112 protein-coding genes (2 of these 112 only partly in view) are annotated in these 114,509 nt (G+C 59.2%); 28 read left to right on the forward strand and 84 right to left on the reverse strand.

What is annotated here, in order from left to right:
- From L7A15_RS02335 to L7A15_RS02350, 4 genes are all read left to right on the forward strand, one after another.
- A protein-coding gene (locus L7A15_RS02335) for a sensor histidine kinase (RefSeq protein WP_237200297.1) crosses the window boundary here: on the forward strand, nt 1–491 show its 3' portion. The gene continues 631 nt to the left of window position 1, outside the view; only the last 491 of its 1,122 coding nucleotides appear in the window; its start codon lies beyond the left edge, outside the window; it ends in the stop codon at nt 489–491.
- Complete coding sequence (locus L7A15_RS02340; RefSeq protein ID WP_237208051.1) at nt 488–1,099, forward strand: response regulator transcription factor; 612 nt, start codon at nt 488–490, stop codon at nt 1,097–1,099. The genes L7A15_RS02335 and L7A15_RS02340 overlap by 4 nt, the downstream gene beginning before the upstream one ends.
- A gap of 88 nt (nt 1,100–1,187) precedes the next feature.
- The gene (locus L7A15_RS02345) at nt 1,188–1,490 is read left to right on the forward strand and encodes a hypothetical protein (protein ID WP_237212268.1); all 303 of its coding nucleotides are present in this window, start codon (nt 1,188–1,190) and stop codon (nt 1,488–1,490) included.
- Complete coding sequence (locus L7A15_RS02350; protein ID WP_237208052.1) at nt 1,414–2,220, forward strand: hypothetical protein; 807 nt, start codon at nt 1,414–1,416, stop codon at nt 2,218–2,220. The genes L7A15_RS02345 and L7A15_RS02350 overlap by 77 nt, the downstream gene beginning before the upstream one ends.
- 81 nt (nt 2,221–2,301) lie before the next feature.
- Here the strand turns inward: L7A15_RS02350 and L7A15_RS02355 are convergent, their stop codons facing one another.
- Nucleotides 2,302–2,625, reverse strand: a complete 324-nt coding sequence (locus L7A15_RS02355; protein ID WP_237188064.1) for a DMT family transporter — start codon at nt 2,623–2,625, stop codon at nt 2,302–2,304.
- Between the two features lie 159 nt (nt 2,626–2,784).
- On the opposite strand from L7A15_RS02355, the gene L7A15_RS02360 reads away from it, so the two are divergent.
- Nucleotides 2,785–3,996, forward strand: a complete 1,212-nt coding sequence (locus L7A15_RS02360; RefSeq protein ID WP_237208053.1) for a DNA recombination protein RmuC — start codon at nt 2,785–2,787, stop codon at nt 3,994–3,996.
- Nucleotides 3,997–4,075: 79 nt separating this feature from the next.
- Here L7A15_RS02360 and L7A15_RS02365 read toward each other — a convergent pair whose 3' ends face one another.
- The gene (locus L7A15_RS02365) at nt 4,076–5,167 is read right to left on the reverse strand and encodes a 4-hydroxy-3-methylbut-2-enyl diphosphate reductase (protein ID WP_237200294.1); all 1,092 of its coding nucleotides are present in this window, start codon (nt 5,165–5,167) and stop codon (nt 4,076–4,078) included.
- A 20-nt stretch (nt 5,168–5,187) separates the two neighbouring features.
- On the reverse strand, nt 5,188–6,417 hold the full coding sequence (locus L7A15_RS02370) for a hypothetical protein (RefSeq protein ID WP_237208054.1): 1,230 nt from the start codon (nt 6,415–6,417) through the stop codon (nt 5,188–5,190).
- Between the two features lie 231 nt (nt 6,418–6,648).
- Between L7A15_RS02370 and xseA the strand changes: the two genes are divergently transcribed.
- A complete protein-coding gene (gene xseA / locus L7A15_RS02375; protein ID WP_237208055.1) occupies nt 6,649–7,962 on the forward strand; it encodes an exodeoxyribonuclease VII large subunit in 1,314 nt (437 codons plus the stop codon).
- Between the two features lie 28 nt (nt 7,963–7,990).
- A complete protein-coding gene (locus L7A15_RS02380; protein WP_237188056.1) occupies nt 7,991–8,230 on the forward strand; it encodes an exodeoxyribonuclease VII small subunit in 240 nt (79 codons plus the stop codon).
- Between the two features lie 99 nt (nt 8,231–8,329).
- On the opposite strand, the gene L7A15_RS02385 is transcribed toward L7A15_RS02380, so the two are convergent.
- From L7A15_RS02385 to L7A15_RS02395, 3 genes are read right to left on the reverse strand one after another with little or no spacing between them, the layout of a single operon-like run.
- Complete coding sequence (locus L7A15_RS02385) at nt 8,330–9,547, reverse strand: pyridoxal phosphate-dependent aminotransferase (protein WP_237188055.1); 1,218 nt, start codon at nt 9,545–9,547, stop codon at nt 8,330–8,332.
- Between the two features lie 10 nt (nt 9,548–9,557).
- Nucleotides 9,558–10,649 carry a glycine betaine ABC transporter substrate-binding protein gene (locus L7A15_RS02390; RefSeq protein ID WP_237208056.1) on the reverse strand — a complete coding sequence of 364 codons (1,092 nt, stop codon included), beginning with the start codon at nt 10,647–10,649 and terminating at the stop codon, nt 9,558–9,560.
- A gap of 2 nt (nt 10,650–10,651) precedes the next feature.
- The gene (locus L7A15_RS02395; protein WP_237212269.1) at nt 10,652–11,116 is read right to left on the reverse strand and encodes an NUDIX hydrolase; all 465 of its coding nucleotides are present in this window, start codon (nt 11,114–11,116) and stop codon (nt 10,652–10,654) included.
- Between the two features lie 93 nt (nt 11,117–11,209).
- Between L7A15_RS02395 and L7A15_RS02400 the strand changes: the two genes are divergently transcribed.
- On the forward strand, nt 11,210–12,193 hold the full coding sequence (locus L7A15_RS02400) for a mechanosensitive ion channel family protein (RefSeq protein ID WP_237208058.1): 984 nt from the start codon (nt 11,210–11,212) through the stop codon (nt 12,191–12,193).
- On the opposite strand, the gene L7A15_RS02405 is transcribed toward L7A15_RS02400, so the two are convergent.
- The 5 genes from L7A15_RS02405 to galU form a co-directional block, all read right to left on the reverse strand.
- The gene (locus L7A15_RS02405; RefSeq protein WP_237208059.1) at nt 12,190–13,080 is read right to left on the reverse strand and encodes a LysR substrate-binding domain-containing protein; all 891 of its coding nucleotides are present in this window, start codon (nt 13,078–13,080) and stop codon (nt 12,190–12,192) included. The genes L7A15_RS02400 and L7A15_RS02405 overlap by 4 nt on opposite strands.
- Nucleotides 13,077–13,496 carry a DedA family protein gene (locus L7A15_RS02410; protein ID WP_237212270.1) on the reverse strand — a complete coding sequence of 140 codons (420 nt, stop codon included), beginning with the start codon at nt 13,494–13,496 and terminating at the stop codon, nt 13,077–13,079. The genes L7A15_RS02405 and L7A15_RS02410 overlap by 4 nt, the downstream gene beginning before the upstream one ends.
- A gap of 448 nt (nt 13,497–13,944) precedes the next feature.
- On the reverse strand, nt 13,945–15,561 hold the full coding sequence (locus tag L7A15_RS02415; RefSeq protein ID WP_237208061.1) for a CYTH and CHAD domain-containing protein: 1,617 nt from the start codon (nt 15,559–15,561) through the stop codon (nt 13,945–13,947).
- 127 nt (nt 15,562–15,688) lie between these two features.
- Nucleotides 15,689–16,624, reverse strand: a complete 936-nt coding sequence (locus L7A15_RS02420; RefSeq protein WP_237208062.1) for a hypothetical protein — start codon at nt 16,622–16,624, stop codon at nt 15,689–15,691.
- Nucleotides 16,625–16,797: 173 nt separating this feature from the next.
- Nucleotides 16,798–17,703: a UTP--glucose-1-phosphate uridylyltransferase GalU gene (gene galU, locus L7A15_RS02425; RefSeq protein ID WP_237188041.1), complete on the reverse strand. Its 906-nt coding sequence runs from the start codon at nt 17,701–17,703 to the stop codon at nt 16,798–16,800.
- A gap of 102 nt (nt 17,704–17,805) precedes the next feature.
- Here galU and L7A15_RS02430 point away from each other — a divergent pair, with 102 nt between their 5' ends.
- Nucleotides 17,806–18,423: a 5-formyltetrahydrofolate cyclo-ligase gene (locus L7A15_RS02430; RefSeq protein WP_237208063.1), complete on the forward strand. Its 618-nt coding sequence runs from the start codon at nt 17,806–17,808 to the stop codon at nt 18,421–18,423.
- A gap of 72 nt (nt 18,424–18,495) precedes the next feature.
- Complete coding sequence (locus L7A15_RS02435) at nt 18,496–18,678, forward strand: FmdB family zinc ribbon protein (RefSeq protein ID WP_237188039.1); 183 nt, start codon at nt 18,496–18,498, stop codon at nt 18,676–18,678.
- 61 nt (nt 18,679–18,739) lie between these two features.
- On the opposite strand, the gene L7A15_RS02440 is transcribed toward L7A15_RS02435, so the two are convergent.
- The 5 genes from L7A15_RS02440 to L7A15_RS02460 form a co-directional block, all read right to left on the reverse strand.
- Nucleotides 18,740–18,985, reverse strand: a complete 246-nt coding sequence (locus L7A15_RS02440) for a hypothetical protein (RefSeq protein WP_237188038.1) — start codon at nt 18,983–18,985, stop codon at nt 18,740–18,742.
- On the reverse strand, nt 18,982–22,890 hold the full coding sequence (locus L7A15_RS02445) for a DEAD/DEAH box helicase (protein ID WP_237208064.1): 3,909 nt from the start codon (nt 22,888–22,890) through the stop codon (nt 18,982–18,984). The genes L7A15_RS02440 and L7A15_RS02445 overlap by 4 nt, the downstream gene beginning before the upstream one ends.
- A 120-nt stretch (nt 22,891–23,010) precedes the next feature.
- On the reverse strand, nt 23,011–23,466 hold the full coding sequence (locus tag L7A15_RS02450; RefSeq protein WP_237188034.1) for a cell shape determination protein CcmA: 456 nt from the start codon (nt 23,464–23,466) through the stop codon (nt 23,011–23,013).
- Entirely contained in the window at nt 23,463–24,230 is a 768-nt protein-coding gene (locus L7A15_RS02455) for a MurR/RpiR family transcriptional regulator (protein WP_237208065.1), read from the reverse strand. Before L7A15_RS02455 ends, L7A15_RS02450 begins: the two co-directional genes overlap by 4 nt.
- Nucleotides 24,231–24,338: 108 nt before the next feature.
- Nucleotides 24,339–25,967: an alpha-glucoside-specific PTS transporter subunit IIBC gene (locus tag L7A15_RS02460; RefSeq protein ID WP_237208066.1), complete on the reverse strand. Its 1,629-nt coding sequence runs from the start codon at nt 25,965–25,967 to the stop codon at nt 24,339–24,341.
- Between the two features lie 285 nt (nt 25,968–26,252).
- Between L7A15_RS02460 and L7A15_RS02465 the strand changes: the two genes are divergently transcribed.
- The 4 genes from L7A15_RS02465 (at nt 26,253) to L7A15_RS02480 (ending at nt 31,377) form a co-directional block, all read left to right on the forward strand.
- The gene (locus L7A15_RS02465) at nt 26,253–27,083 is read left to right on the forward strand and encodes an endonuclease/exonuclease/phosphatase family protein (protein ID WP_237208067.1); all 831 of its coding nucleotides are present in this window, start codon (nt 26,253–26,255) and stop codon (nt 27,081–27,083) included.
- A gap of 44 nt (nt 27,084–27,127) precedes the next feature.
- Entirely contained in the window at nt 27,128–28,882 is a 1,755-nt protein-coding gene (locus L7A15_RS02470) for an alpha-glucosidase (protein ID WP_237208068.1), read from the forward strand.
- Between the two features lie 209 nt (nt 28,883–29,091).
- Nucleotides 29,092–30,831 (forward strand): glycoside hydrolase family 13 protein, encoded by a 1,740-nt coding sequence (locus L7A15_RS02475; protein WP_237208069.1) that lies wholly within the window; start codon nt 29,092–29,094, stop codon nt 30,829–30,831.
- Nucleotides 30,832–30,957: 126 nt separating this feature from the next.
- On the forward strand, nt 30,958–31,377 hold the full coding sequence (locus L7A15_RS02480; protein ID WP_237208070.1) for a VOC family protein: 420 nt from the start codon (nt 30,958–30,960) through the stop codon (nt 31,375–31,377).
- Nucleotides 31,378–31,525: 148 nt separating this feature from the next.
- Here the strand turns inward: L7A15_RS02480 and L7A15_RS02485 are convergent, their stop codons facing one another.
- From L7A15_RS02485 to groES, 9 genes are all read right to left on the reverse strand, one after another.
- Nucleotides 31,526–32,038, reverse strand: coding sequence for a hypothetical protein (locus L7A15_RS02485; protein WP_237208071.1), 513 nt, complete (start codon nt 32,036–32,038; stop codon nt 31,526–31,528).
- A gap of 288 nt (nt 32,039–32,326) precedes the next feature.
- Nucleotides 32,327–33,919 carry a glutamine-hydrolyzing GMP synthase gene (gene guaA / locus L7A15_RS02490; protein WP_237188023.1) on the reverse strand — a complete coding sequence of 531 codons (1,593 nt, stop codon included), beginning with the start codon at nt 33,917–33,919 and terminating at the stop codon, nt 32,327–32,329.
- A 69-nt stretch (nt 33,920–33,988) separates the two neighbouring features.
- Entirely contained in the window at nt 33,989–34,540 is a 552-nt protein-coding gene (locus tag L7A15_RS02495; RefSeq protein WP_237200271.1) for a DUF3817 domain-containing protein, read from the reverse strand.
- A 55-nt stretch (nt 34,541–34,595) separates the two neighbouring features.
- Entirely contained in the window at nt 34,596–35,549 is a 954-nt protein-coding gene (locus L7A15_RS02500; protein ID WP_237200270.1) for an SURF1 family protein, read from the reverse strand.
- Nucleotides 35,550–35,643: 94 nt separating this feature from the next.
- Entirely contained in the window at nt 35,644–36,771 is a 1,128-nt protein-coding gene (locus L7A15_RS02505; protein ID WP_237188020.1) for a GuaB3 family IMP dehydrogenase-related protein, read from the reverse strand.
- Between the two features lie 100 nt (nt 36,772–36,871).
- A complete protein-coding gene (guaB, locus tag L7A15_RS02510; RefSeq protein ID WP_237208072.1) occupies nt 36,872–38,389 on the reverse strand; it encodes an IMP dehydrogenase in 1,518 nt (505 codons plus the stop codon).
- A gap of 167 nt (nt 38,390–38,556) precedes the next feature.
- Nucleotides 38,557–40,752, reverse strand: coding sequence for an acyltransferase family protein (locus L7A15_RS02515; RefSeq protein WP_237208073.1), 2,196 nt, complete (start codon nt 40,750–40,752; stop codon nt 38,557–38,559).
- 178 nt (nt 40,753–40,930) lie between these two features.
- Nucleotides 40,931–42,523: a chaperonin GroEL gene (groL, locus tag L7A15_RS02520; RefSeq protein ID WP_237188016.1), complete on the reverse strand. Its 1,593-nt coding sequence runs from the start codon at nt 42,521–42,523 to the stop codon at nt 40,931–40,933.
- Between the two features lie 51 nt (nt 42,524–42,574).
- Complete coding sequence (groES, locus tag L7A15_RS02525; protein ID WP_135013045.1) at nt 42,575–42,862, reverse strand: co-chaperone GroES; 288 nt, start codon at nt 42,860–42,862, stop codon at nt 42,575–42,577.
- Nucleotides 42,863–43,126: 264 nt separating this feature from the next.
- On the opposite strand from groES, the gene L7A15_RS02530 reads away from it, so the two are divergent.
- From L7A15_RS02530 to L7A15_RS02540, 3 genes are all read left to right on the forward strand, one after another.
- Nucleotides 43,127–44,359: an MFS transporter gene (locus L7A15_RS02530; protein WP_237208074.1), complete on the forward strand. Its 1,233-nt coding sequence runs from the start codon at nt 43,127–43,129 to the stop codon at nt 44,357–44,359.
- Between the two features lie 335 nt (nt 44,360–44,694).
- A complete protein-coding gene (locus L7A15_RS02535) occupies nt 44,695–45,975 on the forward strand; it encodes a class I SAM-dependent methyltransferase (protein WP_237208075.1) in 1,281 nt (426 codons plus the stop codon).
- A gap of 110 nt (nt 45,976–46,085) precedes the next feature.
- Nucleotides 46,086–47,228 carry a glutamate--cysteine ligase gene (locus tag L7A15_RS02540; RefSeq protein WP_237208076.1) on the forward strand — a complete coding sequence of 381 codons (1,143 nt, stop codon included), beginning with the start codon at nt 46,086–46,088 and terminating at the stop codon, nt 47,226–47,228.
- Between the two features lie 33 nt (nt 47,229–47,261).
- On the opposite strand, the gene tsaD is transcribed toward L7A15_RS02540, so the two are convergent.
- From tsaD to alr, 5 genes are all read right to left on the reverse strand, one after another.
- Nucleotides 47,262–48,368 (reverse strand): tRNA (adenosine(37)-N6)-threonylcarbamoyltransferase complex transferase subunit TsaD, encoded by a 1,107-nt coding sequence (gene tsaD / locus L7A15_RS02545; RefSeq protein ID WP_237208077.1) that lies wholly within the window; start codon nt 48,366–48,368, stop codon nt 47,262–47,264.
- On the reverse strand, nt 48,358–48,885 hold the full coding sequence (rimI, locus tag L7A15_RS02550) for a ribosomal protein S18-alanine N-acetyltransferase (protein WP_237208078.1): 528 nt from the start codon (nt 48,883–48,885) through the stop codon (nt 48,358–48,360). The genes tsaD and rimI overlap by 11 nt, the downstream gene beginning before the upstream one ends.
- Nucleotides 48,885–49,562 carry a tRNA (adenosine(37)-N6)-threonylcarbamoyltransferase complex dimerization subunit type 1 TsaB gene (gene tsaB, locus L7A15_RS02555; protein ID WP_237208079.1) on the reverse strand — a complete coding sequence of 226 codons (678 nt, stop codon included), beginning with the start codon at nt 49,560–49,562 and terminating at the stop codon, nt 48,885–48,887. The genes rimI and tsaB overlap by 1 nt, the downstream gene beginning before the upstream one ends.
- A 186-nt stretch (nt 49,563–49,748) precedes the next feature.
- Nucleotides 49,749–50,348 (reverse strand): tRNA (adenosine(37)-N6)-threonylcarbamoyltransferase complex ATPase subunit type 1 TsaE, encoded by a 600-nt coding sequence (tsaE, locus tag L7A15_RS02560; RefSeq protein ID WP_237208080.1) that lies wholly within the window; start codon nt 50,346–50,348, stop codon nt 49,749–49,751.
- Nucleotides 50,349–50,350: 2 nt separating this feature from the next.
- Nucleotides 50,351–51,610 carry an alanine racemase gene (gene alr / locus L7A15_RS02565; RefSeq protein ID WP_237208081.1) on the reverse strand — a complete coding sequence of 420 codons (1,260 nt, stop codon included), beginning with the start codon at nt 51,608–51,610 and terminating at the stop codon, nt 50,351–50,353.
- A 133-nt stretch (nt 51,611–51,743) separates the two neighbouring features.
- On the opposite strand from alr, the gene L7A15_RS02570 reads away from it, so the two are divergent.
- The 3 genes from L7A15_RS02570 (at nt 51,744) to L7A15_RS02580 (ending at nt 55,392) form a co-directional block, all read left to right on the forward strand.
- A complete protein-coding gene (locus L7A15_RS02570; protein ID WP_237208082.1) occupies nt 51,744–52,955 on the forward strand; it encodes a glycosyltransferase in 1,212 nt (403 codons plus the stop codon).
- A 13-nt stretch (nt 52,956–52,968) separates the two neighbouring features.
- A complete protein-coding gene (locus L7A15_RS02575; protein ID WP_237200260.1) occupies nt 52,969–53,751 on the forward strand; it encodes a phosphatase in 783 nt (260 codons plus the stop codon).
- A gap of 162 nt (nt 53,752–53,913) precedes the next feature.
- Nucleotides 53,914–55,392 (forward strand): sugar transferase, encoded by a 1,479-nt coding sequence (locus L7A15_RS02580; RefSeq protein ID WP_237200259.1) that lies wholly within the window; start codon nt 53,914–53,916, stop codon nt 55,390–55,392.
- A gap of 51 nt (nt 55,393–55,443) precedes the next feature.
- On the opposite strand, the gene L7A15_RS02585 is transcribed toward L7A15_RS02580, so the two are convergent.
- The 3 genes from L7A15_RS02585 to glmS all read right to left on the reverse strand — a co-directional run bounded on the left by L7A15_RS02585 (nt 55,444) and on the right by glmS (nt 58,847).
- Nucleotides 55,444–56,376, reverse strand: coding sequence for an ADP-dependent NAD(P)H-hydrate dehydratase (locus L7A15_RS02585; RefSeq protein WP_237200258.1), 933 nt, complete (start codon nt 56,374–56,376; stop codon nt 55,444–55,446).
- A gap of 1 nt (nt 56,377) precedes the next feature.
- Nucleotides 56,378–56,815 (reverse strand): holo-ACP synthase, encoded by a 438-nt coding sequence (locus L7A15_RS02590; RefSeq protein WP_237200257.1) that lies wholly within the window; start codon nt 56,813–56,815, stop codon nt 56,378–56,380.
- A gap of 148 nt (nt 56,816–56,963) precedes the next feature.
- Nucleotides 56,964–58,847: a glutamine--fructose-6-phosphate transaminase (isomerizing) gene (gene glmS, locus L7A15_RS02595; RefSeq protein ID WP_237188216.1), complete on the reverse strand. Its 1,884-nt coding sequence runs from the start codon at nt 58,845–58,847 to the stop codon at nt 56,964–56,966.
- A 143-nt stretch (nt 58,848–58,990) separates the two neighbouring features.
- Between glmS and coaA the strand changes: the two genes are divergently transcribed.
- The gene (gene coaA, locus L7A15_RS02600) at nt 58,991–59,947 is read left to right on the forward strand and encodes a type I pantothenate kinase (RefSeq protein WP_237200256.1); all 957 of its coding nucleotides are present in this window, start codon (nt 58,991–58,993) and stop codon (nt 59,945–59,947) included.
- A gap of 78 nt (nt 59,948–60,025) precedes the next feature.
- Here the strand turns inward: coaA and L7A15_RS02605 are convergent, their stop codons facing one another.
- Nucleotides 60,026–60,190, reverse strand: coding sequence for a hypothetical protein (locus tag L7A15_RS02605; RefSeq protein WP_237208083.1), 165 nt, complete (start codon nt 60,188–60,190; stop codon nt 60,026–60,028).
- A 46-nt stretch (nt 60,191–60,236) separates the two neighbouring features.
- Between L7A15_RS02605 and L7A15_RS02610 the strand changes: the two genes are divergently transcribed.
- Nucleotides 60,237–60,770, forward strand: coding sequence for a M15 family metallopeptidase (locus L7A15_RS02610; protein ID WP_237200254.1), 534 nt, complete (start codon nt 60,237–60,239; stop codon nt 60,768–60,770).
- A gap of 166 nt (nt 60,771–60,936) precedes the next feature.
- On the forward strand, nt 60,937–61,314 hold the full coding sequence (gene mscL, locus L7A15_RS02615; RefSeq protein ID WP_237200253.1) for a large conductance mechanosensitive channel protein MscL: 378 nt from the start codon (nt 60,937–60,939) through the stop codon (nt 61,312–61,314).
- A 411-nt stretch (nt 61,315–61,725) separates the two neighbouring features.
- On the opposite strand, the gene L7A15_RS02620 is transcribed toward mscL, so the two are convergent.
- The 37 genes from L7A15_RS02620 to L7A15_RS02800 form a co-directional block, all read right to left on the reverse strand.
- On the reverse strand, nt 61,726–62,883 hold the full coding sequence (locus tag L7A15_RS02620; protein WP_237208084.1) for a mannitol-1-phosphate 5-dehydrogenase: 1,158 nt from the start codon (nt 62,881–62,883) through the stop codon (nt 61,726–61,728).
- A gap of 2 nt (nt 62,884–62,885) precedes the next feature.
- A complete protein-coding gene (locus L7A15_RS02625) occupies nt 62,886–64,850 on the reverse strand; it encodes a PTS mannitol transporter subunit IICBA (protein ID WP_237188208.1) in 1,965 nt (654 codons plus the stop codon).
- A gap of 247 nt (nt 64,851–65,097) precedes the next feature.
- Nucleotides 65,098–66,453, reverse strand: coding sequence for a phosphoglucosamine mutase (gene glmM / locus L7A15_RS02630; RefSeq protein ID WP_237188206.1), 1,356 nt, complete (start codon nt 66,451–66,453; stop codon nt 65,098–65,100).
- A 25-nt stretch (nt 66,454–66,478) separates the two neighbouring features.
- Nucleotides 66,479–67,567, reverse strand: coding sequence for a polyphosphate kinase 2 (gene ppk2, locus L7A15_RS02635; protein WP_237188205.1), 1,089 nt, complete (start codon nt 67,565–67,567; stop codon nt 66,479–66,481).
- Between the two features lie 220 nt (nt 67,568–67,787).
- Nucleotides 67,788–68,276, reverse strand: a complete 489-nt coding sequence (rpsI, locus tag L7A15_RS02640; RefSeq protein ID WP_135013062.1) for a 30S ribosomal protein S9 — start codon at nt 68,274–68,276, stop codon at nt 67,788–67,790.
- A 35-nt stretch (nt 68,277–68,311) separates the two neighbouring features.
- Nucleotides 68,312–68,755, reverse strand: coding sequence for a 50S ribosomal protein L13 (rplM, locus tag L7A15_RS02645; RefSeq protein ID WP_135013063.1), 444 nt, complete (start codon nt 68,753–68,755; stop codon nt 68,312–68,314).
- 292 nt (nt 68,756–69,047) lie between these two features.
- A complete protein-coding gene (truA, locus tag L7A15_RS02650) occupies nt 69,048–69,989 on the reverse strand; it encodes a tRNA pseudouridine(38-40) synthase TruA (RefSeq protein WP_237208085.1) in 942 nt (313 codons plus the stop codon).
- Nucleotides 69,990–70,129: 140 nt separating this feature from the next.
- A complete protein-coding gene (gene rplQ / locus L7A15_RS02655) occupies nt 70,130–70,819 on the reverse strand; it encodes a 50S ribosomal protein L17 (protein WP_237208087.1) in 690 nt (229 codons plus the stop codon).
- Nucleotides 70,820–70,917: 98 nt separating this feature from the next.
- Entirely contained in the window at nt 70,918–71,913 is a 996-nt protein-coding gene (locus tag L7A15_RS02660; protein ID WP_237188202.1) for a DNA-directed RNA polymerase subunit alpha, read from the reverse strand.
- Between the two features lie 146 nt (nt 71,914–72,059).
- Complete coding sequence (rpsK, locus tag L7A15_RS02665; RefSeq protein ID WP_083090739.1) at nt 72,060–72,464, reverse strand: 30S ribosomal protein S11; 405 nt, start codon at nt 72,462–72,464, stop codon at nt 72,060–72,062.
- 71 nt (nt 72,465–72,535) lie between these two features.
- Entirely contained in the window at nt 72,536–72,904 is a 369-nt protein-coding gene (rpsM, locus tag L7A15_RS02670; protein WP_083090738.1) for a 30S ribosomal protein S13, read from the reverse strand.
- Nucleotides 72,905–73,066: 162 nt separating this feature from the next.
- A complete protein-coding gene (gene rpmJ, locus L7A15_RS02675) occupies nt 73,067–73,180 on the reverse strand; it encodes a 50S ribosomal protein L36 (RefSeq protein ID WP_004005257.1) in 114 nt (37 codons plus the stop codon).
- Nucleotides 73,181–73,321: 141 nt separating this feature from the next.
- On the reverse strand, nt 73,322–73,543 hold the full coding sequence (gene infA, locus L7A15_RS02680; RefSeq protein WP_083090737.1) for a translation initiation factor IF-1: 222 nt from the start codon (nt 73,541–73,543) through the stop codon (nt 73,322–73,324).
- Nucleotides 73,544–73,977: 434 nt separating this feature from the next.
- Complete coding sequence (gene rlmN, locus L7A15_RS02685) at nt 73,978–75,159, reverse strand: 23S rRNA (adenine(2503)-C(2))-methyltransferase RlmN (protein ID WP_237208089.1); 1,182 nt, start codon at nt 75,157–75,159, stop codon at nt 73,978–73,980.
- 54 nt (nt 75,160–75,213) lie between these two features.
- The gene (gene map / locus L7A15_RS02690; protein WP_237208090.1) at nt 75,214–76,047 is read right to left on the reverse strand and encodes a type I methionyl aminopeptidase; all 834 of its coding nucleotides are present in this window, start codon (nt 76,045–76,047) and stop codon (nt 75,214–75,216) included.
- A gap of 101 nt (nt 76,048–76,148) precedes the next feature.
- Nucleotides 76,149–76,712, reverse strand: coding sequence for an adenylate kinase (locus L7A15_RS02695; RefSeq protein ID WP_237188199.1), 564 nt, complete (start codon nt 76,710–76,712; stop codon nt 76,149–76,151).
- Nucleotides 76,709–78,019 (reverse strand): preprotein translocase subunit SecY, encoded by a 1,311-nt coding sequence (secY, locus tag L7A15_RS02700; RefSeq protein WP_237188197.1) that lies wholly within the window; start codon nt 78,017–78,019, stop codon nt 76,709–76,711. Before secY ends, L7A15_RS02695 begins: the two co-directional genes overlap by 4 nt.
- A gap of 282 nt (nt 78,020–78,301) precedes the next feature.
- Nucleotides 78,302–78,754: a 50S ribosomal protein L15 gene (rplO, locus tag L7A15_RS02705; RefSeq protein WP_237188196.1), complete on the reverse strand. Its 453-nt coding sequence runs from the start codon at nt 78,752–78,754 to the stop codon at nt 78,302–78,304.
- 2 nt (nt 78,755–78,756) lie between these two features.
- Entirely contained in the window at nt 78,757–78,966 is a 210-nt protein-coding gene (rpmD, locus tag L7A15_RS02710; RefSeq protein ID WP_237208091.1) for a 50S ribosomal protein L30, read from the reverse strand.
- Nucleotides 78,966–79,649, reverse strand: coding sequence for a 30S ribosomal protein S5 (gene rpsE / locus L7A15_RS02715; RefSeq protein ID WP_237208092.1), 684 nt, complete (start codon nt 79,647–79,649; stop codon nt 78,966–78,968). The genes rpmD and rpsE overlap by 1 nt, the downstream gene beginning before the upstream one ends.
- Nucleotides 79,649–80,008, reverse strand: a complete 360-nt coding sequence (gene rplR / locus L7A15_RS02720; RefSeq protein WP_237208093.1) for a 50S ribosomal protein L18 — start codon at nt 80,006–80,008, stop codon at nt 79,649–79,651. Before rplR ends, rpsE begins: the two co-directional genes overlap by 1 nt.
- A gap of 2 nt (nt 80,009–80,010) precedes the next feature.
- Nucleotides 80,011–80,547 (reverse strand): 50S ribosomal protein L6, encoded by a 537-nt coding sequence (gene rplF, locus L7A15_RS02725; protein ID WP_237208094.1) that lies wholly within the window; start codon nt 80,545–80,547, stop codon nt 80,011–80,013.
- A gap of 25 nt (nt 80,548–80,572) precedes the next feature.
- Nucleotides 80,573–80,971 carry a 30S ribosomal protein S8 gene (gene rpsH / locus L7A15_RS02730; RefSeq protein ID WP_135013745.1) on the reverse strand — a complete coding sequence of 133 codons (399 nt, stop codon included), beginning with the start codon at nt 80,969–80,971 and terminating at the stop codon, nt 80,573–80,575.
- A 67-nt stretch (nt 80,972–81,038) separates the two neighbouring features.
- Nucleotides 81,039–81,599 (reverse strand): 50S ribosomal protein L5, encoded by a 561-nt coding sequence (gene rplE / locus L7A15_RS02735; RefSeq protein ID WP_237208095.1) that lies wholly within the window; start codon nt 81,597–81,599, stop codon nt 81,039–81,041.
- Nucleotides 81,599–81,934, reverse strand: a complete 336-nt coding sequence (gene rplX / locus L7A15_RS02740; protein ID WP_237188190.1) for a 50S ribosomal protein L24 — start codon at nt 81,932–81,934, stop codon at nt 81,599–81,601. The genes rplE and rplX overlap by 1 nt, the downstream gene beginning before the upstream one ends.
- Nucleotides 81,935–81,937: 3 nt before the next feature.
- Nucleotides 81,938–82,309: a 50S ribosomal protein L14 gene (gene rplN, locus L7A15_RS02745; RefSeq protein WP_135013742.1), complete on the reverse strand. Its 372-nt coding sequence runs from the start codon at nt 82,307–82,309 to the stop codon at nt 81,938–81,940.
- Nucleotides 82,310–82,756: 447 nt separating this feature from the next.
- On the reverse strand, nt 82,757–85,081 hold the full coding sequence (locus L7A15_RS02750) for a YncE family protein (RefSeq protein ID WP_237208096.1): 2,325 nt from the start codon (nt 85,079–85,081) through the stop codon (nt 82,757–82,759).
- Between the two features lie 159 nt (nt 85,082–85,240).
- Nucleotides 85,241–89,236, reverse strand: coding sequence for an amino acid adenylation domain-containing protein (locus tag L7A15_RS02755; RefSeq protein ID WP_237208097.1), 3,996 nt, complete (start codon nt 89,234–89,236; stop codon nt 85,241–85,243).
- A gap of 1 nt (nt 89,237) precedes the next feature.
- Nucleotides 89,238–89,450: an acyl carrier protein gene (locus tag L7A15_RS02760; protein ID WP_237185991.1), complete on the reverse strand. Its 213-nt coding sequence runs from the start codon at nt 89,448–89,450 to the stop codon at nt 89,238–89,240.
- A gap of 10 nt (nt 89,451–89,460) precedes the next feature.
- On the reverse strand, nt 89,461–91,170 hold the full coding sequence (locus L7A15_RS02765) for a (2,3-dihydroxybenzoyl)adenylate synthase (protein WP_237208099.1): 1,710 nt from the start codon (nt 91,168–91,170) through the stop codon (nt 89,461–89,463).
- Nucleotides 91,171–91,176: 6 nt separating this feature from the next.
- Complete coding sequence (locus L7A15_RS02770; RefSeq protein ID WP_237212271.1) at nt 91,177–92,442, reverse strand: enterochelin esterase domain-containing protein; 1,266 nt, start codon at nt 92,440–92,442, stop codon at nt 91,177–91,179.
- A gap of 24 nt (nt 92,443–92,466) precedes the next feature.
- On the reverse strand, nt 92,467–93,267 hold the full coding sequence (locus L7A15_RS02775; protein WP_237185988.1) for an ABC transporter ATP-binding protein: 801 nt from the start codon (nt 93,265–93,267) through the stop codon (nt 92,467–92,469).
- Nucleotides 93,260–94,249 carry a FecCD family ABC transporter permease gene (locus L7A15_RS02780; protein ID WP_237188179.1) on the reverse strand — a complete coding sequence of 330 codons (990 nt, stop codon included), beginning with the start codon at nt 94,247–94,249 and terminating at the stop codon, nt 93,260–93,262. The genes L7A15_RS02775 and L7A15_RS02780 overlap by 8 nt, the downstream gene beginning before the upstream one ends.
- Nucleotides 94,246–95,277 (reverse strand): FecCD family ABC transporter permease, encoded by a 1,032-nt coding sequence (locus L7A15_RS02785; protein ID WP_237208103.1) that lies wholly within the window; start codon nt 95,275–95,277, stop codon nt 94,246–94,248. Before L7A15_RS02785 ends, L7A15_RS02780 begins: the two co-directional genes overlap by 4 nt.
- 19 nt (nt 95,278–95,296) lie before the next feature.
- On the reverse strand, nt 95,297–96,214 hold the full coding sequence (locus L7A15_RS02790) for a plasmid partitioning protein (RefSeq protein WP_237208104.1): 918 nt from the start codon (nt 96,212–96,214) through the stop codon (nt 95,297–95,299).
- Between the two features lie 87 nt (nt 96,215–96,301).
- Nucleotides 96,302–98,560, reverse strand: coding sequence for a hypothetical protein (locus tag L7A15_RS02795; protein ID WP_237208105.1), 2,259 nt, complete (start codon nt 98,558–98,560; stop codon nt 96,302–96,304).
- 20 nt (nt 98,561–98,580) lie between these two features.
- Entirely contained in the window at nt 98,581–99,408 is an 828-nt protein-coding gene (locus L7A15_RS02800; RefSeq protein ID WP_237188174.1) for an ABC transporter substrate-binding protein, read from the reverse strand.
- Nucleotides 99,409–99,757: 349 nt separating this feature from the next.
- Between L7A15_RS02800 and L7A15_RS02805 the strand changes: the two genes are divergently transcribed.
- The 4 genes from L7A15_RS02805 (at nt 99,758) to L7A15_RS10745 (ending at nt 103,027) form a co-directional block, all read left to right on the forward strand.
- On the forward strand, nt 99,758–100,384 hold the full coding sequence (locus L7A15_RS02805) for an isochorismatase family protein (protein WP_237188173.1): 627 nt from the start codon (nt 99,758–99,760) through the stop codon (nt 100,382–100,384).
- On the forward strand, nt 100,381–101,175 hold the full coding sequence (locus L7A15_RS02810) for an SDR family NAD(P)-dependent oxidoreductase (protein WP_237208106.1): 795 nt from the start codon (nt 100,381–100,383) through the stop codon (nt 101,173–101,175). Before L7A15_RS02805 ends, L7A15_RS02810 begins: the two co-directional genes overlap by 4 nt.
- The gene (locus tag L7A15_RS02815) at nt 101,172–102,353 is read left to right on the forward strand and encodes an isochorismate synthase (RefSeq protein ID WP_237208107.1); all 1,182 of its coding nucleotides are present in this window, start codon (nt 101,172–101,174) and stop codon (nt 102,351–102,353) included. Before L7A15_RS02810 ends, L7A15_RS02815 begins: the two co-directional genes overlap by 4 nt.
- Nucleotides 102,354–102,415: 62 nt before the next feature.
- The gene (locus tag L7A15_RS10745; protein WP_369127735.1) at nt 102,416–103,027 is read left to right on the forward strand and encodes a 4'-phosphopantetheinyl transferase family protein; all 612 of its coding nucleotides are present in this window, start codon (nt 102,416–102,418) and stop codon (nt 103,025–103,027) included.
- A 93-nt stretch (nt 103,028–103,120) separates the two neighbouring features.
- On the opposite strand, the gene rpsQ is transcribed toward L7A15_RS10745, so the two are convergent.
- The 11 genes from rpsQ to rpsJ all read right to left on the reverse strand — a co-directional run bounded on the left by rpsQ (nt 103,121) and on the right by rpsJ (nt 108,369).
- Entirely contained in the window at nt 103,121–103,393 is a 273-nt protein-coding gene (gene rpsQ, locus L7A15_RS02820) for a 30S ribosomal protein S17 (RefSeq protein WP_237188171.1), read from the reverse strand.
- A 5-nt stretch (nt 103,394–103,398) separates the two neighbouring features.
- Nucleotides 103,399–103,632 carry a 50S ribosomal protein L29 gene (gene rpmC / locus L7A15_RS02825; protein ID WP_083090723.1) on the reverse strand — a complete coding sequence of 78 codons (234 nt, stop codon included), beginning with the start codon at nt 103,630–103,632 and terminating at the stop codon, nt 103,399–103,401.
- 2 nt (nt 103,633–103,634) lie between these two features.
- A complete protein-coding gene (gene rplP / locus L7A15_RS02830) occupies nt 103,635–104,051 on the reverse strand; it encodes a 50S ribosomal protein L16 (protein ID WP_237188170.1) in 417 nt (138 codons plus the stop codon).
- The gene (gene rpsC, locus L7A15_RS02835) at nt 104,052–104,849 is read right to left on the reverse strand and encodes a 30S ribosomal protein S3 (RefSeq protein ID WP_237188169.1); all 798 of its coding nucleotides are present in this window, start codon (nt 104,847–104,849) and stop codon (nt 104,052–104,054) included.
- Entirely contained in the window at nt 104,850–105,215 is a 366-nt protein-coding gene (gene rplV, locus L7A15_RS02840) for a 50S ribosomal protein L22 (protein ID WP_237188168.1), read from the reverse strand. It lies immediately after the preceding gene.
- A gap of 63 nt (nt 105,216–105,278) precedes the next feature.
- A complete protein-coding gene (rpsS, locus tag L7A15_RS02845) occupies nt 105,279–105,560 on the reverse strand; it encodes a 30S ribosomal protein S19 (RefSeq protein ID WP_083090719.1) in 282 nt (93 codons plus the stop codon).
- A 12-nt stretch (nt 105,561–105,572) separates the two neighbouring features.
- On the reverse strand, nt 105,573–106,409 hold the full coding sequence (gene rplB / locus L7A15_RS02850; protein WP_237188167.1) for a 50S ribosomal protein L2: 837 nt from the start codon (nt 106,407–106,409) through the stop codon (nt 105,573–105,575).
- A gap of 39 nt (nt 106,410–106,448) precedes the next feature.
- Complete coding sequence (gene rplW / locus L7A15_RS02855; protein ID WP_237188165.1) at nt 106,449–106,760, reverse strand: 50S ribosomal protein L23; 312 nt, start codon at nt 106,758–106,760, stop codon at nt 106,449–106,451.
- Nucleotides 106,760–107,383 carry a 50S ribosomal protein L4 gene (gene rplD, locus L7A15_RS02860; protein ID WP_237188163.1) on the reverse strand — a complete coding sequence of 208 codons (624 nt, stop codon included), beginning with the start codon at nt 107,381–107,383 and terminating at the stop codon, nt 106,760–106,762. Before rplD ends, rplW begins: the two co-directional genes overlap by 1 nt.
- Before the next feature lie 6 nt (nt 107,384–107,389).
- Nucleotides 107,390–108,046, reverse strand: a complete 657-nt coding sequence (gene rplC / locus L7A15_RS02865; RefSeq protein WP_237188161.1) for a 50S ribosomal protein L3 — start codon at nt 108,044–108,046, stop codon at nt 107,390–107,392.
- 14 nt (nt 108,047–108,060) lie between these two features.
- Entirely contained in the window at nt 108,061–108,369 is a 309-nt protein-coding gene (gene rpsJ, locus L7A15_RS02870) for a 30S ribosomal protein S10 (RefSeq protein WP_068169589.1), read from the reverse strand.
- Nucleotides 108,370–109,151: 782 nt separating this feature from the next.
- On the opposite strand from rpsJ, the gene L7A15_RS02875 reads away from it, so the two are divergent.
- Complete coding sequence (locus L7A15_RS02875) at nt 109,152–112,109, forward strand: hypothetical protein (RefSeq protein ID WP_237208108.1); 2,958 nt, start codon at nt 109,152–109,154, stop codon at nt 112,107–112,109.
- Nucleotides 112,110–112,365: 256 nt separating this feature from the next.
- Here L7A15_RS02875 and tuf read toward each other — a convergent pair whose 3' ends face one another.
- Nucleotides 112,366–113,556 (reverse strand): elongation factor Tu, encoded by a 1,191-nt coding sequence (gene tuf / locus L7A15_RS02880; RefSeq protein WP_237188159.1) that lies wholly within the window; start codon nt 113,554–113,556, stop codon nt 112,366–112,368.
- Between the two features lie 195 nt (nt 113,557–113,751).
- Nucleotides 113,752–114,509: the end of an elongation factor G gene (gene fusA, locus L7A15_RS02885; protein WP_237188158.1), read on the reverse strand. 1,357 nt of this gene lie beyond the right edge of the window; only the last 758 of its 2,115 coding nucleotides appear in the window; the start codon falls outside the window, past its right edge; it ends in the stop codon at nt 113,752–113,754.

Consider the following 114,509-nt stretch of genomic DNA (forward strand, 5'->3'; position numbering starts at 1 on the left):
TCGAAGCTGATCCTTCCCGGGCCCAGCAGGAAATGCGGCACGTTTCTGCTCTCTCCCGCACGGCCTTAGCTGAGGTGCGGGCCACCGTCACCCGTTTGAAAACCCCTACATTCACAGGAGAGTTACTCGCCTCTTCTCAGGCCCTTGCCGCAGCGGGGATTAATGCTCATCTTCCCAGCGCCCAAGTAGCCCAGGTACTCGGCCCCAACTCTGCCCTGTTTAGTTGGGTCCTGCGGGAAGGGGTCACGAACGTCATTCGGCATTCCGGTGCAGAAAACTGCTGGATCAGGGTTGAAGCTGACCGACTCGAAATTATTGACGACGGACCCCACACAAGTGGACAGTCTCTGACGTGGGGAAATGGCTTATCTGGCCTGAACCAAAGAGTCAAAGAATCCGGCGGTGATCTCCTGCTCGACACCCAGGGCAAAACTCGCCTGCTTGTTACTATGAACGGTAACGTCTCCCCCTTAGAGGAGTCTGAAGCATGAACCCCATCAAGATTTTTTTAGCTGATGACCAGCAGCTTGTGCTAGAAGCCCTTGGCGCTTTACTCTCCTTACAACCAGACATTGAGGTTGTAGGTTCTTGCGGGAGCGGGGACCAGGTGCTTGAGCTGGTTCGCCAGACCCAACCAGATGTCGTCCTGCTCGATATTGATATGCCTGGTATGGATGGCATTAGTGTGGCCCAGCAACTCAAGGAGAATCGTCTACCCTGCCGTAGCCTCATCGTCACTACTTTTGGTAGGCCCGGTTACCTCGCGAGGTCCCTTGAAGCCGGTGTCAGCGGTTTCGTTGTGAAAGATACACCGGCAAACCAGCTTGCTGAGGCTATTCGTAAGGTCCATGCAGGGCTGCGGGTAGTTGATCCGCAGCTAGTAGCTGAGAGCTTCGCGATGGGCCCCTGCCCCCTTACCGATCGTGAGAAACAGGTCTTACACTCAGCGAGAGATGGGGCCTCCATCATGACCATTGCGGCCCACCTTCACCTTTCGCAAGGAACGGTACGGAACCATCTATCCAGCGCCATTACTAAGCTAGAGGCAGAGAACCGCTACGACGCCGCCCACCGGGCCGAAGAAAACGGCTGGCTGTAAACGGTCATAGGCAGGAGAAACCCTACCTTTCCGCCCCCACCCCAAACCACTTCAGTTACCTACACCACAGTCGTGTAAGCTGGTCAGCATGACATCAGAGCAGTTTTCGCCCCAAGACATCACCATCCGCCCCATCAACCTCGACTCCGATGACGACATGGAGCAACTCAACGCCCTCGATTCTGCCTGCGAGGAAAAGCTCTACGGCTTCCCGTTAACTACATCAGTCGAAGAACGGCGGGCTATTCTTGCCCCCTCCAGCTACTACGAAAACCACCGCTGGGTTGCCGAGGTTCAGGGGCAAATTCTCGGTATTGTGCTGGTATCACTCCCCCCTGAAAGAGAACCTCGACGGCCTCACTTTTGCACTCGCTGTCCACCCCGACTTTGAGGGGCGGGGCCTGGAAGAGGCGCTTACCCGCCATGCCCTGGCCGAGGCTATCAGACCCAGTGGACGCGTCCACATCACCTACTACGGCTTTCTCATGCAGGATGACGACAAGGACGACCCCGCCCTGCCTATCAATAGGGTTGCGGCTCTTCTGGGCCTAGAACCTAAGAATTCTGCTATCACGAGAATCGCTCCCCTGCCAATTCCTACTGACCTCGTACAGGCGGCTGAGCGCAAGACAATAGCCGACCCCGCCTACACCTTTGAGGTCTGGGACAACCACATTCCTGAACAGTATTTAGACTCGGCAGCCGCCGCCTACCACCAGCTGGAAGCAGACGAACCCACAGGTGAGGCCCAGCAGGTCGCCGCGGACTTCACCCCGGAGCGCCTACGCGAGATGGAGGCCCAAGCTCACGCAGCCGGTGACAGTCTCATGTATGCCGCCGCCCTGCACCAGGGTACGGTTGCGGCCCTCACAGCACTGAGCTACCCCACCCACCCGGGCAATGTCTCAGCCTGGCAGGAATCTACAGTGGTCATGCCAGAGCACCGCGGCCTTGGTCTCTCCCGCACCCTCAAGGTGCTCAGCCATACCCGCCTGCCGGCGTCCGCGCCCCACATTCGGCAGATTATTACCATGAACTCGGCCGTCAACCCGGCCATGATCAAGGTTAATGAGGAGCTGGGCTACCGGCCCGTCTGGGAAGAAATCTGCTACCAGAACTAGAAAGGACGCCGGTGGGCGGCTAGGTGTTGCAGGGCACCTGGCCGCCCACCGGCGTCCTCCACGGGTGTGAGGGTCTGGGGGCTAGTGGCTAGCCCCGCCTAGGTTGAGCACCAGCACACCGGCAACAATCAGGGAAATACCCACCACCTTGACTAGGGTGATGGGCTCCCCCAGAAAGACCGCCCCAATCGCGACAATGGCAGCGGTACCCAGCCCCGACCAAAGAGCATAGGCCACACCCACCGGAATGTCCCGCACCGCCAGAGCCAGCATGAAAAAGGCAAAACCATAACCTGCCAGGCAACCGAGGGTAAACCAGAGCCGGGTAAACCCTTCGGTGTACTTCAAAAGGCTCGTGGCAAGTAGCTCAGCCCCGATGGCGAGCGCAAGAAAAAGGTAGGGCATGCAACCAGTGTAGGACACCCCCTTTGTTCCTAGATGAACAGGTGAGAAACGCAGAATGTGAGATCTGCACCAATCAGGTTGAGCTCGGTTCTGGTGGAGTGGGGCCTCCCCGGTCGGTTAAACAGGACGGCCAGCTATCGGCTGGGTAGAGTAAGGGGTATGGCTACTTCAACAGCACTTCTTGCGGTCCTTCTTGCCCTGGTCTTGGGGGCGGTTGCTGGCTACCTTTGGGGACGGGCGAGCAGCGGGTCCGTCGACTCCCTTAAGGAAAAGAATGCCAGGCTCACCGCTGATCTTGCCGCTGCCCAGCGGGCTGAAGCCCTGCTGACCGATCGCGTCCAGGAGCTGACGGTGAAAGCTGAAGAGGACGAGGACGTCCTCCTAGCTCTTGCCCCGTTGAAGACGCAGTTAGCCACAATGGAAAAGTCTGTACGCACGATGGAGACTCAGCGGGCCCAGCAGTATGGGGGTCTTGCTGAGGCTCTTGCCGAAACCAACCGCACGGGTGCCCAGCTGAGGGAAGCAACAGGTGCTTTGGCTGGGGCCCTTCGTTCTTCGTCGGCTCGTGGTACCTGGGGTGAAGCCCAGCTCCGCAGGATTGTGGAGGCCGCTGGTATGGCCCGGCATATTGACTACCTTGAACAGGCCACAGCCACTAGCACTGACGCCAAGGGGCAGGACCGTCTTATCCGTCCTGATATGGTGATCAACCTTCCCGGTGAGAAAACTATTATCTGCGACGCCAAGGCACCCCTTGCTGCCTATCTCCGGGCCCAGGAAGCTGAGGATTCTGACGACCAGAAAACCTATCTCGCCCAGCATGCCCGGGCCCTCAGAGCCCACGTCGATGCTCTTGCTTCCAAAAACTATTGGGCGGGTTTCCACAGTTCGCCTGAGCTTGTCCTCTGCTTTGTCCCTTCTGAATCTGCCCTGTCTGCTGCCCTGACTGCAGACCCGGCCCTCTTGGATTACGCTGCAACCAAAAACGTTGCTCTCGTGTCCCCGGTCTCCCTGCTTGCAGCTCTCAAAGCTATTTCTTTTTCCTGGCGGCAGGACGCTCTAACCGACAACGCCCGTGAGCTTTTCACTTTAGCCACCCAGCTTTATGACCGTCTGGGTACCGCTGGCACCCATCTGCAGGGTATGGGGCGGGCCCTGAGCCGCTCGGTTGACTCCTACAATGCGCTCGTCGGTTCCCTTGAAACCCGGGTCTTCGTCACGGCCCGCAAGATGACGGCCCTGTCAGGCCACACGACCCCGCCTGAGGCTTTCTCCCCTCCCGCCGTGGATTCCACCGTCAAGCCCCTCACCGCCCCGGAGTTCACCCAGGGTGACCTGCTCACCGAAGAAGACCTTGACTGGACCCGGTAAACCATAAAACTCACCCCGGCACATCACAGTCGTGAGGTGTCGGGGTGTGGAGTTTAACCCAGGCTATAGGAGCCCCAGGTTACCGGGTGGGCTTTGCCCCGCGTCCGCCAAGACGCATAGCAGGCTCACCAGAATCGTTCTTTAGGGCTGCTCGAAGCTCCTTGGGCAGGGAGAAGAGGATGTCTTCCTTTGCGGTTTCGTACTTCTCGACGTCCACGTAGCCGTAGTCAGCGAGAAGGCGCAGGACGTCCTGGACCAGGACCTCAGGCACGGAAGCACCGGAGGTTAGGCCCACGGTCGTGACACCCTCGAACCAGGTTTCGTCGACCTCGTTGGCGTAGTCCACCAGGTAGGCCTGCTTGGCACCGTACTCTAGGGCAACTTCCTTCAGGCGGACGGAGTTGGAAGAGTTCGTAGAGCCCACCACAATGACCAAGTCGGCCTTCGGTGCGATTTCCTTGATGGCCCCCTGGCGGTTGGAGGTTGCGTAGCAGATGTCGTCTGAGGGCGGGTCCTGAAGGGTGGGGAAACGCTCGCGGAGACGGGCTACAGTCTCAAGGGTCTCGTCCACTGAAAGGGTGGTCTGGGAGATCCACACGACCTTCTCGGGGTCACGAACGGTTACCTTATCTACCTCATCAGGTGAGTTCACAATTTGGATGTGGTCAGGTGCTTCACCGGCAGTTCCCTCAACCTCTTCGTGGCCTTCGTGGCCGATCAAGAGAATGTCGTAATCCTGTTTGGCAAAGCGTACGGCTTCGCGGTGCACCTTAGATACTAGGGGGCAGGTTGCGTCGATGGTGTTCAGCTGGCGGTCTTCAGCGGAGGAAACCACAGCAGGTGAGACACCGTGGGCTGAGAAAACCGTTACTGAGCCTTCGGGTACTTCTTCAACTTCGTCCACGAAGATTGCGCCTTGGGCTTCGAGGGTTTCGACGACGTGGCGGTTGTGTACGATCTGCTTTCGGACGTAGACGGGGGCGCCATAATGTTCTAGGGCCTTTTCAACGGCGATGACGGCACGGTCAACGCCAGCGCAGTAGCCTCGGGGGGCAGCAAGGAGTACTTTCTTCTGCCCGGTTGGGGCAGCTGCCTCTACCTCTTCACGGGAGCGGCGTACCCGCGGCACGGTAGGGAGGCCAAGTTCGATGGTCTTTTCAGCTGTAGACATAGTCTCCATCTTACGGGTTTCTAGCGGGTCCGTGCAGTGGCGAGTCTCGCAGAAATCTTCAGGACGGCTGCCAGGACAGCCAGCAGGGCAGCTAGGGCAGCTGCTACGAGGAGTCCCAGGGCAATGCTGTTCTGGAAGCTGGCGTATGAGGCACTGATTGTTTCAGATAGTTTTTGGAGGAAGATGAGGGCTGCTCCCCCAACGGGCAGGTCGAGGCCTGAGGTGAGGGAGAAGCCGGTGGCTATTAGGCCTGTCAGCCAGCTGACTCCAGCGCCGATGAGGAAGACCACCGCGAGGTAGCCGAAGCGGCTACCAGGCCACAGGAGCACCCCGGCGAGGGCTGCTGCCCCGCTGATGACCAGGAGTAGCTGCCAAAGGTCTGAGACCATGATGAGGGAGTTGGCCAGGGAATTGAGGGGCCAAAAATTTTGCCCGGTGTCGAGGGTGAGGGTGCGGCCGGGCAGGCCGGTGGTGTCTATTGCTAGTCCGGTTGACGAGGCGACGCTGCTGCTGGCGGCATCGTAGATGGCGCTGAGATCAAGAACCGCTGGCCTGGTTTCACCGCTGAAATTGTAGGCGTGGGTATCTGTGATGACCTGGTTCCACAGCTCGGGGTAGGTGTCTGAGCTGATGGTTGCGCCGGTTGCTGTGTCTACGAAATTCTTGGTTTGGTCGTAGAGCCAGTTTTGGACTCCCCCGTACCAGGTGGTTGAGTTGCCGTCACCGAGGTAGGTGGAGATTGCAGGGGATGCCATGATGTCCTCGGTGAGGGAGGAAGCCAGGGCTTCTTGGAATTCTGGGTCTGTGGCCAGGTCAGCGGTGAGGGCTGTGAAGCCAGCTGTGTCTGTGATGGTGTGGGCTGACCAGTAGGCTGCGGCCCCGGTGAGGCCGGTGGCTAGGGCTAGTAGTGCGCAGAGGACGCCGAAGAAGCGACGGGCCAGGCCAAAGGCAGGTCGCTTGTGCCCTCTGGCCGGGGCTGGCCTGGGGTCTGGAAGGGGGTGCTGGGTGGTGTTGGGGTAGGTGGGTGCCGGGTAGCCCTGGAGATGGGTGGACTGGGCAGGGCTGGCTGAGGTAGCTGCCGGGGCGGGAGCCTCGGTGGTCTCTGCCTGATAACCCAGGTGGGCCCGGGTGCCCTGGTCTGGGCCAGGGTAGTGCTGTGGCTGGTTGGCGGCAGCCTGATTCCGCCGCTGGACCTCAGGATTGGTCCAGTTGCCGTCGAAGTCCTTGTAATCGGTAGTACGAGTGCCCATGATGCCCTATCTTATTCACTGTGGCTGTGGATTAGCTGTCTGAAACTGGTTAGATTGCAGGATTCCCCCTGGGCTGGTCCTTGGGTGAGGGTGGGCTTCCTTGCCGGGGGTGGGCTTGTACCCCTTCGTCCCAGGCAGGTAAGGACGCCCGACTCGCCCCTCTTCTTTTCTGTGGGGCTGAGAACTGGTTCGGGTTCTTAAAATGTCAGGCAAGGGTGGTATTAGTGGGGTATGAACAGTTTTGGTGAGCAGCCCCTATCCCTGGCCCAGGCCCAAGAGCAGGCGGCCCAAGCCGCTTCTGCCCCGGCCCAGCCCTTAGCTGAGCGGGCCGGGCAGACAAGCGCCGAAAACCCTTGGCCCCTGCACGTCCTGTCTAACAAAATGCATGAATATATAGCCCGGTGCGTGCCGACCTGGGTTGAAGGGCAAATTATTGAACTCAACCATCGGGGGCGGGTCTCCTACCTGACCCTCCGGGATCTTGAGCAGGAAGTATCTGTTTCAGTTACCGTCTGGGGATCTGAAATGGCGAAGGTGCAGGGTTCCTTAGAGCGCGGCTCACGCGTCGTCCTGCAGCTTAAGCCTGATTTCTGGGTCAAGACCGGCCGTCTGTCTATGCAGGGCTCCAACATCAAGCCGGTGGGCGTGGGTTCTATGCTGGAGCTGATCGAGCAGCTTCGAGCTAAACTCCAGGCTGAGGGTCTTTTCGACAGCGCCCGCAAAAAGCCCCTCCCCCTGCTCCCCCGCCGAGTTGGGCTCATTACCGGCCGGGATTCTGACGCCATGAAGGACGTTATCCGTAACGCCTCCCTCCGCTGGCCAGCAGTGGATTTTGAAATCCGTGAAGTTGCAGTCCAGGGGGCCAACGCAGTAGCCCAGGTATCTGCCGCCCTCGCCGAGCTCGATGCTCGGGACGATATCGACGTTATCGTGATAGCCCGGGGCGGCGGGGCCTTTGAAGACCTCCTCCCCTTCTCAGAAGAAGCCATGGTTCGCGCTGTTGCCGCAGCGAACACCCCGGTTGTCTCTGCAATCGGTCATGAGGCGGACTCCCCCCTCATGGACCACGTCGCTGACCTACGAGCGTCCACCCCCACAGATGCCGGCAAACGAATTGTGCCTGACGTCCGCGAAGAACAGGAACTCTTCCGCGGCGCCCGCTACCAGCTCACCCGGTCCATCGAGCAGATGATTGCCCGAGAGAAACAGGGTCTGGGGCACCTGCGCACCCGTCCGGCCCTTGCAAACCCAGCCTCAACCCTGCTCGCCCGGGCCGAAGACCTTGACCGCCTACGCGCCCGCGGTCTCAAGGCAGCTACCCACCGACTTGCCCGCGACCGCGATCTCATCAGCCAGCTCAGGGCCCGCGTCACCGCGCTCTCCCCCCAGCAAACACTCAATCGTGGCTACTCCGTCCTCCAGACCGCCGACGGCAGCATCGTCCACGACGCAACCGGCCTTGAGCCAGGAGCAGACATTACCGTCCGGGCTGCGGTCGGCGCAGTCGATGCAACCGTTACCTCCGTCCGCCCCGAAAACCATTAAGCCCCCTACCAGAAGGAAGACATACCCCATGAGCAACCCCATCGAATTCAAGACCGAACTCAATGCCCTACCTGTCGACCAGCTCACCTATGAGCAGGCCAGGGAAGAACTGCTGCAGGTCGTCAACCGTATGGAATCAGGCGCCGGCACGCTGGAAGAATCCATTGCCCTCTGGGAACGCGGCGAGGCCCTGGCCGCCCGCTGTGAAGCCTGGCTAGACGGAGCCACAGCCAAGCTGGAAGCCGCCCGGCAGGCAGGCACAGCCTAGAGGCTCTTAGCCTTACCAGCCCCAGGTTCAGATACACACCGGCCCCTGAGCCACAGCGAGTGTGGATCAGGGGCCGGTAGGGCATTCAGGGCTAACAGGCTAGTTCTGTTTGTAGTCGCTCAAGAAGTTACCCAGACGTTCAAGGGCATCTGCTAGGACGTGGGTATCAGGCAGGAACACCAGGCGGAAGTGGTCAGGGGCACCCCAGTTGAAGGCGGAGCCGTGGCTGAGCAGAATCTTCTGTTCCCGGAGTAGGTCAAGCATAAACTTTTCGTCACTGGTGATATTGAACTTATCAACATCGACCTTGGGGAAGAGGTAGAGGGCACCTTCGGCCTGCTGAACGGTGATACCGTCCATCTCATTGAGCATCTTGAAGGACAGGTCACGCTGTTCCTTGAGACGCCCACCGGGAAGAATCAAGTCATTGATCGACTGATAGCCGCCGAGAGCCGTTTGAATGGCGTGCTGGGCCGGAACATTGGCGCACAGACGCATATTAGCGAGCAGGTTGATGCCCTCAATGAAGGGGGCAGCAGCCAGCTTGGGGCCAGAGATAGCAACCCAGCCCGCCCGGTAGCCGCACACCCGGTAAGCCTTAGACAGGCCAGAGAAGGTCAGGCACAGCACGTCGTCACCGGCCAGGGAGGCAACATGGGTCATGACGTTGCCGTCATAGAGAATCTTTTCGTAGATTTCATCGGCGAAGATAATCAGCTCGTGTTCGCGGGCCAGGTCCACAATCTGCTGCAGAACCTGAGGGGAGTAAACAGCGCCCGTGGGGTTATTGGGGTTGATCACGACGATACCCCGGGTGTTGGGGGTGATCTTGGACTTGATGTCTTCGATATCCGGGTTCCAGCCGTCTGCTTCGTCGCAGGTGTAGTGAACCGGCTTCCCTCCGGCCAGCTGGGTGGCAGCCGTCCACAGGGGGTAATCGGGGCTGGGCACCAGGATTTCGTCGCCGTTATCGAGCAGGGCCTGGAGGGTCATGGGAATCAGTTCTGAGACGCCATTGCCCAGGTAGACATCATCAGTGGTGATGTTCATGATGCCCTCGTTCTGGTAGTACTGAACGATGGCAGTTCGGGCAGAGTAGAGGCCCCTGGAGTCAGAGTAGCCCTGGGTTTCGGGCAGGTGCTCGATGATATCCATCATGATAGTTTCTGGCGCCTCGAAACCGAAGGGGGCGGGGTTGCCGATATTCAGCTTGAGGATACGGTGGCCTCGGGCCTCCATACGCTGGGCTTCTTCGAGAATGGGGCCGCGAATATCGTAGAGAACGTTTTGGAGTTTCTTTGATTGCTTGAATGCCATGAGATTCAGATTACCCTTTCAAAGTGGTCAACCAGAAATGCGCTGCCTCTGTTTCAGTGAGTGGATGGTCTCCGCTGGTGAGCGAGTTCAACCTGGTGAGGTGATCGGCGGTGAGGGAGGCAGACACACTATTGATGATGTCGATCGCTTCCTGGGGTAGCTCTCCATTTCTGACGACGGGCACAATATTTTGGGCAAGCTGGGTGCGTTCGGGGTCATCGAGGAGGACCAGGTTATGGGTTTTCAAGGCTGGGTCTGCGGTGAACACGTAGGCCAGGTCGGTACGCCCGGTGATCAGGTCTTGAATCTGCTCTGCCCGGTCATCTCGGGTGCTGGTTTCACGGGGTGTGCAGGAGTAGTCGCTGTCTAGGGAAGCTGCTCCACTGGGATTGTCCGGGTAGGTTCCTGGAGCGGTGAGTGCCAGGTCCTTGCAGTGTTCTCTGAGGTCTTCCATCCCACTGATCTGGTGGTGGGCTGCGGTTGCCTGGGTCATGACGTAACCGTAACGACTGGTAGCTGATGAGGGCTCCAGCAGGCTGGCTCCAGCAGGCAGGGTGCGGCCCAAGGCGTTGTAGATGTCTGAGGTGCTGAGTCCACGGACCTTCAGGGTGTCGTTATTTGGGCCCTTGGATCCGTTATCGGTGAGGTAGAGCAACAGGTCGCCGGTGAGGTCAGGGGTGATGTGGGTGAGACCGGCCGTTGGCACGGGCTGCCCGGTGGCCTGGGGGCTGGCCGTGGCTTGGGGGACGGCTGGGTCTAGCCCCATGCTGGCAAAGAGGGCCTCGCGCGTCGGGTCGGTATCGACGACCTCTACCCGGTAACCGGCCTGTTGTAGGGCCGCCTGGTAGATGTATGCGGCATGGCGGGTCTCAGGGGTAAGCCCGGTCCCGACGGTCAGGGTCTGCTGGGTGGGGCCTTCTGAGGCCAAGGACGCCCCGGCCCGCCCGGTTGCTGGGCCGGTGGGGCTGCTGGGGGCAGCCCCGTCCTGGGTGGCTGCCCCGCACCCGGTTGCAACCAGCAGGGTCAGGGTGGCCAGGGCAGGAAGCCGGGCAGCACGAGACCACCGAGTGCCGCTTAAGTTTGGGCGGGATCGTCCTGTCACCCTCATGCCCCCTCCTGCCGGTAGAAGCTGGCCATATCTACAACATCAACAAAACCCATCATGCGGGCAGCCTCATCGAGAGCAGAATAATAGTGATACTGATCGAGCTGGGACAGGGGAATCCAGGCAGCCATATCGCTCGACCCACCCACCTCGTAAGTCAGTTCCCCACCGGTGACGTGCCCCCGAAAGACAGTGCGGAAGGCACAGAAAGGACGGTCTGCCCCGTCCTGGTCAAAGTAGGCGGCGTGAACACCCAGCAGCCCATCAATCTCGATGGTGTATCCGGTTTCCTCAAAGACTTCCCTCACCGCAGTTTCGGAGGGCTGCTCACCAGGATCTATACCGCCACCTGGCAGGGTCCACCCGGGTTCATAGCCTGGAATATGGGGCACCCAGCGGGACAGCAATATCTTGCCATCATCAATCACCACCGCATAGGCAGCCGGGCGAGTATCCATCACCATGGGCATGGGGCAACCTTCCATCACGCATCATTTTCACCTTTTAGTTTAAGGCTTTACCGGCGGCGCCCAGCCAAACCCGCTAACCTCATGAGTATGAGTTTTCTGAACGCCACCACCACGACTCCCCTTGAAGAAAGCGCAGAGGTTGCCGAAACCGTCCTGCCCCGCCTTGCCAGCCTCGATTTCTGGCTAGGGGCCCCCAGCAGGATCGCCATCATTATTGTGCTTGGCCTTATCCTTCAGGTGCTGGTGCGCCTGGTGATCCGGAAGGTAACCGACTCCATCGCCCGCGGTACCAAGAGCCGGGTTGTCGCTGCCGACGACAAACCAGGGGCTATCAGCCGCTGGCGGTCCGATGCCTCCTCCGCTTCAGCCCGGCAGACCCAGCGGGCCCAGACCGTCGGGTCGGTCTTGCGGTCGGTCTCCTCGATCGTGATCTGGACGATCATGATCGTCATGATTATCGCCGAAATGGGCTTCAACATTGCCCCGGTTATCGCCTCAGCCGGTGTCGCTGGCGTAGCCCTCTCCTTTGGTGCCCAGTCCCTGGTCAAAGACTTCCTCTCCGGGATTTGCATCGTGGCTGAAGACCAGCTCGGCATCGGCGACTGGGTCAATCTCGGTGAGGCCGAGGGTGAAGTTGAGGCTGTTGGCCTGCGAACCACCCAGGTGCGCGACAGTGCAGGAACCCTCTGGCATGTACGGAACGGGGAGATTCTCCGGGTTGGCAACTCCTCCCAGGGCTGGGCTCGTACCATCATCGACCTGCCCATCCCCTACAACGCCAATATCGACGAGATGGGGCAGTTCCTCCTGGAGTCCATGCAGCAGGCTGTTGCCCTCCCCGGTATTGCAGAAAACATTTCCGGTGAGCCCCAGTACCTGGGAGTTCAGTCGGTGACAGGCGAACAGGTTATCTTGCGTCTGACGGTCAAGACCGCCCCGTCCGAGCAGTTCAAGGTGGGCCGAAAACTGAGGGAGCAGTTGAAGAAGGCCATGGACGAGCGCGGCCTACGCATTCCCCTGGCTAACCAATCCGTCGTCTACGGGAAAAAATCAGCAGATTCCCAGGGCTAACGTTTCTTTCCCTTCTGGGCCTGGTACTGGCGAAGGTTCCCGTTCTTTTGGGCGTTGCGGCGTTTCCGGTCTTCGGCTTCACGCTTTTTGTTAGCTGCTGCCCGCTTGCGCTTGGCTTCTTCCTTGGCGCGGCGTTGTTTTTCTATCGCAACTTCTCGGGAGTCCGAACCGCGGTGTGAGGCTGCGGTCCGTCCGCGAGTGATGCCGACAAAGTCTTGAATGATTTGTTCGCGTTCGTCGCTGCGGCCGGGGTTTCGTGGCCAGACGAGGAGCACCGGGTAGTCTTCTACCCCTTCGAGGGGCCGGTAGGTGAGGTCCTTCCGGTGGTAGAAACGGGCGACCGACATCGGCACAATCAGCAGGCCGAGGCCCGCTGCTACAAGTTCGATGGCGTCGCCTCGGTGGCGCATCTCGGGCAGGGGACGCGGGTGCTCTGTGCGGTAGGACGCCGACACCTCAGCCCAGGCTGGTACCTCAGCTGGATCTTGGAGCAGGAATTCTTCTGCTAGTTCGCCCACCGGCACCGTGTCGAGGACGGTCAGCAGGTGGTCTTTGGGGAGTACTACAACGGGGGTTTCCCGGTAGAGCTCAATGGCGTGGTACCGCTTCCGGTCGAGGGAGCGTGCTTCGTCCTCCCCGCGGAGGAGAACCATGTCAGCGAAGGCGTCCAGGGCAGCAAGCCCCTGAGATTCGGCTAGGGCCACTTCGGTGAGGGGGGCGAGCGCTGAGTAGCGTTCACGCCAGCGGGTGAACCATTTGCCGGGCATGACCCCGGGGACGTATCCGACGCACAATCCGGGGACCTGACCGACTGCGTGGTAGCGGTCGGTGTTGTCGTCGATGAGCAGGTGGGGGTGGGCGAGTATTGCCTCGCTGAGGGAGGTCATGGGCGGGTTACTTTCGTGTTTCGAGGCATGGAGCGGCGGGAGTCTCGCCATTTGATGATGGCAATGACGGTGATGAGAAGCAGGATGAGCGGGGCTGCGACGGCAGGGTTTTCGAGCCAGAGCCAGATGACGGACATGCCGATGGTGGCGTAGATGGTGCCCCACATGAGGGTGCCGATGAGCATGGCTGGTATCCAGCGGATGAGGGGCATCCGGGTAAATCCGGTCGTGATGATGACTGCGGTTTGGAAGCCAACGGTGAGGAAGCAGAGGGGGACGGCGAGGACGCCCCATCGGTTGATGAAGAGCTGGGCCCGCTGGTAGAGGGGGTGGTCGAGGAGTTTTCTGATTGCCTCTAGCCTGGTGCCGCCTGCTGCAGCTAGGTATCCGAGGGCGTAAATGATGCTGGTACGCACGATGCCCACTATCCACATGAAGCTGATAGCGGCAGACCAGTGTAATCCTTCGAGCCATTCTCTCACTCCCCCAGTCTATCGCCAAAGCTGGGGTGAGGACGCAGCTGGCTGTGGTGACGGGGTTGGCTTGGGGTTTTTCGTGGGTTTGCCCCCTGAAAAACACCCGCTAGTTAGCCTTACCTATCTTGCTAGATAGCTTCACCAAATTTTTTTGGGTAAACCCCTAGCCAAACCCCCTCGAATTAGGTTATATTTTTATTACCTAATAGCCGCAAGGTCCTGTGGGAGGACCGGCTATGTCGGTACTGTCGAAGACTTTTCTTCCTGTGTGTGATGCAAGGCCCCCTGGCAGCCTCCTTGGCTACCAGGGGACCTTTGTCTTTGGGCTCAGATGAGTCAGCTGGGCGGGGCCCTGGCAGGTTGAGGGAACCCAGTGACCCGACAGCTACTAACTCAGTCGAATCTTCTTAAGATCAAGGAGTTGCTGAGAGATCGAGGCACTGACAACCAGCCGGATCGTCTCTGCCGTAAGATCGCTACGCCCCAGCAGGTAACCAAGCGTTAGGTGCTCCAGGGTTCCCTGATGCCCCAGTAGCCAGGCCCCTAATGTATTCTGGTCCGTCAGCCTGCCCTGCTGGCCCTGCATCGTCTTGGCCAGGCGCAGCAGCTCCTGCTGCCCATCTGTCAGTTCCCCACCGGCAGATCGGATGGCGCTGAGACAGTATCGGGTTGCCTTGACGAGCTTGCGGATGTCGTGAACCTGCTCATCGAGGTGGGCTGCGCTGGCCCGTCCTTGGGGGTCTTGTGGGAGCTCGGCCACAAGTGAGGCCATCTGTTTTGCCAGTTTTTTCCGCAGCCGCTTGGCCACCTTGTTGATGTAGTTATCGGGATTCAGGGGCAGGTCGCAGTATTCGGTGATATCGCGCCCCGCCTGAACGAGGTCAGCCTGCAGATCACGCCGGGTAACAGAGGTGATGTAGGCAAGGGCTTTTTCCAGGTGGGCGGTGTCCTCGGCTACCAGCAGCTGTTCCAGGGCCTCAGGGTGAACCGGGGACCCTGCCGGGAGATTCTCCAGCCCCTCTGCCAGGAGATCGGCTATGAGTTCCCCGTTCCGGTGGGGCTCTAGCTCATGGGCATATGTTTTCAGGCCATCAGCCAAGCCCTTGAGGAGGGCCTTTGAGTCGGCGTCCTTAGCGTAGGGCTGGGCCATATATTTGATGACGCTACGTAGCTGGCGGGCAGCCACCCGCCCCTGGTGGGTAGAGTCGGGCACCCCTGCCCGAATCAGGAGGTCTGCCTGGGCAAGTTTCACGATGAAACCCTGCAGAATATCGGTCAGCAGATGGGCTGCTGGTAGGACGACCGTCTTGTCCGTCGGCGCCGGGAAAATCCCGGTCTTTGGGTTGGCCTCTAGCCCCAGCTGGGAGATTCGACGGGCCTCAAACTCAGCATCAGCACCTAGGGCGCGGGCAATTTTTGCTGAGGACGTCGAGGGGGCGGCACCAGCCTCCCGCAGCAGTTTCTCCACCGCCTCAAACACCTGCTGGGCTGAGTCTGAATCCTCCACTCCCCCGTCCAGTAACTCTATTTCCCACTCGTGCCAGCGGCGCTCAATGCCAGTGGAAAAGTCGGTGGCAGTCACCGAGTCATCACAGATTTCAGCGATGTCGACACCGTCCTGGGAGGTGATAACGGTTCTTACCCGGCGGGTCAGAAGGGAGACAGACGGTTCAACGATTTCATTGAGAAGGACCGGGGCGAGAAAATCCGTGACAGCCTCAGGAATGTGGTCGCCTTCCCCCAGATCAAAGGTCACTTCATGGCGTCCACCGGCGGCGTCAAACTTGATGTGCCATCCCTGGTCATACCCGCCGGTACGCCGTCTGAGGGCTACCTTGTGGCGGCCGAGCGTCTGAGTGTCGGTGTCAAAATAGGTGGCGTCCAGGTCTTCTACCACTGGGGTTTGAGCCGTGAAGCCCGCAATCTTCCAGGTCATATCTGGGGTGGGCCGGGTCAAATCCAGCATTTCAAACTTACGTTCAACTTCGAGGTGGTGGGCAACCATGCCTAGCCTTTCGATGGTTCACTGTGTCTGCTTTAAGCCTATACGGCGCCCCGCCTGCCGGTGGGCAGGCGGGGCGCCTCTTTCATGGTTTTGGTCTCTGTGGGCCCCTTGGTGAGGGGGCTAGGGCTTAGGCCCGACGGCGACGCAGGACGTCGTCGAGGTTCATACCGGCTGCCTCAGCCAGGGTTTTGCTGTTGCTCTGCGGGGCCTGGGGCGCTTCTAACGGCTCGACGAGGGCACGCTGGGCGACGGGGGCGTCCAGGTAAGTGGGGCGGGGGACTTCCGTTACGGCCCACCGGGTGTCGGGGAGGGCTTCATCCATGCGAAGACGGGTGGGGGCGTCAGTGGCACTCTCGACCAGGGGTTCAGCCGGGGCCGGGGCAGGCAGGGGCTGGTGCTGGGTGCGGGCTCGACGCAGGGCCTTGGCTGCGTGGCTAATCGGAAGGGTTGCCTTGGCGCGGGCCGGTAGTTCAGGGACAACCCGCTGGGGCTGCTCGACCGCCTTGGTTACCTCAGGAGAAGGGACCTTCTCACCTGGGCTCGGGGAAGTAAGGTGCTCAGGCTGGTGCAATTTCTTGCTCAGTTCCACCTTCAAGGCGGTGCTGGCACGGCGACGGTCGCGGTCACGTAGGGCCAGGACACGCAGGGCTACAAGGCAGCCTACTCCCAGCATGAGCAGAAGGACGGGGGTGACAAAGGTCAGAGCGGTCACGGCAGCGAGGATACCGGTCACTAGGGACGCAAACAGGGCTAGGGCTCCCACCCCGAATATTGCCAGTCGGCCCCATCGGAGACGGAGGTTCTGGCGAAAGGGGGCAGGTTCTACAGGGGCGGATGAGCCCGGCCCGGCATACCCGGTTGATGCGGGGGCGGAAACCTGGGCCTCAGTGTAGGCGATGTGGGCCCCTGCCTCGTCGAGGTCAGCGGGGACCAGGATATCGTCGCAGGCCTTTTCTGCACCAAAGGCGTAGGCGGCGCGGGCCTTGATCTGCCGATTAATCATGTAGAGGCCCATCAGAACTAGGGCAAGCAAGATAATGCCTGAAGTTCCCAGAACACTCATCGGTGTGAGCCTCCTTCATGTCAGATCTTTATGTACCGGACAATTCTACCTCAGCCTCTTGATCCCGCTCCCCCTTTTGGTCATGGAAGAGCATAGACAAAGGCCTCTTGTTCGCAGAATGAACAAGAGGCCTTCAAGGTTAGGTTCAGGTTTGATGAACCTGGGTCTGCTGTTTAGATGTCAGCGGCGAATTCCTTGAGCCAGGAGCGCAGCTCGGGACCCAGGTCATCGCGTTCAGTAGCGAGGATGACGTTGGCCTTGAGATAGGAGAGCTTGTCGCCGGTGTCGAAACGGCGGCCCTTGAAGACGACACCGTAGACGCCTTCGCCCTCGCCGGTGCCCTGGGCCAGGGTCTGCAGGGCGTCGGTCAGCTGGATTTCGTCGCCACGGCCAGGGGCGGTGTTTTCCAGCACCTCAAAGACCTTAGGTGACAGGACGTAGCGGCCAATGACGGCCAGGTTGGAGGGGGCGTCCTCCTTGGCAGGCTTTTCGACCAGGCCGGTGACCTTGTAGAAGCTATCTTCACCGTCAACAGCTTCGATAGCGGCACAGCCATAGGCTGAAATCTGGTCCTCGGGGACCTCCATCAGGGCAACGACGGAACCGCCGGTCTTCTGCTGGACGGCTACCATCTCTGACAGCAGGTCCTCGGATTCGTCGATGAGGTCGTCACCAAGCAGAACCGCGAAGGGCTCGTTGCCAACGTGAACCTTGCCGCGCAGGACGGCGTGCCCCAGGCCCTTGGGGTCGCCCTGGCGGACGTAGTGGATTTCACCGAGCTCATTGGAGTCTTCAACGCTCTTGAGCAGGGCATCCTTGCCCTGGTCTGCCAGCTGCTGTTCCAGGCCGGGTACACGGTCAAAGTGGTCTTCGAGGGCACGCTTGTTGCGGCCGGTAATCATCAGAACATCGTTCAGACCGGCGCGGATAGCTTCTTCGACAACGTACTGAATTGCCGGGCGGTCGACAACAGGCAACATTTCCTTGGGGGTTGCCTTGGTTGCGGGGAGGAAGCGGGTGCCTAGACCAGCGGCAGGAATGACTGCCTTGGTGACTTTGAGTGATTTATTTTCGGTCATAGGCATAAGAATACCCAATTTTGATGAATTAGCCTTGTTTCTGCCTCCTGGTTGGTAGATTTAGTGCATATTCTGTGCCTGCTACCACCTTGGGAAGGTCTTATGAGCTCTTCTGCCGCTTCTGCTAAAGCCCTGGCCCGTTCCTACCTGCGGCGCCGTCGCCATTCACTGCCGCCGTCTGCCGCCCAGGTTGTTGCCCTGACGGCCCAGTGCCTTACCCTGTGGGAGTCTCTGGCCCCTGCTTCTACGATTGCTGCCTTTCTTCCCCTCCCCACTGAGCCGCCCGTCCTGGAGGGTTTGGGGCAGGCGGTGGCCCTGGGTCACCGGGTGCTGGTGCCGGTAGTGGAGCCGGGATCCCAGCTTTCCTGGGTGGAGTGGGAGCCGGGAGCCCAAGGTGCCCGAAATACCCTGGGAATTGATGAACCGGACGGCCAGCGGCTCGGCCCCGAGGCCTTTTGCGGGGCTGACCTGCGCCTGGTTCCTGCCCTAGCCCTTGATGTGGGCGGACGCAGGCTGGGCCAGGGCGGGGGCTACTACGACAGGCTGTTTGAGCGGTTAGGGCCCCGGGGCCAGGAGCCCTCTACCCTGGGGGTGGTTTTTGCCCGGGAGATCCTAGATGGCCTCCCGGCTGATCCCTGGGACGCCCGCCTGGGCTGGGCCTTGACCGAGCAGGGCGTCCTGGCCCTCAATGGCTCTAACCCCTGGTCCGGGGAGGGGTAGAGCCAGAGTAAGATAGAGGTCGGTATGGTCTGCCCGGTGAGTCTTCCCCGGGCCTGAATCTAAGGAGTTTTCGTGCCCGTTTACGTTTACCAGTGCAAGAACTGTGACCATGTGTTTGAGCAGCACCAGTCCTTTAGCGACGATGCTCTCAAGACCTGCCCCGAGTGCGGGCAGGACACCCTCCGCAAGAAGTTCGGCCAGGTCGGTGTGGTCTTCAAGGGGTCTGGCTTCTACGCTAACGACAAGGGTAAGTAAACTACGCCCCACCTTGAGCACGAGTAAAGGCTCCCCAGGTGGGGAGCCTTTTTCGTGGGGATTAGTCTGTGCCGTAGTGGGGTGGGCGCTGCTCTTTGAGCCAGCTAGCCCGCCTCTCCCCCTCCCGTTCCTGGAGGGTTTCCCGGTCTTCGGGGGCAGGACCGCTGGGGGTAAGTCCTGCCAGGTGGGGTTCGGCCCCGGTGAAGGACGATCCCCCGGTAGCCCTGCGGTTGCCCCGGCGTTTCTTGGGGGTGGGCTGGTAGCTGCTCCTGCCCCGGGCTGCATCTTCCTGCTGGGGGTTCGTCATGATTCAGCACCGTCGGAGACGCCAAGGTACCCTGCGATACGGTGGACGACGGCTTCAGGACGGGAGAAGACCTCAATCGTCCAAGCTGTCATTGAATTCCAGCCGGTGCGGGCCAGGAGCTCAGGCAGCAGGCGGGAGCGTTCCCGCACGCTCAGGGCGGCGTAGGCGTCCGTACCGTCAGAAATAACGGCCAGGGGGACCCGGCTGGGGCTGACGCGATCGACATCGTGCAGCATCTTGCGGGCGCGGGGGCTGGCGAGGGCACCGGCTACGAGGGATTCAGCATCACTGGTTGCAACCAGGGAGAAAATGTCCCGGGGGGACTCGTGCAAGGTGATAGGCAGGGAGGATACCCGGCGTTGGAGATCTCCGAGGAGCCAGTCGCCCATGTCGATAGCGTCCAGGTGGTCGTTGGTCAGGAACTCATTGACCGGGAGCTGGTCCGTGATGGGGCGGGTTAGCTCCTGCCGGGCGCGTTCTTCCTGGTCCTTGCGATAGGCAAGGAGTAGGCGGTAAACGTCGAAGGCCCCGTGTTCAAGCCGCTGGGGGTCCAAGTCTTCGGGGGTGACGCAGGTGACCAGGCGGGTGAGGTGGCGGGCCCGGGTCATGGCCAGGGCGAAGTTCTGGCGGCCACCCCGTTCTGAGAAGTGACCGAAGTGGTGGGCTGCCCCCTGGGTTGTTTTCCCGGCTCCGAGGGAGAAGATGATGACGTCCCGTTCCATGTCGACGGCGCGGGTAACGTCAACGACGCGGAAGGGTTCGTCCCCGGCGGCGAAGAAGGGGGCGAACTGCGGATACCGGTTGACCAGCTGACGCACGGCTTCAGCGATTCTTTGGGCGTGGCGGGAACTCGTGGTGATGACCGCCAGGGTTTGCTTGGGGGTGCGGTAGGCATGTTCGATGACCATTTCAGCGACCCGTTGCACCTCAGGGCTCGGTGAATCCAGGCTGGCGTTATCTGAAACCCTGCCGGTGACGTCAACGTATTCGACGGTGAGGGCTTCTGCTCCTTCGGTGTACTCTTCACCCCAGGGGTAGCTGGTTAGGGCACCGGAGTAGAAGTGTTCGTTGAGGTAGGTAAAGAGGGTGGGGTCGACGGCCCGATTGACGGTGGCCAGCGAGCGACCGGGTAGCACCTTTGCCAGGGCCTCGAAGGTGGAGACCAGTTTGTTACTGTTGGGCACCGGGGTGCCGTTGGCTAAGGCTGAGACCATGAAGGGGGCGGGGAAGCCACTGTGGGGATCGCCCAGGGCAATGACCTGTTCAGCCCTGATCAGGGCCGGGAGGTTGGCCGCCAGCGGGGTTGATTCGGCGTCCAGGAGGATAGCGGCGTCGAACCGCATTCCGGTGGGGACCTTGCCAGAGAGGGAGAAGGGGCTTGCAATCCACAGGGGAAGCAGGGTGCTTGCCATGACGGGCGCGTTCTCTAGGACCTGGCCCAGGTTAAAATCGTGGCTCTTGAGCTGGCTCCGCAGGTAGTTTGCCTGGTCTTCGAACTGGCCGATGCGGTGACGCCAGCAATCGGCAACTGCTGCGTGCAGGCGGGCGGGGGCTGAGGCGACGTGGCTGTAGTCGGCCCGACGGAAGCGGGCCTCCAGGTCGCGGAGGCGGTCCCCGTCGAGGATCTCGATTTCTTGGGAGGCCAGCATCATTTCTAGGGCTGTCTGCCACCAGGCAAGTTCCAGCTCAGCAGCGACGCCCTCAACCCCGATTTGCCGTTCGTACAGCTCTTCGAGGAGGGAGCCCAGGCCTGCGGTGGTCAGTTCGCGGGTCAGCTCTACCCGTTCGGGCAGACTGTGCAGGAGGATTTCATCGTCGATGAGGGCCTGCAGGCGGTGGGAAAGTTCCGGCAACGGGGTATGGGTAAAGCGGGTACCGGCGGGAGAATCTTCCAGGACAATGGCCAGCCCCATGAATTCGCCCACCAGTCGGCTGTGGGCTGAGCGCAGGTCAGCTAGGTTGTCGGGCACGCTGGGGGTGCGGTCGTCGGCGGCCCAGGCCAGCCATTCTTCTCGCTGACCCTGGACCACGAAGAGGCTTTCGTGGAGGTCATTGATAGAGACGCCGGGAATAATGTATTCCTTCGCAGCCCGACGAAGCCGGGACCGCTGGATGCTAGACATTTCAATCCCGTGGTCACGACGCCAGGCCCCGGAGGCGGTAGCTGCGATGAGGTCGGTGACAGGACGATCAAAGATGTCCTGGTTGAAACGGGTGAGGGTATCAGTCAGGCGTTCGAGCAGGTCAATCTGGTTGCCCCAGTCGGTGATGCTGCCACCAGGTTTCATCCCGATGGACTCGGCCATGGCCTGCATTCTGGTGGAAAGATCTGCCAGGGAGGCGGCGAGGGTCTTGACCAGATCATGGGCGGCCTGGGTTTCCTCCCTGTTAAGCAGCTTAGCCCGGTGCCAGGCTGAGGCCCGGGTGGAGGGACGGAAGCCCCCCAGCTCGGCCAGACGCTGAAGTTTACGGACGGTCTCAGCTCGGTTGACCTGCTCGTCCATGGTGGTTTTGCTGAGCCGGATGTGGGTGGCCGGGGGCGGGGTCTGGGCGGTGAGGGCGGCCAGGGTCTGGAGGGCCTCATAGACGGAGCAGCCCCAGCGGGACTCGGTAAAACGCAGGGAGTCGGTGTGGGCTTTGAGGGCGGCCCTGGTTTCTGTGAGTTCCCGGTGGATATCGGTGACGTTGGGTGCAGGTGCCTGCTCGTCACGAACAATCGCGTTGATGAATTCTGTGCGGTAGTCTTCGGGGCTCTTCTCAGCCAGCAGGTTGAAGGTGAGGTCGGTGAGCTTGTAGCGGTCCAGGAGGTTGGTGAAAGCGGCTAAGGTTGAACGCTTCTCCCCCACCACCAGGACGGACTTACCCTGGTGGATCAGGGTAGCTGCCAGGTTGGCGGCGGTTCCCAGCTGGTCTGTGCCGGGGGCGGTGGTAACGGTGAGGGAGTGGCCCAGGTGGGCGAGGTCGATGATGTCCTGGCCGGCTGAGTCGGTGTCGACCAGGATCATGTCCTCGTCGGGGTTGCGTTCGTCCAGGGGGGCCCGCCCGTTGTGGATGGGAGCCACGAAGGGCTTTTCCAGGGGGTTGAGTTTGAGCTGGGCAATGTCGCGGACGAGGTCGGTGTGGGCGGTTGACGGAAGTTCGCCGGTGCTTTCTTTGAGGTCCGCGAAGGTAGAGATCAGGTAGGTGGAGTGAATGGTCATGCCGGGGACGGAGCCGGTAGTGGCCCGCATACGCTCAATGACAGGCTCCGGGTCCAGTTTCCGCATGGAGTTAGCCAGCTGGGCAACGTCCATGCTACCCAGGTCTATCCCGTATTCCTTTTTGATCTGCCGGACCATCGCCGGGTTCAACTGGGCCGGGCCGGTCAGCTGGACCTCAAAGTCGTCGCTAGTGGGGTGCGGGGTGATGGCCAGGGGGGCCATAAGAATAGGGGCAATGAACCGTTTCTCGCTGACCATGCCGTCCTCGCGCACGTCGCGGGACAACCAGGAGGCAGTACCTGCCACGAAGTACCCGGCGTCCAAGCCGTGGCCGGTCGCCAGCTCAAAAATCTTGGTGCGCAGGGCCCGGGCAGCAACCATGCCGGCCTCAAGTTTGGCCTTATCCCGCAGGATCGTTGACAGGCGGGTCTTACGCCCCATAAACATCTGGGCCACGCCAGACGAATTAGCGTCCGTCAGATCAATGTGGACATAATCAACCTGGTTGAAATCCAGCATGGCGTCTGGGCCCGTGTAAATTTCCATCTGCCCGGCCCACGCCTCAAGGCCAGCAGTAACCTGGGCAGCGGTGTTGTCGTCCTCGACGCTGCCCTGGGGGGCTACCGGCTCCGGGGTGCTCCCAGCGGCCCAGGGGGTCGCAGAAGAGGTAGCGGTTGCTGAATCAGGGTGGACCTGGTCGTTCACTAAAATCTACTTTCGGCCTTGCGCTCTTGTACTGCCTAAACCATCATAGTTGGCTTTTGGCCCGGCCAACATCACCGGGCCGCCTTTACACGGCTCCTGCCCCGGGCGTCCGTCCTGCCCCTAAGCAATATAGAGGTTAAAGTTAGCAACCAGGGTCAGCACCGAGAGGAAACCCAAGAGGGCCATACCCGCCACCAGCACCCACTTGAGGCGCGGGGCAAAGGGCTCACCACCGGATTCCCAGAGGGAACGGACGTAAAAGTAGCTCAACAAAAAGCCGGGCAGGTTCCCCGTCACCAGCTGCTGGGCCACCGCAAAAATACCGAAGTTCCGTTCGGTCAGCTCATTTTCACTTTCAGCAGCTTTCAAGAGGCCCGCCATAATCAGGGACATGCAGCTGACCAAAAAAGCCAGGGCAATAGCAGGCTGCTGGAGCATCTCCTGAAAGGCAACGCCCTCCCCGCTTGACACCGCGTACTGGTAGAAGAAGAACACCAGGGGGCTTATCAGCCAGTACCAGAAAAGGAAGGTACGGAGCTTATCGGGGTCGCGCAGGGCATAGAGGATGGCGTTCATGATGTCTTCTCTTGGGAGTCAAGGTATTGGATGTACTGCCTGACCAGGTAATCCAGCAGGACGGTCAGGGCAACAAAAGAATGGTAGGGCTCTTTATGGGAGCTAGTTATGGTGGGGGTTGATTCGTAGTGCAGGCTAAAATCAGCCGCCGCGGAGAGGCTATTGACCCCCAGGGCCGTAATAGCGATCATGGGTATTTTGCGGGCGGCTAATGCCTTGACGGTAGAAATGGCACTTTCCGTTTCCCCTGAGAGGGAGGCGATGATGACCAGGTCATCCGGGCGCATCACCCCAATCGACCCCCGGAACTCGCTGGAGGCAGGAATCACGTGAGTAAACTTCCCGCAGGCCAGCATAGATTTTGAAAATTCCTGGATGGCATTCCGCTGGGCAAAGCCCGTCCCGTACAGGTAAATGGTATTGGCATTCTCAATTTTTGAGAGGATGGGTTCGAAGTCCATCGCCATGAGCCCCTCATAGGTTTTCAGAATATCGAGACGGCCACTCTCTAAAAAGTCAGTGTTAGGCTTGGCCCCGCCGGCCAGGGAGCTTTTGACGAAGAACTTAAGTTCAGCGAACCCCGTGAACCCCAGCTTCTTGGTTAGCCGGATAATGCTGGACGTTGAGGTAAAGGTTTTGTGCGCGAGGGCGCTAATGGTGGAGTCGGCAACAAACTGCTCATTGTTCAGCATGAAGGCGAGAATTTCGCGTTCGGTATCGCTGAGGCGGTTCTGGTGCGCGTTGACAAGTTCTTGTAAGTCCACCAAGGGCTCCTGAGATATTCACTTTCACTGCGGTAACTAACAGTATAAGTGGGTTTTCTCAGGAGCCCTTGGTGTCAGGTTGTGATGCTCAAGGCAGGGGGAGCAAGATTACTTGCCCTCGTTCACCATGGTTTCGAACTTGTCGCGAACCTGGGGAACGTCCATGCCGACGATGACCTGCAGGGCCTTGCCCTTGTTGACCAGGCCGAGAGCACCTGCGGACTTGAACTGGGCTTCAGAGCCGACCAGCTCGGGGTCAGCCACTGAAACGCGCAGGCGGGTGGCGCAGTTGTTCACATCGGTGATGTTGGCGGGGCCACCGAGCAGAGCCAGGAAGTCGGTTGCACGCTGGGTGTAGGGGTCTGATGCTACTGCGGTTGCAGCACCAGCAGCGGCACCTTCAGCACCCAGGGTGCCGTTCTTCTTAGCTTCCTTGTAGTCAGCCTTGGTGTAGAGCTTGGTTTCGGCACCGTCTACTTCACGACCGGGGGTGTTGAAGTTGAACTTGAGGATCAGGAAGCGGAAGACGACGAAGTAGATCAGGGTGAAGCACAGGCCGATACCGATCTGGGTGAGGACCATACCGGAGTGGTTGGGCCACATGGGGATCCAGTTCTGGAAGAGGAAGTCAATCAGACCGCCACCCATGTTACCGACAACGCCGAAGCCGTACATGGTAGCTGACATGGTTGCGGCCAGGACTGCGTGTACTGCGAACAGCGGGGGTGCCAGGAAGAGGAAGGTGAATTCGAGGGGCTCGGTAATACCGATCAGGATTGCGGTGAGGCAGACAGGGATCAGCAGGGCCAGGGTTTCCTTGCGCTTCTCGGGACGAGCAGTGGTGTAGAAGGCTGCTGCGATACCGAGGGGAGCAAAGACCTTGGAGTTACCGTGCAGGGCGAAGCCGCCACCGGGGAAGAGTTCCTTGACGGGGGTGGTTGATTCTGCGAAGGTTTCGAGGTTAGCAACCCAGTACTTGGTGATGCCGTCCGGAACAACGGCGGGGCCGAAGACGAAGGGGGTGTAGATGAAGTGGTGCAGGCCGGTGGGAATCAGGATGCGCTCAAGGAAGGTGTAGAGCCATACGCCGAAGACACCGGATGAGATGAAGAAGCCCTGCAGGGAGCCAATACCGGTCTGGATTGAAGGCCAGACGAGGCAGAAGACCAGAGCGATGGGCATCATCAGGAAGAAGCCCAGACCGTAAACGTACTGGGTGCCCTGGAAGATACCGAGGAAGTCGGGGAGCTTGGTGTCGAAGTAGCGGTTGTGCAGCCAGACAACGATAGCGGAGATGATGATGGCGCCGAAGATGCCGGTATCGAGAGTCTTGATACCCGCAATCATTTTCAGACCGGTACCAGCAGCACCTTCTGAGAGGTCAACGTTGAAGTCAACACCGAACTTGTCGCCCCAGATGCTGAGGATCTGGCCAACGAAGTAGTTGAAGGTCAGGTAAATCATGCCGGCTTCGAGGACGGCGCGAGCCTGTGCCTGCTTAGCCAGTGCAATCGGCAGACCGAGCACAAAGAGGAGTTCCATCTGGTTAAAGACGGTCCAAGCGCCGGACTCCCATACGGACCAGAAGTTGTACCAGCCAGTGCCTTCAGCGGCAATGGGGCCAAGAAGCATTTCGTTCTTGCAGATGATAGCGATGCCCACTGCAAGACCGGCGAATGCAAAGATGAGGACGGGGGCCAGCATGGCGGAGCCGAACCTCTGAATCTTCTCCATCATCGGTAGAAACCTTTCATAAATGGGATCTCCCGACTCGAAAATTCGAGGTGTGTTGGTGGAAGAATCCCGTGTGATTACTAGGCTTATCTAATCATTCTTTTGTGGCTGCTGATGGTGATTTGGGCGACTTTGGCATTAATGCCGGGAACCGGCACAAGGTGGCGGAAGCGGGTAAAAGTTTCGAGGGGTTTTGTGCGCGTGAGAAAGAGGCAGACAGGTCCGCTCCGCCTAGTATGAAGACCCGTAAGAGGTTCTTGTGCACGATTGAAAGCTGTTTTTGCCCCGATGAAACTTTTAACGCTGAATACCCATAGCTGGCTTGAGGTCCACCAGATTTCGAAGATCTATGAGTTGGCCCAGTTCATTGTGCGTGAGCGGATTGATGTGGTGGCCTTGCAGGAGGTGAACCAGCTTGTTCATAGCCCTCTAGTGGCTGAGCCTGCGGGTTTTGTGGGCGGGGCTGATCGGCCGGTTCGGGCTGATAATTTTGCCCACCTGCTCAATGGGTTCTTGACCCAGCTGGGCGCTCCCTATTGGTGGGGTTGGGCTGTGGCCCACCGGGGGTTTGACCGGTACGACGAGGGCGTCGCCGTCCTGACCCGTTCCCGCCCCCAGCGCGTCCAGACCCTGGACCTCTCCCCTGACTACACCTACGAGGACGTCCCCCGCCGGGTGGCGCTGGCTGTGCAACTGGGTGAGGACGCTGGTGGCACCTGGCTGGCCAGCGCCCACATGAGCTGGTGGCAGTGGGAGGGCACCCCCCTCTTCGCCGCCGAGTTTGACCAGCTGGACCGGCAGATTCGGGAACTAGCCCAGGGGGCTCCCATCATTCTGGCAGGAGACTTCAATAACGCTGCCGGGGTTACTGGCGAGGGCTACGACCTCATGCAGAGCTACGGCTGGCTCGACACCTACCTCACCGCCCAAGAACGCACCGGGGAAACCACCGTCCACAAGGCAATCCACGGGTGGGATTCACTCACCCAGGCCCTCCGCATTGACCTAGTTCTCACCGACCGGCCCTTGCCTGTGACCCGCCACGCCGTCGTCTTCCCCGACTACTCCGACCAGGCCATCTCAGACCACTCAGGCCTCTACCTCACCTTCGACCTCTAACCCGTCCCGTCCCCGTCCTACCCCGTGCTGAAAGGAAGCAAGCCATGAGCACTCAGGCTACCACCCCAGAGTCCCGCCCCACCGCCTGGTGGCAGGAACCCGTCGTCTACCAGATTTACCCCCGCTCCTTTAACGATTCCAACGGCGATGGTATCGGCGACCTGCCCGGTATCACCGAGAAAATCCCCTACCTGGCCAAGCTCGGGGTGGACGTCGTCTGGCTCTCCCCCATTTATAAGTCCCCCAACGACGACAACGGCTACGACATCAGCGACTACCGCGACATCATGGACGAATTCGGCACCATGGCGGACTTCGATGAGCTCCTTGAAACCGCCCACGCCGCCGGTATCAAAATCATGATGGACCTGGTCGTCAACCACACCTCCGATGAGCACGACTGGTTCGTGCAGGCCAAGAGCAGCCGGGAGAACCCCTACCGCGACTACTACATCTGGAAGGACCCGGTAGGCTACACCGAGGACGGCACCCCGATCCCGCCCAATAACTGGGTCGCGGCCTTCTCCCCCTCCGTCTGGGAATGGGAGCCTGCCACCGAGCAGTTCTACCTGCACCTCTTCTCCACCAAGCAGCCCGACCTCAACTGGGAAAACCCGGTCGTGCGCAACGAGGTCTACGACCTCATGCGCTTCTGGCTCGATAAGGGCGTCGATGGCTTCCGCATGGACGTTATCAACCTGATTTCCAAGGACCCCGCCTACCCGGACGACCCCCAGGTAGCAGCCGGGGGCGGCACCGACTCCATTACCATGGCAGCCAACGGCCCCCGCGTCCACGAGTACCTGGCAGAGATGAACCGCGAGGTCCTCTCCCACTACCCCGTCATTACCGTCGGTGAGGCCCCCGGAGTCACCACCGCCGACGGCCTGCTCTACACCGGATTTGACCGCGGCGAACTCCAAACCCTCTTCCAGTTCGAACACATGGGCGTGGACGCCAACCCCAACCCCGCCCTGGGCAAGTGGAACGATGAGCGTTTCGACCTGCGCGACCTCAAGCGGATTCTCACCAAGTGGCAGGTAGACCTGGCCGGCAAGGGCTGGAACGCCAACTACTGGAACAACCACGACCAGCCCCGCGCCGTCTCCCGCTTCGGCAACGATTCACCCGAGTACCGGGTTCTCTCCGCCAAAATGCTGGGTACTGTGCTACACGGTATGGCAGGTACCCCCTACATCTACCAGGGTGAAGAGCTGGGCATGACCAACGTCTTCTTCACCGACCTGGCCGACTACAACGACCTGGAAATCCACGACCACTACGCCAAGCTGGTCGGCTCCGGTGTAGTCGATCACGACACCATGCTTCGCTACATCTCAGCCTCAGGCCGCGACAACGCCCGCACCCCCATGCAGTGGACGGCCGGTGAGCAGGCTGGCTTCACCAGCGGCACCCCCTGGCTGAAGCTCAACCCCCGCTACACTGAAATCAACGCCGAGGCAGCCCTTGCCGATGAAAACTCGGTCTTCTACCACTACCGCGACCTCATCAATCTGCGCCACACCCACCCCATTATGGTCAACGGTGTTTATGAGCTGATTGATTCAGCAGAAGTACCCGCCACCGAAGACGGCCAGGTCTACGCCTACCTGCGCCAGGGTACCGGCCCCACCGATGGCCAAACCCTGCTGGTTATCGCCAACTTCACCGAGGACGTCCTGACCCGCACCTTCACCGAACCGGCTGGCGAGCGCACTCTGATCAGCAGCAACTACGCCGACGACCAGGGCGCAACCCTGCGCCCCTACGAGGCAAAGATTTACCTCTACCAGCAGTAACCAACCCGAAAGGGTGTAGTGACGTCGGGAGGGCGGACAGGCGCCGCGCCGACAACCGCTCTCGCTGGCTCGCAGAGCTCGCAAGCGATTCACCGCCAGCCCCGATCCACGTCGGCTGCCGGCGCCGTCCTCCCCTCCCTCCCCGGGCCCCTCATCAGGGCACCGGGGCTAGGAACTTTTTTCACTCAATCAGAAAAGGACATATAAGCATGGCAAATAATTCAGGTAAGACCTGGTGGAAGGAAGCGGTCGTCTACCAGATTTGGCCGCGCAGCTTCAACGACTCCAATGGCGACGGTATCGGCGATATCCCCGGTATCACCGAGCGCCTGCCCTACCTGGCAGACCTAGGAATTAACGTCATCTGGCTTTCCCCCGTCTTCGCCTCCCCAAACGACGACATGGGCTACGACATCTCCGACTACCGGGCTATTATGCCCGAGTTCGGCACCATGGACGACTTCGATACCATGCTCGAAACCGCCCACTCCCTCGGAATCAAGATCCTGATGGATCTGGTGGTCAACCACTCCTCCGATGAGCACGAGTGGTTCGAAAAGTCCCGGGCCTCCCGCGATAACGACTACCGCGACTACTACATCTGGCGGGATTCATCGGGCGTCGATGAGGACGGCAAGCCCCTGCCCCCCAATAACTGGGGCAGCGAGTTCGGCGGCCCGGCCTGGGAATACGATGAAACCACCGACCAGTGGTACCTGCACATGTTCTCCCGCAAGCAGCCCGACCTCAACTGGGAGAACCCAAAGGTCCGCCAGGAAATCTTTGACCTGGTCACCTTCTGGCTCGATAAGGGCGTCGATGGCTTCCGCCTGGACGCCATCAACATCATCTCCAAGCCCGAGGGCCTGCCCGATGACCCCAGCGTCGACCCCGAGAAGCACTCCTCATCTATTCCTTTCGTGATTACCAACGGCACCAAGGTGCACGAGTGGATGCACGAGCTCAACATGGAAACCTTCGACAAGTACGACTGCATGACCGTGGGCGAGATGAGCGCCACCGGGCCGGACGAGGCCGTCCGGTTCTCAGGCTTCACCACCGATGAGCTGCACATGATCTTCCATTTTGAGCACATGGGTCTTGATTCAGACCCCGAAACCGGCATGGGCAAGTGGTCTTACAAGCCCGTGCAGCTGACGGAGATGAAGGAAATCTTGAACACCTGGCAGACTGAGTTGGACGGCAAGGCCTGGGGTTCGCTCTACTGGAACAACCACGACCAGCCCCGCGTTATCTCCCGCTTTGGTAACGATTCACCCGAGTACCGGGAGCTTTCCGGCAAGATGCTGGCTACTGTGCTGCACGGTATGCAGGGCACCCCCTACATCTATCAGGGCGAAGAGTTCGGCATGACCAACGTGCAGTTCGACTCGATCGAGGACTATAAGGACCTTGATTCGATTAACTTCTACACCGATATGGTCACCGAGCACGACCGCATGAGCTCGGATGAGGCTATGGCCCTGATTTACGCCAAGGGCCGCGATAACGCCCGCACCCCGGTGCAGTGGAGCGCGGATGCCGGTGCCGGCTTTACGACCGGCACCCCCTGGATTGGGCTCAATGAGAACTACACCGAGATCAACGCGGCTGAGGCTGTGGCTCGTGAGGATTCGCTGTGGCACTATTACCGCCAGCTGGTAGCCCTGCGCCGCGGTGAGCTCAAGGACCTGCTGGTCTACGCCTCTTTCGTACCTCTGGACCCTGAAGATTCTGAGGTATACGCCTACGAGCGCCACGGGGACAGAGAGAAGCTGCTGGTCGTCGCTAACTTTACCGACGGCGTCCTGACCCGCTCTTACCAGGTGCTGGACGGTGCGGATGCTCGGGTGGTGCTGTCCAACTACGCGGACGCCGCCGAGCAGGCTGCTGAGGCTGAGCTGACTCTGCGCCCCTACGAGGCCCGGATCTACCGTATCGCTGCCTAAGACTAGGTACCATCTAAATCGGAAAAACCCACGAACCAGGTGGGTTTTTCTGATTTAGATGGTCTTTTCTATTCACCGGTGCGTGGTACGCTGTGAACGCTCAATCACTTTAGAGAAAGGCCACCCATGGCTATCCAGTTCAACCCCTACTTCACCTTCGCAGGTAACGCCCGCGAAGCCATCGAATTCTACGCTGAGGTTTTCGGCGGCGAACTCCAGCTGGCAACCTTCAAGGACTTCCAGGCCCCCGTCGCCCCCGAGCACGAAAACCTGGTCATGCACGCCGAACTCATCACCGAGCACGGCTTCAACCTGCGCGTGTCTGACGGCGCGGCCCTCTCCGAAGCCCCGGCCCAGGCCACCACCAACATGGAAGCCTCCCTCATCGGCCCCACCGAGGACGTTGACACCGCCCGCCCCTGGTTCGACAAGCTCTCCGACGGCGCAACCAACATCCAGCCGCTGACCGCCGCCCCCTGGGGCGCCACCTTCGGCTCCCTCACCGACAAGTACGGCATCGCCTGGATGTTCAACTTCGGCGGCTAGAACTTAGGTTTTTGTAGAAACAGCCCCCGTCTGCTCCCTGTGTGGGAATAAGGACGGGGGCTGTTCAGTTATACGAGGCCCCAAGCGGCAGCCGCACTAAGACAACCAGCCACTCGCAAGTTCTTCTCTTCTTCGCCATGTCTCTTAACTAAAATTTAGATATTAATTTTATCTCTTTTAACCTAGACAAATCGCTTTCAATATTTCCTGGAATATATGTTTCATACCAAGAATAAAAATGTTCAGCACCTTTAATTAAACTTTCAATAAACTTACAAGGAGAAGCCAAGTATCTTTTATAATCAACAGTAATAACAAGACCTGATGCACTCATCTTTAAAGAGAAATTTTTAGATTGAAAACCCAACTCAACATTCCCCTCCCCACATTCAAGTACTTGATAAATAACTTTCAATATCTTTGACCAGGTATCATACAGTTCTACAATTTCGATATCAGAAAATAAGTTCTTCTTGCCAGATTCTATAGCTATCAAACCCTCCGCCATATGACTCGACGGTTGCTTCTGCGCTTTCCATGCAATACTAGCCCCCAAAGGGTCTTCTTGTATTGATATTAACGACCCTACAGACTTCCCAGCGACAACACTCGTTACACAGGTGCAAGTTTGCACTTGTGCCCAACTAATATCTGGAATCATAGATCACCTCGGAGAAAGCGGCGTCCGCACTGATTCAACCAGCTGCTCGCAGGCTCGCGGAATAAAAGAAAGGAGCGAGCAAGCTCGCCCCCTCCCCCGAGGCCCGCAAGCGGCAGCCACACTAAGTCAACTAAACCGCTCGCAGGCTCGCGGAATAAAAGAAAGGAGCGAGCAAGCTCGCCCCCTCCCCCGAGGCCTGCAAGCGACAGCCACGCTAAGTCAGCTAAACCGCTCGCAGGCTCGCGGAATAACAAAAATTTTATTTTCCCCTGTTGGGGAAAATTTTTGTTATTCCCACTCAATCGTTCCCGGAGGCTTTGAGGTCACGTCCAGAACCACACGGTTCACCTCAGCAACCTCATTCGTAATCCGGTTAGAAATCTTCGCCAGCAGGTCATAGGGCAGGCGTGACCAATCAGCAGTCATCGCGTCCTCAGACGAGACCGGGCGCAACACAATCGGGTGACCGTAGGTACGGCCGTCCCCCTGCACACCCACGGAGCGAACGTCCGCCAGCAGCACCACGGGGCACTGCCAGATCTCCTCGTCCATACCAGCGGCAGTCAGTTCCTCGCGCACAATCAGGTCAGCAGCGCGCAGGATATCCAGGTTGTGCTTATTAACCTCACCAATCACGCGGATGCCCAGGCCGGGGCCGGGGAAAGGCTGACGGGCAACAATCTTCTCAGGCACACCCAGCTCACGGCCAATAGCGCGAACCTCGTCCTTAAAGAGGGTGCGCAGGGGCTCAACCAGCTCAAACTGCAGGTCATCAGGCAGACCGCCCACGTTGTGGTGAGACTTAATATTCGCAGCGCCCTCGCCGCCGCCAGATTCAACAACATCCGGGTAGAGGGTACCCTGTACCAGGAACTTAATATCAGTGCCCTCAGCACCGGCCTCTTCAATCAGCTTGCGCTGGGCAGCTTCGAAGGAGCGGATGAACTCGCGGCCAATAGCCTTACGCTTAGCCTCGGGCTCAGTAATACCGGCCAGGGCACCCAAGAAGCGCTCTGACTCATCGATGGTCACAACCTTGATACCCATGGTTGAAGCGTAATCCTGCTCAACCTGTTCACGCTCGCCCTCACGCAGCAGACCGTGATCAATGAAGAAGCAGGTGAGCTGATCGCCCACAGCCTTGTGCACCAGGGCAGCGGCCACAGAAGAATCCACGCCACCAGACAGGGCACAAATCACCTGATCATCGCCCACCTGCTCGCGGATCTTAGCGACCTGCTCCTCGATGATGTTGCCGGTAGACCAGGTCTTCTTCAGACCCGCTACGTTGAAGAGGAAGTTCTCCAGGGCAACCTGGCCGTAGTCGGAGTGCTTAACCTCGGGGTGCCACTGCACGCCACCGAACTTACGCTTCTCATCGACGAAAGCTGCAACAGCAGCGCCGGGGGTCTGGGCCAGTACCTCAAAGCCCTCGGGGGCTACAGAAACGGAGTCGCCGTGGCTCATCCAAACATTCTGGGTCTTGGGGGTACCGGTCAGGAAGGAGGAGTTCTCGGCGCAGACCACGGCGTCGGTTGCCCCGTACTCGCGCAGGCCGGTCTTGGCGACGGTGCCGCCCAGGGTCTGGGCCATGACCTGGAAGCCGTAGCAGATACCGAAGACGGGTACGCCAGCCTCAAACATGGCGATGTCACCCTTGGGGGCGCCGTCCTCGTACACGGACGAGGGACCACCAGAAAGAATAATTGCGGCCGGGTTCTTGGCCAGCATTTTCTCGGTGGGCATGGTGTGGGGTACCAGCTCGGAGTAGACACCGGCCTCACGCACGCGGCGGGCGATGAGCTGGGCGTACTGGGCGCCGTAGTCGACGACCAGGACGGGGCGCTCTTCGAGCTCCTCGATGGGGTTGTGGGTAGTCACAGGTATTTACCTTTTCGGTTGGGGTTGGAGGGTAATCCTTGGGTTCTATTCTAGTTCAGCTGGCGCCGGTTAGTAGCGCTTGGTGGCCTGCGGGTTGGCTGCCAGGAGAGCCAGGGTTTCAGCGTAGATCTTGCGTTCGACGATGAAGGAGAGGAAGGGAACCACGCCACCCAGGGCCATGACGATCATCTGGGGCAGGGCCCAGCGCATGAGCAGCCAGAGGCGGAAGCAGGCTAGCAGGTAGATGACGTAGAACCAGCCGTGAATGATCAGGATCCAGGTGGAAATGTTCAGGCCGCCGTGCAGGTTCTCGGTTTCTAGGTTGAGCCAGCCCAGGGCTACGGTTTCGCCGGTCTGGGCGTTGGTTGCACCGGCGACGAGGTCGTAGCCGAAGATGTAGCGGCTGACCATTTCTGCAACGAGCAGCAGCAGGAAGGTACCTGAGATCCAGGCGCACCACTTGTAGAAGGTAAGGGCCCCGCGAATCTGGGATTCGGTGCCACCAAATTTCTTGCGGACGGTGAAGCCGCCCTTGCTGTTGACCTGGGAGGCGCCGTCGGCGAGGGTGACTTTCTTGCCGTCGGTGCGTTCGGTGGGGCGGGGGGCTGGCTTCTCGCTCACGGTGGTCTCTTCCTTAGGTTCGGCTAGTGGGTTGGTAGGGGGTGAGGACGGCCTGTTAGCGGCTTGCATCCTGGACGTGACTGTGGGGGTTCACGTCATCGAAGAAGTAGTAGGCGTCGTCGGCTGGGTCGTAGTAGTAGGGCCGGCCGGTGGCTTCGTCGACCCAGTACTCACCTTCATATTCGAAGTAGAGGGCGGGGTTGGCGTCCTTGTCGACGCTGTCTTTGAGCATACGCCACCAGATGTAGAGGGCGAAGCCGGCGAAGACGAGCCATTCGATGGCGTAGAAGATGTTGAGCCAGTCGAGGGAGGTGTCGGTGACCTGGTCGGCTCGGATGGGGGTGTAGGTTTCGCTCTGCCCGATGACGGTTGCGGTCGGGGCGATGGTCCCTTCAGGGGTGAGTGGGGTTGAGCCGGTGGTTTCGGAGTCTGCTGTGAGGATTCCGTTGTAGAGGGCGGCGTTCCAGACGTTGGTGAGGTAGGAGGAGTTAGCTGAGGCCAGGGTCCGTCCTTGCTGCTGGCCGGTCTCGCTCAGCTGGTTGGTGCCGAGTGGGGGGTCGTTCCCGACGATTCGCCCGGCAACTGTTAGGGGCCCTGTGGGTTCTGCAGGGATTTCTGCTTGTGAGGTCCAGGCTCGTGCAACGGTCAGGCCGCGTTTCCCCTCCCCCAGGCTGGTGTGTACGGTGTCGCTACCGTCTGGGATGAACAGGGCGACGACCCAGTAGCCGTGGACGCCGTCGTTCAGCTTGTTTTCGACCAGGAAACTTGATCCTGGTACGTAGGTGCCGGTGGCTTCTACAACGGTATCGACTTCGTCGAGGCCCAGGACGTCGTGGGGTTTGAAGATGTCGCTGTAGGGCCTGACCCTATCTTTGTCGGGGTCAGCTAACCGGGTTCCTGAGGTGGAGGCGTTGAGCTGCCAGGAGCTCAACCACACAAATCCGGTGACGAGAGCGAGCACCGCAACTAGACCCATGAGCCACCGGGGGGTTAGGGCTGTTTTGAGCACGGGCTTACCTTTTCTGGACGTGGGGGTGAAGTTGCGGTGAAAGCAGGTAAGCCCTGCCTGCGGTGGTGGGCCGAGGCAGGGCTACCTGTTAGGTTTACTTGATGTAGGGGGTGACGTTGACGTCGATTCGCTGGAAGGATTTGAGGTCGGTGTAGCCGCAGGTGGCTAGGGCTCGTTTGAGGGCACCGACCAGGTTAGCGCTACCGTCGGTGTGGGAGGAGGGGCCGTAGAGCACTTCTTCCAGGGTGCCGACGGTGCCCAGCTGGGTGCGGACGCCGCGGGGGAAGTCCTTGGAGTGGGCTTCGTTGCCCCAGTACCAGCCAGCTCCGGGGGCTTCGGCGGCGCGGGCCAGGGGGGCGCCGATCATGACGGCGTCAGCACCCATGGCCAGGGCCTTGACCATGTCGCCGGAGCGTCCCAGGGAGCCGTCGGCGATGACGTGGACGTAGCGGCCACCGGATTCGTCGAGGTAGTCTGAGCGGGCTGCGGCGACGTCGGAGATGGCGGTTGCCATACCGGCCTGAATGCCTAGGCCGCGGCGGGTGGTCAGAGCTGCGCCGCCGCCGAAACCTACCAGGACGCCAGCTGCGCCGGTTCGCATGAGGTGCATGGCCGGGGTGTAGCCGGTGACACCACCGACGAGTACAGGAACGTCTAGTTCGTAGATGAACTTTTTGAGGTCCAGGGGTTCGTGACGGGTGGAAACGTGCTGGGCTGAGACGGCTGCCCCACGGATGACGAAGAGGTCTACGCCTGCCTTGACGACGGTCTGGTAGAACTCCTGGGTGTTTTGCGGGGTCAGGGAGCCTGCCACGATGACACCTGATTCGCGGATTTCTGCCAGGCGGGCGGTAATCAGTTCAGCCTTGATGGGTTCGGCGTAGATTTCCTGCATGCGGCGGGTGGCGGCCGGGGCGTCGTCGCCGCTCAGAGCGTTGATTTCGTCGAGCAGGGGCTGGGGGTCCTCGTAGCGGGTCCAGAGGCCTTCGAGGTTGAGGACGCCGAGGCCTCCTAGCTTGCCGAGGGCAATGGCGGTAGCCGGTGACATGACCGAGTCCATGGGGGCGCCGATGATCGGGGTGTCGAACTTGAAGGCGTCGATCTGCCAGCTGAGGTTCACGTCGTTGGCGTCGCGGGTACGGCGGGTGGGTACCAGGGCGATTTCGTCGAGTGAGTAGGTACGGCGGGCACGCTTGGACATACCAATCTGGATGTCGGTCATCGTCTTCCTTTCACCGGTTAGTGGGCCGGTTAGCTTGAGTTTGGGTGGGCCCCGTCCCGCCTGATCTTGGTGTCGGGACGGGGCACGTCACGGGGTGGCCTTAGCGGCGGTAGTTGGGGGCTTCGACAGTCATGGTGATGTCGTGGGGGTGTGATTCTTTCAGACCTGCTGAGGTGATGCGCACGAACTGGCCCTTGTTCTTGAGCTCTTCAACGGTGTGGGCACCGACATAGAACATGGTCTGGCGGAGGCCGCCTTCGAGCTGGTGTAGGACGGAGGCGAGGGGGCCGCGGTAGGGCACCTGGCCTTCGATTCCTTCGGGGATCAGCTTCTCTTCAGAGGAGACGTCTGCCTGGAAGTAGCGGTCCTTGGAGAAGGACTTCTTGCCGCCGCGGGACTGCATGGCGCCTAGGGAGCCCATGCCGCGGTAGGCCTTGAACTGCTTGCCGTTGACGAAGATGAGGTCGCCGGGTGATTCGGCGGTACCTGCCAGGAGGGAGCCGAGCATGACGGAGTCTGCGCCTGCCACCAGGGCCTTGCCGATTTCGCCGGAGTGCTGCATACCGCCGTCGGCAATCAGGGGAACGCCGGCGGGGATAGCGGCCTTGGCTGACTCGTTGATGGCGGTGATCTGGGGGACGCCAACACCGGCAATAATGCGGGTGGTGCAGATGGAACCGGGGCCGACACCGACCTTGACGGCGTCTGCACCGGCGTCGATGATGGCCTGGGCACCGGCGCGGGTTGCTGCCTGGCCGCCTACAACGTCAACGTGTGCTGCGGCGGGGTCCTTCTTGAGGCGGGCGATCATGTCGAGTACGCCCTGGGAGTGGCCGTTTGCGGTGTCGACGAAGAGGGCGTCGACGCCTGCTTCAACCAGGTTCATGGCGCGTTCGTATCCGTCGCCGAAGAAGCCGATGGCGGCGCCGACGCGCAGGCGGCCGTCTTCGTCCTTGGTGGCGCGGGGGTACTGCTCGCTCTTGGTGAAGTCCTTGACAGTAATCAGGCCGGTGAGCTTACCTGCGTCGTCGATGAGGGGCAGCTTCTCGATCTTGTTGCTGGCCAGCAGGTTGAAGGCCTCGTCCTTACTCATACCCTCGTGGCCGGTGATCAGCGGCATCTTGGTCATGATGTCGCGGACGCGGGTGGTTTCAAAGGTGGACTCGGGCAGGTAGCGGGTGTCGCGGTTGGTGATGATACCGACCAGGACCCCGGATTCATCGACGACGGGCAGGCCGGAAACCTTGTAGTGGCCGCAGAGGGCGTCGAGTTCGGCGATGGTGGCGTCGGGGCCGACGGTCACGGGGTTGGTGATCATGCCGGATTCGCTGCGCTTGACGCGGTCAACGTGGTCGGCCTGGTCTTCAATGGAAAGGTTGCGGTGAATAACACCCATGCCGCCCAGACGGGCCATGGCGATGGCCAGGGTGGATTCGGTGACGGTGTCCATGGCTGCCGAAATGATCGGGGAGGCGATGGAAATGCGCTTGGTCAGGCGGGTGGTGGTGTCTGCGTCGGAGGGGATGACGTCGGTGTTGCCAGGTAGCAGCAGGACGTCGTCGTAGGTGAGGCCGGTAAAGCCGAAGGGGTCTTCGCTCAGTGCAGTGGGTGTAGACATCGTGGGGGTCGCTACCTTTCGGGGTGGGGTGGGCGCTGGGCAACACTGGTTTTAATCTTAGTCGGGTTGGCCCCGATGTGCGAGTGTGTGCCGGGGTGCCGGGCTACCACTTGCTCACATCAGGGTTTTTCCCTCGTGTATCTAGCTCAACCCTTTTTCTGTTCTTACTATTCCACGTCCTCGCCGGTGGTGCCTGCAGGGTGGATGTCGAGGGTAGGCTGGCGGCTGGTTTCGGCGCGGTTTAGGGCTTCTAGCAGGCGGGGGTTGAAGTAGGGGCCGAGGGTTTCGATGTAGGTTGCGGTGATGTGGTCGTAGTCGAAGTAGGTGTAGATGTTGCCGATGGAGGCAGGGCAGGCGTTGTCTGGGCAAACCAGGTCTGAGAGGTTGAGGGCGGCAAAGCCGGGGTGGGTGGGTTCGAGCTCGGTGAGGGGGTTGACGGTGACGTCCTGGCCGGGGTCCATGATGCAGTCGTCGGAGGAGCCGAAGGTGTCCATGCAGGTCTTGTGCATGGTTTCCATGCGGGGAGTGTCGCGCAGGCCGATCACTGAGATTCCGGCTTGGGTGAGTTCTTCGATGCGGGCGAGGGAGTCTGTCAGGGGGGCGTCAGGAGTGTTGGCTTCTGATTTGGTGCCGTGGAGGAGGACGGCATCTGGCTTGAGTTGCTGAATGAGGGCGGCGCTGTCTGTGGCGAAGGTGTCGCACTCGTAACCGCTGGCGTAGGCGGCGTTGTCTCTTGGCCCGAGGAAGCACCCGGGGCTGGTGAGGGCAAAGACGGTCCAGCCTTGTTCTTCGGCGAGGGGGCGTAGGGCAGTGAGCCACATCTGCATGTGGGAGTTACCCCAGGCTACGAGTGTGCGGGTGGGGTGTTCCTGGTGGGCGAGGACGGTACAGCGGCTGGCTAGGTCTTCAGGCAAGGTGAGGTCGGGGGCCACGTCCGCGCAGTGTGAGCCCAAGTCGGCCCAGTCGGCGTCGAGGACAGCCCGGATCGGCAGGACGGTGGCGTCCTCGTCCCCGTGGTATTGGAAGGCGGGGTTCAGGACGGCTGCCCCCACGTTGTTGTCCGCCCGGTTGGCTTCAGCTTGGACGGCCTGCCGGTGGATGGTGGAGGTCCAGGTGGATGCTGGCACGAGGGCAAGGGCCAGGCAGGTCCCGATGAGGGCTAGGGAGGCTAGGGTTGATCGGTTGGGTAGGCTCCAGGTACTGAGCGGCTTTTCAACGAGTTGGGTCAAGCCCCAGGCCACAACCCCGGAGAGGACCAGTAGGACAATACCAGCTAGAAAACCTGCTTTTTCCTGCTGGGTTTGGGCAAGGTAGAAAACCAAAATTGGCCAGTGCACCAGGTAGAGGGCGTAGGAGAAGGAACCCACGGCCAGGAGCGGACGGGAGGTCAGCAGCTTTTCTGGCCCCCACCGGGTGCCCGTATCCCCTGCACTGATGACCAGGGCAGCAGCGAGGGTCGGCCAGAGCGCAACGTACCCGGGGAAGGTGCCGTTAACGTCCAGGACGAACCCGCAGGACACGATGGCGATAATTCCCACCCAGCCCATGACGGCCCGCACCATCTTGGGTAGGCGCACCGTTGGGAGCCACAGAGCCACCAGCGAGCCGATAGCAAATTCCCACAAACGGGCTTTGACATCAAAATAAGCGGTCTGCTGGCTGGAGGCGGTTTCTTGCACTGAATAGGCTAGTGACAGCATAAAAATGATGCCGAACCCCACCGTCAGGGCCAGACGCCCCAGGGTGGCGCCCCGCCGTCCTAGCAGCAGGGCAACCAGCACTATCAGCGCAGGCCAGAGCACATACACCTGCCCCTGTATCGACAGGGACCAGAAGTGCCGCAAGGGAGAAGCCTGGGAGGTGTCTGCCGCATAGTAGTCCACAGCGTTCTCAATTGACCATAGGTTGTGCTGGTAAAGTGCTACCGCCTTGGCCTCGTCCAGGATCGAAAGCCACCGTTCAGCCGGTATGAAGAAGGAGGTACCCAGCAGGGTCAGGGCTACGGTGAGGGCGGCTAGGGGCAGTAGCCGCTTGAAGACATGCACCCAGTAGGAAACCAAGGTTTTCAGGCCGAACCAGGTACCGGGCCCGACGAGCTGACCGCCTTCAAGTTTGCGGGCAAAAGAGCCGGTGAGCAAGAAAGCTGAGACGAGCAGGAACACGTCAACGCCACCCGAGACTCGGCCAAACCAGAAGTGGTAGGCAGCGACCAGGAGCAGGGCGAGCGCCCGCAGGCCCTGGATTTCAGGACGCCAGGCCCGTTCGGCCTTCTGCACGATCATGGGGAGGGATTCGGTGCGGGGACGGACGCCGCCGGTGCCGGTAGCTCCTGGCCCCGTTGAGCCGGTACGGTGGTTGCTCATCGTAGTCTGCCCCTCCCCCAGGTGTCCTTCTGCCGCAGATCTTTATTGATACTGATCGTTCAGTTTTCTCTGCAAGGTTGCATGCTATCGCAGCTACCTGCCCAGCCGGAGCCTCATCATGCAAAAAGCCCGCTACCGTGTTGCTCACGGTAGCGGGCCTAAAACCTACAGGAGGGACTTACTTTTCGTCTTCGTCCTCGTCAGCAGGCTTTTCGACGACCAGGGTCTCGGTGGTCAGCACCAGGGCAGCGATGGAGGCTGCGTTTTCCAGGGCTGAGCGGGTGACCTTGACGGGGTCGATGACGCCACGGGCGATGAGGTCCTCGTACTCGCCGGTAGCGGCGTTGAAGCCAGAGCCTACGGGCATGTCTGCGACGCGGGAGGCAACGACGTAGCCGTCCTCACCGGCGTTCTCAGCAATCCAGCGCAGGGGCTGAACCAGGGCCCGGCGGACGATATCGACGCCCACCTGGGCATCGTGGGAATCCAGGGTGACGCCGTCCAGGGCGGCCAGGGCGTGCACCAGGGCGGTACCGCCACCGGCCACAATGCCCTCTTCCAGGGCTGCGCGGGTGGAGGATACGGCGTCCTCGATGCGGTGCTTGCGTTCCTTGGCCTCAACCTCGGTTGCGGCACCCACCTTGATGACGCCCACGCCGCCAGCCAGCTTGGCCAGGCGTTCCTTGAGCTTTTCGCGGTCCCACTCGGAGTCCACGCGCTCAATTTCTGCACGGAGCTGGTCAACGCGCTCAGCTACGGCCTCGGAGGTGCCGCCGCCATCTACGATGGTGGTGTTGTTCTTGGTGACGGTCACGCGGCGGGCTGAACCGAGCTGGTCCAGGGTCACAGCGTCCAGGGTGATACCCAGTTCACCGGTAATGACGGTGCCGCCGGTCAGGATAGCCAGGTCCTGGAAAATCGCCTTGCGGCGGTCACCAAAACCGGGTGCCTTCAGAGCAACGACGTCCAGGTTGCCGCGCAGCTTGTTAACCACTAGGGTCGACAGCGCCTCGCCGTCAACGTCCTCAGCGATGATGGTGATGGGCTTCTTGGCCTGAACAACCTTTTCAAGCACGGGCATAATCTCAGCCACGGTTGAAATCTTGCCCTGGTAGAGCAGGATCGCGGTGTTCTCCAGAACAGCCTCAGCACGCTCCGGGTCGGTGACGAAGGAGGGTGAGAGGTAGCCCTTATCGAACTGCATACCCTCGGTTACTTCGAGCTCAATCTCGGTGGTGGAGCCGTCCTCAATGGTGATGACGCCGTCCTGGCCCACCTTGCTGAAGGCCTCAGAGAGCAGTTCACCAATCTGGGGGGACTGGGCAGAAATCGCAGCCACGTGGGCTACCTCTTCGCCCTTGACCTCGCGGGCGTTGGCCAGCAGGCGCTCCGACACCAGCTTGGTTGCAGTTTCAATACCGCGCTTGACCTCACCGGGGGCTGCACCTGCAGTCACGTTACGCAGGCCCTCAGTCACCAGGGCCTGGGCTAGGACGGTCGCGGTGGTGGTGCCGTCGCCAGCAACATCGTTGGTCTTGGTGGCTACTTCTTTAGCGAGCTGGGCACCCAGGTTTTCGTAGGGGTTTTCCAGTTCAATCTCGCGGGCAATCGAGACGCCGTCGTTGGTGATGATGGGGGCGCCCCACTGCTTATCAAGCACCACGTTACGGCCACGGGGGCCCAGGGTTACCTTGACAGCGTTAGCGAGCTTATCGACACCTGCCTGCAGGTGCTTACGCGCATCATCATTGAATTCAAGCTGTTTTGCCATGAATCCTTACTTCTTTCTTCAGATCTAACGGGTAAGTAGGGGCGTTAGAACTTAGGAGACAACAGCCAGAACGTCACGGGCTGACAGGATCAGGTACTCGGCGCCGCCGTACTTAACCTCGGTGCCACCGTACTTGGAGAAGATCACGACGTCGCCCTCAGCTACGTCAACGGGGATGCGGTTGCCCTTGTCGTCGATGCGGCCGGGACCAACAGCGATAACCTTAGCCTCCTGGGGCTTTTCCTTAGCGGTATCGGGGATGACCAGACCTGATGCGGTGGTCTGCTCTGCTTCAACGATCTGAACGACAATGCGGTCTTCGAGGGGCTTGATAGCCATGGTGAGGTACTCCTTCAAGTGAGGTCTCAGCGTAAAACTTATGGGTGACCACAGGGCACTAAGGCGGCCTGCCCCGGTATCGTCGCGGTGTTACCGGTAGCCGTTTTAGCACTGTCAGCGGTCAAGTGCTAACTAAAACTTTATTCCCCTCGCCCCCGCCGGGCAAGATAAGGCGCAGGTTTCGCAATCAGCGCACCGACAGCGACACCCCTGATGCGCCATAAAATACAGGTTATAGACCACCTACCCAGCAGAAAGGCACACATGCTCAAACTCATCTTCTGGCCGGTGCTCGTCCCCACCTTCCTCTTCGCCGCCGGCTTTGGGGCCGTCGTCCCCATCCAAATCATTGCAGCAATACGGCTAGGCGCTTCACCCGAACTTGCCTCCCTCCTCATCGCCGCCACGGGCGTCCTGGCCCTCATCTGCACCGTCCCGGTGGGGGCAGGCATCGACCGTATCGGCGACAAACGCTCCATGACCCTGGCAACCCTCTTCGCGGGTGGAGCCCTCACCCTCAGTGTCCTCTCCCTCACCCTGCCCCTCACCTGGGCCCTTACCCTCTACGTCCTAGCCCACCTCGCCCGCGTCCCCTCCACCGTCGCCTGGGGGCTTGCCCGCCAAGCCGTCCTCGCAGAAACCGTAGCCCCCGACGACCGTGGCAAAGCCATGACGGCCCTCGGCGGCGCCCAACGCGCAGGCTCCCTTGCCGGGCCCCTCGTCTCCGCCCTCCTCCTGCTCTGGCTCCCCCTCTGGACGGTCTTCCTCCTGGCCCTCGCCCTCGTCCTGGCAGCCACCATCTGCCTCCACATCCGCAAACTCAATCAACGCTTCGATACCGCCACCAGCACAGCCCGCTCAAACCGCACCGATGAAGATTTGGCCCTCACCGTCCGCTGGCCCGCCGTCTGGGTCGCAGGCCTGGGCATCATCACCCTGGCGGTAGCCCGTGTCACCCAACCCATCCTTGCCGCCCTCTGGGGCCTACACCTCAGCTGGAGCGACTCCCAAATCGCCCTCGCCATTGCCCTCGGTTCAGCCCTCGAAATGCTCCTCATGGTCCCCGGCGGCTACCTCAAAGACCGGGTAGGACGCTCCGCCGTACTCGCCCTCTGCCTGGGCTTCTTCGGCGCCGGTTTCGTCCTCGTTCCCCTTGCCCCCACCAGCATCGGCTTCATCTCAGGCCTCACCCTCATGGCCATCGGCAACGGCTTCGGAGCCGGTATCAACATGACCATCGGGGCTGACCTCTCCCCCAACGTCGGGCGAGCCAAGTTCCTCTCCATCTGGTCCATGTTCTCCCAGGTCGCCATCCTGGCCGGGCCCCTTGCCGTCTCTGGCATCATGCTGGTCTCATCACTCCCGCTGGCCTTTACCGTCATCGGCTCTAGCGCCCTGGGCGGGGCCGTCTGGGCCCTGGCCACCCAGCCCATCACCAAGCTACCCACGGGGAAGAAAGCAGATAAGGGGCAGGACGAAGCGCCTTCTGGAACTTAATTGGTTGGGGTCGAGGCGGGGAGATAAGGGGCAGGACAAAGCGCCACGCCCGCGACCCTCTTGATCCTCGCGCTGGGGCGCTCGGACCAATTCACGCCAGCCCCGAGCCAGCGGGCGTATGGCGCTTCCCCCCTGCCCCCTTGATGTGCAATCTGGAACTTAATGGGTTGGGGACGGGGCGGGGCAGACCCGCTTGCGCCGACTGACCCTCTCGGGCTCGCCCTGGGGGCTCGCCCGATTCACGCCAGACCCAGCCAGTCGGCTTTCAGCGGGTCTACCCCACCCCTCTTGCTCCTGTGCCAGCCAGTTATCCCCCCACCCCTTAAACTAAGTGCATGACCTTTTTCCCCCGCGCCGGTGCCCACCCCTTCTCAGCTGACCAGCTGGCCCTCCTTGACCAGCTCGCCCCCTACAACCCGGCTGACTCCCTGCAGGCAGTCAGTAGGCTCCGGGCCCAGGGGGTAAACGCCGACGACTCCTCAGCCCTGCTGACTCAGGCCCGTCTACGCACCCTGGGGGCTACCAAGTTCGGAAAAGACGCCTCACACATGCTTTTCACCGAGGCAGGCTATGAGCAGGCTACCCGCGCCGCCGTCGCCGACCACCACGCCACCCGATTCCGGGCCGCCGGGTTAACCTCTGTTGCCGATTTGGGCTGTGGCCTAGGGGCAGACTCCCTGGCCTTTGCCCGCGCGGGGTTAGCGGTGACGTCCGTTGAGCTTGACCCCGCTACAGCGGCCCTCACCGCCCACAACCTCTCCCCCTACCCGGCTGCCCAGGTACTCGTGGGCAATGTGGAAGACATTGAGCTCGAAAAACTCACCATCGTAACCGGCGAGCGCGTCGCCGCCCTCTGGCTAGACCCAGCCCGCCGGGAGGTTGAAGGCGGCGCAACCACCTCCCGCCTTTTTGACCCCGAAGCTTTCTCCCCGCCTTTTTCCTTCCTGCAGAAGCTGGCTGCTACCGGGATTCCGATGGGGGTCAAGCTGGGCCCGGGCCTGCCCCACGAGGCCATACCGAGCGGGGTTGAGGCCGAGTGGGTCAGCCACGGTGGGTCCGTGGTTGAGGTGGTGCTCTGGTTCAATGCCCTGGCCCGCCCCGGGGTTGCCCGGTCGGCGACGGTGCTGGGGGCGGACGCCACCGCCCGGCAGGTGCTGGGTGAGATAAGTTCTCCCCTGGCCGCGTCAGCTGATGAAGAGCCGGTTGAGGTCACTGAGTTGGGCGCTTACCTGATTGAGCCAGATGGGGCAGTAGTGCGCTCCCACCTGGTGGCTGACTTCGCCCGAACCATCGGGGCTACCCTGCTGGATGAAAATATCGCCTACCTGACGTCAGACTCCCCCGCCACTAGCCCGCTAGGCCGGGCCTACCGCGTCCTGGGCACCCTGCCTCTGAACGAGAAGAAACTGCGCCGCTGGGTCAAGGAAGAGGGCATCACCGCCCTGACCGTTAAAAAGCGGGGGGTTGATGTGGTTCCTGAAAAGCTCCGGGCAACCCTGCTTGCCGGGGTGAAAAAGAAAAAGGGGACGGCTGGCCGCGAAGCCACCCTGATTCTGACCCGTCTGGGCGAGGGCGCAGCCTCCCAGCGCCTGGCCATCTGGGCCGAACCGGCCTAGTTTATTACGTCTATCTCACTAGGAGCGTCATAGAGTGAGCCTGATTCTTCTGCGCTAGCCCCTGCCCCTAAGATAGAACCAGCACCGCACCGAGACCCTGGAGCCAGCGCATGATTTTTCATCCCTCAGACCAGTCCACGATTGGAGTGGAATGGGAGGTCGCTCTCGTCGACCCCGAAACCCGCGAACTGGCCTCCCGCGCGGACGAGGTCCTGGCCTGCCTCCAGGAGCAGGCCTCCCAGATTCTTGAACCTGCCCCAGATCGGGCCCACATCACCGGCGAATTCCTCAACAACACCGTTGAACTCGTCACCGGCATCTGCCGAACCCCGGAGGAAGCCGCCGACCAACTCACCTTAGCCACCGGCGTCCTGAAATCCGTTACCGACCAGCTGGGCCTGGCCTTCTTCTCAGCGGGCACCCACCCCTTCTCCCGGGCCCTGGACCAAAAAGTCGTTGATAAGGACCGCTACCTGCGGGTGCTCGACCGCTCCCAGTTCTGGGGCCGCCGTCAAATCATCTACGGGGTACACGTGCACACCGGGGTCAATTCCCGTGCGAAAGCCCTACCGGTGCTCAACGGGCTCACCAACTTCTACCCCCACCTGCTGGCCCTATCAGCCTCCTCCCCCTTCTGGGAGGGGGAAGATACCGGGTTCGCCTCCCAGCGGGCCCAAATTTTCCAGCAGCTACCTACTTCGGGCCTGCCTTTCACCTTCGAACGCTGGGAGGACTACGAGGACTACCTTAACGACCTCGTAGTTACCGGCGTCATTGATGACCCCAGCGAAAACCGGTGGGACGTTCGCCCCGTCCCCAAGTACGGCACCATTGAAATGCGGGCCTACGACGGGCTGGCTTCTATTCGTGACATCACCGCCCTGACCGCCTTTACCCAGTGCCTGGTGGAATGGTTCTCCCGTCAACTGGACGCAGGCAAACGGATTGAGCCTCTCAAGCCCTGGCATGTGCAGGAAAACAAGTGGAGGGCCGCCCGCTACGGCACCGAGGCCATCGTCATTCTCGATAACCAGAACACCGAACGTCTGGTCACCGACGACACTCTGGGGCTACTCAACAAGCTAGAGGGTATCGCTGCTGACCTGGGCTGCTCTGCTGAGCTGGCTGATGTGGAGCGCATCTGCCTGACCGGGGCGGGCTACCAGCGCCAGCGTCGCGTCGCCGCAGAAAACAATGGGAACCTGCAGGCTGTGGTCGACGACCTGGCCGCGCAGGCGATCGAGGGGCTGTAGCCCCTCGGCCCCAGCCCCTCGCGCTTTCTCCAGCTAGAGTGAAATCTTAGTGACGGGCAGGGAGGAGTCTGCCGTGAAGTCAATTCCTGACGGTGCCCGGCCCTCAGATACCAGACGAGCACCCAAGGCTGCAACCATGGCCCCGTTATCGGTGCACAGGCTCAACTGGGGAATCACCAGCTTGATACCGTGCTCAGCACAGCGCTGGGCGGTGATCTCGCGCAGGCGGGAGTTAGCAGCCACGCCCCCACCCAACAGCAGGGTGGTGATACCGCGTTCAGTGCAGGCCAGCATGGCTTTCTTAGTAATCACATCGACCACAGCCTCCTGGAAAGAAGCTGCAATATCAGCGACCGGCACCTCTTCACCCCGGGCCTCAAAGCCCTCAACGACGCGGGCAACAGCGGTCTTTAGACCCGAGAAAGAAAAGTCGTAGCGGTGGGGTCCGGGTTCCTCAGCGGTACCCATAAACTTGCGGGTCGATAGGCCGCGCGGGAAAGCAAAAGCCGCCCCGTTGCCGTCCGCAGCAACCCGGTCAATCACCGGCCCACCCGGGTAGGGCAGGCCCAGCAGGCGGGCCACCTTGTCGTAGGCTTCACCGGCGGCGTCGTCCAGGGTGGCCCCCAGTAGCTCAACATCGCCGGTAATATCGCGTACGGCCAGAATTTCCGTGTGCCCGCCAGAGACTAACAGGGCCCCGATTCCTTCGCTGGGCAGGCCGTCAAGGAAGTCAGCCGTATGTCCCTCGATACCGCAGTCATCGAGCAGGCCCACGCCCACATGGGCAACCAGGTGGTTGATGCCGTAGAGGGGCTTACCGGTGGCGGTAGCCAGGGCCTTAGCGGCAGAGACCCCCACCATGAGGGCACCGGCCAGGCCGGGCCCTGCGGTCACGGCAATAGCGTCCAGATCGTCCAGGCTCACCTGGGCCTCGTCCAGGGCGGCCTGCAGGGCCGGGACCATGGCGTCCAGGTGGGCGCGGGAGGCAATCTCAGGAATGACCCCGCCAAAGCGCACATGCTCGTTCATAGAAGAAGAGACGGTGTTGGTCAGCAGGGTGGAGCCCCGCACAATGCCAATGCCGGTTTCGTCGCAGGAGGACTCAATACCCAGCACCAGGGGTTCGGTCTTAGCGGTCATGGCTGGTTTCTCCTTGGGGGACGGTCTGGTGGGTGAGCTCGCGGCGCATGATGAGGGCATCGACCCCGTCGTTGTAGTAGCGGCGGCGCACATGGATCTGCTGGTAGCCGTTTTTCAGGTAGAGGTCCTGGGCCCGGGGGTTATCGGCCCGCACCTCTAACAAGATCTGCTCAGCGCCCCGGGCTGCGGCTTCGCGGGCCAGAAAGTCGAGCAGGGCCCGCCCGTAGCCACGCCCCTCGTAGGCGGGGGCAACGGCAATGGTTTGCACGTCGGCGGTGTCAGCTACGCTCATGAGCCCGGCATAGCCGATAACCTGCGGCCCGGCATCCGTTGGTAGTTCAAGGACGACGTACCCCCGGGTTTCGTGGGTGATTTCGGCAAGGAACATGTCCAGGGGCCAGGCATCGGCTGGGAAGAGGTCGAGTTCTAGGGTGTGGACGGCGGGTACATCGTGCAGGGTCATTTCCCGGGCCCGGGCCCCGTTGGCCAGGCCCGTGGGGAGGTCAGTCAGTAGCATTAGGCGCTGGCCTGCTTGCGGGCGGTGGGTACCTTGGCGTCCGATTCGCGCAGGTAGAGGGCGCTGGTGTCGGTGCTCAGCTGGGCCAGGCCCAGGCGGGCAGCCGCTGCCAGCAGGGCGGCGGCGTCCGGCTGGGTGTGCTCAAAACCGGGTTGGGCGTCCAGGGCCTCGGGGTAGAGGGAGGTGCCAAAACCGTAGGCGGGCAGAGCGGGGGCCTCGCTGGCCGGGCCGACGGTGGGGCCGCTTACCAGCTGATAGCCGCCCTCGGTTAGCTCGTACACGGCCGAGTAGATTTCTCGGCGGCGGGCGTCTGAGGCCACCAGAAAACGGGCATGGCCGGACGCCCGGGCGGCGGCTTCTGCAGCCTCGGCCAGGGCGGTGAGACTCATGATTCCGTAGAGGGGCTTGTTCCAGGCAAAGGCCAGGGAGCGGGCGGTGACGATACCGGCGCGTAGGCCGGTGAAGGGGCCGGGGCCGGTACCGGTTATCACAGCGTCAATATCCCGGCCTGTTACTCCGGCTTCAGCCAATACCTCGGTAACGAAGGGTGCCATCACTTCGGCGTGGGAGCGGGTGTCTTCGGTTGACCGGGACGCGAGCAGGGTCAGGGTCTGCCCGTCCAGGCGCCCTAGGGCAACAGAAGCAATAGCCGATGAATCAAGAGCAAGAATAAGCACCCCACCAGTCTAGCGTGTTTAGGCTCAAGGGCTTGATACTCGGCGTCCCGGGCTCGCGCTCGCTGACCGACGGACTACTTGTACGTTGGAGTGGCAATGTTTCCGTAGTGGGTTTGCTCGAGGGGAGCATAGGGGCCTGCAGGAAGCTGGCTCGGGGCTGGCGTTTAAGGGTGCTTCCGAAGGCCCCTATGCTCCCTCCCCTCCTCTACTGCTCAGCTTCTCTACTATCTCGTCCCACACGTTTTCCCAGCGGGGTCCGCGCCCGATGAGGCGGAGGCGGCGCGGTTCGGGGGCGCCGTCGTCCTCGTCGTCTTCGTTCCAGCTGCCAGGGGCGTAGAGGGCGTAGGGGTCGGTTTCGGCTAGGTCGGCGCCGGTGACGCGGGTGAACTCTAGGTCGAGGATAGAGTCTGAGAGGTGTTCCGCCTTGTCACGTCCCCATTCGATGACGGTGACGGAGCGGTCCAGGGAGTATTCCAGGTCGAGGTCGTCGAGTTCTTCTGAGCTGGCAAGGCGGTAGGCGTCCACATGGACCAGGTCGGGCCCACCGGGGCGGGGCCCCTCGGGCAGGTTGGGGTGGACGCGGGAGAGCACGAAGGTCGGTGAAATGACGCCCTCGCGCACGCCGAGCCCTTCGCCGAGGGAGCGGGTGAAGGTGGTTTTTCCTGCCCCTAGTTCGCCGGTGAGGATCAGGACGTCGCCTGCGGTGAGCAGGGGGGCCAGGGCCAGGGCGACGGCGCGGGTGTGGGCCGGGCCGGTGATTTCTAGGTCAAGGACGTGCTCGCTCACAGTTACTTTTCCTCTTCGGTGGGGGTGGTGCGCCAGGATCCGCCGACGGGGACGCGGGTGACGCGCGGGGAGATTCGGGTGACGATTTCGTAGTTGATGGTTCCGGCGGCTTCTGCCCAGTCTTCGACGGGTGGGTTGTCGCCGGTGCCGAAGAGGACGGCGGGGGCCCCGAGGAAGCCTGCTGCGGGGTCAGCCAAACCGGGTTCACCGAGGTCTACAACCAGCTGGTCCATGGCGATTCGACCAACGGCCCGGTAGGTGCGGGCGGGCTGCCCTGCCGGGTAAATACGGACCGGCCCGCCGGTGGCTACCCGGGGCACGCCGTCCGCGTAGCCGACCGGGATCAGGGCCAGGGTGGTGGGCTTGTCGGTCACATAGTTGAGGCCGTAGGAGACGCCCTGACCCGCAGGGACTTCCTTGACGGCGTTGATGAAGGTTTGTAGGTGCATGACCGGCTTGAGCCCCAGGTCAGCTGAGGTTTTTCCGGCCAGGGGGGAAAGCCCGTAAAGGCCGAGCCCTACGCGGACGGCGTCCCGCAGCAGGCCTTCTTCAGCCCCGACGGACGCCGCGCTCAGGGTTGCCGGGCTGTTGGCCAGGTGGCGCAGGGTGGGTTTCAGGCCAGCTGAGTGCAGGATGTCGAGGGCAAGGTCGAAGGTCTGGGACTGATCTGCTGTTTCGGGGCGGTCGGGTTCGTCGGCGACGGCCAGGTGGGAGAAGACCCCGACGACCTGGATCACCCTGTCCTCTTCCAGCTGGCGGGCGGCGGCGGCGAGCGCCGGGAGCTCGCTCATGGTGGACCCGTTGCGGCCGAGGCCGGTGTCTACTTTGAGGTGGATCTTAACCGGTTCCTTCTGCCTGCGGTCACGGTGGGCGGCTGCTATGGCGTCGAGTTCCCAGGTGTTGGAGACGCCGAGTTCGAGCTGGTCTGCTAGGGCTTGGGTGAAGTTGGTGCGGGGGGTGTGGAGCCAGGCGATGAGGGGGGCGGTGATTCCGGCTTCCCTGAGTTTGTGGGCTTCTGAGACGTGGACGACGCCGAGGTAGTCAGCTCCTGCGGCGACGGCTGAGCGGGCGATGTCGGTGGCGCCGTGGCCGTAGGCGTCGGCTTTGATGACGGCGATGAGGGCACGGGGGCCGATGAGGGTTTTGAGGTGGCGGACGTTGTGTTCGAGGGCGTCGAGGTCGATGATGGCTAGGCGTTCTGCGTCACCTGGTGCGTCCGCAGGCACGAACCCGTGGTTCCGGTACAGGCTTTCCAACGACATGCTTCACTCCTTGGGATGGTGGGCAGTTTTCTCTAGCTACTTGTATCTCTAGCTTAGTTCAGGTTGGGGGCAGGGGAGGTGTTGGGGGACGCGGGGTGGTTGGGTGAGGCCGTGGAGCTACTAGACTGGGGGCGTGGATATTTCTCAGCCCCTGCACCTGCACATCATTTCTATGCACACCTCTCCCCTGGCCCAGCCGGGATCAGGAGATGCTGGCGGTATGAACGTCTATATTGAACGTTCTTTAGCGGCCCTTCTTGAGGTCAACCAGCATCTGACTGTGGAAGTTTTTACGTTGGCGACTGACCGTCAGCAGGCTGGGCAGGTGCGGTATCACGAGAGGGCTACCGTCACTGCTCTCTACCTGCCTGAGGCTGAAGGAGCCCGGAAAGAGGATCTACCTGAGCTGGTTCCGGGTTTTGCTATGGCTGTTCGAGCGTTAGCAGCCAGGCCGCCCCAGCTGATTCACAGCCACTACTGGCTTTCTGGTTTGGCTGCCCTTGCCGCTTACCCCCAGGTTCCGCTCGTCCACACCATGCACACCACCGCTGCAGCAAAGAACGCCCGGCTGGGTGAGGGCGAGCGCCCGGAGCCCGAGGTGCGTGTGCGTGGGGAGCAGGCCTTAGTGCGTCGGGCGGCGGCTCTGGTGGTCAATACGGAGCATGAGGCCGCCCAGATGCGGGACTTTTATGGGGCAGAAGACCGGAAGCTCGTAGTAGTTACCCCCGGTGCTGACGCCCAGGTTTTCCACCCGCTAGCCGGTGTTAGCCCCGCCCATGCAGGTAGCTCTGATACGGCTGACCTCTTCTTTGCTGGTCGGCTACAGCCCTTGAAGGGCCCACACCTACTCGTTGAAGCTCTTGCCCTGCTCCCATCTGATTTAGATGTTTCCCTCACCATATCGGGGGCCTCGTCTGATGGTTATGCTCAGCGGCTCCTTGACCGAGCGGATGAACTTGGCTTGGCTGAGCGCGTGCGACGAGTTGACCCGTATCCCCCGTCTGAGCTGGCGCAGGCTTTCCGTCAGGCCGATATCGTTGCTGTTCCCTCATCGTCTGAGACGTTTGGCTTGGTTGCCTTGGAGGCGTCTGCCTGCGGTGCCCCCGTCCTGGCGAGTAAGGTTGATGGCCTAGCCGACGCTGTTGCGGACGGTGTGAGCGGCATCCTGGTGGCGGAGCGGTCAGCTGAGGCCTGGGCTAGGGCTATTGAAGGTCTGGTTCGTGCCCCGGAAACCCGCCTAAGCTTAGGCCGAGCTGGGGCTCAACGGGCCCAGTCTTTCACCTGGCAGGCTACTGCCTCCCACCTGCTTGACCTCTACACCCGCCTACGTACAACCCTGCGATAAGTAAGGAGAACCCGTGACTTTTTCGATGACCCGGCAGGAATTTGCTACCTACCTGAATGCCTCAAAAATCACCGGCGACGTCGCCACTCCCCGGGAGAACAACCTGGCCCACATGCAGGGGTTTGTGGACGGCAATGAGCACCTAGAGTTCGGGGTCACCTGGACCCAGGACTGGACCTTTGAGCAGGTCTTTGATGTGATGGTGCGCCGCTGCGGCAATAACCCCGACCCCGCCCACCGCGAGGGCCAGGACACCATCAGCGCCGACCTCTGCCTTGACGCCCTAGCTGAATATGCCGCCCTCTTCGGGGAAGCCGTCAGGGCCCAGAAGAGCATCCTCTTCGCAACCGGCCACCCGGCTGGCCTCTTCCCCATCTACGCCCACCTGGCCGCTGCCGCCCAAGCCGCTGGCGCTACCGTCCTGACCATTGACGAGGGGGATAAGTTCCTAGACGGCGATATCCGCCAAATCTTCAAGGTGGTCATGTTCGAGCAGTACGGCAACCTGCAACACACCCACTTCCCCGGCCCCATGAAAATTGCCCTCGACCAGTTAGAGGCCAAGGGAATCACCCCCGACCTGGTTGTCGCTGACCACGGCTTGGCTGGATACGCCGCCTCAGCCGGTATCCCCACCCTGGGTATCGCCGACTGCAACGACCCCGGGCTCTTCATTTCCAAGGAACAGGGCCAGATCCTGGTTGCCGTCCCCATGGACGATAACCTCCCGCCCCACCTCTACCAGCCCATCACCGACTACCTCCTGCACGAGGCCGGTCTGGCTCCCGCCCTCTAAAACCACCCCACATTTATTTTTGATGTGAAGCAAACTTCACCCTTGAATAGGTCAAATACCAGCAGACAAGGAGTAAAATTGATGTGAATACTCGGCAGTTTTAGCCCCCACCATTCGCACTATTCCCAGGGGCTAACTCATGTCATTAGGGGACACATCAAAGTGAATGAAGAATATATTGAAGAGCGCTGGGCCGAAACTCGGAACCGGCGCACTTGGCACCGCAAACTCAAGGGTGCCCTCTACCTAGCTGACACGGTTACCATCGCAGTGACCATGTTCGTCAGCCACATCATCATCTTCGGTTTTGAAGATACCAAGGTCTTTAGCGACGGGGCTTTCTCGCTCCCGTTCGGCTATGTCGGCACAGGAGTCCTGCTGGGCCTCACCTGGCTTCTAGCCCTCACCCTGGCAGATACCCGCAATATCCGTTACCTGGGGCACGGCACCGATGAATACCGGCTCGTGGTTAAGTCAACCACCTATTTTTACTGCTCCATCGCAATTTTTGCCTACCTTACCAAAACCGAGTTTGCCCGGGCCTACCTGCTGATTTCTTTCCCTATGGGGCTTGCCTTGCTCCTGCTGGCCCGCTGGATTATTCGCCGCTGGCTGGTTAAGGTCCGTGACAGCGGCCGTCTGCTCTCCCGTGTCATGATCATTGGCGACCTCGAATCAGGCAACCACCTCTACACCAATCTCAAGGACGCCCAAGCCTCAGGTCTGAGCCCCGTGGCGGCCTACCTGCCCCGGGAACCCCACGGTACTGAACTCGCAGGTGGCGCGATCCCCACCCTGGGCTACTCGGCCGACGCTGCCCAGGTCCTGGAAGTGGTGAGGGCTAACAATATCCATGCGGTTGCGGTATCGACCGGCCACGGGCTCACCCCCACGGAGCTCCGCCGCCTGGGCTGGGCCCTGGCTGCCGCCCACGTCGCCCTGATTATGGCCCCGGCCATGACAGACATTGCAGGGCCTCGTATTCATACCCAGCCCCTCTCCGGGATCCCCCTGATTCACGTCCACACCCCCCGTCTGGAGGGTGTCCAGGCCATCTGCAAGCGGGCCATCGACGTCCTGGCCTCGGGCCTGGGCATTATCCTGCTCTCCCCCCTCTTCCTGATCGTGGCAGCTATCGTCAAGTCCGACGGGGGCCCTATCTTCTTCTTCCAGGAGCGCGTTGGCTTCCGGGGGACTCCCTTCCACATGATTAAGTTCCGCTCCATGGTGACCAACGCCGAGGAACTCAAAAAGGAGCTGATGGATCAGAACGAGGGCAACGGGGTGCTCTTCAAGATGGCTGACGACCCCCGCATCACCAAGATTGGTAAGTTCATCCGCAAGTACTCCATTGATGAGCTGCCCCAGCTCTGGAACGTCTTTGTGGGCGATATGTCCCTGGTGGGCCCGCGTCCGCCCCTGGAATCTGAGGTTGCCCTCTACGAGGAGGACGCCTACCGCCGCCTGCTGGTCAAGCCCGGCATTACCGGTCTCTGGCAGGTCTCGGGCCGCTCTGACCTCTCCTGGGAAGAGTCGATTCGCCTGGATCTTTACTATGTTGAGAACTGGTCGGTGGTTGCTGACCTTATGATCCTGGTCCGTACCGTCCGCGCAGTCTTTGCCAAGGAAGGCGCCTACTAAAGCGTGCCACAGGGGGCCGGTTATCGTATGGCGGTAACCGGCCCCCTGTTTTTAACTATTGCTGATGAAAGTGGCGACAGCCTCGGGCAGGTGCTGGGCCACGAGGGTGGGTGGGGTGGGCCCGGCGGCTCCCCCACCGTGGACGAGCCGGGCAGCTGCGTGGTGGATTTGGATAGCAGCCCCTGCCAGGCGGGCGTAGTCAGCCGGGTCAGCCCCGGGGCTTGTTTCTTCGGCCTGGTAGCGGGCCAGGAGGGCCCCGAGAATACCGGTGAGGGTATCCCCGCTACCTGCTGTTGCCAGCCAGTGGCTCGTGCTCTCACCGGTTACCTGGAAGAGGTCCCCGGTGGGGGAAGCCAGGGTGCTAGTGGCGCCCTTGAGCAGGACGGTGGCCCCGGTTGCTCCTGCCAGCAAGCCCGCAAACCGGGGCGGGTTAGCTTCAATATCTTTTCGGCTGGGAGGTTCTCCCAGGGTAGGGTCCTGGGCCTGGATCAGGGACGGGGCCAAGGCCAGTAACCAGGTCAGGGCGTCGGAGGCTTCCCCGGCATGGGGGGTCAGGACGTGGTGGGCCTGCAGGGTGAGACCGTCAACAACCAGCCGGGCGGCTAGGGAGACAGCCCCGGCATCAATCACAGCCGCTTGTCCTGTCGCAAGGACGGCCAGGGCTTCGGCTTCCCGGGCCTCACCTGCAAGGCCCGAGCCGAGGGCCCAGGCGTCCACGCGCAGGTTTTCGGGTTCTCCCACACTACATACGGCCTCTGGCACGGTTAGGTGCATCTGGAGGTTCAAGGAGGCGGTTCCGGCAAATCTCACCATACCGGCCCCGGTATTCACGGCGGCCCGGGCAGACATGAGCGCCGCCCCCGGGTAGGTGTCACTGCCGGTCAGCAGGCCAAGCACCCCGCGGGTGTACTTGTGGGAGGAAGGGGTTGGGGCAGTGACATATGTTTTAAGGTCGCTGAGGGTGAGTTCCTGTACCTGAGCCATCCTAGGGCTGCCCTCCTGCCGAGGAACTGCCCAGCAGCCCCCGTCCGTCCGAATCCAGACTTCGGAGCTTCAGTAGCTCTTCTTCCCCCAGGTGCTCTGCCAGAACAACTGCCGTGGCGACAGGTTCGTCGTGGCTCAGGGTCAGGTGGAGCCGGTTAATTCCCAGGTCAGCAGCCCGGGCCGCCACGGTGCCCTGCACGACCAGGTAGGGGGCGCCGTCCGCGTCCTTCTCTACCCAGCAGTCCTGCCAGGAGAGGCCAGCAGGTGCCCTCAGCGCCTTGGCCACAGCCTCCTTGGCCGCGAACCGGGCAGCCAGGGAGCGGACGGGCAGGCCCCGCTCCCCCGGGGTAAAGAGCCGCTCCTGCAGGGCCGGGGTGCGCTCCAGCAGCCCGGCGAACCGTTCAATATTGACCACATCGGTTCCAGTACCAATAATCACGCAGTCCCCCTCTTTCTTCCTTGGGCCATGCGCTTACCTCTCCCGCCCATTCTACGCCCTGCCCACGAACCCAAAAGGACCCCGTACCCAAAAAGGACCCCGTACCCAACCCGGGTACGGGGCCCTTTTCTCACTCACTGAGGAGGTCTTACTCGACGGTCACTGACTTAGCCAGGTTACGGGGCTGGTCGACGTCGTAGCCCTTAGCGTGAGCCACTGCGCAGGCAAAGATCTGCAGGGGCACAGTGGAGAGCAGGGGCTGGAGCAGGCTGGGTGAGGAGGGGATGCGGATGATGTGATCTGCATGTTCCTCAACAGCGGTGTCGCCCTCTTCAGCGATCACGATGGTCACTGCACCGCGGGCGCGGACTTCCTGGATGTTGGAAACAACCTTGGCGTGCAGGGAGTCGCGGCCGTTGGGTGAGGGGACGATGACGAAGATGGGCTGGCCTTCTTCAACCAGGGCGATGGGGCCGTGCTTGAGCTCGCCTGCTGCGAAGCCTTCGGCGTGCAGGTAGGCGATTTCCTTGAGCTTCAGGGCGCCTTCAAGGGCGACGGGGAAGCCGACGTGGCGGCCCAGGAAGAGGACGGACTTGGCGTCCTTCATGGAGGTGCCGAGGTCCTTGACCTGCTGCTCGTTGTCGATGACGGCCTGGATCTTCTCGGGCATCTTCTGCAGTTCTTCAAGGATGGAACGGATTTCGTCCTTGAACATGTTGCCGCGCAGCTGGGCCAGGTAGAGGCCGAGCAGGTAGGCTGCAGCGATCTGGGAGAGGAAGGCCTTGGTGGAGGCTACCGCGATCTCGGGGCCGGCGTGGGTGTAGAGGGCGGCGTCTGCCTCGCGGGGCAGGGTGGAGCCGTTGGTGTTACAGATGGAGACAACCTTGGCGCCCTGTTCCTGGGCGTGGCGGACGGCCATGAGGGTGTCCATGGTTTCGCCGGACTGGGAGAGGGCAACGACCAGGGTCTTTTCGTCGACGATGGGGTCGCGGTAGCGGAACTCGTGGGCCAGTTCTACCTCGGTAGGGATACGGCACCAGTGTTCGATGGCGTAGCGGGCGACCTGGCCTGCGTAGGCTGCGGTACCACAGGCAACAACGATGATCTTGTTGACGGAGCGCAGGATTGAGTCGTCAATCTTGAGTTCGTCCAGGGTCAGGTTGCCCTTTTCGTCCAGGCGGCCGAGCAGGGTGTCGCGGACGGCGGCGGGCTGCTCGTGGATTTCCTTTTCCATGAAGGAGTCGTAGCCACCCTTTTCGACGGCTGCGGCGTCCCATTCGATGGTGAATTCCTTGCCGTGGGCGGGGAAGCCGTCGAAGTCGATGATGGAGTAGTCGCTACCGGTGATGGTGACGATCTGGTCCTGGCCCATTTCGACTGCCTTCTTGGTGTAGTCGATGAAGCCGGAGACGTCAGAGCCGAGGAAGTTTTCGTTCTCGCCCAGGCCGATGACCAGGGGGGAGTTGCGGCGGGTTGCAACGACGCGGTCGGGGCAGTCAACGTGGACGGCCAGGATGGTGAAGGCACCTTCGAGGCGGTTTGATGCCTGACGGACGGCCTCGGTGAGGTCCTTCTTCTCCAGCTTGTTGTAGATGGAGGCAATCAGGTTTGCTGCGATTTCGGTGTCGGTCTGGGACTTGAATTCACAGCCCTCTGCGACCAGTTCTGCACGCAGTTCTGCGAAGTTTTCGATAATGCCGTTGTGGACGACGGCCAGGCGGCCGTTGTCGACAACGTGCGGGTGAGCGTTGTTGTCGGTGGGGCCACCGTGGGTAGCCCAGCGAGTGTGACCAATACCGATAGTGCTTTCAGGCAGGGGGTTGGCCTCTACTTCTGCTTCGAGGTTGGCCAGCTTGCCTGACTTCTTTCGGAATTCGATGCCGTTATCGCCGATGAGGGCGACGCCGGCTGAGTCGTAGCCGCGGTATTCCTGGCGGCGTAGACCTTCGAGAACCACATCGTATGCGGTATGGTCAAATTTCTTACCGTCTGCGGCAGTGCCGAGACTTACGTATCCTACGATTCCACACATAAGTGTCATATTACAGGCATAGACAGGTAGAGGGCTGAGGAGGGCTTGACGCGTTGGCCACAGTGTCGCAATTGATGGTTATTTTCTAGACAGCACCGTTGTCACAATAGACCCCTGCCCTGGGGGCCCGTAGACTGGGGTGAATGAGCACTTCTACGACTCACTCCAAGCTTTCCCCTTTTCGGGAGCTTGACCGCGATACCTGGTCCCGTCTGGCCCAGGAGATTTCTGTGCCCCTCAGTGAGGAGGAGGTCGCCCAGTTGCGCGGACTGGGCGACACGATTGACCTGGATGAGGTCAGTCAGGTGTACCTGCCTATTTCCCGGCTTTTGAACCTCTATGTTGATGCAGCGACGCACACCAACCGGGTGACCGATGATTTTTTGGGGGTTGAGGGCCAGAAGGTTCCTTTTATTATTGGTGTGGCCGGGTCTGTGGCGGTGGGCAAGTCGACGACGGCCCGTGTCCTGCAGGAGCTTCTGCGCCGTTGGCCCTCTACTCCCAACGTTCAGTTAGTGACGACCGACGGCTTTCTCTATCCCAACCGCGTTTTGGAGGAACGGGGACTCATGGGGCGCAAGGGCTTCCCTGAATCATATGACCGCCGGGCCCTCTTGCGCTTTGTGTCCGAGGTGAAGTCTGGGGCGCCGAGGGTCACGGCCCCTAAGTATTCTCACCTTTACTACGACATCATGGAGGGCGAGCGCATTGAGGTGACCAGCCCGGATGTCTTGATTGTGGAGGGCTTGAACGTCCTGGCCCCAGCCAAGCTGGGGGCCGATGACAGCTCGGCGTTGAGCCTGGCTGATTTCTTTGATTTTTCGATTTATGTGGACGCCCGCACCCGCGATATTGAGTCCTGGTATGTTCAGCGGTTCCTCAAGTTGCAGGCTTCGGCTTTCACGAACCCGCATTCTTATTTCCGGCGGTATGCGGATCTTTCCCAGGAGGCTGCTATTGAGCTGGCCTTGAGTATTTGGCGGTCTATTAATGAGCCTAATTTGAGGGAGAATGTGCGTCCGACGCGGGGCCGGGCCCAGTTGATTTTGCAGAAGTCCCATGACCATAAGATCCGTAAGGTTCTCTTGCGAAAGAATTAGTGTGTTCCAGTTTTCTTCGGTGCGGCCGCTGGCTGCTTGTTTGCTTGGTGCGATTTTGGTGACCGGGTGCAGTTCTTCTCAGGACGCGAGCGCCCCGGCTTCCTCGGGAGCGGAGGCGAGTAGCCTCCAGGCAGGTTCCGCCCCGTCATCAGCTGCCCCTTCTGCTACCTTGTCGGTGTCGCCAGATAGCACCGGCGAGGCGGCCTCTTCGAGTAGCCCGGCGTCGCCCTCGGCAGGAGGCACCCGCCGTCCTGCCGATATCAGCTCACCAGATTCGATTACCGTCTTGGTGAATAAGCAAAACCCACTTACCCCCATCACCTACTCGCCTTCCGACCTCGTTCCGGTAGGTTCGGTGCAGTTGCGGGCAGAAGCAGCAGAAGCAGCTGAGCGAATGATGGCTGATGCAGCTGCCGCTGGGGCACCCATGTTTGCTGTCAGCGGTTTCAGATCCTACGAGACCCAGCAGGGCACCTACTCCAACTGGGTTGCCCAGCAGGGGCAGGAATATGCCGATACAGCCTCCGCCCGCCCCGGCTATTCCGAGCACCAGACAGGCTTGGCCCTTGATATTGGCACTGGCACCGGGTGCGACCTCCAGCCCTGTTTCAAGGACACCGCCGCAGCGATCTGGGCAGCTGAGCACGCCCAAGAGTACGGCTTTGTGGTGCGCTACCCCTGGTGGCACCATGAAACAACCGGCTACTGGTATGAGTCCTGGCACCTGCGCTATATCGGTATTGAAGAGGCTAGAGCTTTCAAGGAATCAGGCTATGCCACCCTGGAAGAGTTCTGGGGAACCGGCCCTGCCCCCACCTACTAATCCTTGCATTCCTGCAGGTTAACCCGCCTCGTAGAGCCTTTAAAAGGGCTAAATGTGTGACGCACCTTAACTAGGGTTGGAATTGTGAGCAAACCCACTAGCTTCAGCCTATTTTTCTGTGGGCGGGGGTCTTTTCTCTGGGCTGAAAACCGGTATTCTTGAACTCATGCTTAGTGGATTTAAAGATTTCATCACTCGCGGCAATGTCATCGACCTCGCAGTAGGTATGATCATTGGCACCGCTTTCACCGCCGTTGTTAACGCCCTGGTCGAGTCCGTCCTGATGCCTGCCATCTCCATGATTGTCAAGGCTCCCTCCTTTGACGAATTCCTCGTCTTTGGTGATATCAAGGTCGGCGTCTTCCTGACCGCAGTTGTTAACTTCCTGCTGATTGCTGCTGCTGTTTACTTCTGCATCGTTATGCCCATCAACAAGTTCAACGAAGCTCGCGCTGCCAAGCTCGCCCTCGATGAAGAAGTTGAAGAAGAAGATCCCCAGGTTGCCCTCCTCAAGGAGATCCGCGACGCCCTGGCCAACAAGTAATCTTCCTGCTTGAGTTTTTGAGCACTAAGCCCCGGTGGAAACACCGGGGCTTTTCTTATGCCCTAAACCAGGCTTACCCTGTGCCCGGCCCCGATCTCTCCCCCATCTGGGGCCCGCCAGGGCAGGGCCTCTCCCCTGCACGAGACCCAGGGAGCAAACCCGAGCAGCAAGCACTAGCAACGAGTCCAGTACCGAACTGCCCCTGACTTGCTCCCTAGCCCCACAGACCTGAGCTAACTCCTTGTTGCCTATCGCCCACCAGCCCAGCTCCGACCCTGCACCAGCCCTCACAAGGGGTAAAACTAACGGCCCGGCTCCCCTACCCTCTGGTAGGTGAGCCGGGCCGTGTTCGTCCTGTCTCTTTGCCCCCCTGCCTGCGAGCAGAAGGGGGCTTAGGGCAGGTCTGAGGGGCTAGGCAGCAAGACGGGCCTCAACCTGGGCCAGCAGACCAGCGAAGAGGGGGTGATCAGCTGACAAGCCGGTGAGCTCCTGGGCTACCTCAGCGGCGGTCTTCTCCCCGGCGCGGGCAGAGGCCAGGATTGCCTGGAGTTCAACCGACTCAGGGTCCTCAGCAACATCGAACTCCAGCAGGGCTCCGACGGTTGCCAACAGGGCGTCGGTCGGACGGCCCATCTCAGCGAGTTCAGCAGCCGGGCCGATGAACCGCTCGTTGCGGGAAATCTTCCGCAGCGGGGAACGCCCAACGCGTTCAGTGGTATCGGGCAGGTCCGGGTTGGCGAAGCGGGCCAGGATCTTCTCAACGTAGGCCTGCTGAACCTCGGGCTCAAAACCGAACTTCCGCACGATCAGGTCCTTGGTTTCAGCCAGGGTTGCCTCAACCTTGGCGCGAATCTCAGGGACCTCAAGGGCGTCAGAGAGCTTGGAGATTCCAGCCTGCTGGCCGAAATAGGCGGTAGTGGCGTGGCCGGTGTTGACGGTGAAGAGCTTGCGGGTGATGTAGGGGGCAAGGTCCTCTACCCAGGTTGCCCCGGGGATCTCGGGAACGTCCTGGCCGAAGGGGCCGGTTTCCACAGCCCATTCGTAGTAGTTCTCCACGGTCACGTCCAGCCCCTGGCCGGGGGCCTGGTTGGGCACGATACGGTCTACAGCGGTGTTGGCGAAGATGGCGACGCTATCTGCCTCGGGGAAGTGCTTGCGGACTTCCTCAGCCAGGCCGTCGGTGGCGTTGATAGCGTTTTCGCAGGCCATGACGGCCACCTTACCGGCAACCCCCCGTTCGGCCCGGAGCTTGAGGCCGTCGGCGATATTGACGGCAACGAACTTGAGCACGGTGGGGCCAACGGCGGTGGTGACGACGTCGGCGGTGGCGATTTCTTCGGCCAGGGCCTGGGGGTTCTCAGCTGAGTTGATCCCCCGGAAGTTGCTGATGGTTAGGTCCTTGGGGTCGTGGCCGACTTCGTGGACGGTGTAGGTGTCCTGCTCATTGAGGGCGTCAATGAGGGGGGCGGCGACGTCGGAGAAGACCAGCTCGTAGCCGGCCTCATTCAGGATGACGCCAACGAAGCCTCGGCCAATGTTGCCGGCCCCGAAGTGTACTGCCTTCTTCATGGTTACTTGACCTTTCCAAAGATCTCGAGGATTTCCTCTGCGGTGGTAGCCGCTTCAAGCTGGGCTACTGATTCTTTCTTCGAGAACAGCTTAGCAACCTTCTGGAGCAGTTCCAGGTGGGTTCCGCCGGCCCCGGCAATGCCGATGACGAAGTTGACGGGCTTGCCACTCCAGTCGATGGGTTCGGTCAGACGGATGAAGCTCATGGCTGAGCTGTGGATGGCGTCCTTGGCCTCGTTGGTGCCGTGGGGAATGGCCAGCCCGTTGCCCATGTAGGTGGAGACGGAGGCTTCGCGTTCGTGCATGGCTGCCCGGTAGCTGTCGTCTACCTTGCCGGTGGCCACGAGCAGGGCACCGGCCTGGTTGATGGCGTCGGCGCGGTCGGTGGCGCTAGCGTTCAGGACGATGGTGTCGAGGGTCAGCACCTGCTCTTCGGTTGCGACGGCGGCAGAAGCGGCAGGGGCGACGGCAGCGGGGGCGGGGCTTGCCTGGCCCTGCTGCTGGGAGCGGATCATGTCAACGATTTCGTCGTAGCGCGGGGAGTTCATGAAGTTGTCCACGGCAACGTGAATGGCGCTGGGGGTGGGGGTAGCGGCCCGATCTGCCAGGTCCTGGTGGGAAACCAGCAGGTCGTATTCGTCTTTGAGGTTGCTGATAGCGCTGTTGGTGACGGTGACGAGGTCGCCGAACCCGGCGTCCTTAATCTTGTTCCGCAGAACGGAGGCGCCCATAGCGGATGAGCCCATACCGGCGTCGCAGGCAAAGACGATGGTGCGGATTTCCTGGTTCTTGTTGGCGGTAGCAAAGGCACCGGCGACAGAGGACTTCTTGCCCTTCATCTCTTCCATCTTGGCAGCAGCTGATGACAGGTCATCCTCACCCTGCTTGGAGAACTTGAGGATCACTGCAGAAACCAGGAAGGAAACGAGGGTAGCGGCAAAGACGCCCAGGTAGATCTTGAAGTGGTCCCCTTCAGCAGCAACAGCTGTGATGGCAAGAATGGAGCCGGGGGCTGACGCTGAGGTCAGGCCGACGTTCAGGGTCATGAAGGTGAAGGTACCGGTCATACCGCCTGCAATCGCGGCGATAATCAGCTGAGGCTTCATCAGGACGTAGGGGAAGTAGATTTCGTGGATACCGCCGAAGAAGTGAATCAGGGCTGCACCGGGGGCAGTTGCCTTGGCTGAGCCGCGGCCGAAGAAGCAGTAGGCCAGCAGGATACCCAGGCCGGGGCCGGGGTTAGCTTCGAGCAGGTAGAGGATGGACTTACCCTGCTCCAGGGCCTGGGCGGTACCCAGAGGGGTGATAATGCCGTGGTTGATGGCGTTGTTGAGGAAGAGGACCTTAGCCGGTTCAATCAGCAGGGCGGTCAGGGGCAGCAGGCCGGTGGAGACAAGCCAGTTAACAGCTGCTTCTGCACCCGCTGAGAAGGCCCGCATGACGGGGGTCAGCAGGAACATGGAGCCCAGGGCGGCAATGACGGCGAAGATACCGGCTGAGAAGTTGTTGACCAGCATTTCGAAGCCGGGCTTGATCTTGCCGTCCCACAGGCCGTCCAGCTTCTTCATGCACCAGGCAGCCAGGGGGCCCATGACCATAGCGCCCAGGAACATGGGGGAACCGCCGGCTTCACCGACGAAGAGGGGGTCACTGGCACCCATAATCACGCCCATGGTTGCGGTTGCGCCGACGACGCCTCCGCGGTGCTCGTAAACGATCTTACCGCCGGTGTAGGCGATCAGGATCGGGAGCAGGTAGAAGACCATGGGGCCGACCATGGTAGCTACCAGGGCGCTAAAGTCGGTCAGGCCGGGGAAGTACTTGGGCACGAGGCCCTTGGGGATAAAGAGGGCGGTGATGATACCCCAGGCGATCAGGGCGCCGATGTTGGGCATAATCATGCTTGATAGGAAGGTGCCAAACTTCTGCACGCGCACGCGCAGGCTTGGGGTCTGAGTCTCAGCCATTGAGTCCTTCTTCTAGTGATTGTATGCGGGTGTCAAAAAAGCCCCCAGAATTGGGCCATCGTCGGCGCTCTGGGAGCAATTCAAGTTCAGTCTACCGCCTCTCTGTCCTGTCAGACAGGTGTAAGGCGGGATCGTTCTTGCCCAATTTCTCACACCTGTTAGACAGGTTTAGCCGGGTTGTTTCTATACAAGCAAACGAGCCTCTCCCACCTGGGGAGAGGCCCGTTGTCATAAGGCTTATTCAGTTTTAGATTGCCAGCTCTCGGGCAACGACGTCGGCCAGAGCCTGGGCTGTTGCGTCGGCAACCTCCTGGGTGGCAGCTTCGACCATAACGCGCACCAGGGGCTCAGTGCCCGAGGGACGGAGCAACACCCGGCCGGTATCGCCCAGGTCAGCTTCTGCCTGCCGAATGGCAGCCTGCAGGGGCTCACACCCGGCAACACCGGAACGGTCCACGCCCTTAACGTTGATCAGCTTCTGCGGGGTTGCCTGCATACGGTTGGCCAGCTCAGACAGGGGCAGGCCGGTACGGGCCACCTCAGCAGCCAGGTGCAGGCCGGTCAGCACGCCGTCGCCGGTGGTTGCGTGGTCTGACATAATCACATGGCCAGACTGCTCACCACCCAGGTTAAAGCCGTTCTTATTCATGGATTCCAGCACATAGCGGTCGCCCACAGAGGTGCGTTCCAGCTTGATGCCATGCTCCTTGAGGAAGATTTCCAGGCCCAGGGAGCTCATGACGGTAGCCACCAGGGTATCGTCCTTGAGGGTTCCGGCTTCCTTCATCTGTAGGGCCAAAATAGCCATGATCTGGTCGCCGTCCACCAGGTTTCCCTGCTCATCCACGGCCATGCAACGGTCGGCGTCGCCGTCGTGGGCAATACCCAGATCGGCGCTGTGCTTCAGCACAGCCTCCTGTAGCTTCTCGGGGTGGGTTGAGCCAACCCCGTCGTTGATGTTGACGCCATCGGGGTCAGCACCAATCACGAAGACCTTGGCCCCCAGGGCGTGGAAGGCGTCCGGTGAAACGCCAGAGGCGGCCCCGTTAGCGCAGTCCAGCACAACCTTCAGGCCGTTGAGGCGGCGGTGCTCGGGCATGGTTGAAATCAGGTGGGTGACGTAGCGGTCCTCACCGTCGGTTAGGGGGCGGACGCGCCCGACCTCACCGTGGGTGGGGTAGCGGAAGTCCTTGGAGCGGTAGAGCGCCTCAATAGCATCTTCCAGCTCGTCGTCCAGCTTCTTACCGCCACGGGCCAGGAACTTAATGCCGTTATCTTCTGCCGCATTGTGGGAGGCAGAAATCATGACGCCGAAGTCCGCTTCAGTGCTTGCTACCAGGTAGGCAGCGGCGGGGGTGGGCACCATACCGGCGTCGAGCACATCGACACCTGAGGCCGCGAATCCGGCAGTCATGGCTGCACCGATGAACTCACCCGAAATACGGGAGTCATGGGCAATAACAGCCTTAGGGCGGGTACCTTCTTTTACCGTATTGAACCCAAGGACGATGGAAGCGGCCTGCGCTAGCTCCATAGCAAGAGCAGGAGTGATCACTTCGTTAGCGAGGCCGCGAACACCGTCGGTTCCGAATAATCTAGTCATTACTGATTATTCTAACTGCTGAGTACTACTTTTCTTCGCGTAGAACAGGGAATCCTTCAGGGTTTTCCGGCACATCGTCTTCCAGGACGTCGGCGCCCTTGCCCACGATCAGGGGGTCGGTAGTACCTACCAGGGCGTGGTCCTTGTTGGGGTACTCGAACTGGCCCAGGACGTGGCGCATTGCTTCCAGGCGGGCCCGCTTCTTGTCGTTAGACTTCACGACGGTCCAGGGGGCGTCCCCGGTGTCGGTGTAGAAGAACATGGCTTCCTTGGCTGCGGTGTAGTCGTCCCACTTGTCCAGGGAAGCAAGGTCGGTGGGGGAAAGCTTCCACTGGCGCACGGGGTCGGTGCGGCGGGAGTTGAAGCGAGCCAGCTGTTCTGCCCGGGTGACGGAGAACCAGAACTTAATAAGCTTGACGCCGGAGTTCACCAGCATGCGCTCCAGCTCGGGGACCTCACGCATGAACTCGTAGTACTGCTGGGAGGTGCAGTAGCCCATGACGCGCTCAACGCCGGCGCGGTTGTACCAGGAGCGGTCCATGAGCACGATTTCGCCGCCGGAGGGCAGGTGCTGGATGTAGCGCTGGAAGTACCACTGGGTCTGCTCAATGTCGGTGGGCTTTTCAAGGGCGACAACACGGGCACCACGGGGGTTGAGGTGCTCCATGAAACGCTTGATAGCGCCACCCTTACCTGCTGCGTCGCGACCCTCAAAGATGATGAGGACCTTCTGACCGGTCTCCTTGATCCAGAGCTGGAGCTTGAGCAGCTCAATCTGCAGGGCCCGCTTTTCCTTTTCGTATTCCTTGCGGGAGAGCTTCTTGTCGTAGGGGTAGCCAGCCTTCCAGGCGTCTGACTTCTCACCGGAGTCCCCTGCCAGCTTCTTGGTCAGGGATGAGATTTCGTCGAGCTCAGCTGAGTAGTCTTCAACGACGGAGACTCGGCGGGCTTCCTTGGTGAGGGCGGCCTTGACGGCCTCCTTCTTGGGGTCAAGGACGGCGGTGGTTTCTGCCTGCTCGGGAGCTTCAGCGCTCTGAGCTTCAACCGGGGTTTTAGCAGCCTTGCTGGCCGCGGCTGAGGTCTTGTTCGTGCGAGTGGTGTTCGAAGATGCCACGGGCACCCTTTCTCTCGTGAAATGTTCCACAACTATTGTAGAACCAGTTTGTGGTTTCGCCCACTGTTACACCGGTTTTGACCCTAACCAAAGCCGTCCCCCCCTCCCCCAGCGCCGGTGGACAGCAGGGATGGGATATATAAACAGAAGCGCCCCGCTTCCACAGAGGGAAACGGGGCGCTTGAGATAAGCGAGGGGCAAGAGCCCACACAGTTGACGCTTAGCGCTTGGAGAACTGTGAAGCCTTGCGTGCCTTCTTAAGACCAGCCTTCTTACGCTCGATAACACGGGCGTCGCGGGTCAGGAAGCCTGCCTTCTTCAGGGCGGGGCGGTTGTTCTCAGCGTCGATCTCGTTCAGGGCACGAGCAACGCCAAGACGCAGAGCGCCAGCCTGGCCGGAGGGGCCGCCACCTGAGATACGGGCGAAGACGTCGTAGGCGCCTTCGAGTTCAAGCAGCTTGAAGGGGTCGTTTACTTCCTGCTGGTGCAGCTTGTTGGGGAAGTAGTTGTCGAGCTCGCGACCGTTGACGGTCCACTTGCCGGTACCGGGTACCAGGCGGACGCGGGCAACGGCTTCCTTGCGACGGCCAACAGCCTGGCCACCAACGGTCAGGGCGGGGCGGGCAGCCTTTTCAGCAACGGGTGCTGAAGACTCGGAAGTGTAGCTGGTGAGCTCTTCTTCGGTGGTGTACTCTTCGTTCTGAGCCACGATGTCTCCTTTAATAGTTCTTTCGTAGGCCCGAATTACTGGGCAACCTGGGTGAATTCGTAGGTCTTGGGCTGCTGAGCTGCATGGGGGTGCTCAGAACCTGCGTAAACCTTGAGGTTCTTGAGCTGCTGGGCAGCCAGCTTGTTCTTGGGGAGCATGCCCTTGACAGCCTTCTCTACGGCGCGAACGGGGTTGGTTTCCAACAGTTCGGCGTAGTTAACTGACTTCAGACCACCGGGGTAACCGGAGTGGCGGTAGGCACGCTTCTGCTCAAGCTTGGCACCGGTCAGTGCAACCTTTTCAGCGTTGATGATGATGACGGAGTCACCCATGTCAACGTGGGGTGCGAAGGTGGGCTTGTGCTTGCCGCGCAGCAGGATTGCGGTCTGGCTTGCGAGACGGCCGAGAACAACGTCAGAGGCATCGATGATGTGCCACTGGCGGTTGTTGTCGCCTGACTTCGGAGTGTAAGTGCGCAAAATTTCGCCTTTTCTCGTTTCTTGTAGCGCTAGTTGGGTATCGCGCTGGTTTACCTAGGTGCGTTATCGCAGGGTTTGGGTGAGGGCCAAACACATCTGCGTTACTGAATCCCTCAGACCTCTTGTTCCCCGTTATTGTCCTGCAACTAGACCGAAGAACAGGGTACGAAATGAGGGCAGTGAACGCACAACGTATGAAACTATACCCAATTCTTGGTCTTTAAGCCAGGGAAATCAGCATTAAACTCCCCCGGTTTGACCGACCTCACCTTTAAATCACACTCGTGTGATTTTACTTCTGGTCGGGTAAGGTTCTGAGTTTTCTGGCTTTGTCGCTTTGGGCGGCATACCCAGATTCGTCTGGATACAGAATCGAGCTGAGAGCCAGTCCGCGGGGTGCGGCCAGACGTACCTGAGAATCGCGGACGGGGTCTGTGATCCGTGAAAGTAACCAGGCTTCGTCTTTGGTCCCCTCCCCCACCATCACGATGGATGCTATGAGGGTTCGCACCATGTTGTGGCAGAAGGCGTCTGCTCGAATAGTTGCCTCGATGAGGCCATCTGCTCGTCGTTCAAAACTGAGTTCCCTCAGTTCCCGAATTGTGGTGGATCCTTCACGGGGTTTGCAGAAGGAGAGGAAATCGTGCAGTCCCAGCAGACTGGTTGCAGCCGTGTTCATTCGGACGAGGTCGAGTGGCTTGTTTACCTGCCAGGCAATCAATCGATTGAGCGGGTTTGACCCGTCTTCTTCCTGGTTATCCTCAATGAGGTACCGGTAGGAACGTTCGAGGGCCGAAAACCTTGCGTCGAAGGTGAGGGGAACCTCGCTGACCTCTTGGATTGTGATTGCCTTCTGCAGGTAGCCCTGGAGTTTAGCAGGGATGCCTAACTCCCTTTCTGCATCTGCCAGGGACCGGCTCAAAGCACCTCGCAGTTTTCTGCGGAGCGACCGCGCAGGGGTGTCCTTGCTGCGCCCCGGTAGTTGTTCCCACTTACTCAGAGGCGCATCACAATGCACTACCTGATGCAGGGCATGCACACCGGCGTCCGTCCGTCCGGCAACTGTGGTGTATACGGGTTGCCGGAAAATGAGTGCCAGGGCGTTTTCCAGCACTCCTTGCACCGTTACCAGATTGGGTTGCTTTGCCCACCCAGCGAAAGGTCCGCCGTCATAGGCGAAATCGATGCGTACCCGCACAAGAGGTTCGTAGAGTGTCTGCTCTGGTTTGGTCATGGTGCTCCTCATGTGGGTGGCAGGGTTGCGGGTTGGTTGTGTATTGGGTGCGTGTATTACTTTACCGATTTAAAAAGAGAAGGGCGGCCCTTCCCTTGACTGGGAAGAGCCGCTCTTCACTGACTCAGTGACTACGGTGATTAGTCTTCTGAGATGGTCTGTGCTGCTGCACCACCTGCAGGTGCGTAACCTGCTGCTTCAGCTGATTCCTTGGTGTCGAACCAGATTTCAGCCTGGGTGTTTGCGTACCAGCGTGAGCCGGGTACGTGGTACTTCATGGAGTCAGCGTTACCCTTGATTTCGAAGCCTTCGGGGGCTTCGCCGTTCTCGGTTGCTGCGTGTGCGCCTGCGGGCAGTTCTGAGGTTGCGGCTGCTGCCTTGGTCTCTTCTGCTGCGGGGGCGGTTGCTTCTTCCTTAGCTGCTGCAGTTTCGGCTACCTTGGTAGCTTCAGAAACAGCGGCTGCGGTTGCAACGGGCTCCATGACCAGTTCGATAACTGCCATGGGGGCGTTGTCGCCCTTGCGGTTACCGATCTTGGTGATGCGGGTGTAGCCACCGGGGCGCTCTGCCATTGCGGGTGCAATGACGGTGAAGAGCTCGTGGACTACGGACTTGTTACCGATGGAACGCAGGACGCGGCGGCGAGCGTTGAGGTCACCCTTCTTAGCGAAGGTGATCAGGCGCTCAGCGACGGGGCGCAGACGCTTTGCCTTGGTAACGGTGGTGGTGATGCGCTTGTGCTCGAAGAGCTGCTGAGACAGGTTGTTCAGCATGATGCGCTCGTGGGTCGGTGATCCGCCGAGGCGGGGACCCTTAGTGGGAGTAGGCATAATTTATTCTCCTGGTAAGCCGTTCCTTACTGCCTCACGGCAGGGGAACCAAAGATGTTTGACTGGTGTAACGCTGTGCTGCGTTGACTGCCGGTGTCTTAGTAGTCGCTACCGTAGCTGTCGTCGTCCTGCAGGCGGGCTGAAAGGTCCATTCCGGCGGGTGAGTCCTTGAGGGACAGGCCGAGTTCGGTGAGCTTTGCCTTGACTTCGTCGATGGACTTGGCACCGAAGTTGCGGATGTCCATGAGGTCTGCTTCGCTGCGGGTCACGAGTTCACCCACGGTGTGGATGCCTTCGCGCTTGAGGCAGTTGTAGGAGCGGACGGTCATGTCCAGGTCTTCGATGGGCAGAGCCAGGTCTGCGGCCATTGACTCGTCAGCGGGGGACGGGCCAACTTCGATACCTTCAGCGGCGGTGTTGAGTTCACGGGCCAGGCCGAAGAGCTCAACAAGGGTGTTGCCTGCTGATGCGACTGCGTCGCGGGGAGCAATTGCTTCCTTGGTTTCGACGTCCAGGGTAAGGGAGTCGAAGTCGGTGCGCTGCTCAACACGGGTTGCGCTTACGCGGAAGGTGACCTTCAGAACGGGTGAGTAGATGGAGTCAACCGGGATACGGCCGATCTCTGCATCGCCTGACTTGTTCTGAGCTGCTGAGACGTAGCCACGGCCACGTTCAATGGTCAGTTCTGCGTTGAAGTTTGCGCGGTTGTTGAGGGTTGCGATGTGGAGATCCGGGTTGTGGATCTCGACGCCTGCGGGCACCTCGATGTCAGCTGCGGTGAGTTCACCTTCGCCCTGCTTGCGCAGGTAGGCAACTACGGGTTCGTCGTTCTCGGAGGAGATGGAGAGCTTCTTGATGTTCAAGATGATCTCGGTGACGTCCTCGGTTACACCTTCTACGGTGCTGAATTCGTGCAGCACACCGTCGATGCGGATGCTGGTGACAGCGGCACCGGGGATGGATGAGAGAAGGGTGCGACGGAGGGAGTTACCCAGGGTGTAGCCGAAGCCGGGTTCGAGGGGCTCGATGGTGAAGCGTGAACGGTTTTCCGATACGTGTTCTTCACGCAGGATGGGGCGCTGTGCAATGAGCACTATGTTTCCTTTCGGTGAGCATCCGCTATATGAGCTCACAGGTTGGGAAAAACGAGTGAGGAAGCAGACGAAGCAGTCTGTTCATTGACCTGCTACCGGCAGGTAGCTGGTCGCCCGAGGTTCGGGACGCGTCTAGACAGGATGGTTTAGACGTGGCGGCGCTTCGGAGGACGGCAGCCGTTGTGGGCAACGGGGGTTACGTCCTGGATGGAGCCAACTTCGAGGCCGGTGGCCTGGAGTGAACGGATAGCGGTTTCGCGGCCGGGACCGGGGCCCTTGACGAAAACGTCTACCTTGCGGACACCGTGTTCCTGAGCGCGCTTTGCAGCGGTTTCAGCGGCCATCTGAGCTGCGTAGGGGGTTGACTTACGTGAACCCTTGAAGCCCATTTCACCGGCGGATGACCAGGAAATAACAGCACCAGAGGGATCAGTGATTGAAACGATGGTGTTGTTGAAGGTTGACTTGATGTGTGCCTGACCGGCAACAATGTTCTTGGAAACCTTGCGGCGGCCGGTACGCTTGGCCGCTGCGCGAGTCTTGGGAGGCATTTTTGATTCTCCTACAAAGTTTTGGTTGAAGTGTTGGTCTTAGCTAATAGGCAAGACTGGAACAACACTGGTTACTTCTTCTTACCTGCGACGGTACGCTTCGGGCCCTTGCGGGTACGGGCGTTGGTCTTGGTGCGCTGGCCGTGTACGGGAAGGCCACGGCGGTGACGCAGACCCTGGTAGCTACCGATTTCGACCTTGCGGCGGATGTCGGCAGCAACCTCGCGGCGAAGGTCACCTTCAACCTTGTAGTTGCCTTCGATGAAGTCACGAAGAGCTACGAGCTGGGTGTCGTCAAGGTCCTTGACGCGGGTGTTGGGGTCAACACCGGTTGCAGCAAGTGCTTCTTTTGCACGGGTCTTGCCCACGCCGTAGATGTAAGTAAGAGCAATTTCCACGCGCTTTTCGCGGGGAATATCGACTCCAGCGAGACGTGCCATGGGGCGTTCTCCTTGTTTTCGCAGAGGTCTGTGACATCACTGCCCGAAGTTTTCTTCGGTCCCCGGCCTCTGTGCCCGGAGGTATCCTGCTTGTGGCAGGAGCGGTGCCATTTTCTGTTGTGCCACCTTCTGGGGGTGGTCTTGTCAGCGGTTGGCTAGTGATTAGCCCTGGCGCTGCTTGTGGCGCGGGTTTTCGCAGATCACCATGACCACACCGTGACGGCGGATCACTTTGCACTTGTCGCAGATCGGCTTAACGCTCGGCTTGACCTTCATCGCATTCCTTTGCGTTGATGTTTCAGCTAATGCTTTGGACGGGCGGGGTAAGAGGTTCTGTGTCCGGCTAGCCGGTGGGAGAACTATTTACCCCTTTTACACGGTTTAAACGCCGCTGGTAGGCGACGTTTAGGTTCGTGTTTACTTGTAGCGGTAGACGATACGACCGCGTGAGAGGTCGTAGGGGCTGAGCTCGACTACTACTCGGTCCTCAGGCAGGATTCGAATGTAGTGCTGACGCATCTTGCCTGAGATGTGGGCAAGTACCTTGTGTCCGTTATCTAGCTCAACGCGGAATGATGCGTTGGGCAGTGCTTCGACCACGGTACCTTCAATCTCGATGACGCCGTCTTTCTTGGCCATATCCTCCGCTTTACTTTCGTGCATCCAAGTTTTTCTTGGCTGCTCTTGGTAGTTTGTATCTGTTTCGGCCGTTATCCCGGTTTTCCGGGTGCCGTCCGCTTGCCTCAAAAGGGCATGGCACAGACAACCAACAATCTAATATACGGCAAAAGCCCCGGAATGTTAATGGTTTTCGCAAAACATAGCGAGCTTCACATTAATATCCGGGGCTTAAGCGCAGGGGCAGGACGCTCCGGCAGCCGACTGGCTGGGGCTGGCATGAATTGGCCGAGCGCCCCGGCGCGAGGCCAAGAAGGTTAGTCGGCTAAGGAGCGTCCTGTCCTGCGTATTTCGTTTAGTCTTCCTTAGCCGCCAGCTGGCCGCAGGACGGAGGCAAAAATTCCGAGCGCGCGAGGAAATAAATTTTTGCTGGAGTCGGTGCCGAAGGCCAGGCCTTAGTCTTCCTTGGCTGCTAGCTGGCCACAGGCACCGTCGATGTCGCTTCCGCGTGTGTCGCGCACGGTGGTGGGGATGCCGTGGGCGCGGAGGCGTTCGACGAAGTTTTGTTCGACGCCCTTGCGGGAGGCCGTCCATTTGGAGCCGGGGGTGGGGTTGAGCGGGATGGGGTTGACGTGGACCCAGCCGCGTCCGCGTTGGGCTAGTTTTTTGCCGAGGAGGTCGGCCCGCCAGCCTTGGTCGTTAATGTCGCGGATGAGGGCGTATTCGATGGAGATTCGGCGGCCGGTGGTGCGGTAGTAGTCGTAGGCGGCGTCGAGGGTTTCGTCGACTTTCCAGCGTTGGTTGATGGGGATGAGTTCGTCGCGGAGTTCGTCGTCGGGGGCGTGGAGGGAGAGGGCTAGGGTGATGGGGAGTTTTTCGAGCTCGAATTTGCGGATGCCGGGGACGAGGCCGACGGTTGACATGGTGATGCCGCGGGCTGAGATGCCGAGCCCTTCGGGGGCGGGGTCGATAAGGCGGTGGACGGCGCCCATGGTTGCCTTGTAGTTGGCGAGGGCTTCGCCCATGCCCATGAAGACAATGTTGGAGACGCGTAGGGGGCGGGTATCTTCGGAGCCGCCTTCAGCCTGTTCGAGGCCTTTCATGTCTTTGAGGTAGCGGGCCCCTGCGATGACCTGTTCGACGATTTCGGCGGTGGAGAGGTTGCGGGTGAGGCCCTGCTGGCCGGTGGCGCAGAAGGGGCAATTCATGCCGCAGCCTGCCTGGGATGAGATGCACATGGTGACGCGGTTGTCGTAGCGCATGATGACGGATTCGACGAGGGCACCGTCGAAGAGCCTGTGGACGACTTTGAGGGTGTCGCCGCCGTCTGCTTCAAGGGTGCGGACGGTGGTGAGCAGCTGGGGCATGGCGTCGGCAACCATCTTGTCGCGTTCTGCTGCGGGCAGGTCAGTCATCTGGGCGGGGTCGTTGACGAGACGTTCGAAGTAGTGTTTGGAGAGCTGGGCTGCGCGGAAGGGCTTGTAGCCTAGTTCTTCGAGGAAGGCACGGCGGCCAGCCATGTCAAAGTCTGCGATGTGGCGCGGGGGTTTGCCACGGCGGGGGGCTTTGAGGATGATCTGGCCGGGTTCGGGGCGGGTACTGGAGATTTCCAGGGGGACGCTGGTGGTTTCGGTCATGCTTGGTGCTTTCGGTGCGATGCGGGGCGGACGCGGTAGGTTGGGTTCCCTTGTTTAAGCGGGAATGGGTTTGACGGTGACGCCGAGTTTGGAGAGTTCGGAGGCACCGCCGTCCTCAGCGGTGAGTACCCAGATTCCTTCTGAGTGGACGCAGACGGAGTGTTCCCACTGGCAGGCGTCTCCCCCATCGACGGTTTTGATGGTCCAATCGTCCTCGAGGGTGACAGTTTCGATTCCTCCGGTTACGAGCATGGGTTCGATGGCCAGTGCCATTCCTTTTTTGATGCGGGGGCCGAGGTCCCGGGCTGCGTAGTTGAGGACGTCGGGGGCCATGTGCATGGAGGTGCCAATGCCGTGGCCAACGAAGTCTTCAATAATGCCGTAGGTATCGCCGGTTTCTTCTCGAACGAAGTTTTCGATGGCAAAACCGATCTCGCCTACCTTCTTTGCGGTTGCGAGGGCGGCGATACCGTGCCAGAGGGCAGCTCGGGTGATTTCTGATAGTTCCCGACGTGCTTGGGATACTTCCCCGATGAGGACGGTGCGGGCTGAGTCGCCGTGCCAGGTTACGCCACGTTCGTCCTGGATGGTGGCACCGCCGTCGATGGAGATGATATCTCCTTCTTGCAGTTTGCGGGATCCGGGGATTCCATGGACGACCTCGTCGTTGACTGAGGTGCAGATGGTGGCCGGGTAATCGTAATAGCCCAGGAAGTTTGAGCCTGCTCCGTTCTCGGCGAGGACCTGGCGGAAGACGGTATCGAGTTCGGCTGTGGTGACGCCAGGGGCGGCAGCTGCTACAGCTGCGTCGAGTGCGCGGGAGGTGATGACTCCAGCTCGTGCCATCTGGGCTAGTTGCCGGTCGGTCTTGTATTCAATGCGGCGCATGGTGCCCCTTCCTGGGCCAATCAGAATTTCTGTGCAAACTACACTAGTCTGCTTTAAAAACCTGTGCCCCCGCAATGACCGGGGGCACAAGCATGGGCTCTTTACTTGAGAGCGTCCATAATTCGAGCGGTTACTTCGTCGATCTCGCCGAGACCGTCAATCTGGGCAACCAGACCTCGTTCGGTGTAGATAGCGACGAGGGGCGCAGTCTCTTCTTCGTAGACCTTCAGACGGTGGCGGATAACCTCTTCATTGTCATCGGAACGGCCTTCCTTAGCTGCGCGGCTCAGGAGGCGTTCTACCAGCTCATCGTTGTCTGCAACCAGCAGAAGTACCTGGCCGATTTCCTGGCCCATGTCTTCGAGGATGGAGTCCAGTTCAGCAACCTGCGCGGTGTTACGGGGGTAGCCGTCCAGAAGGAAGCCGTTGGCAGTGTCGTCCTCGGCAAGGCGGGCGCGAACCATACGGTTGGTGACTGAGTCGGGCACCAGGTTGCCGGAGTCGATGTAGGACTTAGCTTCCTTGCCGAGCTCGGTTTCTTCCTTGATGTTCTTACGGAAAATATCACCGGTGGAGATAGCGGGGATATTCAGCTTTTCAGCAATCTTGACCGCCTGGGTACCTTTACCTGCACCAGGGGGGCCGATGATGAGAAGACGGTTCATCGCAGTAGTCCTTCGTAGTTTCGTTGTTGCAGCTGGGCGTCGATTTGCTTGACGGTATCAAGGCCAACGCCGATCACGATCAGCAGTGAAGCACCGCCGAGCGGGAAGTTCTGGTTGACGTTGAACAGTACCAGGGCAATGAGGGGCAGCAGGGCAAGCACTGCAACGTAGATTGCACCGGGTAGAGTGATTCGGTTCAGAACGTAGCTCAGGTATTCCTGGGTGGGACGGCCCGCCCGGATGCCGGGGATGAAGCCGCCGTACTTCTTCATATTGCCTGCAACTTCTTCAGTATTGAAGGTGATGGAGACGTAGAAGTAGGCAAAGCCCAGGATCATGAGGAAGTAGAGAGCCATGTAGAGGGGGTGATCGCCACGTACCAGGTAGGTGTTGATCCAGTTCACCCAGGCTGCAGGCGGGGTACCGTCTGAGGGGGTGTTGAACTGGGCGATAAGACCGGGCACCATCAGCATGGAGGATGCGAAGATGATCGGGATAACGCCGGCCATGTTAACCTTCAGCGGAAGGTAGGTGGAGGTGCCACCGATGGTTCGACGACCGATGGTCCGCTTAGCGTACTGAACGGGGATGCGGCGCTGGGACTGTTCAACAAAAACGACGGCTACGATCAGGAGTAGACCAACCACCATTACTGCTGAGAAGATACCCCAGCCCTGGGTCTGCAGGATGGAGCCAAAGGCACCGGGGAAGGATGCGGCGATGGAGGTGAAGATCAGCAGGGACATACCGTTGCCGACGCCCTTTTCGGTGATCTGTTCGCCCAGCCACATGACAACACCGGTTCCAGCGGTCAGAGCAATGATGATGAGCAGGATATTCCAGACACCGTCATTGGGAATGACCGGAAGGGTACAGCCCTGAAGCAACAGACCAGAGCGAGCTAGTGAGACGATAGTGGTAGCGTTCAGCAAAGCAAGCACAATGGTGAGGTAACGGGTGTACTGGGTCAGCTTGGTCTGGCCCTGGGCGCCTTCTTCGTGGAGCTGCTGGAAGCGGGGAATGACCACGCGGAGCAACTGCACGATAATGCTCGCAGTAATGTAGGGCATTACACCGAGTGCAAAAATCGATAGCTGGAGTAGAGCGCCACCGCTGAACAGGTTAATCATGTCGTAGACGCCACCGGTTGCGGTGATGGTTGACAGACACTGTTGAACGTTGCCGTATGAAACGCCAGGTGCGGGGATGAAAACACCCACACGGTAAATCACGATAATTGCAAGGGTGAACAGCAACTTTTGACGCAAATCAGGCGTTTTGAAAGCCCGGCTTAAAGCGCTCAGCACTTGTCCTCCTAGCAGAGAAAATCTCTGGTTCTGCCGGGTTCTATCTAAAGATGCACCCGGTCTTTTTTACACAATCTTCTTAAGTTTATCCCTAAATGGTTTTGTTTGGGACTTCATATAGCGTGACGTAGCTTTATAGCGTAATTATTGTGCCCGTGATCAGCCCAGGCAGGCCCCTTACTCCCCCAGCCCAGTCGGTTGGTTTTCGCGCAGAGATAGGAAAGAGCCCCTCCCACGTGTGTGGGAGGGGCTCTATAGTTCAGTCACGAGGTGACTGGAAACTTACTTGACGGTTACAGAACCGCCAGCAGCCTCAATCTTGGCCTTAGCTGACTCAGAAACCTTGTCAACAGTTACGTTGTAGGCTGCTGAGATTTCGCCGGTACCCAGAACCTTGACGAGTTCGTTCTTGCGAACTGCGCCAGCTGCAACCAGGGCGTCAACGGTGATGTCGCCGCCGCCGGGGAAGAGCTCCGCGATACGGTCCAGGTTAACAACCTGGTACTCGGTGCGGAAGGGGTTCTTGAAGCCGCGCAGCTTGGGAAGGCGCATGTGCAGCGGAAGCTGGCCACCTTCGAAACCGGCGCGAACCTGGTAACGAGCCTTGGTACCCTTGGTACCGCGACCTGCGGTCTTACCCTTTGAGCCTTCACCGCGGCCTACGCGGGTCTTAGCCTTGTGGGCACCCGGAGCCGGGCGCAGATCGTGAATCTTGATAGCGTCGTTGTTTGCCATCTTTACTTGACCTCCTCAACCTGAACCAGGTGAGCTACGGTGTTGACCATGCCACAGGTGACGGCGTCAGCGGTGCGAACAACCTTGTTACCGGGGCGCTTGAGGCCCAAGGAACGGAGGGTGTCGCGCATGTTCTGCTTTTCACCGACGTAGGACTTGATCTGGGTGATTTCCAGCTTAGCGTCGCTGGGCTTAATACGCTTACCGGTCATTACGCACCTGCCTTTTCAGACTTAGCGCCACGCAGGAAGCCGGGGATAACCTCGTCCTGGGGCAGACCACGGCGGGCAGCAACTGCTACAGGCTCTTCGAGCTGACGCAGGGCCTCGATGGTCGCGTGGACAATGTTGATCTGGTTGGATGAACCGAGTGACTTGGACAGAACATCGTGGATGCCTGCTGCTTCAAGTACGGCGCGGACGGGACCACCAGCGATAACACCGGTACCAGCGGTTGCGGGACGCAGCATAACTACGCCTGCAGCAGCTTCACCCTGAACGCGGTGAGGAATGGTGCGGCCTTCAATGCGGGGTACGCGGAAGAAGTTCTTCTTAGCTTCTTCAACACCCTTTGAGATGGCGGCAGGAACTTCCTTAGCCTTACCGTAGCCGACGCCAACCATACCGTTACCGTCACCAACAACGACGAGTGCGGTGAAGCTGAAGCGACGACCACCCTTGACGACCTTGGAGACGCGGTTGATGGTGACAACGCGCTCGATGAACTTGTCCTTCTCTTCTTCGCGGCCGCGGTTGTTGCGACGCTCGCCGCGGTTACCGCGACGTTCGCCACGCTCGTTGCGGCGGGCTTCGCGCTTCTCGGAAGTTTCAGCGGTAGCTTCTGCGGTTGCTTCAGTCACCTGAGTTTCCTTTTCGTTTACAGTCTGCTCGCTCATTAGAGTGCCAGACCTCCTTCGCGTGCGCCTTCAGCTACTGCTGCGACACGGCCGTGGTACTTGTTACCACCGCGGTCGAAGACAACAGCTTCGATGCCTGCAGCCTTGGCACGTTCGGCAACGAGTTCGCCGACGCGCTTTGCCTTAGCAGTCTTGTCCAGTTCTGCACCGCGCAGTTCAGCTTCCATGGTGGAAGCGTATGCGAGGGTCAGGCCCTTGGTGTCGTCAATGACCTGAACGAACATGTGACGAGCTGAGCGGGTGACAGACAGGCGGGGGCGTGCTGCGGTGCCTGAAACGTACTTGCGGACGCGTGCGTGACGACGTGCGCGCTGTGCTGACTTAGTCTTTACAGCCATTGTTACTTACCAGCCTTTCCGACCTTGCGACGGATCTGCTCGCCTTCGTAGCGAACGCCCTTGCCCTTGTAGGGATCAGGCTTGCGCAGACCGCGGATGTTAGCTGCAACCTGGCCCACCTGCTGCTTGCTGATACCGGAAACGGTCAGCTTGTTAGCGCCCTCAACAGCGAAGGTGATACCCGCAGGTGCTTCGATGGTGATGGGGTGTGAGTAGCCAAGTGCGAACTCGAGGTCGGAACCCTTAGCGGTTACACGGTAACCGGTACCAACGATTTCGAGCTTCTTGGAGTAGCCCTCGGTAACACCGATGATCATGTTCTGGATCAGGGTGCGGGTCAGACCGTGCAGTGAACGTGATGCACGCTCATCGTTCGGGCGGGTTACGGTGATAACACCGTCTTCGAGTGCAACAGCGATGGGAGCTGCAACTTCATGAGTCAGCTCGCCCTTTGCACCCTTTACGGCAACCAGGTTGCCATCAATCTTTACCTCAACGCCGGCAGGAACCGAGATGGGGAGACGTCCAATACGTGACATTCTTCTTCCTTTCTCTTCTTACCGACTACCAGATGTAAGCGACGACTTCGCCGCCAACACCCTTCTTCGCAGCCTGCTTGTCAGTGAGCAGACCTGAAGAGGTTGACAGGATTGCGATGCCGAGGCCACCGTGAACCTGGGGCAGGTTGGTGGACTTTGCGTAAACACGCAGACCCGGCTTGGAAATGCGGCGAACGCCTACAATGGAGCGCTCACGGGAGGGGCCGAACTTGAGTTCGAGGGTCAGGGTCTTACCGACCTTTGCTTCCTCTTCCTTGAAGTCGGCGATGTAGCCTTCAGCCTTGAGGATCTCGGCGATACGAGCCTTAAGCTTGGAGTAAGGCATTGACACGGTGTCGTGATGTGCTGAGTTTGCGTTGCGCAAACGGGTCAGCATATCTGCGACAGGATCTGTCATAGTCATGGTGGGCTGAGCCCTTCCTCGTTATGGTTTCCTCACCTAGATGCGGTGCGGACCTATAACGTAGTCGTTACTGGGTCTTGAAGGGGAAGCCGAGTGCCTTCAGAAGCGCACGGCCTTCATCGTCGGTCTTTGCGGTGGTAACCACGGTGATGTCCATACCGCGAACGCGATCGATGGAGTCCTGATCGATTTCGTGGAACATGGACTGTTCGGTCAGACCGAAGGTGTAGTTACCGTTACCGTCGAACTGGCGATCCGAGAGGCCGCGGAAGTCGCGGATACGGGGAAGGGCCAGGGTGACGAGGCGGTCGAGGAATTCCCACATGCGATCGCCACGGAGGGTGACGTGTGCGCCAATGGGCTGACCTTCACGCAGCTTGAACTGTGCGATGGACTTCTTCGCGCGGGTAACGAGAGGCTTCTGACCGGTGATAGCGGTGAGGTCGCGGATAGCACCATCCATGAGCTTCGCGTCCTTAGCAGCTTCACCAACACCCATGTTCACGACGACCTTAACGATCTTCGGTGACTGCATGACGTTCTCGTACTTGAACTCTTCCTGCAGGGCGGGGGTGACTACTTCGTTGAACTTAGTCTTGAAACGAGGGGTAATCTTTGCTTCGGTCATTAGATGTCCTTACCCGAGCTCTTGGCAACGCGCACGCGGATGGTGCGTTCCTTGCCATTGCGCTCTACGGTCTCGAGGCGGTAACCAACGCGGGTCGGCTTCTTGGTCTCGGGATCAACGATTGCAACGTTTGAAACGTGAATCGGTGCCTCAACCTTTTCGATGCCGCCGGCTTCGCCGGTCATGGGGTTTGCCTTGTTGTGCTTGGTGACGATCTTGACGCCTTCTACCAGCACGCGCTGGGTCTTAGGGAATACCTTAAGAACCTTGCCCTGCTTACCCTTATCTGCACCTGAAATGACCTGTACCAGGTCGCCAGACTTGATCTTAGCCATGAGTTAGAGCACCTCCGGAGCAAGTGAAATGATCTTCATGAACTTCTTGTCGCGCAGTTCGCGGCCAACAGGTCCGAAGATACGGGTGCCACGGGGGTCACCATCGGTGTTCTTGAGAATAACTGCTGAGTTCTCGTCGAACTTGATGTAGGAGCCGTCGGGACGACGAACTTCCTTCTTGGTGCGGACGACTACCGCCTTGACGACGTCGCCCTTCTTGACGGTACCGCCGGGGATTGCATCCTTGACGGTTGCGACGATGATGTCGCCAATGCCTGCGTAACGACGCTTTGAGCCACCGAGAACACGGATGGTCAGGATTTCCTTCGCACCGGTGTTGTCAGCAACCTTGAGTCGTGACTCCTGCTGAATCATATTTCTCCTGTCGTCTCGCCGGTTCCGACACGCGTATAGTGCGAGCCAGCCTTGCGGAACATTTCTACGGGATGTTGACGCGCCGGTCTCTCATCGCTTGAAAAGGATAGAGAGTTGGCGGACACGCCTGGGCTCTAGCCATGCCAACGAACATCTAGACCCGCGTGAGCGGGCGAACCCCGCCAGGTAGCGGCATTATGTTGTGGCACGGTAAGAACCGTGGTTGTGTGGGCATAGAGAACCACACAGAATCAAAACTCTACCAGTTGATCAGCACTTAGAAAAGAGACCTTCCCTACAAAGAGTCCTAGCAGCACGTTGTTTTCAACACATCTTGCATCCTCGTAAATGCCTCAGGGTGGGGAGCCTCCCGTTGGAGACTCCCCACCCTGAGCTAACGTGTGGAGTTACTACTGAGTGATGTTGTACCGTCTACCGTGCTACAACTTAGGAAGCGCGACGGCGAGCGACGAATACCACCCAGCCTGCAACCAGTGCAAGGGCACCGATTCCTGCTAGTGCAGCAACCGAAGCGCCGGTCTGAGCCAGGCTGCCACCGCTGGCCTGCTTACCTGTCTGCTGGGTGGATGCTCCCACCTGAGAGCTAGTTGCACCACTGGCACTCTGGTTAGCTCCTGCCGCCTGCTGCTGTGAGCCTGCTGAACCATTGCCAGCCTGCCCTGTTGCTTCTGCGCTGGGTGCAGAGCTGGGGTCAGGGTTGGGGGCACCGGTCGGTTCTGTGCTGGGTGAAGCCGTAGACCCTTCGGTGGGCTGAACAGACGGCTCAGCGCTGGGAGCAACTGTTGGCTCAACGCTGGGAGCAGCAGTTGGCTCAACGCTAGGTGCCTGGGTGGGCTCAACACTAGGCACCGGGGTAGGCTCAACGCTAGGTGCCGGGGTAGGCTCAACGCTAGGTGCCGGGGTAGGCTCAATACCTACAGCTGAGTCTACGAAGGTTCCGTAGCCGGCAAAAGCTGCCAGTGTTGAAGCAACTGTGGTGGCTTGGGGAGCTCCACAAGTGGTCTGAGGAGCCGGAGCAACAGTGACCTCCACGGGGATGCTTCGTGGCTGGTCCCCGTCCTTCAGGCTACCGGTGAGCACTCGCACCCTATGGGTTGATCCAGCCAACCAGGCGTTGTTGGAGTTCTCCGCGGTGGGCACAGGCAGGGTGACAGAGAATTTGCCTTGCGCTTCAGCTTCAATAGTACGAACGACGTTGCCCTCACCATCGTTCATCTGGGTTGCCCTGTCGTCATACAGAAGACCCAATACTGAGCCACCACCGGAGGGGTGGGTGAATCCGGTTCCAGTGAGGGTCATCTGGCCATTTTCAGAAACGTTTGTAACAACCAGCTTTGCCCCATCAGCGCTGGAGCCTTCAAAACTATTGATTGCTTCAGCCGGTGTAACCGCCTGACCTGCCACTGTGCCATTGTCGGTAACTACGAACTTTGTCATGGCATGAGCGTTGATGGGTGTAGCTTCAACCTCCTGCCAGTCGGCAGGTTGTCCCTCTGCAGCAACATTCCGCAGGCCCTTGATTTCAGTTGAGGCAGTAACGTATTTGCCGGTCTTGTAGTCAAGGGTAAAAGGTACTTCCACACCGGTAAAGGCGGTTCCGCGCTCAAGACCGATAACACCGTGGGGGGTTACAACAACGTCGTTTGCCCCCATGCCTTCGCCGACGGTACGTGTTACGGTGCTGGCAATTCGGTCAGTTTGCCCGTCGATGACATAGTAGGAGCCGGTGGCTAGGTCGGTTGCATAGACCAGGTCTCGGGCTTCGTCAGCGTCGATGGAAAGCCCCTGGGTCCCAAAATTGATCCAGTTCTTGAAGGCACCGGTGGTCTTATCGTAGACCCCAACGCCTGCGTTGACGCCCTTGGATCCCTGGCTTGATACATAGAGTTCGTTGAGTGAGCGATCAAAGGTGACATCTGATGCGACAAGGTTTGCACTGGCGTCGTTACCCTGCAGGGCAAATTCATTGACGACAGTAAGCGTATTGAGGTCGACAACAACCAGCTTAGGGGTGCCAAAGACAGGGAAATAGCCTAGGCCTGCTTCATCATCCAGGGCGAAATTCATGACGCTTGCGGCCCGGCCAGAAGTATCACTGACGGGAATGGTTGCAAGATGCTGGTAGGTGGCGCCATCTAGAACGACGATAGCCCCCTGGGTTCCGATGAAGACTTTGCCCTGTGAGGCCCGCACTTCGCGCGGATGGGCGGTTGTGATGGCCTGGCCCTCAGGAAGCCCCAAGGTCGTAAAGACCTGCTTCATGGTGGTCTGGTCAAAGGCCGTCACACTGTTAGTGCGGGTATTAGTGACCCACACGGTGCCGTTGACGTCATCTACTCCAACGCCGTAGGCACCCGCGATCTGGAATCCAGCAGGGTTTTCCCCTTCCCAGCCACGGGGTGAGTAGCTGGCAGTGTTTAGACCGACAGTGTGGGTAATTTGCATGGTTGCCGGGTCAACCTTTGCAAGGGTTGAGGTCATGATAGGCGGACGCCCGCTGGAACCTGTAACCCACAGGGTATCGTTTGCCGCTGAGTACCCCAGCTGGTACTGCCCGGGCAGGCCCTGGTACTGGGTTGAGGCAACGTTAAACGCTCGGAAGGTGCAGTTCTGAGCAGGATCATTTGCAAATGCGCTCTCTGCTGAGGTGATAGGAGCAACCAGAAGCGCACCGAGCATCATTGCTGTTGCACTACCGGTAAGCAGGAAGCGGGAGCGGGTACGGCGGGGTGTCTGATGAGTGAGTTTCATCTGTCCTCTTAATACATGTGTGGTGGGGCAGGGCAACGAGGCCCAATTAGGATACATTCAGCGCTACATAAGGATAGCCTTACCGAATACATAGTTAAGTTTTACCTAATTAATGACTGGAGGCAAGTATTTTTCCGCATTAGGTCATATTTTTCTTTCTTAATTGGCAGGACCTTGCAGAATTTGCTCAATCAGAGCCGCTTTCAGCACGTCCGTATGACCCCCCTCAGCCACGACAAGCTCGTAATCTGAGCAATACGCCTTCCAGGCCTGGCCGGGGGCACCTGCCTCCAATGTCTGCTGAGCCGCTAGTAGAACGAGGGGAGCTTCAAGAGGGGAAGGAGTTCCCTGACGAACCCACTCCATCGCTTTTTGAACCAGCTTCAAACAGACCTGTAATCGCTCAGGCGGCAAAGAGCCAAGGGCACTACCACTTAGCCTCAGGGCCTCTATGACACCAGCTTCTGTCAGGTCTTCCTGCTCTAGCTCTAGGCCACCCAATCTCGCAATAGCCCGCCAGCGGTCTTCCTCTTGGCCAGGAGGGAAGGTCCTCCAGTAGGACTGGGGGTAGGCGTCCAGAACAAGAACTTTCTGGGGAGGAAGCCCCCTTGCCTCCAACCTGCAAGCCAATTCTTGTGCCATCATGCCGCCTAAAGACCAACCCACGAGAGTAGCTCCTCGCAGGTTAGAGTTCTGCATCTCAAGCAGTCTTTCAAGGGCCCTACCAGCTGCCTCCGTAAGAGAAGATGACTCCCCTCTGCTGGCCCCAGAATATTCTTCAGCCTGAATCAGAAAAACCGGGCTGCTTTCGGGAACCGCTGAAAGCAAAGGAGCATAGCACCAGCCCAGCCCTCCTGCTGGAGGCATAAAGATGACGGGGGCACCGCCGTCGCCAGAACGAAGCATCAAGCAGGGATCAAAATCGTCCAAATCCTCCTGAAACATGCTGGCAGCAAATCCCTCGGGCGTAGGGTTGGCAAAAATACTCACCACAGAAACCTCACACCCGAATTCTTGACCCAGCTCCTCTGCCAGAACCATGGCCAGTAAGGAGTGACCACCAGCCGAGAAAAAGTCAGTAGCAGCCCCCACCTCCTGCCCTAGGACACGGCTAAAGACCCGGCAACACCGTTCAACCGTAAAACTTGGTGGAGGTATTTCCCCAGCTTCTTCCTCCGGCAGGGGATAGCCCATCAGCTGGGAGCGGTCAATCTTCCCATTAACAGTCAGTGGAAGATTCTCAAGAACCTGCCAGTGGGTAGGAATCATGTAGTCACTCAGGTGCCGGGCAGCATGGTTCCGGGCAAGATCTACCGCTTCCTCAGAGCCCATTCCGGGAGCCGCCTCGACATAGGCGAGGAGGTACTCCTTAGCCCCTTCCTGACGGTAGATAAGGCAGCTGCTGGCAAGAGAAGGGGCTTCAGAAAGAACAGTCTCAATTTCTGTTAGTTCAACCCTTTGGCCCCGGATTTTTATTTGGTGGTCTAGCCGCCCCCGGTAATACAGCAGGTTATCTTTGCCCCACACCACAACATCGCCTGTGGCGTAGACCGGTTGACCGAAATCGTCAGACGAAAAAGCTGCAGCTGTCATATCTGGCCGGTTAAGGTAGCCGTCACTCACCTGCACTCCGTGCAGGTAGAGTTCACCGCGCATCAGCGGTGGACACAGCTGGCCCGCTGCATCCCGAATCGAAACTGCAGTATTCCATACAGGCTTCCCCATGGGCACAAGATCAGGCACCTGCCCGCGATCCAGGCAGTAAGCCGTGACGTCAATTGCAGCTTCAGTTGGCCCATAAAAGTTATAGATTTTTGCGCCCATCACCTGGTGGGCCTGCCGAACCAAGGATGCTTCAAGAGCCTCCCCGGAACACACTAGGGCCCGCGGCCCATCCCATCCTTGCATGAGCTCTTGCGCCTGCTTCGACCTCACAAAGGCTGCCAGCATACTTGGCACAAAGTGAAGCACATCAATTGCAGAACTGCTGATAACCCTCGCTAGATAAGCGGGGTCGCGGTGCCCCCACGGGGCGCAAAGCACAGTTTTCGCCCCTTGGGTCACTCCCCAATAGAGCTCCCAGATATGAACGTCAAAGGAAATAGGAGTCTTATGCAAGACCCGGTCTTCCTGCCCCAGGCTAATGAGCTGACTCTGCCAGGCGAGGCGGTTGTGGAGGGCTATGGCTTTAACACCCACGCCTTTGGGGCGGCCGGTAGAACCGGATGTAAACAAGATATAGGCCAGCTCATCAGCACCAAGAGTCAGCCCCTTCAACGCAGCGAGATCACCCTCTGCTTCCCTATCTTCAAGATGTTCCGGGAAGCTCATGACCTTCACCCCGTACTCTTGGGATAGGTCTTCAAGCTGCAGCTGACTCAAGTAATCGCTGCTCACAACTAACTCAAGTTCGGCATCCTGACACATGCTACGAACCCTACTACCCGGAAGAGAAGGCTCAAGGGGAACATAGACCGCTCCAAGATAGGTTAGAGCAAAAACCACAACCATGAACTCGAGGCTGCGGTGGCCCCGGACCCCGACCCTGCTCCCCCGGTCTACTCCCCAGCTAGCCAGTTCAAGAGCCAAACTCATGCTGCTATTTCGAAGCTGGGCATAAGTCAGTTCCCGTTCCCCCTGAAAATTCCAGGAACCCTGCTGGTAGGCAGGAGCCTCAACAAAAGCTACCTGATGAGGGATTTCCTGTGCCTTCTGCTCCAAGATAGCTGCAAGGGGCTTAAAATCTAGGTCAACGTGCTCCCCCTCCAAAGACTCCAGCAGAACTTCATCGCCTGGACTCAGCAAAGACAGAGAGTCCATAGAACCATCGTCGAGGGCAATCTGAGCCCACTTGCCTAGCCAATGAACAAGTCGCTGCGCTAAAGCATCAGCATCTTGGGCCAGGAGCAGATCAGTGTTGATGTCGATTTCTACCGAAAGCTCATGCCCCCGATAGGGCATCCCGCGGACGGTCACGGTCATATGGGGAACAGGCCCGGCTGCCACGTTGATAACGCGCCCTCTCCCTGCGCTGCCGGCACTAAAGTGGGCATCGAAGGGCACGATATTAATCTGGGCTCCCCCCAGCAGTACCCCTTCCTGGGAGGCGCGTGCCTGCAGATCTTCATAGGGCGCAAGGGCATGTTCGGCGTTATATTTCATCCCAGCTTGCACCGCTTCTAGCGCTTTCCGGGCCTTACCACGGGCAGGGCAGACAAGCGGAAGCAGGTTCACAGCACTCAAAGCTGTTTGAGCACTCAGCCGAGGAGGGAGCCCCGGTATCAGCCGGTTCATTTGCGGAACCAGAGCCCGGAAGGAGTCCACCCCCTGATGCCTGCCCAGAAAAGCACCTACTGCCGCAACCATCATGTGCGGCCAAGAAGCCCTCGCGAGGTCACCAATTTTCCGGTAGGTGCTCTGCAACTCAGAAGAGAGTGGGACTCGAACACGCACAACGTCATTTGCTACCCCTGGGCCACCAGCACCAGGAGCAACATCCAGGCTCGGGTCCTCACCCCAGGCAAGCTCCGGTAGTTTCTGCAGGTAGGCGGCACGCTGAATCTCCAGCTCCTGCTGAAGGTGAGCGTCTTCTTCAGCAAGCTCAGCCAGAGAAGGACGCTTGTGGAAAGTCATTACTGCGCCAGCCTCTAGCTGGCTGTAGGCAGAAAAAATCTGCCGCAGGATCTCATAGGCAGCAAAACCGTCAGCAAGGAGGTGGTGAATGGAATGATAAAACCAGTGCTGGCCGTTGACCTGCACCAGGGCAGAATCGAGTCCCTGCCCCTGGCACACGGGCATGGGTTTTTGGCGCCGTTGCTGGGCCCAGGCTAATACGGTTGCTTCTTCATCTCCCGGTGCTGCCTCAAGGGATAGCTCTTCTAGAATCTGTAGACGCTGACTATGCTCCTCCGCTGGAAGCGCAGCCCACACCACCTCCCGCTGGATCTGGCCCCTATACCCTAGCTCAATGACAGTTCTTAGGGTTTCGTGTTCCGCATAAACTGCTCGGATAGCTCGTCGCAGGAGCCCTGCGTCCAAGAGGGTTTCAAACATTATCAGCTCAGCTGTGATGTAGCTAGAACCTTCAGGCTCAAGCTCAGTAGCAAAAAAGATTCCCTGAGCAGAACGAGGAAGAGGGTACCAGGTCAGTGACATCTTAGGCAGTCGCCTCCCTCAAAAAGTGAAGGGTGGGATGGGCAACTAAGTCTGTAAATTCAATCTGATACCCGGCAGATGCCAGGTCATCGAGTAAGAGGAAAGCCCCCATTGAATCTAGACCTGCATCAAAAATATTGCTAGACGGCTCAAGATCCTGTGAGCCCTGGGGAAGATAGGCGGCGAGAAGTTCTTTTAGCTGGTCAAGTGACATAGGAGCGTCCTTACTGTGAGTGCTTGGGGCCGAGCAGCTCTTGTGCGAGCTGGGACCTGAGATCTTTTCGTGAAATTTTTCCAACATTGGTCAGGGGTAGGTCATTGAGGACGAAAACCTGGTCTGGGAGTTTGTACTCACTCAGCCCTAACGCCCGAAGCTGCTTCCTCACCGACTGCACGGTGGGGCGCTGGGCTGCTTCCTGAAGGGTGAGAGCCAGACCCACCTTTTCCCCTAGCCGTTCATCTGGGATGCCGATAGCAATAGCGTCCTTGATATCTGCCAACTGCAGGGCAGCGTCCTCAAGCTCATCAATCGATATCTTTTCTCCTGCGCGATTAATCTGGTCTTTGATACGGCCTACCATTTCAAGGTTTCCCAGCCCGTCAATCTTCACCAAATCCCCAGTGCGGTAGAAGCCATCTTCAGTAAAGTTGGCCCCTGACTGGGTGCCAGCACCGTAGTACTGACGGATGGTATAGGGGCCGCGGGTCAGCAATTCCCCTACCTGGCCGGTGCTGACCTCCCTACCCCGTTCATCTACGACCTTGATTTCATCGTGGGGGCTAATGGGTCGGCCCTGGGTGGAACACACTGTTTCGGGATCATCGCCCAACCGGGTGTAATTCACCAGCCCCTCTGCCATACCAGCGACCTGTTGCAGGGTTGCCCCTAGCTGAGGCGTAATTTTTCGGGCCAGGGTAGGAGATAACTTGGCCCCACCTACCTGAATAACTTTTAAACTGGGCAAGCTCAGCGAACGACGCTCAGCCAAGAGCAACCAGCTCTGTAGGAGCGGGGGCACTAAGGAAACCTGGGTTACCTGGTGGCGTTGAATCAGGGCAAAAGAGGTTTGGGGGCTAGGGTCGTGGGCAAAGACCAGGGTCGCTCCGCGGTATAGAGAGCCTAGAATACCTGGCGAGCTCATGGTGAAGTTATGGGCAGCAGGGAGCACCACGAGGTTAGTTGTCTCTTCTGTTACCCCACAAATTTCTGCTGAGGCACGAACGGAGTAGAGATAATCTGCGTGGGTTCGGGGAATGAGTTTGGATAGCCCGGTGGTTCCGCCAGAGAGTTGGAAGAGGGCCGTATTTTCGCTGAGGATTCTTGCCCCGCGGTCGGCTATTGGCTGATCATACTTCAGGTCTTGTTCCTGATGGACAGCAGGTGCCTGGGTCAGGTCTAGGGCCTGGGGAGGTTCTACCCCTTCTTTTTGGAGTTGCTTACTGTAGTCTGCGTAAAGAGCCCAGTAATCTGTGTTTTCTGCGCCTTGGGCAAAGAGGTGCAGGGCTGCATCTGTGGTTCGCGCATAGTGGGCCAAATCTTGAGCACGGTGTTTCGGGAGGGCAAAGATGGGCAGGGTACCGGCAATAAAAGCCCCAAGCATATAGGCGAGAAATTCAAGGGTGTTAGGAAGCTGTAAGATGACGCGATCTCCCGGGCTAACGCCGAAGCTCCGGATATGGTGGGCAGCTGTATGGGCTTCCTGCTCTAGCTGCCGGTAGGTCCAGCTCTGAGTTTCGGTGCTGGATACCGGGTAGTTTCCCCGGGTACTAATTCCATGGGCGGCAATGTTATCGGGGTATTTTTTGAAGATATTTTCTATAAATTCGGGGAAAGTCTCTGGCTGGTAGTAGCCAGCCTCCCGATAGGTACGGGCAAACTCTTCGGGCATGGGGGCGATGGGCTGCAGGGGGCTGCGGGCAGACGTCTTTGTCATGAGGTGTTAGCTTTCGTTTTGAGGGGCAGGAAAGATTTGGATTAAGTGGCCCACGAGGCTGTTTCTCCAACAGGCGTAGTCATGGCCACCGTTATACGTCGTGAGTTGGGCGTCAATCCCTGCTGTGTGGGCAGCTTGTACAAAATCCTGGTGGGGTTCGAGGAGTACCCATTCTTGGGTTCCGCATTCTAGGTAGAGTCGGATTTTTTGCCTTTGGGAGGGAGGCAGGGTGGAGCTGGCTTTCTCCAGGGCTTGTTCTGCGGAGGGGTTCCACAGGGAGGCTGACTGGCTTAGGGCAATTCCAAAGATTTGGGGGTAGGTAAGGACGCCAGTGAGGGCTGCGAGCGCACCGAGGCTTTGGCCCACAAGGACGGTCCGTTCTGGGCGGAGTCTGAGGGCGTATGTGTGAGCCAGGTGGGGCAGCAGGCCGGTGGCGATCTCTGCCAGCAGGGGGCTGTCTTGTCCGAGTTGTTTCCAGCGTTGTTCGCGGCCGCCGGAGTGGATCAGCAGCAGGTAGTGGTCTTGTAGTTTTTCGTCCTTGACTGCTTGAGCACTTGCTGCGGGCAGGCCTTGGTGGGACCATATTTCTCCGTCAAAGATGATGAAGAGTGGCGAGGTATCGGTGGGGACGCCGATGGGAAGGAGTTCGTAGTCTAGGGCGCCTTGATCGGGGTGGAGTTTTGGGGGGGTGTATGTGTTCCAGTGAGGCTGATAAGGTACGCGATAGTCAGCTGGATAGGGGGCATTTGGGGCCTGCGGCAGCTCAACGACGGAGAGCAGGTTACCTCCCCTGTTCGGGCAGTGGCGGGGGTTGGCGGGGTCTGCCTGGCCGGCATCGAGTGCTGCCCTCAGCTGGGGGTGGTGGGTGCTACTGAGCCAGGCGGGTTGCTGGCCTTGAGGGGTGGGTAAGAAGCAGTACGAGGCTCGCCAGTTATTTTCTAGCTCAAAGGAGGCATACCAGTAGGGGGTTGCGGGGATTTTTTCGAGAAGTGTTGCTTCAAGATTAGTCTCATCTGTCAGCCGATTTGCGAACAGGAGCACTGATTCTAGGGGCTCTGTTTGGGCGTAGATAAAGGTGACGATGCTGTGGTTAGGCTTGCTCGTTTCAAGGAAGGGTAGCTGATGCATCAGGTGGCTGATCTGGGTGCTGAGGTCTTGGTCCGTCAGGTACCCGGAGTTTCGTGCCTCCAGGAGGGCTGAGATACGGGGTGAGGTGGTTCTAGGGACGGGGCTAGGACGGGGACGTTTGGGAGGTTGGGGGGTCTGGTTCATGGCTACTGGATGTTTCATGAAGGTCTAGGGGTTGCGGGTATCGTGGGGAATCATGAGCGGGGTATGGCTATGGGGGTCGGTGATGATACTGGCCTTGATGTCAAAGACCTGTTCAATGATTTGCGGGGTGACAATCTCTTGGGGTGAACCTTCTGCCATGATTGTTCCGGCTTTCATCAGGATGAGGTGAGTGGCGTAGCGGAAAGCCAGGTTGAGGTCGTGTAGCACCAGCAGAAGCGTTTTCCCCTGCCGGTGAAGTTCAGCTGCCAGATCGAGCACCTGGAGCTGGTGAGTGATATCCAGGTAGGTGGTGGGCTCATCAAGTAAAAGCAGGGGTGTGTCTTGGGCTAGGGTCATTGCTATCCACACTCTTTGTCGCTGGCCGCCGGATAGCTCTTGTAGGGTTCTGTCTTTGAGGTCTGCTATGCCGCAGGCATCCATGGCTTCTTGGCAGATACGGTGGTCTTCTCTCCGCATTCTTCCCAGGAAGCCTTGGTAGGGGTAACGTCCTAGAGCCACGACGTCCGCGACGGTGACGGAGTCTGGCGCGTGGGGGCTCTGGGGTAGTAGGGCTAGAGTCTGGGCTATTGACCGGTTTGATAGGTCTGTAATTTTCTGCCCTTGAAGATATATTTCTCCTGCTGTTGGCTGGTGGATTCTCGCAAAGGTCTTGAGAAGAGTTGATTTGCCGCAGGCATTAGGACCTAGAATCACGGTTAGCTCTTCGCGAGGGATTGAGCAGTTGATACCGTGAAGTACGGGGTGCTTCTCGTAGGCGACATGGAGGTCTTTGGCTTCTAGCGCACTCTCGTTTAACTTACTCACTGCTGTCCTTACGTCGTGCTCTGTAGATGAGGAAAATGAGGTACAGGCCGCCGAGGGCTCCGGTGACGACTCCGACTTGGAGGGAGGTAGGGAAGGCAAACTGGCCTAGGGCGTCTGCCGCTAGGGTGATGAAGGCACCCGTGCAGGCTGCTGTGCCTAGGTTCCCAGCTGCTTGGTGGCTCAGATGACGGGCGATATGAGGAGCTGCAAGAGCAACAAAGGCAATGGGGCCAGTCAGTGCTGTTGCTAGGGCGACCAGGAGCACTCCCAGAATGAGGCTTATTAGCCTGACGCTGGCTACTGGCACCCCGATGCCCTGGGCCAGGGTATCCCCGTAGTTGAGGGTCCGCAGGGGCCTGGCAAGCCAGAGAAGTAGCGGGGCTACCAGGGCAAGCGGGAGAGCTAGAAGGGCTACTTTGCCCCAGGTCATACTGTTCAGGGAGCCTGCCAGCCAGGCTGCTGCTGTTTGAGCTTGTGTCACAGAGGCCTGCACTACTAGCAGGGAGTTTACTGCCGCTAGGGTTGCGCCTAGCCCCAGGCCAACCAGGATCAGTTGAAACCCTTCAAGGCCTCTTGATCGAGTAAGCAGATAGACAGCGCAGGAGGTGGCAGCTCCTCCTACGATTGCGCCTAGGGCAGTACCCCAGGGACTGGTTCCCCACACAATCATGGCGCAGAGGGCCCCGGTAGCTGCCCCGTGCGTGAACCCTATGACGTCAGGGGATCCCAGAGGGTTGCGGGTGATGGTTTGGAAAATTGCCCCCGATAGTCCCAGGGCAGCTCCTACGAGGAGGGCAGCTAGTATTCGGGGAGCTCGAATTTCCCGGACGAAATAGCTTCCCAGCCCTGTTTCGGAGCCGCTGAGGGCAGCTACAACGTCTGTAACTGTGAGGTTGTAATCCCCCTGCATCAAAACCCACAGTCCGAGGAGTAAAGAGCTAAGTAGGGCGGAGAGGGTGACGGCTCGGATGCGGTAGGTCATAGCTCGCGTACCTTTCGTCGAGACATCAGGGCCAGGAAGAGAGGGCCTCCAAGCAGGGTGGTGATGATTCCTACCTGAATTTCTGCAGGCGCCATGATAGTGCGAGCACAAACGTCACTTGCAATGAGCCAGGCGGGACCTGCCAGCACAGCCCCTGCAGTCACCCAGCCCACCTTGTTGCCCAGAAGGGTTCGGAGGATAAAAGGTACCGCTAGCCCAACGAAGGCAAGAGGGCCAATCGCGGCGGTTGATATTGCCGCTAGGAGAGACACCGTCAGTAATGTAAGGCAGGTAATTTTTTTCACTGAGGTTCCCAGCGCCAGTGCAGCTTCTGCCCCGAGCGCTAGCGTACGCAGGGAGGGAATGAGACAAAATCCTAGGATCAGAGCTAAGCCAACGAGGACGGAGGTGGGAAGCAGCACCTCATACCCGCGTCCTTCAAGGGACCCAGCTGCCCAAAAACGAAATTCGTTATAGGCCGTCTGATTAGCAAGCAGGAGTGCCTGAGTGATGGCGGTCAGGGACGCTGCCAAAGCAACACCGGCCAAAATAAAACGCGACATCGACTGCCCTTTTGAGCTACCCAGGGCAAAGACTGCCCCCACGCTCACCAAAGCTCCCATGAAAGCAGCGCCCATGAGAGTCAGGATGGGGAGGGGCCCCAAAATCACCACGGCAAGAACCACGGCTAAAGAGGCTCCCGCGTTGACTCCCAGAAGACCGGGATCAGCAAGCGGATTGCGCGTCAGAGTTTGCATCAGGGATCCAGCGACAGCCAAAGCTGCCCCGCACACCAGGGCAAGGAGGGTACGCGGGATTCGCTGGTCCCAGACAATGGTGTAGGCAGGGCTAGTGCTATCCCCTGCAAGAGCAGCCCATATGTCTTGGCCTTCTAGGGCGTTAGAACCGAACCTCAGGGATAGCAAAAGAGTCAGACCCAGCGCAGCCGCACAGACCGGCAGCACCAGGTATCTCCGAGGGGCTAGGGCTTTGTCTCGCAGGCGCGAGCGCACAGGTGAGGTAGTCATACGGTGGTTTCAGGAGAGCTTATTTCTCAGAAGTCTTGTGACGACGCAGCAGGACGAAGGCAGCCACGATGATTGATGCCCCAAAGACAAGCGCACCCACCCATGGGAAGGTTCCCTGCTGAGGGATACTTGCTGCAGTCTCTTCTTCGGGTTCCTGGCTTGCGCTGGCTTGGGCCTGAGCTGACGCTGTTGAGCTTTCACCGGCGGTTGGGCTCATCGTGGCTGATGGGCTGGCCTGCTGACTTTCGGGGGCTGAAGCTGTGCTTGTTTCTTGTGCTAGCAGGGCTTCATATTCTTCTTGGCTAATAGGATTACCCTCAGCATCGAGGTAGATGGTGGTTCCGTCTGCTGCGGTGTCGGTGCTGACGGTAGCCACGCTAGATTCAGCTGATGAGGAAGTAGTCTCCTGGTTCTGGCTATCTGTTGTGGCCGGGTTAGTAGCCATCTGATTCTGGTTAGAAGTTTCAGCCTGGGCTACGTTTTCTTCGATGCTATTGATGACGCTCGGATCAACGTTGACGGTCGTACCACCGCTTGATGATTCATTCACACCCGAGATGGTAAATTCGGGCGATCGGTTGGTGTAGCCCTTTGACCCCTGATAGTTGCCGTCCGCATCGTACATAATTTCTGTGGCCAGGAAACGGAGGGTATGGGGCCCTTCGCTCAGTTCCTTCGAGAGGATGAAAGAACCGGAAGCGGTACCGTTACTCGATATTTTTTGCTGGTGGACGACGCAGGCGCCTTGAGCAGCGTCTGAGGGGCAGGCTGCACCGTCATCAACCTTGATGTAGAGCTGTTCGCCTGCGGGGAAACCCGAGACTGAAAAGGTGAGAGTATCGCCTGCCTGAAGGCTTGCAGGTGAAACGCTAGAACTGGTGCCGGGGGTATTGGAGGTTGCGGCTCCGCCCGGAGGTAGGGCATGGGCAGGTGCCAAACCTACTGGACCGCATAAGGCGGCTACTCCTAGACCAAGCGCAACGCAGAAGACTCTCATTTTGGGGAAAACAGACATACTTCTTCCTTATGACTTTTTCTTTTGGCGGGTAAGGGCGAGGGTGGCGAGCAAAACTGCTGCAGCTGCGCACAGCAAGAGGTTATTGGGGTCAAGGAGCGAGGAGCTTCTGGTTGTTGCCGGGTTCTCGGCTTGAGCAACAGAACTATTGCTTGTTTTGGTCTGCTCGGTGACCTTACCTGGAGCTGGTGGTGTGCTGGCAGGTTCTGCGGTGGGGCTCGTGACGGGGCCGGCCACATTCTGACGGGGGGCTGGGGCCCGCAGCACCTGAGACGGCAGGGAGACCAGCTGGCTGACTGGGACGTTCATTCCAACAGCTGTGGTGGCAGATGAACCTACTGGGCTGTGGGCGACAGAATCAGCTAGGCTGTAGCCAGCTGCAGCTGAAACGGGGAAGGCTGAGAGGTTACCGGTTGCCCCGCTCACCTGGGATTGGCTGGGTCGAGTAGCCGGGGCGGACGCAGCCTCCTGATGAGCTTCTGCGACAGTGAGGGACGCCCAACCCAGCAGGGCACCAAAATTTTCTAGCTCCCCGCTTTGGGCGACAACCTGGTAGTCGCCTGCTGCTAGATCTTCCGGTAGCAGGTAGCTCACAGACTTATTGGCATCTAGTTGGACCCAGCCTGAGCCCCAGTTGCTCCGCACAGACCCACCGATATAGGGATTAATCATCACCCACTGGCCGGCCTCTGCCCCGGGTACGGTTACGCGCATATTTCTACCCGTGAGTTGGGCCGTCATGTGACCTTGAGAAGCAGCTGATAGGTCTTCGCTTGAGAGCGTATCTGGTATGGCGTGAGGAGAATACTGCCCAATCACGAAGTCCAGTTTTCCGACGCCGCCTAAGGTAACGGCCCGGTCCCCTGGGGCAAGAGAGCCAGAGAGCACTCGCAGCGAATGGCTGCCCTCTGCCAGAGCAGGGGAAGAACTCGCTGTAGTTCCGTCAGGCAAGTCGATGGTGGCGTCGATGCGGCCGGTGGCAGGGTCCGGGTGCAAAATAGCCCAGATTGTACGATTCGAGTGAAGGGACGTATCAAGCCGGCTGATTCCACCGTCATCAATTTTCACCGCAACAGTGGTGGCCCGCTGGTTTTCGGTATTGCACCAGCCCTCACCCACGACACGAAGTTTCCCACCCAGTTCAACGGTGGGGTTGACGATTTCAAAGGTGGGACTGTTCAGGTCTGTGGTGCAGACGGTCTGATGGTCATCATCGCTAGGAAGAGAACCAGCTACCCCGTTGACCGGTATTGGTTCAGAGCGGACAGAACGAGTCACATCGGCTTCAGCGTTTCTCCCGGATTGTATGAAGACTGCCAGGTAGTCCCCTGCTGAGCCTTTCTGTACTTCTTCAGGCAATTCAAGTTCAATATCAAAGCTACCGTCAGCGCTAATAGCTAGTAGCCCCTGGTCAGGTCGGGTACGCTCTGCATCTGGGATGAGCAGGCCCCAGCTCGTAGGATCTGCTGCCCGCCCGACAGACTGCAAATAGGATGAAATCGCCCTATCGGTTCGTTCATACTGGCGAACCTTGCCTTCTGCATCCAGATATTCCAGTTTGATCGAGACTGTGGAAGCACTGATGCCATCCTCTTTAGTCCAGCCCTGCCCAATCAGTCGAATGGTGGCTTGCTCCCCTGTTGTTACAGGTGAGATACGCACCTGTGCAGAACCGGCTGTTACAGAAGGCCAGGTTGATGTGTCCTCAAGGCTTGTCGAGGGAACAGTAAATGAGGCAGCTACAGAGCCAGGGGAATCACCGTCAGCCAGCGAACCTGCCAGGGCCTGAAGTGTGTGAGAGCTGCCTGACTGCCAGTCTGCGTCCTGCACCTTGGCTGTTGTAGAGTCTGGCAGCTTGATATTGACGCTAAAGGTGCCGTCGGGTGCTGCCACCGTATAGAAGTTGACGTTTGCAAAACGGGCTTCGGTCAGGGGTTGTCCGGTCAGGGGGTGAGCCGGAAGCTCATGATTGAAGACCGCTCCCCCATCCCACTTAAAGGCAACCACGGCACCGCGGTCTGGGGCTGTTGAGGTCCAGCCACTACCGGTCACCGTCACCGTTCCATCATCGTTCAGCATCTGGCTTACAGTTACCTGCTTGGTAGCCTTGGTTTCTTGGGCAATAGCCAGGCTACTTCCTTCCAAAAATGCAGCAGGCGCCAGGATTGGCTGCAGGACGAGACCTGAGGCGGCAACGCTTGCGGCCAGGGCAAGCCCGGTGAGGGTCGGCAGGTACTGAACGGAAGACAAACTTTGTGGTGTTTTCATGGTGTGTTTTTTCAAATTGTTTAGAGCAAATGTGTTTTCACGTCTTCGATGATTCCTCGCATCAGCAAGGGGCCACCGGTAGAGGTCCACAGCGAACCGTCAACCAGCAGGATCCGTCCGGCCTGGTAGGCTTTCAGATCTGTGAAGCCGGAGGTTTTTTCGGCCTGCTCTAGCGCCTGTTGCGCCCCCTGGACATTAGCTAAGCCTTCAGCTGTAGGGTCAGATTGGCTGGCTCCCCCCAGGGTTCCCAAGAACATGTAGTCCGCATCTATGCTGGCCAGGTTCTCCAGAGAAACAGGTTCTGAATGGCCCCGTCCCATCTTGTCTTGGCTTTCAGGACGTTGCAGCCCAAGACTTTCAAGGGCTTGACCGGCAGGGAGCTCTTTCAGGATTAAAGATGGCCCGCTCCCCTGCCATCGAACGATAGAGAAAGTTGAAGAACTATATTTCTGGTTCAGTTCTTGGGCTGTGGCCGCTACATATGCCTTGTAGTCCTGCAGATAGGATTCTGCTTCGCTTGTCTTACCTAAGGCCTGGGCGACATAGGTGAAGTTTGTTTCCCAGAGCCCGCCAGCATAGCCGCAGAAGACGACCGGGGCAATGTTCCGCAGGATCTCGAGGACGTCGGGCCTGTTATTGATACTGGTTCCGTCAGCCAAAATTAAATCTGGGGAGAGAGCGCCGATCGCTTCATACTGTAGTTCTGAGACGGTGCCAACGATTTCTATACCTGCTGCCTTATCCCCCAGGTAATGGGGGGCGCCGCTTTGCCCCCGTCCGGCAACTGCTCCGACCGGGGTAATGCCCAAGGCTAATACCGCGTCAAGGGTTGGTTCGGAGAGTGTCACAATTCTTTGGGGGTTTTCAGGCAGGGCAACCGTGTTGCCCTCTATATCTGTTACCGTACGTCCTGCCCCAAAATCTGATGGGGCCTCAGATTCAGTGGATTTTTCAGAACAGGCAGTAAACAGTGCTAGGGCAGAGAAGCTAGCTGTAAGGAAAAGATGTCGACGGGTGAGAGGCACAGTACTATCCTTCGGACTCAGGGAGTCATCACTTGTTTTTAAGGATAGGCTAACCTTATCTTTAATAATGGTAATTACGCAAAATTTTTCTGCCCTTATTGAGGGTCTAGCTCTGGGTAGAAGATGAGCGTCACCTATTCCCCTGTAGACCCCACCTCACTGAAGGACGATCATGCTCCCTACCATCGATCGCTACGCCCTTAGCACTCAGGACCTTCCTCCCAACACCGTCGACTGGATTCCAGATAGGGAACGCGCAGCCTTGCTAGTACACGATATGCAAAACTACTTTGTGCAGGCCTTCGACCGGGCACCTGGGTCCGCTATCCAGACCGCAATTTCCAATACAGCCCGCCTGATCCACACAGCTCATCAGCACCAACAGCCAGTAATCTACACGGCACAACCGCCCCGGCAAACTGCTGGCGACAGGGCCCTACTCACCGACTTCTGGGGGCCAGGACTCACCCAAACAGAAGACGCCCTCATCATTTCTGAGCTTGCCCCCACTGACGCAGATACCGTTCTCACGAAATGGCGCTACTGTGCCTTTTACCGCACAGACCTCGAAGAACGTCTTCGGGCAGCTGGGAAAAATCAACTCTGGATCAGCGGTATTTACTCGCATATCGGGTGCCAAACAACCGCGCTCACTGCCTTCATGAAGGGCTTCCAAGTCTTCTTTATTGCAGATGCCCAGGCAGATTTCGACGCTACCTACCATCGCTCAGCTCTCAGCTACGTCGCCAGCCGGTGTGGCTACGTCACGACCACCAACCAGCTCCTAGAACTTTCATGACCAAACCACAAGCAATCATCATCACCGGCGCAGCAGGAGGAATCGGATCCGCCCTGCTCGATCTGTTACTCCAGCTGCCCGACTTCTCGCACTGCCACCTCATTGCCAGCGATACAGCCCAAAACCTCGAAAAAGCCCAGGTATATACCAAAAGCTGGCCATCACGAGTAATCCCTGTAGCTCTCGACCTAACCGACCACGAGGCGGTGAGGTCCTTCGTTCCTGCTATAGCGCAAGATTACGACCTTATTGGTCTGGCCCATGTAGCTGGTGTTCTTGTCCATGGACCGGTCTTAGAACTTGATTTGCGAGAATTCGATTCTCTGTTAGCTCTCAATGTCACCGCCATGGTCCACCTCTACCAAGCAGTAGCACGCGCTATGGTGAATCAGGCCCAGGAAACAGAAGGGGTAGACCGCTCCATTGTCACTGTTGCCTCCAACGCTGCTAACGGGCCACGGGCGCACATGGCAGCCTACGGGGCGTCCAAGGCCTTTGCTGCTCATTTCACCACATCACTCGGCTTAGAACTTGCACCGTGGCGGGTACGGACCAACGTCGTCAACCCTGGCACTACCCTAACCCCTATGGTCCACACCATGTGGGGCGGCGAAGACCGAACTGCTGAAAGTATCGCCGGCAATCCTCAGCTCTACAGAACAGGAATTCCACTTGGACGGGTCGCAGAACCTTCAGATATCGCCCACCCTGTTGCTTTTCTCCTGTCTCCTGCGGCTAGGCACATCAATCTGGCAGAGCTAACCGTCGATGGAGGGGCAACCCAGCGATGAACCATACAGCGACTTTTGATTTCATCACCCAGCAAAAACTCTATCGAGTAAGAAGCTCAACTATTTGCCAAGATCCGGTACGATCCGCTCAGGCTAGAAAATTTATCCGGCAGGCCCTTACCTCCAGCGAGGGAAAACCTGCCAAAGACAAAGTGGTCTGTGGAATCATCCCCTTCAACCCCCAAGAACCCGCCTACCTGCTTGCAGCCCCCAAGCCTCAAGCTCAAGATCCCGCGGGCTTGGTAGGTAAGGGCACACTTTTTAGCCCAGGGGAAGAACCTCAAGCGTCTGGGGCTTCCAGGTTAAGAGCAGATATTTCCTTCAACCAGGCAGAAGAGCGCCACTACCTGTCAGCTGTTGAAAGAGCCCTCACTATCCTGAAGCAGGGTGAAGTGCACAAAATTGTTCTGGGAAGGTATAAACGGTATACGGTAGCCGAAAACCAACCCCTACAGGGGATAGATTTAGCCGGTGCCCTTCACCGGGCTAACCCCCGAGCTGATACATTCTGCCTAAGAACCGCAGATCAGCAGCAGTGGGTAGGCGCTAGCCCCGAAGTCGTTGCAGATGTTCGTGACCACCATTTTTACACTCACCCGCTGGCTGGATCCCGGCACAAACAAACCTGCTCAACTCTCAAAGAAGCCCAGCAGGTTCTCCTCAATTCCTCCAAAGATCTCTACGAGCATTCTTTCGTGGTTGAGCATATCTGCCAGCAGCTCCAGAACATGCCGGGGGTTCGTCTTGGAGCTATCTGCCCACCAGAAATCACTGAAACAGATTCTATGTATCATCTGGGAACGCCGATGAGTGCCCAGGTACCTGCTGCCTACAATCCTTTGCAGCTGGCTTTACAGATACACCCCACCCCAGCTGTGGGTGGTACTCCCGCTGCCATCGCCCTCCCCCACATAACCCGTCTTGAACGAACACCCCGTCAGTACTTTGCAGGGCTCGTGGGCTGGATGGACGGAGCAGGTCAGGGGCGCTGGTCCTTGATCCTACGGTCAGCTCATATCTACGGATCGACGATTGATCTGTGGGCTGGAGCTGGAATCGTGCAGGGTTCTGAACCAGACCTAGAACTGGCAGAAACTGAGGCAAAGATGCTAACAATCCTTTCAGCCTGCCAGAACATTCTCAGTCCGAACATGGTCTTTGCTTCATCGTGCCCATAAAACCCCTATTCGCCCACAGGAGTCACCAGCTAGAAATGGCGGTTTATGACTCACAGAGGATTATGGGCTTGATTCCGCCTTCACTCTATCGGGAAGAGCTAGAGCCAGGAGAACACAAACGGGCTCAGGAGTTTAGCCACCGGCACCTAGGCCAGCAGTGGCTCTTGCACCGGTGGCTGGCTAAAAGGGCGATTGCTTCATACACAGGGCAGAGAATAGAAAATATCTGCTGGGAGACAACTCCTACAGGTAAGCCAATTCAGCCCACCTGTTCGGTCTCAGTCAGTCATTCAGCTAATTACCTGGCTGTTCTTCTTGGCCCTGGCGAATATAACCTAGGGATTGATTGCGAATCTCTTAGAGTAGCTCCCCTCCTTGAGCAGAAGGCGATCAGGATCATCCGCTATTTTCACCCGGCAGACCAGGCTCGTTTAAAACAAGCCCTAGAGGCAGGATGCTTTGTTCCCACCTTCTTGACCCTGTGGACCCGTGGCGAAGCCCTGTATAAGCTGACGGGAAGCGGATCCTTGGTCGAAACTTTAGGTGAAAGACCATTGTTAGATTCCACTTTGAGCGGCAGGGGTAAGGAAGAGTACAGCCTCAAAACCATAGGCTCAGATTCTCGCCTTCCCTGTCTGCTCAGCTATGCCTGTTCCCCTGGGCTTGACGAATAAGGTTGAAAGTCCTTGATACGGCAAAAGGCTCCTGTTTTCCCCTAAGGGGAAAACAGGAGCCTTTTATCTTGTCCTTCTAAGAAAACCTAGGGTTTACTTAGCCTTTTCGAGGATCTCGACGATACGCCAGCGCTTGGAGGCTGACAGGGGACGAGTCTCGGCCAGGAGAACGAGGTCACCGATACCAGCAGAGTTCTGCTCATCGTGGGCCTTGATCTTGGAGCTACGGCGCATAACCTTGCCGTACAGGGCGTGCTTTACGCGGTCCTCGACCTCAACGACTACAGTCTTGTCCATCTTGTCGGAGACAACGTAGCCGCGGCGAGTCTTGCGGTAGCCGCGCTCTTCAGTCTTTACTTCACTCATGTGATTTAACCTTCGGTTGCGGGACGAATACCGAGCTCGCGTTCACGCAGCACGGTGTAAATACGTGCGATGTCGCGCTTCACTGAGCGGATACGACCGGGATTTTCAAGCTGACCGGTGGCTGCCTGGAAACGGAGGTTGAACAGTTCCTCCTTCGACTCACGCAGCTTCTCTACCAGATTCTCATTGGAGAGCTCTGCGAGCTTGTCGATGCTCAGATCCTTTGATCCAACTGCCATTTCTATTCACCACCTTCGCGACGCACAACGCGTGCCTTCATCGGGAGCTTGTGGATTGCGAGGCGCATAGCTTCGCGAGCCACTTCTTCGGATACGCCGGAGAGTTCAAACATGACTCGACCGGGCTTGACGTTAGCGACCCACCATTCGGGTGAACCCTTACCGGAACCCATACGGGTTTCAGCAGGCTTCTTGGTCAGGGGGCGGTCGGGATAAATGTTGATCCAAACCTTACCGCCACGCTTGATGTGACGGGTCATCGCGATACGTGCAGCTTCAATCTGACGGTTGGTGACGTAAGCGGGAGTCAGGGCCTGGATGCCCCACTCGCCGAACGCTACCTCGGTGCCACCCTTTGACATGCCGTTACGCTTGGGGTGGTGCTGCTTGCGGTACTTTACTCGACGGGGAATTAGCATTTATGCCTCACCGTTTTCTGCAGTCTTTGCCTCAGCGGGTGCTGAAGCGTTGTCGGAACGACGTTCACGGCGGGGACCACGGCCACCTGCACGACGACGGTCGCCACCGCGGCCGTTGCCACGACGGTTACCAGCAGCCTGCTGGGCAGCAAGCTCGTTGTCGGTGAGGTCACCCTTGTAGATCCAAACCTTGACGCCAATGCGGCCGAAGGTGGTCTTTGCTTCGAAGAAGCCGTAGTCGATGTTCGCACGCAGGGTGTGCAGGGGCACACGGCCTTCGCGGTAGAACTCGGAACGTGACATTTCAGCGCCACCCAGACGGCCGGAGCACTGGATACGAATACCCTTAGCGCCTGCACGCTGTGCGGACTGGATTGCCTTCTTCATGGCGCGGCGGAAAGCTACGCGTGAAGCGAGCTGCTCTGCGATGCCCTGGGCAACGAGCTGAGCTGACAGGTCGGGGTTTGCAACCTCGAGGATGTTCAGCTGGATCTGCTTGTTGGTGAGCTTCTCGAGTTCGCCGCGGATGCGGTCTGCTTCGGCGCCACGGCGGCCGATAACGATACCGGGACGTGCGGTGTGGATGTCCACACGGACGCGGTCACGGGTACGCTCGATTTCGACCTTGGCGATGCCTGCGCGCTCCATGCCCTTGGACAGGAGTTCGCGGATCTTTACATCTTCACGAACGAAGTCTGCGTAGCGTTCGCCTTCCTTAGTGGAGTCAGCGAACCACTTTGAGACGTGGTTGGTGGTGATGCCAAGTCGGAAACCGTTGGGGTTAATTTTCTGACCCATTTAGCGGCCCTCCTCCTTCTCCGGGGTAGCGACTACCACGGTGATGTGGCTGGTGCGCTTGTTGATGCGGAACGCACGGCCCTGGGCACGAGGCTGGAATCGCTTCATGGTGGGACCTTCGTTCGCGTATGCTTCGCTGATGAACAGCTCTTCTTCCTTGAAGGGCAGGCCCTGCTGGGCTGCCTTCTGGCGAGCGTTTGCAACAGCTGATGCAACAATCTTGTATACCGGTTCTGAAGCGCCCTGAGGAGCGAACTTCAGAATCGCCAGAGCCTCTTCCGCCTGCTTGCCACGGATAAGGTTGATGACGCGGCGTGCCTTCATAGGCGTAACGCGTACGTAAGACGCAGTTGCCTTGGCTTCCATTGCCTATCTCTCTTTCGTCTATTGCCGAAAGGGAAACGTTCTAGTTACGGGGTGAACCGTAGACTAGCGACGCTTGCCCTTGCGGTCGTCCTTAACGTGGCCACGGAAAGTACGGGTGGGCGCAAACTCGCCGAGCTTGTGACCAACCATGGACTCAGTGATGAACACGGGTACGTGCTTGCGTCCGTCGTGCACTGCGATGGTGTGACCGAGCATGTCGGGGATAATCATCGAGCGGCGGGACCAAGTCTTGATTACGTTCTTGGTGCCCTTCTCGTTCTGAGCTGCAACCTTTACGAAAAGGTGCTGATCAACGAAAGGGCCCTTCTTCAAACTACGAGGCATGTTTCAGGCTCCTTAGCGCTTCTTGCCAGTACGACGGCGACGAACAATGAGCTTGTCGCTTTCCTTGTTGGGGCGACGGGTACGACCCTCGGGCTTACCGTTGGGGTTAACCGGGTGACGGCCACCTGAGGTCTTACCTTCACCACCACCGTGGGGGTGGTCAACGGGGTTCATGACGACACCGCGGACGGTCGGGCGGATGCCCTTCCAGCGGTTACGGCCGGCCTTACCCCAGTTGATGTTGGACTGCTCGGCGTTACCGACAGAACCGACGGTTGCGCGGCAGCGGACGTCCACGTTGCGGATTTCGCCGGAGGGCAGACGCAGCTGGGCGTACTTGCCTTCCTTTGCAACCAGCTGGATGGAAGCGCCAGCGGAGCGGCCCATCTTAGCGCCGCCACCGGGGCGGAGCTCAACAGCGTGAATCACGGTACCAACGGGGATGTTGCGCAGGGGCAGGTTGTTACCGGGCTTGATGTCAGCTGAGGGACCTGATTCTACGATGTCGCCCTGAGCAAGCTTGTTGGGGGCGATGATGTAGCGCTTGGTGCCATCGAAGTAGTGCAGCAGAGCAATACGAGCGGTACGGTTGGGATCGTACTCGATATGTGCAACGCGTGCGTTGACGCCGTCCTTGTCGTGACGACGGAAGTCAATCAGACGGTACTGGCGCTTGTGGCCACCACCCTTGTGGCGGGTGGTGATGCGACCGGTGTTGTTACGGCCGCCCTTCTTGGGGAGCGGACGAACCAGGGACTTTTCCGGGGTTGAGCGGGTGATTTCTGCGAAATCTGAAACGCTCGAGCCGCGGCGACCCGGGGTCGTCGGCTTGTGCTTACGAATACCCATAGTAGATATTTATTCCTTCGCTAAAGTGGTCTCCGGTGCTTATGCAGCCGGACCGCCGAAGAGGTCGATTGAACCTTCCTTGAGGGTTACAATCGCACGCTTGGTGTTCTTACGAGCACCCCAACCGAAACGGGTGCGCTTGCGCTTGCCCTGACGGTTAGCGGTGTTAATGGAAGCAACCTTGACATCGAAGATGGTCTCGATGGCCTGCTTGATTTCCAGCTTGTTGGAGCGGGGGTCAACCTCGAAGGTGTACTTACCTTCGTCGAGCTGGCCGTAGCTCTTTTCCGACACGACGGGAGCGATGATGACGTCGCGGGGATCCTTGAAAGTTGAGGTGGTAACAGACATTACTTAGCAGCCTCTTTCTTTGCCTTGGAAGCAACTGCGACGAAGAAGTCGTAGGCGTCCTTGGTGAAGATGACGTCGTCTGAGATCAGAACATCGTAGGTGTTCAGCTGATCTGCGTAGAGGACGTGTACGTTCTCCAGGTTGCGTGCTGACAGTGCTACCAGGTCATCCTTACGGTCGATGACAATCAGAGCATTCTTGCGAGTGGTGATCTCTGCGATTGCTGCCTTTGCTGCCTTGGTGGAGGGCTTGGTGCCTTCAACCAGGGTTTCGACAACGTGAACGCGGTCGTGACGAGCGCGATCTGAGAGAGCGCCGCGCAGTGCAGCTGCAATCATCTTCTTGGGGGTACGCTGTGCGTAGCTACGCGGTACGGGGCCGTGAACAATGCCGCCACCGGTCATGTGGGGTGCGCGGATTGAGCCCTGACGTGCGCGGCCAGTGCCCTTCTGCTTGAAAGGCTTACGACCTGCGCCGGAAACTTCACCGCGGGTCTTGGTCTTGTGGGTACCCTGGCGAGCTGCTGCGAGCTGGGCTACTACTACCTGGTGAAGCAGGGGAATAGATGCCTGAGCGTCGAAGATGTCAGCGGGCAGGTCTACCTTTACGGTCTTGACAGCCATGGTTTATTAGGCTCCCTTCACAGCGGTGCGAACCAGAACAACGCCACCCTTAGGACCGGGGATTGCACCCTTGATCAGAAGAACGTTGTTTTCGGCGTCTACACCCTGAATAGTGAGGTTCATGGTGGTGTGGCGTGCAGCGCCCATACGGCCTGCCATACGCATACCCTTGAAAACGCGTGCGGGGTATGATGCGCCACCGATTGAGCCGGGCTTACGGTGGTTCTTGTGGGCACCGTGTGATGCACCTACACCTGCGAAGCCGTGACGCTTCATTACACCGGCGAAGCCCTTACCCTTGGTCTTACCAACGACGTCAACCTTCTGGCCAGCTTCGAAGAGCTCAACGGTCAGTTCCTGACCGAGTGAGTATTCAGCGGCGTCTGAGGTACGCAGTTCAACGAGGTGACGGCGAGGAGTTACGCCTGCCTTCTCGAAGTGACCGGCGAGGGGCTTGGTTACCTTGCGAGCTTCAATTGCACCGAAACCGATCTGGATAGCTTCGTAGCCATCGGTCTCAGCGTTGCGGAGCTGGGTAACAACGTTTGAATCGGCCTTGACGACAGTAACGGGCACGAACTTGCCGTTTTCGTCCCAGACCTGGGTCATGCCAAGCTTGGTGCCCAGCAGGCCCTTAACCTGGCGCTCGAACTTGTTAGTCATTTAGATGCGATCCTCTACAGCTTGATTTCGATGTTTACGTCTGCCGGAAGGTCAAGACGCATGAGGGCATCAACAGCCTTGGGGGTCGGATCAACGACGTCGATCAGACGCTTGTGCGTGCGCATTTCGAAGTGCTCGCGGCTGTCCTTGTACTTGTGAGGCGAACGGATAACACAGTAAACGTTCTTTTCGGTCGGCAGCGGCACGGGGCCTACTACCGTCGCGCCTGCACGCGTAACTGTCTCAACGATTTTCCGAGCTGAAGAATCAATGACCTCGTGGTCGTATGACTTCAGACGGATGCGGATTTTCTGTCCCGCCATCTGTCGGACTCTCTTTCTTGTCTACTTCCCTGTAACGGAGCGGTTGCTCCTTTATCTGGCGCTTAAGGAAAAAGAGATAATTGCTCTCTTTCGCGCCCCCTCTATGCAGGCTGAATCCGACATTTGCCGGGTTCCTCAACCTACCGAGGTACCGACCCCCGAACTCGGGCGTGTCGCATAAGTGCTGTAGCAAAAATGCGCGTAACTATCCCTCGAACTGATCGATTGGGTCATATTTGGGCCTACCTTCACCGGCCTCACGAAAGAGGATTCGGCTACTTTGCACGGGTAGGCGCTTGAACAACGTATTCAATAATGCCAGAGATTCAAGGGCTATGCAAGACTTTTTTCCGCATAGTGCCCAGCCACACACTCCACTTATCCACAGGCTATACACAAACCAGGTTTCTTAGCGTCATTTAGGAGTTATATTTCCCCAGGCAACCTAGTTAGTGACCGTCCTTACCTACTATGGGGGTATGAATTCCCAACATCAGCACTTGTCAGGTGCTCCCCAGGCACGACCTGACGCTCATTCCCAATCACAGGTGCGGCACCAGCCTTACCCAGCTCCGTCCGCTCCCCACGTTGCTCAACCGCAGTGGACCAATCCACCGCAACAGAACCTCAGCCTCAAGCCCCACCGGGAGATAGAAAACCTCCTGCTCAATCTTGCCCTCTACCTGGGCAGCCTATTTATCGTCGCTAGTTCTGGCCTTTTGGTCTACACAGTAGCCCCCAGGGCCCTCCAAATATCCCTTCTCGGTCTTCTGACCCTTCTCTTGTTCACGGCAGGTATCAGCACCTACCGGTGGGTCCCTAAGCTGCGGCTTGCCTCCTACACCTTCGCAGGAACAGGCCTAGCCCTACTCCCTCTCCTGGGACTTGCCATCTATCACAGCTACTGGCCCTACTCGGGAGCAAGTCTGTGGCTCCTCATCTCCCTGGTAGGTAGCCTGGCTGTCATCGGTGCCCTCGCCCTCATGCAGGCTCGGGTCATGTCCTACCTTGTGATAGCTTTCATCGTTTCAGACGTCCTGGCCTTTAACCACACCGTGCAAATCGGCATGCTCTGGTTCTTTGTAAGCCTTATCGGGCTAGCTACCCTGCTCTCTGTCTTCGTCCGCGCCTTCGGGCAAAAGCTACCACTGGCTGTCAGCCAGGGCTTCTTCGATAGCTCCCGAGTTTTTGTACCAGCCACCGTCGGGGCATCTTTACTCCTCCCCTCCCTTGAAGCCTGGGAGGTTGCCCTCATCTCTCTTCTGGCAAGTTGCTACGTCCTAGCCCATCTGTTCCAGGAACCTACCTGGTTCTACTACCTACAGGTCAGGCTGTACCCTGCACTTGCCGTCCTCTACCTCAGCCTCTGGCTCATGCCCCTCACCGAAAATCCGACCTACAGCTTCCTCCCAGTAACCCTATTTCTCTTCGCTTCGGCCCTATGGATTACCCGGGGGTCCGGGCACAGTGTGCCCTGGTCCCCTTATCAGGACGCGCTAGCAACCTGGGCTCTAGCCCAGCTAGGCCTCTTTACTTTCGCTTTTTCCGGGATGACCCAGGCTATGTTGAAGCCAACTGTTGTCGGCAGCACCTGGTATTTCACTCTCGCTGAAAGTCTGCTGACGCTGGCCCTACTCGTGAGCCTGGGCGTCCTCGTCCTTATCCTGCAGGGCAGCAGGCTCATCACCTACCTGCCCCTCTTCGCCTTAGCGTACGGTGGTCTAGGATTCTTCACCCTTCCCATCATGGCCCAGGCCTTCAACCTGATAGCCCTCGCTGGCATTCTGCTCTGGAGCAAGCCCCTGCAGAACCCACAGAACCTGTACCTGACAGGACTATTTGCCCTATCTGCCCTACCTGTTCTGGGTTTGGCCCTTGTAACCCCGAACAATACCTACCTTGCTGCCCTGAGCTACGGGCTGGTCTCATCCCTTTACCTCCTGTCTGACTCCTGGAGAGTCCAGCCAGAGCTGCCCTCCTCCCGGTCGACTCTGCAGGGTTATGTGTCGCTGGGGTACCTGCTGGCTTCAGTGGCTGGTAATACAGCTCTGGCCCTCGGGATGGGCACAGGACTCGTCGGTAGCAGCCAGCCCCGCCCCCTAGACTTCCTCATTCTCGGACTCCTCACCCTGTTCACAGTCGCTACAACTTCGGCCGTTCTCACCCTCATCAACCGGTACCAGCAGATTGACAGCAGCCCAATCTTGAAAACCTTCGCCTACACGGGTGTCGGAATTTCTGCTGTCATCGTCACCTCTATGGTCAGTAGCGTCTACGCCTACGTGGTGCTGGCAGGCTATATCGTAGGTAGCCTGGTGCCAATCAGGTGGATAGCGCATTCCATCGTCTCCCATAGCTTCCTTCTCATTCGGGGATTCATCGTTCTTGCTGCCGTCAAAACCCTCTTTACCAGCCAGCTAGAACCGGATACAGCCACCGTCGTGTTTGTTCTTCTTTGTGCCCTGCTAGCTGGCACCAGCCTCTACCTGGCTCACCGCCGCCCATTATCCTCCCACCCCAAAGCTGAACTTACCGTTGGTATCACCTTCACCTGGATCAGTGCGGTAGCTAACCTCCTCCTCACCGATTATGTCTGGGACTGGCGCCCCCTGCTCACTACCCTGGTCTTACTCGCCCTGTTCCTGGCATGGCTGGGTGTCACAGCCCAGCCTGCCGTGCGCTCTGCCCAAGGTGCCCTCCTCGTTGCCAGTATTGTGCCTACTGGGCACATGCTCCTGGTAGCCGGTATGGAACTGGATGCCCCGACCCTCAACCTAATTCTCGGCTCTGCTCTGATTGCAATCCCCAATATCCTTGCCCTGTGGCTTGGATCGTCCGAGGGGACACCCCACCAGATCATCCCAGGGGCGGGACTCACTCTTCAAAAGCGTTGGGACGGCCAGCGGCATAGGCCCATGATTTTTCCGGGGTTAATTGCTGGCAGCTTCCTGCTCTTCTTTTCTGTGCTAGCTCCCGATCAGTTAGGGGTCAGCCTGCTGGCTATCCTCGTTTTCACCGGCGGTTGGTTGATCACGGTTAAGGCTCCAGCCCGGCCTCCAGTTGTCATTGTGGGCGGAGGTTTTCTACTCCTCAGGGCCTGCCTCGAACTGAGCTACAGCCAGGCCTTCTTCTATATGGTTCAGTACCTTGTTGTGGCTCTGGCGGTTCTGAGTATTTTCAAGCGCGTCATGGGTAGGCCCCTCCCCGATGGCCTCCCGCCCCAGGCATACCGGGCTCACGTATACCGTGGGTTTATACCCTTCTGGTCGGCCTTTGCCCTACAAGCTGCGGGCTCCTTGGTGTTCCTACCTTTCGCTGACTACCTCATCGATCTACCAGAAAAGATTGTTTTGTTGCTAGCAACAGCTGTTCTACTGACCGCTAGTGCTTTCCTGTCACGAAAAACACCTGTACCCATCACTGCCTTGTTACTTACCTACCAGTTCCTTCTACTGCTAGCAGGGTTCAACTTCACGACCTTCTTCATCTTGGGTATCAGTTTGATTGGGGTTGTCACCTGGCGTCTACTTGTGCGTGATGAAGATCCGGTGCAACCGCCGCCATCACCTTCTAGTTATCCTCACATGCCACTCCCCCAGCAGCCTTTGCCCCCGCACCCGGACGCGACTGGGCAAGCCCACCAGTTTAACCCTGGTTTCCCCCGGCAACAGCCCCCAGTAACTCACCAAGAGCAGGCCCCAGCCCAACTCCCGCAACAGAAGAAAGCGCCCTGGGCCTAACCTGTTTCTTCTTCCTCACCCTCAGTAATGCAAGGGCCGGGCTCCTCGCAAGAGTCCGGCCCTTGTACTGTCAGCCCCGAATAATATTGCAAGCTAGGAACTGCCCCATGTTATTACTGCCAATTGGCTGGGGCTTTATATCCTGACCTACCACTTGTGTGTGTGGGTAAAACAGAAGACCCCCGCAGATTTCTCTACGGGGGTCTTCATTCGCTACCGCTTTTTACAGCGGCTCAAAATCTGCAGTAAGTCAGACTTACTTGAGGATCTTGGTAACGCGACCTGAACCAACGGTACGGCCACCTTCGCGGATTGCGAAGCCGAGGCCCTCTTCCATTGCGATTTCCTGGATGAGCTCAACGGTCATCTCAGTGTTGTCGCCGGGCATAACCATTTCGGTGCCCTCGGGAAGGGTGATAACACCGGTAACGTCGGTGGTGCGGAAGTAGAACTGAGGACGGTAGTTTGAGTAGAAGGGGTTGTGACGGCCACCTTCATCCTTGGAAAGGATGTAAACGTTTGCCTCGAACTGGGTGTGGGGGGTGATTGAGCCGGGCTCAACAACAACCTGACCACGCTCTACGTCGTCACGCTTCAGACCGCGAAGCAGCAGACCACAGTTCTCGCCTGCCCATGCTTCGTCGAGCTGCTTGTGGAACATCTCGATACCGGTAACGGTGGTCTTCTGGATGGGGCGGATACCAACGATCTCAACTTCGGAGTTGATCTTCAGGGTACCGCGCTCGGCGCGACCGGTAACAACGGTACCGCGACCGGTGATGGTGAAGACGTCTTCGATGGGCATGAGGAAGGGCTTGTCCTTCTCACGAACGGGGTCGGGAATGTAGTTGTCGACCTCGTCCATGAGCTCTTCAACCTTAGCAACCCACTCGGGGTCACCTTCGAGAGCCTTCAGAGCGGAAACGCGAACAACGGGAGCGTTGTCACCGTCGAACTCCTGTGAGGAGAGCAGTTCGCGAACTTCCATTTCAACGAGGTCGAGCAGTTCCTCGTCCTCAACCATGTCTGACTTGTTCAGTGCGACGAGCAGGGTGGGAACGCCAACCTGGCGAGCCAGCAGAACGTGCTCGCGGGTCTGAGCCATGGGGCCGTCGGTGGCAGCAACAACGAGGATTGCGCCGTCCATCTGAGCAGCACCGGTGATCATGTTCTTGACGTAGTCAGCGTGACCGGGGGCGTCAACGTGTGCGTAGTGACGCTTTTCGGTCTGGTACTCGATGTGAGCAATGTTGATGGTAATACCGCGCTGGCGCTCTTCAGGAGCGGAGTCGATCATACCGAAGTCGCGCTGCTCGTTCAGGTCGGGGAACTTGTCAGCCAGAACCTTGGAGATTGCAGCGGTCAGGGTGGTCTTACCGTGGTCAACGTGACCGATGGTACCGACGTTTACGTGAGGCTTGGAGCGCTCGAACTTAGCCTTAGCCAAGAGTATTCCTCCTATAGAGAAGATTTGAGAACCTGCACTCGGGTTTCACACCGGCGCACATCCGCCAAGAAGGCGGTCTAGCTACCACAATAGCGGATAAGCCCGGTACTACGAAAGCTAGAAGTAGGTTCAATTACAAGGTTTTTTTGAAAAGCGGTGCGGCTCACACGGGGGTGAGCCGCACCCGGGTGAGTATTACTCGCCGCGGCTCTTCTGGATGATTTCATCAGCGACGTTCTTGGGAACCTCAGCGTAGCTGTCGAACTCCATGGAGAAGACAGCGCGGCCCTGGGTCTTTGAACGGAGGTCACCGATGTAACCGAACATTTCTGACAGGGGTACAAGAGCGTGAACGATCTTGACGCCTGCTGCGTCTTCCATGGACTGGATCTGACCACGACGTGAGTTGAGGTCGCCGATGACGTCGCCCATGTAGTCCTCGGGGGTACGGACTTCAACAGCCATCAGGGGTTCCAGCAGGACGGGAGCGGCGCGGCGGGCGCCTTCCTTGAAGACCATGGAGCCAGCGATCTTGAAGGCCATTTCTGATGAGTCAACGTCGTGGTAGGCGCCGTCGATCAGGGTTGCCTTAACACCGACAACGGGGTAGCCAGCGAGGATACCCAGCTGCATGGCGTCCTGGATACCGGCGTCAACGGAGGGGATGTATTCACGGGGAACACGGCCACCGGTGACGACGTTGTCGAACTCGTAGAGCTCTTCAGCATCGAGGGGGATGGGCTCGAAGGAGACCTGAACCTTTGCGAACTGACCAGAACCACCGGTCTGCTTCTTGTGGGTGTAGTCGACCTTCTCGACTGCCTTGGTGATGGTTTCACGGTAGGCAACCTGGGGCTTACCAACGTTAGCTTCAACCTTGAATTCACGCTTCATACGGTCGACGATGATGTCGAGGTGAAGCTCGCCCATACCGCCGATTTCGGTCTGGCCGG

Origin of the sequence: Rothia nasimurium (assembly GCF_928391935.1) — a bacterium.
GTDB classification, from domain to species: domain Bacteria; phylum Actinomycetota; class Actinomycetes; order Actinomycetales; family Micrococcaceae; genus Rothia; species Rothia nasimurium_D.

Coding starts and splice junctions, on each gene's coding strand:
- L7A15_RS02780 (WP_237188179.1), bottom strand. CDS start 94,249: ATGACCTACCGCATCCGAGCCGTCACCCTCTCCGCCCTACTTAGCTCT.
- rpsM (WP_083090738.1), bottom strand. CDS start 72,904: ATGGCACGTCTCGCTGGAGTCGATATTCCCCGCGAAAAGCGCGTGGAA.
- L7A15_RS02760 (WP_237185991.1), bottom strand. CDS start 89,450: ATGTCACTTGACCAGCTAAAAGAACTTCTCGCCGCCTATCTTCCCCAG.
- coaA (WP_237200256.1), top strand. CDS start 58,991: ATGAGCACTTCTACGACTCACTCCAAGCTTTCCCCTTTTCGGGAGCTT.
- rplN (WP_135013742.1), bottom strand. CDS start 82,309: ATGATTCAGCAGGAGTCACGACTCAAGGTTGCTGACAACACCGGTGCG.
- L7A15_RS02395 (WP_237212269.1), bottom strand. CDS start 11,116: ATGGTGATGGATACTCGCCCGGCTGCCTATGCGGTGGTGATTGATGAT.
- rpsE (WP_237208092.1), bottom strand. CDS start 79,649: ATGAGCGAGCAGACTGTAAACGAAAAGGAAACTCAGGTGACTGAAGCA.
- infA (WP_083090737.1), bottom strand. CDS start 73,543: ATGGCCAAGAAAGACGGCGTCATCGAGATTGAAGGTACCGTGGTCGAA.
- alr (WP_237208081.1), bottom strand. CDS start 51,610: ATGTCGTTGGAAAGCCTGTACCGGAACCACGGGTTCGTGCCTGCGGAC.
- L7A15_RS02420 (WP_237208062.1), bottom strand. CDS start 16,624: ATGAGTGTTCTGGGAACTTCAGGCATTATCTTGCTTGCCCTAGTTCTG.
- rplQ (WP_237208087.1), bottom strand. CDS start 70,819: ATGCCTACTCCCACTAAGGGTCCCCGCCTCGGCGGATCACCGACCCAC.
- groL (WP_237188016.1), bottom strand. CDS start 42,523: ATGGCAAAACAGCTTGAATTCAATGATGATGCGCGTAAGCACCTGCAG.
- L7A15_RS02755 (WP_237208097.1), bottom strand. CDS start 89,236: ATGTCACTGACCTGGTACCCTCTTCCTCGTTCTGCTCAGGGAATCTTT.
- rplV (WP_237188168.1), bottom strand. CDS start 105,215: ATGGAAGCCAAGGCAACTGCGTCTTACGTACGCGTTACGCCTATGAAG.
- L7A15_RS02450 (WP_237188034.1), bottom strand. CDS start 23,466: ATGAACGCCATCCTCTATGCCCTGCGCGACCCCGATAAGCTCCGTACC.
- rplF (WP_237208094.1), bottom strand. CDS start 80,547: ATGTCACGTATTGGACGTCTCCCCATCTCGGTTCCTGCCGGCGTTGAG.
- rpsQ (WP_237188171.1), bottom strand. CDS start 103,393: ATGAGTGAAGTAAAGACTGAAGAGCGCGGCTACCGCAAGACTCGCCGC.
- L7A15_RS02795 (WP_237208105.1), bottom strand. CDS start 98,560: ATGAAAACACCACAAAGTTTGTCTTCCGTTCAGTACCTGCCGACCCTC.
- L7A15_RS02505 (WP_237188020.1), bottom strand. CDS start 36,771: ATGACCGACATCCAGATTGGTATGTCCAAGCGTGCCCGCCGTACCTAC.
- L7A15_RS02695 (WP_237188199.1), bottom strand. CDS start 76,712: ATGAACCGTCTTCTCATCATCGGCCCCCCTGGTGCAGGTAAAGGTACC.
- guaB (WP_237208072.1), bottom strand. CDS start 38,389: ATGTCTACACCCACTGCACTGAGCGAAGACCCCTTCGGCTTTACCGGC.
- rpmD (WP_237208091.1), bottom strand. CDS start 78,966: ATGACCGGTAAGCGTATTAAGCCCAGCGACGCTAAGCTGGAAATCACC.
- L7A15_RS02770 (WP_237212271.1), bottom strand. CDS start 92,442: ATGAACCAGACCCCCCAACCTCCCAAACGTCCCCGTCCTAGCCCCGTC.
- L7A15_RS02540 (WP_237208076.1), top strand. CDS start 46,086: ATGATTTTTCATCCCTCAGACCAGTCCACGATTGGAGTGGAATGGGAG.
- groES (WP_135013045.1), bottom strand. CDS start 42,862: ATGGCTATCAAGCCCCTCGAAGACCGCATTGTCGTTCAGATCGTTGAA.
- rplD (WP_237188163.1), bottom strand. CDS start 107,383: ATGGCTGTCAAGACCGTAAAGGTAGACCTGCCCGCTGACATCTTCGAC.
- L7A15_RS02485 (WP_237208071.1), bottom strand. CDS start 32,038: ATGATTCCAGATATTAGTTGGGCACAAGTGCAAACTTGCACCTGTGTA.
- rpsH (WP_135013745.1), bottom strand. CDS start 80,971: ATGACTATGACAGATCCTGTCGCAGATATGCTGACCCGTTTGCGCAAC.
- L7A15_RS02360 (WP_237208053.1), top strand. CDS start 2,785: ATGGCTACTTCAACAGCACTTCTTGCGGTCCTTCTTGCCCTGGTCTTG.
- L7A15_RS02480 (WP_237208070.1), top strand. CDS start 30,958: ATGGCTATCCAGTTCAACCCCTACTTCACCTTCGCAGGTAACGCCCGC.
- L7A15_RS02405 (WP_237208059.1), bottom strand. CDS start 13,080: ATGACCTCCCTCAGCGAGGCAATACTCGCCCACCCCCACCTGCTCATC.
- rplE (WP_237208095.1), bottom strand. CDS start 81,599: ATGACCGAAGCAAAGATTACCCCTCGTTTCAAGACTAAGTTCAACGAA.
- L7A15_RS02530 (WP_237208074.1), top strand. CDS start 43,127: ATGCTCAAACTCATCTTCTGGCCGGTGCTCGTCCCCACCTTCCTCTTC.
- L7A15_RS02810 (WP_237208106.1), top strand. CDS start 100,381: ATGACCAAACCACAAGCAATCATCATCACCGGCGCAGCAGGAGGAATC.
- glmS (WP_237188216.1), bottom strand. CDS start 58,847: ATGTGTGGAATCGTAGGATACGTAAGTCTCGGCACTGCCGCAGACGGT.
- L7A15_RS02815 (WP_237208107.1), top strand. CDS start 101,172: ATGAACCATACAGCGACTTTTGATTTCATCACCCAGCAAAAACTCTAT.
- L7A15_RS02440 (WP_237188038.1), bottom strand. CDS start 18,985: ATGACGAACCCCCAGCAGGAAGATGCAGCCCGGGGCAGGAGCAGCTAC.
- rpsK (WP_083090739.1), bottom strand. CDS start 72,464: ATGCCTCCCAAGACTCGCGCAGCGGCCAAGCGTACCGGCCGCCGCAAG.
- rplW (WP_237188165.1), bottom strand. CDS start 106,760: ATGTCTGTTACCACCTCAACTTTCAAGGATCCCCGCGACGTCATCATC.
- L7A15_RS02785 (WP_237208103.1), bottom strand. CDS start 95,277: ATGACTACCTCACCTGTGCGCTCGCGCCTGCGAGACAAAGCCCTAGCC.
- rlmN (WP_237208089.1), bottom strand. CDS start 75,159: ATGACCGAAACCACCAGCGTCCCCCTGGAAATCTCCAGTACCCGCCCC.
- tsaD (WP_237208077.1), bottom strand. CDS start 48,368: ATGACCGCTAAGACCGAACCCCTGGTGCTGGGTATTGAGTCCTCCTGC.
- L7A15_RS02365 (WP_237200294.1), bottom strand. CDS start 5,167: ATGTCTACAGCTGAAAAGACCATCGAACTTGGCCTCCCTACCGTGCCG.
- L7A15_RS02765 (WP_237208099.1), bottom strand. CDS start 91,170: ATGACAAAGACGTCTGCCCGCAGCCCCCTGCAGCCCATCGCCCCCATG.
- galU (WP_237188041.1), bottom strand. CDS start 17,703: ATGACCGAAAATAAATCACTCAAAGTCACCAAGGCAGTCATTCCTGCC.
- rimI (WP_237208078.1), bottom strand. CDS start 48,885: ATGCTACTGACTGACCTCCCCACGGGCCTGGCCAACGGGGCCCGGGCC.
- rplB (WP_237188167.1), bottom strand. CDS start 106,409: ATGGGTATTCGTAAGCACAAGCCGACGACCCCGGGTCGCCGCGGCTCG.
- rpsJ (WP_068169589.1), bottom strand. CDS start 108,369: ATGGCGGGACAGAAAATCCGCATCCGTCTGAAGTCATACGACCACGAG.
- L7A15_RS02370 (WP_237208054.1), bottom strand. CDS start 6,417: ATGGGCACTCGTACTACCGATTACAAGGACTTCGACGGCAACTGGACC.
- xseA (WP_237208055.1), top strand. CDS start 6,649: ATGAACAGTTTTGGTGAGCAGCCCCTATCCCTGGCCCAGGCCCAAGAG.
- rplO (WP_237188196.1), bottom strand. CDS start 78,754: ATGGCAAACAACGACGCTATCAAGATTCACGATCTGCGCCCGGCTCCG.
- L7A15_RS02345 (WP_237212268.1), top strand. CDS start 1,188: ATGACATCAGAGCAGTTTTCGCCCCAAGACATCACCATCCGCCCCATC.
- L7A15_RS02620 (WP_237208084.1), bottom strand. CDS start 62,883: ATGAAGAAGGCAGTACACTTCGGGGCCGGCAACATTGGCCGAGGCTTC.
- L7A15_RS02340 (WP_237208051.1), top strand. CDS start 488: ATGAACCCCATCAAGATTTTTTTAGCTGATGACCAGCAGCTTGTGCTA.
- L7A15_RS02430 (WP_237208063.1), top strand. CDS start 17,806: ATGAGCTCTTCTGCCGCTTCTGCTAAAGCCCTGGCCCGTTCCTACCTG.
- L7A15_RS02380 (WP_237188056.1), top strand. CDS start 7,991: ATGAGCAACCCCATCGAATTCAAGACCGAACTCAATGCCCTACCTGTC.
- L7A15_RS02625 (WP_237188208.1), bottom strand. CDS start 64,850: ATGGCTGAGACTCAGACCCCAAGCCTGCGCGTGCGCGTGCAGAAGTTT.
- L7A15_RS02515 (WP_237208073.1), bottom strand. CDS start 40,752: ATGAGCAACCACCGTACCGGCTCAACGGGGCCAGGAGCTACCGGCACC.
- map (WP_237208090.1), bottom strand. CDS start 76,047: ATGCGCCGCATTGAATACAAGACCGACCGGCAACTAGCCCAGATGGCA.
- mscL (WP_237200253.1), top strand. CDS start 60,937: ATGCTTAGTGGATTTAAAGATTTCATCACTCGCGGCAATGTCATCGAC.
- L7A15_RS02385 (WP_237188055.1), bottom strand. CDS start 9,547: ATGGCATTCAAGCAATCAAAGAAACTCCAAAACGTTCTCTACGATATT.
- L7A15_RS02750 (WP_237208096.1), bottom strand. CDS start 85,081: ATGAAACTCACTCATCAGACACCCCGCCGTACCCGCTCCCGCTTCCTG.
- rplP (WP_237188170.1), bottom strand. CDS start 104,051: ATGCTAATTCCCCGTCGAGTAAAGTACCGCAAGCAGCACCACCCCAAG.
- L7A15_RS02475 (WP_237208069.1), top strand. CDS start 29,092: ATGGCAAATAATTCAGGTAAGACCTGGTGGAAGGAAGCGGTCGTCTAC.
- L7A15_RS02805 (WP_237188173.1), top strand. CDS start 99,758: ATGCTCCCTACCATCGATCGCTACGCCCTTAGCACTCAGGACCTTCCT.
- rpmJ (WP_004005257.1), bottom strand. CDS start 73,180: ATGAAGGTCAAGCCGAGCGTTAAGCCGATCTGCGACAAGTGCAAAGTG.
- L7A15_RS02585 (WP_237200258.1), bottom strand. CDS start 56,376: ATGGCTCAGGTACAGGAACTCACCCTCAGCGACCTTAAAACATATGTC.
- rpmC (WP_083090723.1), bottom strand. CDS start 103,632: ATGGCAGTTGGATCAAAGGATCTGAGCATCGACAAGCTCGCAGAGCTC.
- rplC (WP_237188161.1), bottom strand. CDS start 108,046: ATGACTAACAAGTTCGAGCGCCAGGTTAAGGGCCTGCTGGGCACCAAG.
- rplX (WP_237188190.1), bottom strand. CDS start 81,934: ATGGCTAAGATCAAGTCTGGCGACCTGGTACAGGTCATTTCAGGTGCA.
- L7A15_RS02460 (WP_237208066.1), bottom strand. CDS start 25,967: ATGATGGAGAAGATTCAGAGGTTCGGCTCCGCCATGCTGGCCCCCGTC.
- truA (WP_237208085.1), bottom strand. CDS start 69,989: ATGACCAAACCAGAGCAGACACTCTACGAACCTCTTGTGCGGGTACGC.
- L7A15_RS02535 (WP_237208075.1), top strand. CDS start 44,695: ATGACCTTTTTCCCCCGCGCCGGTGCCCACCCCTTCTCAGCTGACCAG.
- rplR (WP_237208093.1), bottom strand. CDS start 80,008: ATGGCTGTAAAGACTAAGTCAGCACAGCGCGCACGTCGTCACGCACGC.
- L7A15_RS10745 (WP_369127735.1), top strand. CDS start 102,416: ATGGGCTTGATTCCGCCTTCACTCTATCGGGAAGAGCTAGAGCCAGGA.
- rpsC (WP_237188169.1), bottom strand. CDS start 104,849: ATGGGTCAGAAAATTAACCCCAACGGTTTCCGACTTGGCATCACCACC.
- L7A15_RS02355 (WP_237188064.1), bottom strand. CDS start 2,625: ATGCCCTACCTTTTTCTTGCGCTCGCCATCGGGGCTGAGCTACTTGCC.
- glmM (WP_237188206.1), bottom strand. CDS start 66,453: ATGACTAGATTATTCGGAACCGACGGTGTTCGCGGCCTCGCTAACGAA.
- L7A15_RS02470 (WP_237208068.1), top strand. CDS start 27,128: ATGAGCACTCAGGCTACCACCCCAGAGTCCCGCCCCACCGCCTGGTGG.
- L7A15_RS02400 (WP_237208058.1), top strand. CDS start 11,210: ATGAGTTTTCTGAACGCCACCACCACGACTCCCCTTGAAGAAAGCGCA.
- rpsS (WP_083090719.1), bottom strand. CDS start 105,560: ATGCCTCGTAGTTTGAAGAAGGGCCCTTTCGTTGATCAGCACCTTTTC.
- L7A15_RS02465 (WP_237208067.1), top strand. CDS start 26,253: ATGAAACTTTTAACGCTGAATACCCATAGCTGGCTTGAGGTCCACCAG.
- L7A15_RS02415 (WP_237208061.1), bottom strand. CDS start 15,561: ATGGTTGCCCACCACCTCGAAGTTGAACGTAAGTTTGAAATGCTGGAT.